Annotated in this window: 97 protein-coding genes and 3 tRNA genes (2 of these 100 running past the window's edge); 44 read left to right on the forward strand and 56 right to left on the reverse strand. The window is 73.1% G+C overall.

What is annotated here, in order from left to right; all coding sequences use genetic code 11:
* The 5 genes from ACZ6K0_RS15680 to ACZ6K0_RS15700 form a co-directional block, all read right to left on the reverse strand.
* A protein-coding gene (locus tag ACZ6K0_RS15680; protein WP_376406131.1) for a class F sortase crosses the window boundary here: on the reverse strand, positions 1-296 show its beginning. Its footprint begins 322 nt before the window's first position; the window shows 296 of its 618 coding nt (coding positions 1-296); its start codon is at positions 294-296; its stop codon lies off the left edge, out of view.
* A 97-nt stretch (positions 297-393) separates the two neighbouring features.
* Entirely contained in the window at positions 394-933 is a 540-nt protein-coding gene (locus ACZ6K0_RS15685) for a hypothetical protein (protein WP_376406133.1), read from the reverse strand.
* Positions 934-1,249: 316 nt separating this feature from the next.
* Positions 1,250-1,678, reverse strand: coding sequence for a hypothetical protein (locus ACZ6K0_RS15690; protein WP_376406135.1), 429 nt, complete (start codon positions 1,676-1,678; stop codon positions 1,250-1,252).
* A complete protein-coding gene (locus ACZ6K0_RS15695; protein WP_376406137.1) occupies positions 1,675-3,381 on the reverse strand; it encodes a right-handed parallel beta-helix repeat-containing protein in 1,707 nt (568 codons plus the stop codon). The genes ACZ6K0_RS15690 and ACZ6K0_RS15695 overlap by 4 nt, the downstream gene beginning before the upstream one ends.
* Positions 3,382-3,396: 15 nt before the next feature.
* Complete coding sequence (locus ACZ6K0_RS15700) at positions 3,397-4,176, reverse strand: aminotransferase class IV (RefSeq protein WP_469228751.1); 780 nt, start codon at positions 4,174-4,176, stop codon at positions 3,397-3,399.
* A gap of 92 nt (positions 4,177-4,268) precedes the next feature.
* Here ACZ6K0_RS15700 and ACZ6K0_RS15705 point away from each other — a divergent pair, with 92 nt between their 5' ends.
* The 5 genes from ACZ6K0_RS15705 to ACZ6K0_RS15725 are packed head-to-tail and all read left to right on the forward strand — an operon-like array spanning position 4,269 to position 9,290.
* Positions 4,269-4,913, forward strand: coding sequence for an NADPH-dependent FMN reductase (locus ACZ6K0_RS15705; RefSeq protein WP_469228749.1), 645 nt, complete (start codon positions 4,269-4,271; stop codon positions 4,911-4,913).
* 12 nt (positions 4,914-4,925) lie between these two features.
* Entirely contained in the window at positions 4,926-6,659 is a 1,734-nt protein-coding gene (locus ACZ6K0_RS15710; protein ID WP_469228747.1) for an ABC transporter ATP-binding protein, read from the forward strand.
* On the forward strand, positions 6,656-8,533 hold the full coding sequence (locus ACZ6K0_RS15715) for an ABC transporter ATP-binding protein (RefSeq protein ID WP_469576189.1): 1,878 nt from the start codon (positions 6,656-6,658) through the stop codon (positions 8,531-8,533). The genes ACZ6K0_RS15710 and ACZ6K0_RS15715 overlap by 4 nt, the downstream gene beginning before the upstream one ends.
* A 20-nt stretch (positions 8,534-8,553) precedes the next feature.
* Positions 8,554-8,880, forward strand: coding sequence for a divalent-cation tolerance protein CutA (gene cutA / locus ACZ6K0_RS15720; protein WP_376406147.1), 327 nt, complete (start codon positions 8,554-8,556; stop codon positions 8,878-8,880).
* The gene (locus ACZ6K0_RS15725; RefSeq protein WP_469228743.1) at positions 8,877-9,290 is read left to right on the forward strand and encodes a gamma-glutamylcyclotransferase family protein; all 414 of its coding nucleotides are present in this window, start codon (positions 8,877-8,879) and stop codon (positions 9,288-9,290) included. Before cutA ends, ACZ6K0_RS15725 begins: the two co-directional genes overlap by 4 nt.
* Here the strand turns inward: ACZ6K0_RS15725 and ACZ6K0_RS15730 are convergent.
* From ACZ6K0_RS15730 to ACZ6K0_RS15740, 3 genes are read right to left on the reverse strand one after another with little or no spacing between them, the layout of a single operon-like run.
* Complete coding sequence (locus ACZ6K0_RS15730) at positions 9,253-11,337, reverse strand: molybdopterin oxidoreductase family protein (protein WP_469228741.1); 2,085 nt, start codon at positions 11,335-11,337, stop codon at positions 9,253-9,255. The genes ACZ6K0_RS15725 and ACZ6K0_RS15730 overlap by 38 nt on opposite strands.
* A 45-nt stretch (positions 11,338-11,382) precedes the next feature.
* Positions 11,383-12,171: a SanA/YdcF family protein gene (locus ACZ6K0_RS15735; RefSeq protein ID WP_376406153.1), complete on the reverse strand. Its 789-nt coding sequence runs from the start codon at positions 12,169-12,171 to the stop codon at positions 11,383-11,385.
* Between the two features lie 40 nt (positions 12,172-12,211).
* Entirely contained in the window at positions 12,212-12,934 is a 723-nt protein-coding gene (locus ACZ6K0_RS15740) for an MIP/aquaporin family protein (RefSeq protein ID WP_469228739.1), read from the reverse strand.
* Positions 12,935-13,010: 76 nt separating this feature from the next.
* Here ACZ6K0_RS15740 and ACZ6K0_RS15745 point away from each other — a divergent pair, with 76 nt between their 5' ends.
* From ACZ6K0_RS15745 to ACZ6K0_RS15775, 7 genes are all read left to right on the forward strand, one after another.
* Entirely contained in the window at positions 13,011-13,484 is a 474-nt protein-coding gene (locus ACZ6K0_RS15745) for a GNAT family N-acetyltransferase (RefSeq protein WP_469228737.1), read from the forward strand.
* Positions 13,481-14,182, forward strand: coding sequence for a hypothetical protein (locus ACZ6K0_RS15750; RefSeq protein WP_376406160.1), 702 nt, complete (start codon positions 13,481-13,483; stop codon positions 14,180-14,182). The genes ACZ6K0_RS15745 and ACZ6K0_RS15750 overlap by 4 nt, the downstream gene beginning before the upstream one ends.
* A 227-nt stretch (positions 14,183-14,409) precedes the next feature.
* Positions 14,410-15,210 carry a sirohydrochlorin chelatase gene (locus tag ACZ6K0_RS15755; RefSeq protein WP_469228850.1) on the forward strand — a complete coding sequence of 267 codons (801 nt, stop codon included), beginning with the start codon at positions 14,410-14,412 and terminating at the stop codon, positions 15,208-15,210.
* Between the two features lie 35 nt (positions 15,211-15,245).
* A complete protein-coding gene (locus ACZ6K0_RS15760) occupies positions 15,246-16,601 on the forward strand; it encodes a deoxyguanosinetriphosphate triphosphohydrolase (RefSeq protein ID WP_469228735.1) in 1,356 nt (451 codons plus the stop codon).
* Between the two features lie 132 nt (positions 16,602-16,733).
* Positions 16,734-17,996, forward strand: coding sequence for an NAD(P)/FAD-dependent oxidoreductase (locus ACZ6K0_RS15765; RefSeq protein ID WP_469228734.1), 1,263 nt, complete (start codon positions 16,734-16,736; stop codon positions 17,994-17,996).
* Positions 17,997-18,061: 65 nt separating this feature from the next.
* The gene (gene dnaG / locus ACZ6K0_RS15770) at positions 18,062-19,951 is read left to right on the forward strand and encodes a DNA primase (RefSeq protein WP_376406166.1); all 1,890 of its coding nucleotides are present in this window, start codon (positions 18,062-18,064) and stop codon (positions 19,949-19,951) included.
* Between the two features lie 200 nt (positions 19,952-20,151).
* Positions 20,152-21,198, forward strand: coding sequence for an RNA polymerase sigma factor (locus tag ACZ6K0_RS15775; RefSeq protein WP_376406168.1), 1,047 nt, complete (start codon positions 20,152-20,154; stop codon positions 21,196-21,198).
* Here ACZ6K0_RS15775 and ACZ6K0_RS15780 read toward each other — a convergent pair.
* From ACZ6K0_RS15780 to ACZ6K0_RS15800, 5 genes are all read right to left on the reverse strand, one after another.
* A complete protein-coding gene (locus ACZ6K0_RS15780; protein WP_376406170.1) occupies positions 21,195-22,397 on the reverse strand; it encodes a TerD family protein in 1,203 nt (400 codons plus the stop codon). The two genes, ACZ6K0_RS15775 and ACZ6K0_RS15780, sit on opposite strands and share 4 nt — an antisense overlap.
* A gap of 34 nt (positions 22,398-22,431) precedes the next feature.
* Positions 22,432-24,375 (reverse strand): ABC transporter ATP-binding protein, encoded by a 1,944-nt coding sequence (locus tag ACZ6K0_RS15785; protein ID WP_376406172.1) that lies wholly within the window; start codon positions 24,373-24,375, stop codon positions 22,432-22,434.
* Positions 24,375-26,108 carry an ABC transporter ATP-binding protein gene (locus ACZ6K0_RS15790; protein ID WP_469228731.1) on the reverse strand — a complete coding sequence of 578 codons (1,734 nt, stop codon included), beginning with the start codon at positions 26,106-26,108 and terminating at the stop codon, positions 24,375-24,377. Before ACZ6K0_RS15790 ends, ACZ6K0_RS15785 begins: the two co-directional genes overlap by 1 nt.
* Positions 26,109-26,221: 113 nt before the next feature.
* Positions 26,222-27,661 carry an FGGY family carbohydrate kinase gene (locus ACZ6K0_RS15795; RefSeq protein ID WP_469228728.1) on the reverse strand — a complete coding sequence of 480 codons (1,440 nt, stop codon included), beginning with the start codon at positions 27,659-27,661 and terminating at the stop codon, positions 26,222-26,224.
* A 38-nt stretch (positions 27,662-27,699) separates the two neighbouring features.
* Entirely contained in the window at positions 27,700-28,011 is a 312-nt protein-coding gene (locus tag ACZ6K0_RS15800) for a YtxH domain-containing protein (RefSeq protein ID WP_376406178.1), read from the reverse strand.
* A 136-nt stretch (positions 28,012-28,147) separates the two neighbouring features.
* On the opposite strand from ACZ6K0_RS15800, the gene ACZ6K0_RS15805 reads away from it, so the two are divergent.
* From ACZ6K0_RS15805 to ACZ6K0_RS15815, 3 genes are all read left to right on the forward strand, one after another.
* Positions 28,148-28,220 (forward strand) — tRNA-Asn (locus ACZ6K0_RS15805).
* Positions 28,221-28,225: 5 nt separating this feature from the next.
* Positions 28,226-28,298, forward strand: a tRNA-Asn gene (locus tag ACZ6K0_RS15810).
* A gap of 166 nt (positions 28,299-28,464) precedes the next feature.
* Positions 28,465-28,541, forward strand: a tRNA-Ile gene (locus tag ACZ6K0_RS15815).
* Between the two features lie 214 nt (positions 28,542-28,755).
* Here ACZ6K0_RS15815 and ACZ6K0_RS15820 read toward each other — a convergent pair.
* Positions 28,756-30,069 (reverse strand): cation:proton antiporter, encoded by a 1,314-nt coding sequence (locus tag ACZ6K0_RS15820; RefSeq protein ID WP_469228727.1) that lies wholly within the window; start codon positions 30,067-30,069, stop codon positions 28,756-28,758.
* Between the two features lie 181 nt (positions 30,070-30,250).
* On the opposite strand from ACZ6K0_RS15820, the gene ACZ6K0_RS15825 reads away from it, so the two are divergent.
* A complete protein-coding gene (locus ACZ6K0_RS15825; RefSeq protein ID WP_469228725.1) occupies positions 30,251-31,216 on the forward strand; it encodes a hypothetical protein in 966 nt (321 codons plus the stop codon).
* Between the two features lie 7 nt (positions 31,217-31,223).
* Here ACZ6K0_RS15825 and ACZ6K0_RS15830 read toward each other — a convergent pair whose 3' ends face one another.
* A complete protein-coding gene (locus ACZ6K0_RS15830) occupies positions 31,224-31,916 on the reverse strand; it encodes a GAP family protein (protein WP_469228723.1) in 693 nt (230 codons plus the stop codon).
* Positions 31,917-32,052: 136 nt separating this feature from the next.
* Positions 32,053-32,487: an SHOCT domain-containing protein gene (locus tag ACZ6K0_RS15835; RefSeq protein WP_376406198.1), complete on the reverse strand. Its 435-nt coding sequence runs from the start codon at positions 32,485-32,487 to the stop codon at positions 32,053-32,055.
* Between the two features lie 285 nt (positions 32,488-32,772).
* Here ACZ6K0_RS15835 and ACZ6K0_RS15840 point away from each other — a divergent pair, with 285 nt between their 5' ends.
* Positions 32,773-33,330 carry a potassium channel family protein gene (locus ACZ6K0_RS15840; RefSeq protein ID WP_469228721.1) on the forward strand — a complete coding sequence of 186 codons (558 nt, stop codon included), beginning with the start codon at positions 32,773-32,775 and terminating at the stop codon, positions 33,328-33,330.
* A 19-nt stretch (positions 33,331-33,349) separates the two neighbouring features.
* On the opposite strand, the gene ACZ6K0_RS15845 is transcribed toward ACZ6K0_RS15840, so the two are convergent.
* From ACZ6K0_RS15845 to ACZ6K0_RS15855, 3 genes are all read right to left on the reverse strand, one after another.
* Positions 33,350-34,783 carry a DUF2252 domain-containing protein gene (locus ACZ6K0_RS15845; protein ID WP_376406202.1) on the reverse strand — a complete coding sequence of 478 codons (1,434 nt, stop codon included), beginning with the start codon at positions 34,781-34,783 and terminating at the stop codon, positions 33,350-33,352.
* A gap of 189 nt (positions 34,784-34,972) precedes the next feature.
* Positions 34,973-35,299, reverse strand: coding sequence for a carboxymuconolactone decarboxylase family protein (locus ACZ6K0_RS15850; protein WP_376406204.1), 327 nt, complete (start codon positions 35,297-35,299; stop codon positions 34,973-34,975).
* 34 nt (positions 35,300-35,333) lie between these two features.
* Positions 35,334-35,792: a DUF7144 family membrane protein gene (locus tag ACZ6K0_RS15855; protein WP_376406206.1), complete on the reverse strand. Its 459-nt coding sequence runs from the start codon at positions 35,790-35,792 to the stop codon at positions 35,334-35,336.
* A gap of 445 nt (positions 35,793-36,237) precedes the next feature.
* Between ACZ6K0_RS15855 and ACZ6K0_RS15860 the strand changes: the two genes are divergently transcribed.
* A complete protein-coding gene (locus tag ACZ6K0_RS15860; protein ID WP_469228718.1) occupies positions 36,238-37,449 on the forward strand; it encodes a hypothetical protein in 1,212 nt (403 codons plus the stop codon).
* Between the two features lie 121 nt (positions 37,450-37,570).
* On the opposite strand, the gene ACZ6K0_RS15865 is transcribed toward ACZ6K0_RS15860, so the two are convergent.
* Both ACZ6K0_RS15865 and ACZ6K0_RS15870 read right to left on the reverse strand, forming a co-directional pair.
* A complete protein-coding gene (locus ACZ6K0_RS15865) occupies positions 37,571-39,631 on the reverse strand; it encodes a phosphocholine-specific phospholipase C (protein ID WP_376406210.1) in 2,061 nt (686 codons plus the stop codon).
* Positions 39,632-39,872: 241 nt separating this feature from the next.
* On the reverse strand, positions 39,873-40,289 hold the full coding sequence (locus tag ACZ6K0_RS15870; RefSeq protein WP_125748294.1) for an organic hydroperoxide resistance protein: 417 nt from the start codon (positions 40,287-40,289) through the stop codon (positions 39,873-39,875).
* 118 nt (positions 40,290-40,407) lie between these two features.
* Between ACZ6K0_RS15870 and ACZ6K0_RS15875 the strand changes: the two genes are divergently transcribed.
* Complete coding sequence (locus tag ACZ6K0_RS15875) at positions 40,408-40,890, forward strand: MarR family winged helix-turn-helix transcriptional regulator (RefSeq protein ID WP_376406212.1); 483 nt, start codon at positions 40,408-40,410, stop codon at positions 40,888-40,890.
* A 41-nt stretch (positions 40,891-40,931) separates the two neighbouring features.
* On the opposite strand, the gene ACZ6K0_RS15880 is transcribed toward ACZ6K0_RS15875, so the two are convergent.
* The 5 genes from ACZ6K0_RS15880 to ACZ6K0_RS15900 are packed head-to-tail and all read right to left on the reverse strand — an operon-like array spanning position 40,932 to position 45,984.
* Positions 40,932-42,158, reverse strand: a complete 1,227-nt coding sequence (locus tag ACZ6K0_RS15880; RefSeq protein WP_469228715.1) for a beta-ketoacyl-[acyl-carrier-protein] synthase family protein — start codon at positions 42,156-42,158, stop codon at positions 40,932-40,934.
* Positions 42,158-42,388: an acyl carrier protein gene (locus tag ACZ6K0_RS15885; protein WP_376406217.1), complete on the reverse strand. Its 231-nt coding sequence runs from the start codon at positions 42,386-42,388 to the stop codon at positions 42,158-42,160. Before ACZ6K0_RS15885 ends, ACZ6K0_RS15880 begins: the two co-directional genes overlap by 1 nt.
* Before the next feature lie 23 nt (positions 42,389-42,411).
* A complete protein-coding gene (locus ACZ6K0_RS15890; protein ID WP_469228713.1) occupies positions 42,412-44,076 on the reverse strand; it encodes a prenyltransferase/squalene oxidase repeat-containing protein in 1,665 nt (554 codons plus the stop codon).
* A 40-nt stretch (positions 44,077-44,116) separates the two neighbouring features.
* The gene (locus ACZ6K0_RS15895) at positions 44,117-44,617 is read right to left on the reverse strand and encodes an NUDIX domain-containing protein (protein WP_376406221.1); all 501 of its coding nucleotides are present in this window, start codon (positions 44,615-44,617) and stop codon (positions 44,117-44,119) included.
* The gene (locus ACZ6K0_RS15900; protein WP_469228710.1) at positions 44,614-45,984 is read right to left on the reverse strand and encodes a cytochrome P450; all 1,371 of its coding nucleotides are present in this window, start codon (positions 45,982-45,984) and stop codon (positions 44,614-44,616) included. Before ACZ6K0_RS15900 ends, ACZ6K0_RS15895 begins: the two co-directional genes overlap by 4 nt.
* Positions 45,985-46,089: 105 nt before the next feature.
* Here ACZ6K0_RS15900 and ACZ6K0_RS15905 point away from each other — a divergent pair, with 105 nt between their 5' ends.
* A complete protein-coding gene (locus tag ACZ6K0_RS15905) occupies positions 46,090-47,346 on the forward strand; it encodes a wax ester/triacylglycerol synthase domain-containing protein (protein WP_469228709.1) in 1,257 nt (418 codons plus the stop codon).
* 58 nt (positions 47,347-47,404) lie between these two features.
* Here ACZ6K0_RS15905 and ACZ6K0_RS15910 read toward each other — a convergent pair whose 3' ends face one another.
* Genes ACZ6K0_RS15910 through ACZ6K0_RS15920 form a run of 3 tightly spaced genes read right to left on the reverse strand, consistent with a single transcriptional unit; the run spans position 47,405 to position 50,332 of the window.
* The gene (locus ACZ6K0_RS15910) at positions 47,405-48,889 is read right to left on the reverse strand and encodes an MFS transporter (protein ID WP_376406227.1); all 1,485 of its coding nucleotides are present in this window, start codon (positions 48,887-48,889) and stop codon (positions 47,405-47,407) included.
* Positions 48,886-49,491 (reverse strand): NAD(P)H oxidoreductase, encoded by a 606-nt coding sequence (locus tag ACZ6K0_RS15915; protein WP_469228707.1) that lies wholly within the window; start codon positions 49,489-49,491, stop codon positions 48,886-48,888. The genes ACZ6K0_RS15910 and ACZ6K0_RS15915 overlap by 4 nt, the downstream gene beginning before the upstream one ends.
* Positions 49,492-49,531: 40 nt before the next feature.
* Complete coding sequence (locus ACZ6K0_RS15920) at positions 49,532-50,332, reverse strand: SDR family oxidoreductase (RefSeq protein WP_469228705.1); 801 nt, start codon at positions 50,330-50,332, stop codon at positions 49,532-49,534.
* Positions 50,333-50,478: 146 nt separating this feature from the next.
* Here ACZ6K0_RS15920 and ACZ6K0_RS15925 point away from each other — a divergent pair, with 146 nt between their 5' ends.
* From ACZ6K0_RS15925 to ACZ6K0_RS15940, 4 genes are all read left to right on the forward strand, one after another.
* A complete protein-coding gene (locus ACZ6K0_RS15925; protein ID WP_469228704.1) occupies positions 50,479-53,970 on the forward strand; it encodes an AfsR/SARP family transcriptional regulator in 3,492 nt (1,163 codons plus the stop codon).
* A gap of 68 nt (positions 53,971-54,038) precedes the next feature.
* On the forward strand, positions 54,039-54,485 hold the full coding sequence (locus tag ACZ6K0_RS15930; protein WP_469228702.1) for a GNAT family N-acetyltransferase: 447 nt from the start codon (positions 54,039-54,041) through the stop codon (positions 54,483-54,485).
* Positions 54,482-55,762 carry an MFS transporter gene (locus ACZ6K0_RS15935; protein WP_469228701.1) on the forward strand — a complete coding sequence of 427 codons (1,281 nt, stop codon included), beginning with the start codon at positions 54,482-54,484 and terminating at the stop codon, positions 55,760-55,762. The genes ACZ6K0_RS15930 and ACZ6K0_RS15935 overlap by 4 nt, the downstream gene beginning before the upstream one ends.
* A 164-nt stretch (positions 55,763-55,926) precedes the next feature.
* Positions 55,927-59,616 (forward strand): S8 family serine peptidase, encoded by a 3,690-nt coding sequence (locus ACZ6K0_RS15940; protein ID WP_469228699.1) that lies wholly within the window; start codon positions 55,927-55,929, stop codon positions 59,614-59,616.
* A gap of 128 nt (positions 59,617-59,744) precedes the next feature.
* Here ACZ6K0_RS15940 and ACZ6K0_RS15945 read toward each other — a convergent pair whose 3' ends face one another.
* The 4 genes from ACZ6K0_RS15945 to mreB form a co-directional block, all read right to left on the reverse strand.
* Positions 59,745-61,265: an acyl-CoA synthetase gene (locus ACZ6K0_RS15945; protein WP_469228697.1), complete on the reverse strand. Its 1,521-nt coding sequence runs from the start codon at positions 61,263-61,265 to the stop codon at positions 59,745-59,747.
* 63 nt (positions 61,266-61,328) lie between these two features.
* The gene (locus ACZ6K0_RS15950) at positions 61,329-62,513 is read right to left on the reverse strand and encodes an MFS transporter (RefSeq protein WP_376406258.1); all 1,185 of its coding nucleotides are present in this window, start codon (positions 62,511-62,513) and stop codon (positions 61,329-61,331) included.
* Between the two features lie 123 nt (positions 62,514-62,636).
* Positions 62,637-64,271, reverse strand: a complete 1,635-nt coding sequence (locus tag ACZ6K0_RS15955) for a GAF domain-containing protein (RefSeq protein ID WP_469228696.1) — start codon at positions 64,269-64,271, stop codon at positions 62,637-62,639.
* 46 nt (positions 64,272-64,317) lie between these two features.
* Complete coding sequence (gene mreB / locus ACZ6K0_RS15960; RefSeq protein WP_376405209.1) at positions 64,318-65,379, reverse strand: rod shape-determining protein; 1,062 nt, start codon at positions 65,377-65,379, stop codon at positions 64,318-64,320.
* Positions 65,380-65,691: 312 nt separating this feature from the next.
* On the opposite strand from mreB, the gene ACZ6K0_RS15965 reads away from it, so the two are divergent.
* Entirely contained in the window at positions 65,692-66,561 is an 870-nt protein-coding gene (locus tag ACZ6K0_RS15965) for an SCO2400 family protein (protein WP_469228694.1), read from the forward strand.
* Positions 66,562-66,612: 51 nt separating this feature from the next.
* Here ACZ6K0_RS15965 and ACZ6K0_RS15970 read toward each other — a convergent pair whose 3' ends face one another.
* A complete protein-coding gene (locus tag ACZ6K0_RS15970) occupies positions 66,613-67,047 on the reverse strand; it encodes a MarR family winged helix-turn-helix transcriptional regulator (protein WP_376405205.1) in 435 nt (144 codons plus the stop codon).
* 106 nt (positions 67,048-67,153) lie between these two features.
* On the opposite strand from ACZ6K0_RS15970, the gene ACZ6K0_RS15975 reads away from it, so the two are divergent.
* The 3 genes from ACZ6K0_RS15975 (at position 67,154) to ACZ6K0_RS15985 (ending at position 69,567) form a co-directional block, all read left to right on the forward strand.
* A complete protein-coding gene (locus ACZ6K0_RS15975; RefSeq protein ID WP_469228692.1) occupies positions 67,154-68,173 on the forward strand; it encodes an NADP-dependent oxidoreductase in 1,020 nt (339 codons plus the stop codon).
* Between the two features lie 64 nt (positions 68,174-68,237).
* A complete protein-coding gene (locus ACZ6K0_RS15980; protein WP_266891541.1) occupies positions 68,238-68,660 on the forward strand; it encodes an organic hydroperoxide resistance protein in 423 nt (140 codons plus the stop codon).
* Positions 68,661-68,745: 85 nt separating this feature from the next.
* Positions 68,746-69,567, forward strand: coding sequence for an EI24 domain-containing protein (locus tag ACZ6K0_RS15985; RefSeq protein ID WP_469228691.1), 822 nt, complete (start codon positions 68,746-68,748; stop codon positions 69,565-69,567).
* Between the two features lie 91 nt (positions 69,568-69,658).
* Here ACZ6K0_RS15985 and ACZ6K0_RS15990 read toward each other — a convergent pair whose 3' ends face one another.
* Positions 69,659-70,621 (reverse strand): LysR family transcriptional regulator, encoded by a 963-nt coding sequence (locus ACZ6K0_RS15990; RefSeq protein WP_376405199.1) that lies wholly within the window; start codon positions 70,619-70,621, stop codon positions 69,659-69,661.
* Between the two features lie 147 nt (positions 70,622-70,768).
* Between ACZ6K0_RS15990 and ACZ6K0_RS15995 the strand changes: the two genes are divergently transcribed.
* Positions 70,769-72,973 carry a M4 family metallopeptidase gene (locus tag ACZ6K0_RS15995; protein ID WP_469228690.1) on the forward strand — a complete coding sequence of 735 codons (2,205 nt, stop codon included), beginning with the start codon at positions 70,769-70,771 and terminating at the stop codon, positions 72,971-72,973.
* Positions 72,974-73,082: 109 nt separating this feature from the next.
* On the opposite strand, the gene ACZ6K0_RS16000 is transcribed toward ACZ6K0_RS15995, so the two are convergent.
* Positions 73,083-73,796: a carbon-nitrogen hydrolase family protein gene (locus tag ACZ6K0_RS16000; protein WP_469228688.1), complete on the reverse strand. Its 714-nt coding sequence runs from the start codon at positions 73,794-73,796 to the stop codon at positions 73,083-73,085.
* A 21-nt stretch (positions 73,797-73,817) separates the two neighbouring features.
* The gene (locus ACZ6K0_RS16005; RefSeq protein WP_469228686.1) at positions 73,818-74,717 is read right to left on the reverse strand and encodes a LysR family transcriptional regulator; all 900 of its coding nucleotides are present in this window, start codon (positions 74,715-74,717) and stop codon (positions 73,818-73,820) included.
* 73 nt (positions 74,718-74,790) lie between these two features.
* On the opposite strand from ACZ6K0_RS16005, the gene ACZ6K0_RS16010 reads away from it, so the two are divergent.
* Positions 74,791-75,600 carry an NAD(P)-dependent oxidoreductase gene (locus ACZ6K0_RS16010; RefSeq protein ID WP_469228685.1) on the forward strand — a complete coding sequence of 270 codons (810 nt, stop codon included), beginning with the start codon at positions 74,791-74,793 and terminating at the stop codon, positions 75,598-75,600.
* A gap of 206 nt (positions 75,601-75,806) precedes the next feature.
* Here ACZ6K0_RS16010 and ACZ6K0_RS16015 read toward each other — a convergent pair whose 3' ends face one another.
* On the reverse strand, positions 75,807-76,385 hold the full coding sequence (locus ACZ6K0_RS16015) for a TetR/AcrR family transcriptional regulator (protein ID WP_376405189.1): 579 nt from the start codon (positions 76,383-76,385) through the stop codon (positions 75,807-75,809).
* Between the two features lie 141 nt (positions 76,386-76,526).
* Here ACZ6K0_RS16015 and ACZ6K0_RS16020 point away from each other — a divergent pair, with 141 nt between their 5' ends.
* Positions 76,527-78,989 (forward strand): beta-glucosidase, encoded by a 2,463-nt coding sequence (locus ACZ6K0_RS16020; protein ID WP_469228683.1) that lies wholly within the window; start codon positions 76,527-76,529, stop codon positions 78,987-78,989.
* A 60-nt stretch (positions 78,990-79,049) separates the two neighbouring features.
* On the opposite strand, the gene ACZ6K0_RS16025 is transcribed toward ACZ6K0_RS16020, so the two are convergent.
* A complete protein-coding gene (locus ACZ6K0_RS16025) occupies positions 79,050-79,979 on the reverse strand; it encodes an SGNH/GDSL hydrolase family protein (protein ID WP_469228682.1) in 930 nt (309 codons plus the stop codon).
* Positions 79,980-80,237: 258 nt separating this feature from the next.
* On the opposite strand from ACZ6K0_RS16025, the gene ACZ6K0_RS16030 reads away from it, so the two are divergent.
* Entirely contained in the window at positions 80,238-80,732 is a 495-nt protein-coding gene (locus tag ACZ6K0_RS16030) for a DUF3145 domain-containing protein (RefSeq protein ID WP_024761313.1), read from the forward strand.
* A gap of 70 nt (positions 80,733-80,802) precedes the next feature.
* Here ACZ6K0_RS16030 and ACZ6K0_RS16035 read toward each other — a convergent pair whose 3' ends face one another.
* From ACZ6K0_RS16035 to fasR, 6 genes are all read right to left on the reverse strand, one after another.
* Entirely contained in the window at positions 80,803-83,082 is a 2,280-nt protein-coding gene (locus ACZ6K0_RS16035) for a DUF7927 domain-containing protein (RefSeq protein ID WP_469576214.1), read from the reverse strand.
* Between the two features lie 308 nt (positions 83,083-83,390).
* Complete coding sequence (fabF, locus tag ACZ6K0_RS16040) at positions 83,391-84,653, reverse strand: beta-ketoacyl-ACP synthase II (RefSeq protein WP_376405181.1); 1,263 nt, start codon at positions 84,651-84,653, stop codon at positions 83,391-83,393.
* Positions 84,654-84,732: 79 nt separating this feature from the next.
* On the reverse strand, positions 84,733-84,981 hold the full coding sequence (locus ACZ6K0_RS16045) for an acyl carrier protein (RefSeq protein WP_469228678.1): 249 nt from the start codon (positions 84,979-84,981) through the stop codon (positions 84,733-84,735).
* Positions 84,982-85,038: 57 nt separating this feature from the next.
* Complete coding sequence (locus ACZ6K0_RS16050) at positions 85,039-86,070, reverse strand: ketoacyl-ACP synthase III (protein WP_376405177.1); 1,032 nt, start codon at positions 86,068-86,070, stop codon at positions 85,039-85,041.
* A gap of 18 nt (positions 86,071-86,088) precedes the next feature.
* Positions 86,089-87,006, reverse strand: a complete 918-nt coding sequence (locus ACZ6K0_RS16055) for an ACP S-malonyltransferase (protein ID WP_376405175.1) — start codon at positions 87,004-87,006, stop codon at positions 86,089-86,091.
* 89 nt (positions 87,007-87,095) lie between these two features.
* Positions 87,096-88,277, reverse strand: coding sequence for a fatty acid biosynthesis transcriptional regulator FasR (gene fasR / locus ACZ6K0_RS16060; RefSeq protein WP_469228676.1), 1,182 nt, complete (start codon positions 88,275-88,277; stop codon positions 87,096-87,098).
* 82 nt (positions 88,278-88,359) lie between these two features.
* Between fasR and ACZ6K0_RS16065 the strand changes: the two genes are divergently transcribed.
* A complete protein-coding gene (locus ACZ6K0_RS16065; RefSeq protein ID WP_469228671.1) occupies positions 88,360-89,046 on the forward strand; it encodes a pirin family protein in 687 nt (228 codons plus the stop codon).
* 4 nt (positions 89,047-89,050) lie between these two features.
* On the opposite strand, the gene ACZ6K0_RS16070 is transcribed toward ACZ6K0_RS16065, so the two are convergent.
* A complete protein-coding gene (locus tag ACZ6K0_RS16070; protein ID WP_469228669.1) occupies positions 89,051-90,235 on the reverse strand; it encodes a L,D-transpeptidase in 1,185 nt (394 codons plus the stop codon).
* A 215-nt stretch (positions 90,236-90,450) separates the two neighbouring features.
* Between ACZ6K0_RS16070 and ACZ6K0_RS16075 the strand changes: the two genes are divergently transcribed.
* The 5 genes from ACZ6K0_RS16075 (at position 90,451) to ACZ6K0_RS16095 (ending at position 96,305) form a co-directional block, all read left to right on the forward strand.
* The gene (locus ACZ6K0_RS16075; RefSeq protein WP_376405167.1) at positions 90,451-91,641 is read left to right on the forward strand and encodes a lipid II:glycine glycyltransferase FemX; all 1,191 of its coding nucleotides are present in this window, start codon (positions 90,451-90,453) and stop codon (positions 91,639-91,641) included.
* Positions 91,638-93,296, forward strand: coding sequence for a murein biosynthesis integral membrane protein MurJ (murJ, locus tag ACZ6K0_RS16080; protein ID WP_469228667.1), 1,659 nt, complete (start codon positions 91,638-91,640; stop codon positions 93,294-93,296). Before ACZ6K0_RS16075 ends, murJ begins: the two co-directional genes overlap by 4 nt.
* 56 nt (positions 93,297-93,352) lie before the next feature.
* Positions 93,353-94,036, forward strand: coding sequence for a response regulator (locus ACZ6K0_RS16085; RefSeq protein ID WP_376405163.1), 684 nt, complete (start codon positions 93,353-93,355; stop codon positions 94,034-94,036).
* Positions 94,037-94,119: 83 nt separating this feature from the next.
* A complete protein-coding gene (locus ACZ6K0_RS16090) occupies positions 94,120-95,655 on the forward strand; it encodes an ATP-binding protein (protein ID WP_376405240.1) in 1,536 nt (511 codons plus the stop codon).
* The gene (locus ACZ6K0_RS16095; RefSeq protein ID WP_469228665.1) at positions 95,652-96,305 is read left to right on the forward strand and encodes a hypothetical protein; all 654 of its coding nucleotides are present in this window, start codon (positions 95,652-95,654) and stop codon (positions 96,303-96,305) included. Before ACZ6K0_RS16090 ends, ACZ6K0_RS16095 begins: the two co-directional genes overlap by 4 nt.
* Before the next feature lie 116 nt (positions 96,306-96,421).
* Here the strand turns inward: ACZ6K0_RS16095 and ACZ6K0_RS16100 are convergent, their stop codons facing one another.
* Positions 96,422-97,240 (reverse strand): serine hydrolase domain-containing protein, encoded by an 819-nt coding sequence (locus ACZ6K0_RS16100; RefSeq protein WP_376405238.1) that lies wholly within the window; start codon positions 97,238-97,240, stop codon positions 96,422-96,424.
* Between the two features lie 111 nt (positions 97,241-97,351).
* On the opposite strand from ACZ6K0_RS16100, the gene ACZ6K0_RS16105 reads away from it, so the two are divergent.
* Both ACZ6K0_RS16105 and ACZ6K0_RS16110 read left to right on the forward strand, forming a co-directional pair.
* Positions 97,352-97,813 (forward strand): MerR family transcriptional regulator, encoded by a 462-nt coding sequence (locus ACZ6K0_RS16105; protein WP_469228847.1) that lies wholly within the window; start codon positions 97,352-97,354, stop codon positions 97,811-97,813.
* Entirely contained in the window at positions 97,810-98,826 is a 1,017-nt protein-coding gene (locus ACZ6K0_RS16110) for an aldo/keto reductase (RefSeq protein WP_469228664.1), read from the forward strand. The genes ACZ6K0_RS16105 and ACZ6K0_RS16110 overlap by 4 nt, the downstream gene beginning before the upstream one ends.
* Before the next feature lie 100 nt (positions 98,827-98,926).
* On the opposite strand, the gene ACZ6K0_RS16115 is transcribed toward ACZ6K0_RS16110, so the two are convergent.
* The 7 genes from ACZ6K0_RS16115 to ACZ6K0_RS16145 all read right to left on the reverse strand — a co-directional run bounded on the left by ACZ6K0_RS16115 (position 98,927) and on the right by ACZ6K0_RS16145 (position 106,612).
* Positions 98,927-100,144 (reverse strand): acyltransferase family protein, encoded by a 1,218-nt coding sequence (locus tag ACZ6K0_RS16115; protein ID WP_469228662.1) that lies wholly within the window; start codon positions 100,142-100,144, stop codon positions 98,927-98,929.
* Positions 100,141-101,130 (reverse strand): alpha/beta hydrolase, encoded by a 990-nt coding sequence (locus ACZ6K0_RS16120; RefSeq protein WP_469228661.1) that lies wholly within the window; start codon positions 101,128-101,130, stop codon positions 100,141-100,143. Before ACZ6K0_RS16120 ends, ACZ6K0_RS16115 begins: the two co-directional genes overlap by 4 nt.
* Positions 101,131-101,335: 205 nt before the next feature.
* A complete protein-coding gene (locus ACZ6K0_RS16125; protein WP_376405154.1) occupies positions 101,336-102,016 on the reverse strand; it encodes a response regulator in 681 nt (226 codons plus the stop codon).
* Positions 102,017-102,053: 37 nt separating this feature from the next.
* Positions 102,054-103,370 (reverse strand): sensor histidine kinase, encoded by a 1,317-nt coding sequence (locus ACZ6K0_RS16130; RefSeq protein WP_376405152.1) that lies wholly within the window; start codon positions 103,368-103,370, stop codon positions 102,054-102,056.
* A 232-nt stretch (positions 103,371-103,602) separates the two neighbouring features.
* Positions 103,603-104,553, reverse strand: a complete 951-nt coding sequence (locus tag ACZ6K0_RS16135) for a DUF4429 domain-containing protein (RefSeq protein WP_469228658.1) — start codon at positions 104,551-104,553, stop codon at positions 103,603-103,605.
* A 74-nt stretch (positions 104,554-104,627) separates the two neighbouring features.
* Entirely contained in the window at positions 104,628-105,842 is a 1,215-nt protein-coding gene (locus tag ACZ6K0_RS16140) for an alpha/beta hydrolase (protein ID WP_376405148.1), read from the reverse strand.
* Positions 105,843-105,961: 119 nt separating this feature from the next.
* On the reverse strand, positions 105,962-106,612 hold the full coding sequence (locus tag ACZ6K0_RS16145; RefSeq protein ID WP_469228845.1) for a TetR family transcriptional regulator: 651 nt from the start codon (positions 106,610-106,612) through the stop codon (positions 105,962-105,964).
* A 135-nt stretch (positions 106,613-106,747) separates the two neighbouring features.
* Here ACZ6K0_RS16145 and ACZ6K0_RS16150 point away from each other — a divergent pair, with 135 nt between their 5' ends.
* Both ACZ6K0_RS16150 and ACZ6K0_RS16155 read left to right on the forward strand, forming a co-directional pair.
* Positions 106,748-108,370: an MFS transporter gene (locus ACZ6K0_RS16150; RefSeq protein ID WP_376405146.1), complete on the forward strand. Its 1,623-nt coding sequence runs from the start codon at positions 106,748-106,750 to the stop codon at positions 108,368-108,370.
* Positions 108,371-108,524: 154 nt separating this feature from the next.
* Positions 108,525-108,929, forward strand: a complete 405-nt coding sequence (locus ACZ6K0_RS16155; protein WP_469228656.1) for a peptidase inhibitor family I36 protein — start codon at positions 108,525-108,527, stop codon at positions 108,927-108,929.
* On the opposite strand, the gene ACZ6K0_RS16160 is transcribed toward ACZ6K0_RS16155, so the two are convergent.
* Positions 108,910-109,689, reverse strand: a complete 780-nt coding sequence (locus tag ACZ6K0_RS16160) for a potassium channel family protein (protein WP_469228654.1) — start codon at positions 109,687-109,689, stop codon at positions 108,910-108,912. The genes ACZ6K0_RS16155 and ACZ6K0_RS16160 overlap by 20 nt on opposite strands.
* A gap of 71 nt (positions 109,690-109,760) precedes the next feature.
* Positions 109,761-112,493, reverse strand: a complete 2,733-nt coding sequence (gene aceE, locus ACZ6K0_RS16165) for a pyruvate dehydrogenase (acetyl-transferring), homodimeric type (RefSeq protein WP_469228652.1) — start codon at positions 112,491-112,493, stop codon at positions 109,761-109,763.
* A 438-nt stretch (positions 112,494-112,931) separates the two neighbouring features.
* On the opposite strand from aceE, the gene ACZ6K0_RS16170 reads away from it, so the two are divergent.
* Together ACZ6K0_RS16170 and ACZ6K0_RS16175 are read left to right on the forward strand one after the other, a co-directional pair.
* Positions 112,932-113,354, forward strand: coding sequence for a DUF3052 domain-containing protein (locus ACZ6K0_RS16170; protein ID WP_376405138.1), 423 nt, complete (start codon positions 112,932-112,934; stop codon positions 113,352-113,354).
* A gap of 127 nt (positions 113,355-113,481) precedes the next feature.
* Positions 113,482-113,875 carry the 5' portion of a peroxiredoxin gene (locus tag ACZ6K0_RS16175; protein WP_376405232.1) on the forward strand. It continues 65 nt past the right edge of the window, so the window shows 394 of its 459 coding nt (coding positions 1-394); its start codon is at positions 113,482-113,484; its stop codon lies beyond the right edge, outside the window.

Consider the following 113,875-nt stretch of genomic DNA (forward strand, 5'->3'; position numbering starts at 1 on the left):
CCGTACCAGCCGGCCAGGTTGCGGTCCCCGTCCGGCGGCACGCCGAGCGAGCCGTTCGCCGCCAGGCCGAGCCGCATCATCGGGGTGTCCACGTCGGTCTCGGGGATGCGGAGCCGTACGGGCTCCGAGGGCGGCAGCGGGTCGGCCGCGGCGTCGGTGTGCACGCTCGGCCCGGCCGCGAAGGCCTGGGCGGCCGACGGTACGGGCGGGGTGACGTCCTGCGAGCCGTTCTGGACGAGCCAGAGTCCGGCGCAGGCGGCCACGGCTATGCCCCAGCCCTTGGTCCTGTTGCTCACCTGGATTCCTCGCGTGCCTCGGTGCCGGTGGTGATGTAGCCCTGCCCCCGCCGGGCCGTATGCGGGCGCGCGGCAGGGGCAGGACGGGCGGTGGTCCTCAGTGCCCCTGCGCGCCGCTCGCCCGGCGGCGCAGGAGCAGGACACCGCCTACGGCAGCCGCGGCCAGCACCGCCGCGCCCGCCGTGACCTGGGCGGCGTCGGGGCCGACACTGCCCCCGACGCCGGTCTGGACATGGCCGCTCGGATTCCGGTGCTTGACGGTCAGGTCTCCCCGGGCCGTCTTCCCGTTGTCGCAGGCGACACTGATGCCGTACGTACCGGCCTTGACGTGTTCCGGTACCCGGAACTGGCCGACCACGACTTCCTTGTGCGTGCTCGGCTCCAGCTGGAACTCTCCGGCACCCAGCGAGTTCGCGTCGCCGACGCCGTGGCCGTGCTTGCCGCAGGCCAGGGTGTTGACGGTGACGGTCTCCCCCGGGGTGGCGGAGGACGGGTAGATCTCCAGCGAGTGGGAGCCGCGGTCGTTCTCGTTCTCGTTGTTGTTCTCGTTGTTGGCGTACGCCGCGGGGGCGGCGAACGCCCCGATCGCGGCGACCGTCAGCGCGGTACCGGTGAACAGGCGGGCAAGGGTGCGCATGGGGTCCTCCGGGGCGCGCGAGCGGTCATACCGGTCATGCCGGGGATCCTCCCGGGAGGGACTTCCCGGAACGGACCTTCTAAGACCGAGATAAGAGCCGCCCCGCGCCCCCCGCCTGCTGATGGGGCATCAGGATTGCGCCGTCCGGTGCGGTGTGTCGACTGGATTTCCGACGTTTACGCAGGTCAGGGCTGGTTACGTGGCGTCAGTTGACGGCTCGTGCCGAACGGGTGACGCGGCGTGTCGCCCCCGTGCCCTGCGGGGTCACCCGGCACCGGTAGGGCCCTTGGTCACCCGGCACCGCTCATGCCCTCGGTCACCCGGCACCGGTCAGGCTGGTGATCGCCGCCAGGGCCCACTCCTGCGCCCCGACCGTCGCCCCCGCCGCGATCCCCGTCGCCACCGGCGCCAGCGCTCCCCGCAGGCCGGCGAGGGCGCGACGTACCCGGCCCTGCTCGGGAGCGTCCGTACGGGTGATCTCCGCCAGGACCTCCTGCGCCGCCGCCTCCGTGTCCTCGCGGTCCCGGTCGGCGAGGCCCATCTCCGGGAGCTGCCCGAGCAGCCCGGTCACCAGCTCGGCGAGCGCCTCGTAGCCGGGGGCGACCGTGCCGCCGTCGTTCCGCTGGTTCTGGGTGACCGTCTCGTTGTTCCACGCGAACTGGGCATGGGAGACGCCCGCGTTGAAGACGGGGCCGTCGTAGGTGTTGCCGCTGCCGTTGTCGTTGTCGTTCTGCGGGTCGCTCATGAGGGCTTACCGTCCCCTTCGGTCTGCTGCTGGACGACGTGGTCGTTGTTCCAGGCCAATTGGACATCGTGCACGGGGCCGTTGAAGACCGGGCCGTTGAAGACCTGGAGGATCTGCGGCGGCGGGGCCGGCTCCTTGCTCCGGACGACCGGCAGCGAGGTCCGCAGTTCGACCAGGTCGACGAGACCGTTGTGCCGGACGGCCTCCGCGCCGGTGCCGTTCACCGCGCACTCCACCAGCCGGCCGGCGGCCTTCTCGTCGAAGCTCGCGCCCGCCAGCGCGCAGTCGGTGAACGTGCCGCGCGTGACGTCCACGTAGGCGGAGCCCGTCCCGTACATGCCCAGGGCCTCCGAGCCGGTCACGGTGACGTTCCGCGCGACGAGCCGCCCGCCGCCGAGGGCGCCGAGCCCGCTGCTGCTCACCGCCACGACATGGCTGTCGGTGAGCTGGAGGTGGGCCTCGTCGGCGACGGCGAAGCCCACCGTGGTGCGCTCCGCCGTCACGTCCTTGAGCGTGACGCGCGACCGGCCGCCGTTCGCCACCGCCGCCGTGGCGATGTCGCGGAACACCGTGTCGCCGACGTGGGCCGTCGTGCCGCCGTTGCCCTGGACCTCCAGGCCGGCGGCACAGCGCTCCACGTGGACGTGCGCGAACACGGCCTCGCCCTCGTCGAGGACGCGCAGCGCCGCGCTCGTCAGGTCCTCGATCCCGACGCGGGTGAAGCGGCCCCTGCCGCCCTCCGTGACGGCGATGCCGACGTTCCCTCCCGAGACGCGGCAGTCCCGCACCTCGGGCGCGCCGCCCGTGGTCGAGAACACCGAGACGTTGCGCGCGTCGACGACCCGGCAGTCCTCGAACGTCCCCAGGCCCGCGCTCTGCACGTTGACGCCGGTGTCGCGGCAGCCGGTGAGGACGCAGCCGCGCACCACCGGGTCGGCGCCGCTCGCCGTGCCGATCCCGTGCTGCGCGTCGGTGACGCGGGTGCGGTCCACGGAGCCCCGGGACTGCTCGATGAACATGATCCCCTCCGCGTGCGTGGCGGTGATCGCGCACTCCGTCACCGCGAGCTCCGCCCGGGTGTCCGCCATGAGGGCGGCCCGCCCGATGCGGGTCAGCTCGCAGCCGGCGATCTCGGCGTACGCGTCGCAGACGCGCAGGCCGTGGATCCGGCTGCCCTCGATCCGGCTGCCCCGGACCGTGACGCGGGCGCCTTCGATCGCGGCGATCGCGTTGTCGGCGGCGTCGGTGAAGCGGCACCGCTCGATCAGTCCGGCCGAGCCGGTGAAGACGGTGCGGCCGTACAGGACGACGCTGTCCCGCAGCGTGACGGAGGTGTGCGGCCGGGCGTGCACGGCGACGCCCTCGTGCGCCCGGATCTCCGTGCGGTCGAGCGTCAGCGTCCCCGCGTGGCAGCCGACGATGTCCATGCCGGCTCCGCGGCCGGCCAGGGTCAGGCCGTGGACGGAGACCGTGCCGAAGGCGTCGAGGACGGCGCCGCGCGGCCGGCTCACCAGGACGGAGCCCGGGCCCTCGGCCGCGGCGAGCCGGACCTCGCCCCGGACGGTGAGCGCCTCCTCGTAGTGGCCGGGCGCGATCTCGATCAGCGCCGCCCGGCCCCGTGCCTCCGCGGCGCGGAGCGCGGACGTGATGTCGCGGTGGGCGCGGCGGCCGCCCCGCGGCGAGACGAGGTATCGCGCGACCATCGTTCTTCCCGCCTCCTACAGCGCTTCCCGCTCCACCGACTCGTACGCCGAGTAGACCCTCTTCATCAGGTCCTCGTCCACCGCGAAGCCGACCGCGTCGATGCCCGAAACCGGTGCGATGCCACGGGAGTTCGTCACGAAGGCCGCGCGGTACGCGCCCAGGTCGGCGAGCGACACCGGCCGCCGCACCGAGCCGAGCAGCGGTTCGAGGAGGGCCATCGTGATCCCCGTCAGGCAGGGTGCCGACGGCCAGACCACCGAAGTGCCGTCCCAGAAGGCGATGTTGGTGACCGCTCCCTCGGCGATGTCGCCGGACGGGGAGGTCAGCAGGGCCTCGTCGTAGCCGTCGCGCCGGGCCGCCTCGCCGTGGTAGCTCTGGCCGAAGCCGCCCAGGTGCTTGATGTGCGCGGCGGGGCGCAGGTAGTCGACGCTCCGCAGGCGCTGCGGCGCCCCGGGCCCGTCCGGGGCGGGCTCGCGGACGACGACCACGAGGCGGACGCCGTCGTACACGTACACCCTGGCAGAGCAGTCCCGCAGTCCGGAGGCCTCCACGGCCCCGGCGAGCAGGGTGCGGACCCGGTCGCCGGGCAGTTCCTGCCCGAAGAGCTCGCGGGTGGAGCGGTCGAGCCGTTCGAGGTGGAGGCCGAGTCCCTTCACGCGCCCGTCCCGCACCTGCATCGCCGTGAAGTGGCCGAAGCCGCTCATGAGGGTCGTGAGGAGCCCGGGGTCGGTCGCCGGGGCGCCGTCGATCTCGATGTGCGGGGGAGCGGTGGGGGGTACGGGCGGAGTCGTCATGCCTTCACCGTACGGCCCGGAAATGGTCCTGGGAAAAGTCCCCGGGACCGGCGCTTGACCTCAACCAAACTTGAGGTACCACGATCATCGACATGGACATCACGAACTCCACCTCGCCCGTCACCGCGCCCAACTCTTCCGCCTCGCCGGAGGGTTCCGCCGCCCCGCTGGCCCTCGCCCTGATCGTCGCCAGTGACCGCGAAGGCCGCTTCGCCCCCGTCGTCGCCGACTGGTTCCGCTCCCGGCTCGCCGAGCGCGAGGACTTCGCCGTGACGGTCGTCGACCTCGCCGAGGTCGACCTCCCCACCGCCCTCTCCCACGACCCGTCCCCGGCCGTCCGCGCCGAACTCGCCAAGGTCTCCCCGGCGCTGGCCGCCGCCGACGCCTTCGTCGTCCTCACCCCCGAGTACAACCACTCCTTCCCCGCGTCCCTCAAGAACCTCATCGACCGGCACTACACCGAGTGGCAGGCCAAGCCCGTCGGCTTCGTCTCCTACGGAGGCATCTCCGGCGGCCTGCGGGCCGTCGAGCAACTCCGCCAGGTCTTCGCCGAGATGCACGCCGTCACCGTCCGCGACACCGTCTCCTTCCACTCCGCCTGGGGCCACTTCGACGAGGAGGGGCGCCACAAGGACCCGGCCGGCGCCGAGGGCGCGGCGAAGGTGCTCCTCGACCAGCTCGCCTGGTGGGCCCTCGCCCTCAAGGAAGCCAAGTCCCTCCGCCCGTACGCCGCGTGAGGACCCGTCACCATGCTGCTGCGACTCCTCGCTCCCCGCCTCAGGCCCTACCGGGCCCTCCTCGCCCTCCTCGTCCTCCTCCAGCTCGTCCAGTCCCTCGCCTCGCTCGCCCTGCCCACCCTCAACGCCGGAGTCATCGACGAGGGCGTCCTCCGCGGGGACACCGACCGTGTCCTCGGCGGGGGCGCCGCGATGCTCGGCGTCACCCTCCTCCAGGCCGCGGCGGCCGCCGCCGCCACCTACACCGGCGCCAGGATCGCCATGGGCGTCGCCCGCGACCTGCGCTCCGAGGTCTTCCGCCGCGTCCAGGACTTCTCCGCCCGGGAGCGGGGCCGCTTCGGCACCGCCTCCCTCATCACCCGTACCACCAACGACGTCCAGCAGGTCCAGACGTTCACCGTCCTCGTCCTCACGATGCTGGTCGCCGCGCCCCTGCTCTGCGTCGGCGGACTCGCCATGGCCCTGCGCCAGGACGTGCCGCTCGCCCTCGTCCTGCTCCTCTTCGTGCCCGTCATGACCGGGGCCGTCGGCACCGTCGTCCTGCGGATGCGGCCCCTCTTCCGCGGCATGCAGGAACGCGTCGACCGGGTCAACCGCGTGCTGCGCGAGCAGATCACCGGCGTCCGCGTGGTCCGGGCCTTCGTCCGGGACACCCACGAGCGGGAACGGTTCGGCGCCGCCAACGACGAACTCCTCACCGTCGGCCTCCAGGCCGGCCGGCTCCAGGCCCTCATGTTCCCGACCGTGCTCATCGTCTGGCAGCTGACGACCGTCGCCCTCGTGTACGTCGGCGCCCACCGCATCGACAGCGGCGCCCTCCAGCCCGGCGGGCTCGTCGCCTTCCTCGGCTACCTGCTCCAGACCTCCATGTCCGTGATGATGGTCCTCTTCCTCCTGATGCACATGCCGCGCGCCGAGGTCGGCGCCGAGCGCATCCGCGAGGTCCTCGACACCCCGCTCTCCGTCACCCCGCCCGCCCACCCCGTCCGCGCCCTCAAGGGCCCCGGGCACCTCGACCTCACGGGCGTCGGATTCCGCTACCCCGGCGCCGAGGAGTCCGTCCTCAAGGACGTCGACCTCGTCGCCCGCCCCGGCCGGACCACCGCGATCGTCGGCTCCACCGGCAGCGGCAAGTCGACGCTCCTCGGGCTCGTGCCCCGGCTCTTCGACGCCACCGGCGGCGAGGTCCTCGTCGACGGCGTCGACGTCCGCGAGCTCGACCCCGCCCTGATGGCGCGGACGGTGGGCCTGGTCTCCCAGAAGCCCTACCTCTTCTCGGGGACGGTGGCGACGAACCTGCGGTACGGGAAGCCCGACGCGACCGACGAGGAGCTCTGGCACGCCCTGGAGACCGCCCAGGCCGCCGACTTCGTCCGGGCCCTCGACGACGGCCTCGACGCCCCGGTCGCCCAGGGCGGCGGCAACCTCTCCGGCGGCCAGCGGCAGCGGCTCGCCATCGCCCGGGTCCTCGTCGCCCGCCCCCGCCTCTACCTCTTCGACGACTCCTTCTCCGCCCTCGACGCCCGCACCGACGCCCGGCTGCGCGAAGCGCTCCGGCGGGAGACGGCCGACGCCACCGTGGTGATCGTCGCCCAGCGGGTCTCCACCATCCGGCACGCCGACCGGATCGTCGTCCTCGACCGGGGCCGGACCGTCGGCACCGGCACCCACGAGTCCCTCATGCGGGACAGCGCCACCTACCGGGAGATCGTCCTCTCCCAGCTCACCGAGGAGGAAGCCGCATGAGTACGACCACGGCGACCCGCACCGCGACCGACGCCCGTACCGCCCCCGCCCGCAGCGGCCCCCCGCCCCAACAGCGCACCCCCGGCCCCGGCCTCCCCACCCCCGCCCTCGAACGCTCCCTGGCCTTCCGCGCCTCCGGCCTCCGCCTCCTGCGCACCCTCGCCCCCGACCGGGCCTTACTCCTCGCCGTCCTCGCCGTCGGCGCCACGGCCGTCGCCCTCGGCGTCCTCAGCCCCCTCCTCCTCGGCCGCGCCACCGACCTCGTCGTCACCGGCGCCACCGGCCCGGCCGGGGTCGACTTCGCCGCCGTCGGCCGGATCCTCGCCGTCTCCGTCGCGGTCGTCGCCGGCTCGTCCCTCTTCACCTGGTTCCAGCTGCGGATCGCCACCACCGTCGTCCAGCGGGCCGGCCGGCGGCTCCGCGAGCAGGCCCAGCACAAACTGGCGCGGCTGCCCCTGACGTACTTCGACCGGCAGCAGCGCGGCGAGGTCCTCTCCCGCACCACGAACGACATCGACAACATCACCCAGACCCTCCAGCAGGCCTTCAGCCAGATGGTCCGCGCCCTGCTCAGCCTCGTCGGCGTCCTCGCGATGATGTTCTGGATCTCCCCGGTCCTCGCCCTCGTCGCCCTGGCCACCGTGCCCGTCTCGGTCGTCGTCGCCGCGTTCGTCGGACGGCGCGCCCAGCCGCAGTTCGTCAAGCAGTGGGCGGTCACCGGCCGTCTCGGCAGCCACGTCGAGGAGATGATCACCGGCCACACCGAGGTCGTCGCCTTCGGCCGCCGCGCCGAGGCCGTGCACCGCTTCGACGAGCTCGGCGAGGAGCTGTACCGGGCGAGCTTCCGCGCCCAGTTCGTGTCCGGCTTCATCCAGCCCGCGCTGACCTTCGTCGGCAACCTCAACTACGTCGTCCTCGCCGTCGTCGGCGGCCTGCGGGTGGCGAGCGGCACCCTGACCGTCGGCGACGTCCAGGCCTTCATCCAGTACTCGTACGACTTCAACGGCCCGATCAACCAGGTCGCCGCCATGGCCAACCTCCTCCAGTCCGGAGTGGCCTCCGCCGAGCGGGTCTTCGACCTCCTCGACGCCGAGGAGGAGGCCGGGGACCCGGCGGAGCCGCAGCGTCCCGCGCAGGTCAGGGGCCGGGTCTCCTTCGAGAAGGTCGCCTTCCGCTACGAGCCCGACAAGCCGCTCGTCGAAGACCTGTCGCTCACCGTGGAGCCCGGCCGGACGGTCGCGATCGTCGGCCCGACGGGCGCCGGCAAGACGACCCTCGTGAACCTGCTCATGCGGTTCTACGAGGTGACGGGCGGCCGGATCACGCTGGACGGGACGGACATCGCGACGATGTCCCGCGAGGACCTGCGCAAGGACATCGGCATGGTCCTCCAGGACACCTGGCTCTTCGGCGGCACCATCGCCGACAACATCGCCTACGGGCTGCCCGGCGAGGTCTCCCGCGAGCGGATCGTCGAGGCCGCGCGGGCCGCGCACGCCGACCGCTTCATCCGGACCCTCCCCGACGGGTACGACACCGTCCTCGACGAGGACGGGGGAGGCCTCAGCGCCGGCGAGAAGCAGCTGGTCACCCTCGCGAGGGCGTTCCTGTCCGAGCCGGTGATCCTCGTCCTCGACGAGGCCACCAGCTCCGTCGACACCCGCACCGAACTCCTCGTCCAGCAGGCCATGTCGTCCCTCCGCGCGGGCCGCACCAGCTTCGTCGTCGCCCACCGGCTCTCCACGATCCGGGACGCCGACACGATCCTGGTGATGGAGAGCGGCTCGATCGCCGAGCAGGGCACCCACGAGGAGCTCCTCGCCACCGGCGGCGCGTACGCCCGCCTGTACGAAGCCCAGTTCGCGGCGGCGTGAAGCGTCAGTACGGTGAGGGCGTGACCACTCTCGCCCTCACCGTCCTCACGACCACCGACAGCCACGACAAGGCCGAGACGCTCGCGCGCGGCGCCGTCGAGGCCCGGCTCGCCGCCTGCGCCCAGGTCTCCGGGCCCGTCACCTCCGTCTACCACTGGCAGCGGGCGATCGAGACCGCCGAGGAGTGGCAGGTCGCCTTCAAGACCACCGAGGCCCGCTACGAGGCCCTGGAGGCCCACCTCCTCGCCGCCCACGACTACGAGACCCCGGAGATCGTCGCCACCCCCATCGTCCGGGCCTCCTCCGCCTACCTGGCCTGGATCGGCAGGGAGGTGGCGCACCCGTGACCGGGCCGTCGGTCCTCCCCTTCTTCGTCTACGGGACGCTGCGCCCCGGCGCGTACAACCACGACCGGCTCCTCCTCGGCCGGACGACCGCGGAGGACGAGGCCCGGCTCCCGGGCGCCCTCCTCCACGACGGCCCCGGCTACCCGTACGCGGTGCCGGGCGACGGCACCGTCACCGGCACGCTCGTGACGGCGGCGCCCGACGCGTACGGCGAACTGCTCGGCGCGCTCGACCGGATGGAGCGCGACGCCGGGTACGAGCGGACCGCCGTCCAGACGGTCAGGCTCCGCGACGGGGAAACGGTCCGGGCCTGGACGTACGTCGCGGCCCCGGCCACGGAGCTCGGCCCGCTCATCCCCACCGGCGACTGGTTCAGGCGTCCCGTTCCAGACGGACCGCGCACACCTTGAACTCGGGCATCCGGGAGACCGGGTCGAGCGCCGGGTTCACCAGCGTGTTCGCCCGGCCCTCGCCCGCCCAGTGGAACGGCATGAAGACGGTGTCCGGCCGGATCGCCGTCGTGATCCGCGCCGGCGCGACGGCCCGGCCGCGCCGCGAGACCACCGCGAGCCGCTCGCCCTCGGCCACCCCGAGCCGCTCGGCGAGCCGCGGGTGGAGCTCCACGAACGGCCCGGGCGCCGCCGCGTTCAGCTCCGCCACCCGCCGGGTCTGCGCCCCCGACTGGTACTGGGACACGACCCGGCCCGTGGTGAGGACGACCGGGTACTCGGCGTCCGTCTCCTCCGCCGCCGGCCGGTGCACCACCGGCACGAACCGGGCCCGCCCGTCGGGCGTCGCGAACCGGTCAAGGAAGAGCCGGGGCGTCCCCGCGTGCCCGTCGTCGGGGCAGGGCCAGAAGACGCCCTGCTCGTCCTCGATGCGGCGGTAGCTGATGCCCGCGTAGTCGGCGGGGCCGCCCGCGGAGGCGCGCCGCAGCTCGTCGAAGACCTCCTCGGGGTCGGCGGAGAAACCCTTCTCCCAGCCGAGCAGCCCGGCGAGCCCGTGCAGCACCTCCAGGTCGCTGCGGACCCCGGCGGGCGGGGTGAGGGCGCGCCGCCGCAGCAGCACCCGCCCCTCCAGGTTCGTCATCGTCCCGGTCTCCTCGGCCCACTGCGTCACGGGCAGGACGACATCGGCGAGCGCGGCGGTCTCGGAGAGCACGACATCGGCGACGGCGAGGAAGTCGAGCGAGCGCAGCCGCCCCTCGACGTGCGCGGCGCGCGGCGCGGACACCACCGGGTTGGAGCCCATGAGGAGCAGGGCCTTCACGTCGCCGCCGAGCGCGTCGAGGAGCTCGTACGCGCTCCGCCCGGGCCCCGGCAGCGAGTCCGGGTCCACGCCCCACACCCCGGCGACGTGCGCGCGGGCCGCCGGGTCGTCGAGCTTGCGGTAGCCGGGCAGCTGGTCGGCCTTCTGGCCGTGCTCGCGGCCGCCCTGGCCGTTGCCCTGGCCGGTGAGGCAGCCGTAGCCGCTCAGCGGGCGCCCCGCCTTTCCGGTGGCGAGGCAGAGGTTGATCCAGGCGCCGACCGTGTCGGTCCCCTTGGACTGCTGCTCGGGGCCGCGCGCGGTCAGCACCATGCCGCTGCCGGCGTCGCAGAACAGCGCGACCGCCTCGCGGAGCTCCGGCACGGAGACCCCGGTGATCCGCTCGACCTGCTCGGGCCAGTGGGACATGGCCCCGGCGCGGGCCGCCGCCCAGCCGTCGGTGCGCGCGGCGACGAACTCCTCGTCCACCCGGCCCTCGGCCACCACGAGATGGAGCATGCCGAGGGCGAGCGCGAGATCGGTGCCGGGGCGCGGCGCGAGATGGAGGTCGGCCTGCTCGGCGGTGCGGGTGCGGCGCGGATCGACGACGATCAGCTTGCCGCCGTTCTCCTTCAGCTCGGTGAGGTAGCGCAGGGCGGGCGGCATGGTCTCGGCGAGGTTGGAGCCGACGAGGATCACGCAGCCCGTCCTCGGGATGTCCTCCAGGGGGAAGGGGAGTCCCCGGTCGAGGCCGAAGGCCCTGCCGTGCGCGGCGGCGGCGGACGACATGCAGAAGCGTCCGTTGTAGTCGATCTGCGAGGTGCCGAGCACGAGCCGGGCGAACTTCCCCAGCGTGTACGCCTTCTCGTTGGTGAGCCCGCCGCCGCCGAAGACCCCCACGGCATCGGCACCGTGGTCGACGCGGGTCCGGCGCAGTCCGTCGGCGACGGCGGCGAGCGCCTCCTCCCAGGTCGCGGGCGTCAGATCCCCCGTGTCAGGGCATCGGACCAGGGGCTCGGTGAGCCGGACCCGGGAGGAGAGCACGGAGGGGGCGGTGCGGCCCTTGCCGCACAGGGCGCCCCGGTTGACGGGGAAATCGGTCCGGTCGACCACCTCGGCGGGCAGCTCGGGGGTGCCGGTGGGGCGGAGCGACATGCCGCACTGCAGGGCGCAGTAGGGGCAGTGGGTCGGCACGGCGGTGGCGTCGGACATGCCGCCAGCGTGGGTCAGGCGTGTTACGCGGGGCGGCGCCGCGTATTACGGGCGGGGTGCCATGGCCTCAGTGCCGTGCCCTGCGGAAGGTGAGGCGGGCGCCTTCGTGGGGGCGGGTGCCTTCTCCGGGGCGGGTGCCTTCTCCGGGGCGAGGGCCTCCGCGGGGGAGGCGAGGGCCTCCGCGACACCCGGCTCCTTCGGCCCGAGGAAGTGCGGATCGGGGCGCAGGCCCGCGTCCAGGGCGGCCTTGGCGGCCGCGAACAGCTCGCGGGTGGTGCCGTAGTACCAGGTGCGGTCGCGGGGTTCGGCGACCCCGACCCCGTACGCGTCGACGCCCGCCGCCCCGCACAGCGCGACGGCCCGCTTGATGTGGAAGTCCTGCGTGACGAGGACGGCCCGGTCGACGCCGAAGACCTTCTTGGCCCGGACGCAGGAGTCCCAGGTGTCGAAGCCCGCGTAGTCGCTGACGATCCGGCCCTCGGGGACCCCGCGCTCGGTGAGGTAGGCGCGCATGGCGCTGGGCTCGTCGTACGCGGTCCTGCTGTTGTCGCCGGTGACGAGCAGGACCCGGACCTTGCCCGCGCGGTAGAGCTCGGCGGCCGTGTCGAGCCGGTGCGCGAGGTACGGGGTGGGGCGCCCGTTCCACAGCCCGGCGCCGAAGACGACGGCGACGTCCCGGGCGGGCACGTCGGCGGTGGTACGGAGCCGGGGTTCGGCGACCGTGTGCATCCAGGTCGCCGGGGCGAGCGCGAGGACCGCGCCGAGCATGACGGCCTGGACGGTGCGGCGGCGGGCCCGCGGGGTGCGGGGCCACCGGATCGGCCGTGCCGGCATGCGGGTACCTCCGTGGATCGGGGTCGTGGTGATCGCTCTGTCACCCCGTCCGACGCGCCTCGGGCGCCTTCGGTTCGCCCGCCCCTCGAACTGTTCCGTACAGCACACCCGCGAGCCCGAGACCGATGACCATGCCGAGGATCTGGGCGGCGGCGTAGGACGGCACGGAGCCGGGGGCGATCCCGGTGAAGGAGTCGGAGAAGGCGCGGCCGAGGGTGGCCGCCGGATTGGCGAAGGAGCCGGAGGAGGTGAACCAGATCGCCGCGCCGATGTACCCCGCGACCGCGACCGGGGCGAGGCCGGGGCGGCCGATGCGGCGGAGCCCCTGCACGACGAGGACGAGCCCGGCGGTGGCGACGGCCTCGCCGAGGAGGAGATGGAGCGCGGAGCGGGGCTCGGTGGCCCAGCTGCCGGGCGCCCGCCCGAACATGGCCTCGGCGAGCAGGGCGCCGGTGACCGCGCCCGCGATCTGGGCGGCGATGTAGGCGAGGACCTCCCGTCCGCCGTGCTCGGGGCGCCGGGACCACCACTCCGACAGGGTCACGACGGGGTTGAAGTGGGCGCCGGAGAGCGGACCGATGAGCGCGATGAGCAGGCCGAGTCCGACGGCGGAGGCGGCGGCGTTGGCGAGCAGCCGGACGCCGATGTCCTGGCTGAGGGAGTCGGCGCGGATGCCGGAGCCGACGATGACGGCGACGAGGGCGGCGGTGCCGATGAACTCGGCGGCGGTGCGGCGGCGGAGAGAGGGCGGGGACATTCTCATGGCGGAAAAGATATTCCGTGATTCGGAATCAAAATAGAGGGGCGGGGTAGATGGTCGGGCCCGTACCATCCGGGCCGTGAAGATCGAAAACGTTGACATTCGCCGTGCGGCCGATTCCGATGCCGCCGCGGTGGCCGATGTGTGGCTCCGCTCCTACACGGCGGCGCTCCCGAGCGTGCGCCGCGCGCACACCGACGACGAGGTCCGGTACTGGCTCCGGGAGATCGTCGTACCGAACCAGGAGACCTGGGTGGCGACGGTCGACGGCTCGGTCGTCGCCATGATGGTGCTGGACGACGAGGAGCTGGATCAGCTGTACATCGATACGCCGTGGCGCGGCCAGGGCATCGGCGACCGACTCGTGGAGGTGGCCAAGCGGAGCCGCCCGACCGGCCTGGCGCTGTGGACGTTCCAGGTCAACGCCCCGGCGGGCCGCTTCTACGAGCGGCACGGCTTCGTCGAGGCCGAGCGCACCGACGGCACCCGCAACGAAGAGCGCGAGCCGGACGTCCGGTACGTGTGGAGCCCGGACCCCGCGGTCCGCCCGTGATCATCGATGCCGTCCTCGGGGACGCCGTCCGCAACAACGCCGAGTGGTGCCAGGCCATGTGCCGCGCCCACGGACACCCCGGCACCTTCGGGACCCGCGCCTGGACGAACGACCGCCGCACCCCGCTCTACTACCCGGACGCGGTCACCCTGTCCGAGGACGCGACCGCCGAGGACGTCCTGGCCGGCATCGACCGGACCACCCCCGGCGCCTCCGTCAAGGACAGCTTCGCCCGGCTCGACCTGGCCGCCGAGGGCTTCCGGCTCCTCTTCGAGGCCGGCTGGATCCACCGTCCGGCAGGCCTTCCCGTGCAGCCCGTCACCGGCGACTGGCGCCCGGTCCGCACCCCGGAGGAGCTCGCCGCCTGGGCCCTCGCCTGGAGCGGCGACGACGCCGACGACGCGGCGCTCTTCCGCCCCGAACTCCTCGCCGACCCGGCGACCACGATCGTCGCGGGATACGCCGCCGACGGCCGGATCCTCGGCGGCGCGGTCCTCAGCGCGAGCCCCGGCGTCACCGGCGTCTCCAACCTCTTCGCCACGGGGGACACCGACCCGTCCCACACCTGGGCGGGCGCCCTCGCCTCCGCCCCGGACGACCGCCCCGTCGTCGGCTACGAGTCCGGCGACGACCTGCCCCCCGCCCTCGCGGCCGGCTTCGAGGAGATCGGCCCCCTGCGAGTCTGGCTGGGCGCCTGACACCGGCCGGGCCGCCCCCGTGAGGTCACGGAAAACAGTCGTGACCCCCGCGCAACGGGCAGGCAACCTGGCGCCCTCAGGATCGGTGCATGACGGAGCCGGACAGCACGTTCGACAGCGCCGCCGGGCTGCTCGGGAGGATCACCGAGCAGCTCGGGACCCAGCTCGGCCGCGTGCATCCGTACGGCCGTCGGCCACGGAAGCACGACGAGGAGGCACGCACACCGATGAACGCACCCACCCCCGTCGCACCCACCCCCGCCCCGCAGGCGCCCGCCGCGCCCACCCTCGTCGCCGTCGGGCACGGCAGTCGCGACCCCCGCGCCCGGGCCGCCCTGAGCCGCCTCCTCGACCGGGTCCGCGAGCTGCGCCCCGGGCTCGACGTGCGCCTCGCCCACATCGAGCTGAACGCACCCCTCCTCGACGACACCCTCGCCGGACTCGCCGCCGAGGGCCGGGACGCCGTACTCGTACCCCTCCTCTTCGCCCCCGGCCACCACGTCACCCACGACCTCCCCGCCGCCCTCGCCGCCGCACCCGGCCTCCGGGCCCGGGTCGCCGAGCCGCTCGGCGCGCACCCCCTCCTCGTCGAGGCCCTCGCCGACCGGCTCGCCGAGGCCGGCTGGAGCCCCGGGGACGGCGCCTCCCGCGCCACCGGTGTCGTCCTCGCCTCCGCCGGCTCCCGCGACCCCCGGTCCGGCGCCGAGATCCGCCGGATCGCCGCCCTCCTCGGCGAGCGCCTCGGCGGCGTGCCCGTACTCCCCGCGTACGCCTCCGCCGCCGCGCCCACCGTCCCCGAGGCCGTCCGCGCCCTCGCCTCCCGGGGCCGCCACCGGGTCGCCGTCGCCTCCTGCTTCACCGCCCCCGGCCTCTTCGCGACCCGCGCCGCCACCCACGCCCCCTGGATCGCCGCCGCCCCGCTCGGCGCCCACCCCGCCCTCGCCCGCCTCGTCCTCCTGCGCTACGACCACGCCCGCGCCCGCGCGGGCGTCACCACCACCCGCGCGCGGGAACTCGCCGCCTTCTGAGCTCTTCTGTCGGTCCCTCCGGTTACCTTCGGGGCATGGACGGCATCGAAGGCATGGCAGGCAACGCAGGCATCGGCGACACCACCGGCACCACCGGCACCACCGGCACCACCGACACGCCCGGCTACGACTCCGCCGCGACCGAGCGCTGGGCCGCCGAACCCGACAAGCGCCCCGGCCGCACCGCCTTCCAGCGCGACCGCGCCCGCGTACTGCACTCCGCCGCCCTGCGCAGGCTCGCCGGCAAGACCCAGGTCGTCACCCCCGGCACCCGCAGCCACGCCTGGGACGCCAGCCCCCGCACCCGGCTCACCCACTCCCTGGAGTGCGCCCAGGTCGGCCGCGAGCTCGGCGCCGCCCTCGGCTGCGACCCCGACCTCGTCGAGGCCGCCTGCCTCTCCCACGACATGGGCCACCCGCCCTTCGGGCACAACGGCGAGCAGGCGCTCAACGACGTCGCCAAGGACTGCGGCGGGTTCGAGGGCAACGCCCAGTCGCTCCGCCTCCTCACCCGCATCGAACCCAAGCGCTTCGTGAAGGACGGGGACGGCGAGCTCGTCAGCGTCGGGCTCAACCTCACCCGGGCCGCCCTCGACGCCGCCACCAAGTACCCCTGGCCGCGCGGCGGCCACCCCGACGACCCCGGCTCGCCCAAGTTCGGCGTGTACGAGGACGACCTCCCCGTCTTCGCCTGGATCCGCGAGGGCGCCCCCGCCCACCGCAAGTGCTTCGAGGCCCAGGTCATGGACTGGTCCGACGACGTCGCCTACTCCGTCCACGACTTCGAGGACGGCCTGCACGCCGGCCACATCGACCCCAACATGCTCCTCGCCGAACCCGAGCGCGCCGACATCTGGACCGTCGCCATCGGCCGCTACGTCCCCGAGGACACCGACCCGCAGGAGCTCGCCGACGCCCTCGACCGGCTCGTCGACCAGGAGTGGTGGCCGCACGGCTACGACGGCTCGGCCGTCGCCCAGGCCCGCCTCAAGGACGCCACCAGCCAGCTCATCGGCCGCCTCTGCCTCGCCGCCGAAGGCGCCACCCGCCAGGCGTACGGCTCCGGCCGCCTCACCCGGTACGGCGCCGAGCTCGTCGTCCCCCGCGAGGCGCGCAACGAATGCGCCGTCCTCAAGGCCGTCGCCGACCGGTACGTGATGCAGCGCGCCGAACAGGAGGTGCTCCGCGCCGACCAGCGCGTCGTCGTCGCCGAACTCGCCGAGGCCCTCGTCGTCCGCGCCCCCGACGGCCTCGAACCCCAGTTCCGGGCCGCCTTCGACGCGGCGCGCGACGACCGGGCCCGCAAGCGCGTCATCGTCGACCAGATCGCCTCCCTCACCGACGCCTCCGCCCGCGCCCTCCACACCCGCCTCCGCCCCCACCACAGCTGAGACGAGCCGGGGTCGGCCCTCTTCCGTCACCCCGCCGGTTGCGGGACGCTCGCATGCACGCCCCGAGGCGGTACGGCCCGACGAACGCCCGGGGGCGTAGGTTGGAAGCGGTCGCAACGAGGAGGAATCGACGTGGTCGACGCAGATCAGACCTTTGTCATCGTCGGCGGAGGCCTGGCAGGGGCCAAAGCGGCGGAGACACTGCGCTCCGAGGGGTTCAACGGCCGGGTGATCCTCATCGGCGACGAACGCGACCACCCCTACGAGCGCCCACCCCTCTCCAAGGGCTACCTCACCGGCGCCAAGGAGCGCGACAGCGTCTTCGTCCACGAGGCCGCCTGGTACGCGGCGAACGACGTCGAGCTCCACCTCGGCCAGTCCGTCACCGCCGTCGACCGCGAGGCCCGCACGGTCCGCCTCGGCGACGGCACCGTCATCCGCTACGACAAACTGCTCCTCGCCACCGGCGCCGAGCCGCGCCGCCTCGACGTCCCCGGCACCGAGCTCGCCGGCGTCCACCACCTGCGCCGGCTCGCCCACGCCGACCGGCTCCGCCAGGTCCTCGCGGCCCTCGGCCGGGACAACGGCCACCTGGTGATCGCCGGCGCCGGCTGGATCGGCCTGGAGGTCGCCGCCGCGGCCCGCGGCTACGGCGCAGAGGTCACCGTCGTCGAGTACGAGCCCACCCCGCTCCACCGCGTCCTCGGCCCCGAGCTCGGCCAGCTCTTCGCCGACCTCCACAGCGACCACGGCGTCCGCTTCCACTTCGGCGTGAAGCTCACCGAGATCGTCGGCCAGGACGGCATGGTCCTCGCCGTCCGCACCGACGACGGCGAGGAACACCCCGCGCACGCCGTGCTCGCCGCGATCGGCGCCGCCCCCCGTACGGCCCTCGCCGAGAACTCCGGTCTCGCCCTCGTAGACCGGGCCGACGGCGGCGGCATCGCCGTCGACGAGTCGCTGCGCACCTCCGACCCCGACGTCTACGCCGCCGGGGACGTCGCCGCCGCCCACCACCCGCTGCTCCACACCCGGCTCCGCGTCGAGCACTGGGCCAACGCCCTCAACGGCGGCCCGGCCGCCGCCCGCGCCATGCTCGGGCAGCACGTCTCCTACGACCGGGTGCCCTACTTCTTCTCCGACCAGTACGACCTGGGCATGGAGTACTCCGGCTGGGCGCCCCCGGGCACGTACGACCAGGTCGTCGTGCGCGGCGACACCGGCAAGCGCGAGTTCATCGCCTTCTGGCTGAAGGAGGGCCGGGTCCTCGCGGGCATGAACGTGAATGTGTGGGACGTCACAGACCCCATCCAGCAGCTCATCCGTTCCCGTACGGCCGTGGACCCGGAGGCCCTCGCCGACCCCTCCGTGCCGCTGGAGAGCCTGGTCTCGTAACCCGTCCGTCCCCGGCCCCGACATTTCCCCGGGGGGCGACCCCCGGACCCCCGTACACTTCATGCGTGGCAGGCAGGATTAACGATGACGACGTGAAGGCGGTCCGGGACGCGGTCCCGATCGACTCCGTCGTGTCCGAGTACCTCCAGCTGCGCAACGCGGGCGGCGGCAACCTCAAGGGCCTCTGCCCCTTCCACGACGAGAAGTCGCCCTCCTTCCAGGTCAGCCCCAGCAAGGGTCTCTTCCACTGCTTCGGCTGCCAGGAAGGCGGCGACACCCTCGCCTTCGTGATGAAGATCGACCACCTCTCCTTCTCGGAGACGGTCGAGCGCCTCGCCGCGAAGGCGGGCATCACCCTGCGGTACGAGGAAGGCGGCTACAACCCCGGCCACCAGCGCGGGGAGCGCATCCGCCTCATCGAGGCCCACAAGGTCGCCACCCAGTTCTACATCGACCAACTCGACTCGCCCGAGGCCGAGATCGGCCGGAAGTTCCTCGCCGAGCGCGGCTTCGACCAGGCCGCCGCCGCCCACTTCGGCGTCGGCTACTCCCCGGCCGGCTGGGACCACCTCACCCGCTTCCTGCGCGGCAAGGGCTTCTCCGACAAGGAACTGATCGTCTCCGGCCTCTCCCAGGACGGCCGCCGCGGCCCCATCGACCGCTTCCGCGGCCGCCTCATGTGGCCGATCAGGGACGTCGGCGGCGAGGTCGTCGGCTTCGGCGCGCGCAAGCTCCGCGACGACGACAACGGCCCCAAGTACCTCAACACGCCCGAGACGCCGATCTACAAGAAGTCCCAGGTGCTCTACGGCGTCGACCTGGCCAAGAAGGACATCGCCAAGGCCAGCCGGGCCGTCGTCGTCGAGGGCTACACCGACGTCATGGCCTGCCACCTCGCCGGCGTCACCACCGCCATCGCCACCTGCGGCACCGCCTTCGGCGGCGACCACATCAAGATCCTCCGCCGCCTCCTGATGGACAACGGCTCGGCCCGCGTCATCTTCACCTTCGACGGCGACGCCGCCGGCCAGAAGGCCGCCCTGCGCGCCTTCGAGGACGACCAGAAGTTCGCCGCCGAGACGTACATCGCCATCGCCCCCGACGGCATGGACCCCTGCGAACTGCGGCTCGCGAAGGGCGACGCGGCCGTCGCCGAACTCGTCCAGCCCCGCACCCCGCTCTTCGAGTTCGCGCTCCGCCAGATCGTGAAGCGCTACGACCTGGAGACCCCGGCCGGCCGCGCCGCCGCCCTCGACGAGGCCGCCCCCGTCGTCGCCCGCATCAAGAACATCGGGGCCCAGCACGAGGTCGCCGTCCAGCTCGCCGGCATGCTCGGCATCCTCGACACCCAGTTCGTCGTCAAGCGGGTCGCCCAGCTCGCCCGCTGGGCCCGCGACCGCGGCGGCAAGGGCCCCGCGCAGCAGCAGGCCCCGCAGCGCGGCTACGACACCCCGGCCCCGGCCGCCGCCTCCGGCCCCGCGCTCAACCTGCGCAGCCCCGCCCACCGCACCGAGCGCGAACTCCTCAAGCTCGCCCTCCAGCGCCCCGAACTGGTCTCCCCGGCCTTCGACGCGTACGGCATCGACGAGTTCACCGCCCCGCCCTACGCGGCCGTCCGCCAGTGCGTCCAGGACGCGGGCGGCGCCACCGGCGCCCCCTCCGACTACCTCGACACCGTCCGCGAGGCCGCCCCCAACGACGGCGTCCGCGCCCTCGTCACCGAGCTCGCCGTCGAGACGATCTTCGCCAAGAACGTCGACGAGGCCTACGCCGGCGACCAGCTCGTCACCGTCCGGCTGCGCGCCGTCGACCGCCGCATCCGCGACGTCCAGGGCACCCTGGCCCGGCTCGGCGCGAACGGCGACCCGGAACAGCTCTCGGCCGTGCAGAACGAGCTGTGGGTGCTCACCCAGTACGGGCAGTCCCTGCGGAACAACGGCGCCGGAGCCCTCTGACCGCCGGCGCTCGCCCGGCGGTCGGCGTCCCTCTGGCCGTGGGCACCCTCTGACCGTCGGTGACCCGGCGGATTCAAAAAGTCACCGCACGCCCCTCGTGGCGGCGATGTGTCGTACCCCACACTGGTTGACGGTGCCGTCCCGCTGCCGTATGGCCCCTCCGAACCGGCAGCGATCACCCGCCCTGGAGGTCGCCCCCCGTGCAGACCCAGACCGAGTCCGTGTCCGTGTCCGCGTCCCAGGAACAGCCACCGCACCCCGCGGAGCCAGAACCCGCACTCGACGAGGAACCCGAGGTCCCGGTCCAGCGGCGCCGCACCGACCTCGGTGGCAACGGGCCCTCCTCCGACCTCTTCCGCCAGTACCTCCGCGAGATCGGCCGCATCCCGCTCCTCACCGCCGAGGAGGAGGTCGACCTCGCCCGGCGCGTCGAGGCCGGACTCTTCGCCGAGGAGAAACTCGCCAACACCCCCGACCTGGAAACCCGGTTGGCGGCCGACCTGGACCGGCTCGTCGTCCTCGGCCGGATCGCCAAACGCAAGCTCATCGAGGCCAACCTCCGCCTCGTCGTCTCCGTCGCCAAACGGTACGTCGGCCGCGGCCTCACCATGCTCGACCTCGTCCAGGAGGGAAACCTCGGCCTCATCAGGGCCGTCGAGAAGTTCGACTACGCGCGCGGCTACAAGTTCTCCACGTACGCGACCTGGTGGATCCGCCAGGCGATGTCCCGGGCCCTCGCCGACCAGGCCCGGACCATCCGCGTCCCCGTGCACGTCGTCGAACTCATCAACCGGGTCATCCGCGTCCAGCGCCGCATGCTCCAGGAGCGGGGCTACGAACCCACCGCCGAGGAGGTCGCCGCCCAGCTCGACCTGGCCCCCGAGCGGGTCGGCGAGGTCCTCCGCCTCGCCCAGGAACCGGTCTCCCTGCACGCCCCCGTCGGCGAGGAGGATGACGTCGCCCTCGGCGACCTCATCGAGGACGGTGACGCCGCCTCACCTGTCGAGTCCGCCGCCTTCCTGCTGCTCCGCCGCCACCTGGAGGACGTGCTCTCCACCCTCGGCGAACGCGAACGGAAGGTCGTCCAGCTCCGCTACGGCCTCGACGACGGCCGACCCCGCACCCTGGAGGAGATAGGCCGGATCTTCGGCGTGACGCGCGAACGCATCCGCCAGATCGAGTCCAAGACCCTCAACAAACTCAGGGACCACGCCTACGCGGACCAACTGCGCGGCTATCTGGACTAGTCCAGCTCCTTGACCGTGAACGTCCACGCGCCCTCGGCGCGGAGACTCAGCAGCTGCGGTCCTCGCGGGACCGGGACGGTCTGCCGGAGCGACCCGACCTCGTTGAGGAGCAGGTCCATGTCGGGCAGGCGTCCGTCGGCGCGTCCCTCGACCCCGTAACCCTGGATGCCGACATAGCCGTTGCCGTCGTTCATCCTGCCCTCGAACTCCACTCGGAGGTCCGCCCCGTTGCCGAGGTAGAGCAGCGCCTCGGGGCCGTAGCCGCTCAGCGTTCCCTCCAGGCGGCGGGCGGCCGCGAGGGGCTTCACCCGCAGGATCCAGCGGTTCTCGGCGGAGAGCCGCATGCGCAGCGGCCGGCCCTTGGGGACCGTGGCGACCGCGCTGCCCCGGAAGCCGGGCAGGAGGTCGTTGAAGAGGTAGCCGTCGTCCTTGTTGCGCCGGTCGAGCGGGAAGAGGCCCACGTACCCGTAGTCCTCGTGCGCGAGCTCGACGAGGACGGGGCCGGTCCCGACCCGGTCGTCGAGGGCGATCACGTCGTTGCCGTACCCCTCGGCGACGAAGGGTTCGAAGAGGGGGCCGAACTTCCAGCCCTCGGCCAGTTCGTACGGCCGGTCGGCCGGCGGGAACGGCCCGGTGGGGGCCGGTGCGGGCGTCGGTGCCGGCCCGTCCAGGAGGCCGCCGTCGGCGGGCCGGGCCTGCCCCGGCCTCTTCGCCACGCCGGTCAGCGGGACCGGACCGGACGCGACCGGCTCCTCCTCCGCCACCTCGATCCCGTACTCCGTGACGAGGCCCGCGAGCCCGGAGGCGTACCCCGTCCCCAGCGGGCCGAACTTCCAGCCACCCGACTCCCGGAAGAACTCCGCGAAGGTGACGGCGGTGACGTCCGGCGTGCCCGGCACGGTGTACGCGGCGACGGCCGTCCCGTCCGGGGCGACCGCCGTCAGGGCGCCGCCGCCCGCCGGACCGCCGATCACGATCCGCTCGACGCCCGCCTCCACATCGCCCAACGCGAGGACCAGCGCCGCCGATTCGTGCCGGACCGACCCGGACGGATGGACCGGCTGCCCGTCGAAGACCATGTCCGCGTCCCCGCGGACCCGGCCGTCCGCGCCGAGCAGCAGCGCCGCCAACTCCACGCCCTCGACGCTCACTCGCAGCGGAACCGACGGCACCCAGGAACTCTTGGTGATGTGACCCATGCCGCACATCATGCGGCATGGGTCACATGCCGGGTCAGTCGACCTCGGCGACCGCCTGCGCGAACTGCGCTGCGTACAAGCGGGAGTAGGCCCCGCCGGACGCCAACAGCTCCTCGTGCGTGCCCTGTTCGACGATCGAGCCGCTCTCCATCACCAGGATCACGTCCGCGTCCCGGATCGTGGAGAGCCGGTGCGCGATGACGAACGACGTACGCCCGTGGGCCAGTCGGGCCATCGCCTTCTGGATCAGCACCTCGGTGCGGGTGTCGACCGAGCTGGTGGCCTCGTCGAGGACGAGGATCACCGGGTCGGACAGGAACGCCCGGGCGATGGTGATCAGCTGCTTCTCGCCCGCGCTCACCCCCGCGCCGTCGTCGTCGATGACCGTGTCGTACCCGTCGGGGAGGGTACGGACGAAACGGTCGGCGTGCGCCGCCCGCGCCGCCTCCTCGATCTCCGCCCGGGTCACCTCGCGCGTCGCGCCGTACGCGATGTTGTCGGCGATGGTGCCGCCGAAGAGCCAGGTGTCCTGGAGGACCATGCCGATGTCCTTGCGCAGGTCCTCGCGGGACATCGTCGCGATGTCCGTCCCGTCCAGCGTGATCCGGCCGTCCGTCACCTCGTAGAACCGCATGAGCAGGTTCACGAGGGTCGTCTTGCCGGCGCCCGTCGGACCGACGATCGCGACCGTCTGACCGGGCTCCACGGTGAGCGACAGGTCCTCGATGAGGGGCTTGTCCGCCTCGTAACGGAAGGACACCCCCTCCAGGGCGACCTTGCCCTTGAAGTCCGCCGGCGCCAGGTCGTTCGAGCGCTCGCTCGCCGGGGCGTCCGGCTCCTGCTCCTCGGCGTCGAGGAGCTCGAAGACCCGCTCCGCCGAGGCCACGCCCGACTGCACCAGGTTCGCCATCGACGCGACCTGCGTCAGCGGCATCGAGAACTGGCGCGAGTACTGGATGAAGGCCTGCACGTCACCGATGGAGAGCGTGCCGCTCGCCACCCGCAGACCGCCGACGACGGCCACCAGGACGTAGTTGATGTTCGAGACGAAGAACATCACCGGCTGCATCACACCGCTGTTGAACTGCGCCTTGAACCCGGCCTCGTACAGCGCCTCGTTCTGCTCGCGGAAGTCCCGCGCGGACTCCTCCTGCCGGCCGAAGACCTTCACCAGGTTGTGCCCGGTGTACATCTCCTCGACGTGCGCGTTGAGCGTGCCCGTGGACTTCCACTGCTGCACGAAGTGCGGCTGCGAGCGCTTGCCGATCTTCGCCGCGACGAAGACCGAGACCGGCACCGTCACGATGGCCACCAGGGCGAGCAGCGGCGAGATCCAGAACATCATCGCCAGCACGCCGACGATCGTGAGCAACGAGTTGATCAGCTGACCCATTGACTGCTGGAGCGTCTGCGAGATGTTGTCGATGTCGTTGGTCGCCCGGGACAGCACCTCGCCGCGCTTCGCCTTGTCGAAGTACGACAGCGGCAGCCGCGCCAGCTTCGTCTGGACGTCCTCGCGCATGCGGAAGACCGTCCGGTTGATCACCTTGATCGACAGGCGGGTGGAGACCAGCATGAGCAGGCCCGCCGCCACGTAGACCGCGAGGACCCAGAGCAGGACCTCGCCGACCGCGGTGAAGTCGATGCCCTGCCCGGGGGTGAAGTCGACCCCGGACAGCATGTCCGCCATGCCGGAGTCGCCCGAGGCGCGGAGCCCCGCGATCGCGTCCGCCTTCGAGGGGGCGTCGGCCGTCTGCCGCCCGACCACGCCCGCGAAGACGAGGTCGGTCGCCTTGCCGAGGATCTTCGGCCCGACCACGGAGGCCGCCACCGACAGCACACCCGCGAGCAGCATCACCCAGAGCGTGGCGCGCTCGGGCGCCAGCTGCTTGAGGAGGCGCTTGCTCGACCCCTTGAAATCCATCGACCGCTGGTCGGGGCCGCCACCGGCCATCATGCGTCCGCCAGGACCGGCCATCAGGCTGCCTCCGCCTCGGTCAGCTGGGAGAGCACGATCTCCCGGTACGTCTCGTTCTCCGCCATCAGCTCCTGGTGCCGGCCGGTGCCGACGACCCGGCCCTCGTCGAGGACGACGATCCGGTCGGCGTCCCGGATGGTCGACACCCGCTGGGCGACGATCACCACCGTCGAGTCCGCCGTCTCCTGCCGGAGCGCCTCGCGCAGCAGGGCGTCGGTCTCGTAGTCCAGGGCGGAGAAGGAGTCGTCGAAGAGGTAGATCTCCGGCTTCTGCACCAGCGTCCGCGCGATCGCGAGCCGCTGCCGCTGACCGCCGGAGACGTTCGTGCCGCCCTGCGCGATCGGGGCGTTCAGCCCGTTCTCCAGCTTGCGGACGAAGTCGGCCGCCTGGGCGACCTCCAGGGCGTGCCAGAGCTCCTCGTCGGTCGCGTCGGGCTTCCCGTACCGCAGGTTCGTCGCCACCGTCCCGGAGAACAGGTACGGCTTCTGCGGCACCAGGCTCACGGTCCGCGCCATCAGCGCCGCGTCGAGCTTCCGCACGTCGACACCGTCGACGAGGACCTCGCCGCCGGTGGCGTCGAAGAGCCGCGGGACGAGCCCGAGGAGCGTCGACTTGCCGCTGCCCGTGGACCCGATGATCGCGGTCGTCTCGCCGGGCCGGGCGACGAGCCCGACGTCCTTGAGGACCGACTCCTCGGCGCCCGGATAGCGGAAGTCCGCGCTCCTGACCTCCAGATGCCCGCGCCGGTCGAGGGTCGTCACCGGCTCGGCCGGCGGCACGACGCTGGACTCGGTCGCGAGGACCTCCTCGATGCGCTCGGCGCACACCTCGGCACGCGGCACCATCATGAACATGAAGGTGGCCATCATCACGGACATCACGATCTGCATCAGATAGGCGAGGAAGGCGGTCAGCGCGCCGATCTCCATCCCGCCGCTGTCGATGCGGTGGGCGCCGAACCAGACGACGGCCACGCTGGAGACGTTCACGACGGTCATCACGACCGGGAACATCAGCGCCATCAGCCGGCCGGTCGCCATCGACACGTCGGTCAGATCGGCGTTGGCCCGGCGGAACCGCTCCTCCTCGTACCCGTCCTTCACGAAGGCCCGGATGACGCGGTTGCCGGTGATCTGCTCGCGCAGCACCCGGTTCACGGTGTCGAGGCGCTCCTGCATGGTCCGGAAGAGCGGCCGCATCCGCCGGACGATGAGGGTGACGGAGATGCCGAGGACCGGCACCACCGCGAGCAGCACGGCCGACAGCGGCACGTCCTGGCCGAGCGCCATCACGATGCCGCCGACGCACATGATCGGCGCGGAGACCATCAGGGTGAACGCCATCAGGACCAGCATCTGGACCTGCTGCACGTCATTGGTCGTACGGGTGATCAGCGAGGGCGCGCCGAAGTGCCCGAGCTCCCGGGCGGAGAAGGACTGCACCCGGTCGAAGATCGCACCGCGCACGTCCCGGCCGAGTGCGGAGGCCGTCCGGGCGCCGTAGTAGACCGCCCCGATGTTGCAGACGACCTGCACGACGGAGACGGCGACCATCAGCGCGCCGAAACGCAGGATGTAGCCGGTGTCCCCGTTGACGACACCGTTGTCGATGATGTCGGCGTTCAGGGTCGGCAGGTAGAGGCTCGCGCAGGTCTGCAGGAACTGCAGGAGGACGAGCAGCGCGATGGGTTTTCGATAGGGCTGGAGGTGGGTTCGGAGAAGTCTTATGAGCACGGGACCTACTATCGCCCGCGCTCCTGTGGGAGACGACTCGGTTTTCGGGGCGCGGGCGAGCCCTGGCAAAGACTTTACGAACCGGAGGTTTGGCCCCCGGCTCTCCCGACCGTCTACTGACCGAACGCACCCGGGTGGATCTGCTCCCGGGTCGCCACGTACTGCTGCCGCACGGCCTGCCCGGTCGCCAGCTCCTCGCCGGGCTCCAGGATCTGGGCGGCGGCCCCCTGCCAGGCCGGGGGAGCGGAGGGCGACAGGGTGCCCCGCGCGACCCCGAGGGCCCAGGCGGCCTGCCGGGCCGCGCCGAGCGCCGCGTAATCGGCCGGCTGGGGGACGACGACCTGCGCGCCGAAGAGCGCCGGCGCCAGGGCCTGTACGGCCGGGAGGCCGGCCGCGGCGCCGAGCAGGAAGATCCGCCGCACCTCGACCCCGCGCCCGCGCAGCACGTCCATGGCGTCGGCGAGCGCGCAGAGCATGCCCTCGAACGCGGCCCGCGCCAGGTGCTCGGGCTTCATCGACTCGCGCCGCAGCCCGCTGAGCGTGCCCGCGGCGTGCGGCAGGTTCGGGGTGCGCTCGCCCTCCAGATAGGGCAGCAGGACGAGCCCGGAGGACCCGGGCGTCGACTTCAGGGCGAGCGCGGAGAGCTCCTCGAGCGATTCCGCTCCCAGCATCTCGGCGGTGCCGCGCAGCGCCCGCACCGCGTTGGAGGTGGGGACGACGGGCAGGTGCATGCCGGTGGCGTCGGCGAAGGAGGTGATCATGCCGCCCGGGTCGGCGAGGGCCTCGTGGTGGACGGCCATCACGGAGCCGGAGGCGCCGAGCGAGACCACCGCGTCGCCGGGAGCGAGCCCGAGCCCGAGGGCGGCGGCCATCGTCTCGCCGGTGCCGGCGGAGATGAGGAGCCCCTCGGGGGTGGTGCCGGCGGCCTCGGCCGGGCCGAGGACCTCGGGCAGCACGGCCTGGTGTCCGAGCGCCAGTTCCACGAGATCGGGGCGGTACGCGCCGGTGCGGGGCGACCAGTAGCCGGTGCCGGAGGCGGCGCCGCGGTCGGTGGTGCGGCGCGCGGGCCTGCCGAGGAGCTGCCAGACCAGCCAGTCGTGCGGCTGGAGGACCGCGGCGGTCCGCTGCGCGTTCTCGGGTTCCGTACGGGCCAGCCAGCGCAGCTTGGCGACCGGCTGCCCGGAGCCCGGCACGCAGCCGACGGCCTCGGCCCACGCCTGGCGCCCGCCCAGCGACTCGACGAGGTCGGCGGCGGCGACCTGCGCCCGCTTGTCGTTGCCGACGAGCGCGGGCCGCACGAGACCGCCCTGCGCGTCGAGCGGCACGAGCCCGTGCTGCTGGGCGGAGACGCCGATGGCCTGCACGCCCTCAAGGAGCCCGCCGGTGGCGGCCTCCCCGAGCGAGAGCAGCCAGGTCTGCGGATCGACCTCGGCCGCCTTCGGTTCGCCCTGGTGAGGGGCGTATCCCTGGCGCAGTACGGCACCCGTGTCCGCGTCACAGACGACGATGCGGGTGAATCCTGCAGAGCTGTCGAGTCCGGCGACTATCCCCATGACATGTGATTCTGCCGCACGCGGGGCCCGGACGGGGATCAGGTGTTGGTGGTGCCCCAGTCGTCGTCCTCGACGCGCCCGTTCCCCCGGCTGCGCTCGCGCAGCGCGTGGACCCGGTCGGTCAGCGAGGAGGGCAGCTTGTCGCCCACCGTGTCGCTCACGGCGTGCATCGCCTTGCCCGCGACCTGGCGGCCGGTCTGGGCCGCCGACTCGGCGGCGTTGCGCACGGCCGGGTTCTGCGTGAAGTCCCTGGCGGACTTCTTCATCTGCTCGTAGCGCTCGCGTCCTGCCCGCGTGCCGACCACGTAACCGAGGGCGAGGCCCACGACGAACGTCAGCTTGTACCGCACGGCTGCGATCCTTCCCTGGAGGCCCTGGGGATACCGATTGGCGGAGCACCCCCCTGCTTGCGCTAATGTATGTCTCGCAGCGAGCGAGCGCCCTCCCGGTACGGCCGGACTGGGTACGTTCGGTGCAACGCAGCAATCCCCTGTAGCTCAATTGGCAGAGCAGCCGACTGTTAATCGGCAGGTTACTGGTTCGAGTCCAGTCGGGGGAGCGCGATCCCCTGTAGCTCAATTGGCAGAGCATTCGGCTGTTAACCGGAGGGTTGCTGGTTCGAGTCCAGCCGGGGGAGCAGAACGAAAGAGGACCCTTCGGGGTCCTTTTTCGCGTCCCGGGGAACCATGCGCGGCGGCCCGCGGTCTTCATGGTCAGCAGAGCCTGATCTTCCGGAGCAGGAGATCGTATGAGCGGCTATGCTGCGGCAGACGGCGCGCACACATGTACGCGCCTCACCGTTCGGGGCGGTAGCTCAGCCGGTTAGAGCAGCGGACTCATAATCCGTCGGCCGTGGGTTCGAGTCCCACCCGCCCCACCAGCGCTTGGTGCAGAAGAATCGATCTGACCAGGCACTTTCCCTGGTCGGACGAGTCCGGCCGCGCTTGTGCGGGGCCTTCGCCCTCGCGTCCCCCATTGTTCGGACAGCGCGCGTGGACGCGAGCGGTCCGACACGCCCAAGTCACCCGGATGCCGCGAGGCCGCCCCCGGCCGGCCCCTCTGTGAGCCACCCCACACCATCCGGCGCCGGGGTCTTACTTCTCCGGTGGGTGCGAGCGGCCGAGTCTGCGGCGGACGGGGGTTGCGGTGACGGGGGTGCCTTCGCGCAGGTCGGGAGTGGTGGCCGCGGCCTTCTCGTGCCAGCGGCCGTACCGCTCGGCGAGCGAGACCGCCGAGACGCCGTGCAGGAGGACGCTGAGGCCGACGGTGATCGCGACCACGTTTCCCAGCAGCTCCACCCCCGGGACGTGTTCCTCCACCACGAGCAGCGCCAGGACCACGGAGGCCAGACCGCGCGGCCCGAACCAGGCGATGTACGCCACGGTGGGCAGCCGCAGACCGCTCCCGGCGAGCGAGAGAGCCACGGGCAGCATCCTGACCACGGTGAGGCTGAGGACGGCGTACACGACGATCCGCCAGCTCAGGTGCTCCAGCGCGGGGCCGAGCAGGACCGCCCCGAAGACGAGGAGGCTGATCGAGGCCAGCAGCTCGCCGAGGTTCTCGGTGAACTCGGCCGTATGGTCGGGGCGCTCCTCGTCGCCGCCGGCCGGGTGCCTGCGCAGGGCGAACCCGCAGGCGAAGCCGGCGACCCACGCGGCGATGAAGCCGCTGCCCTCCGTCACCACGGCGAGTTCGTACGCCCCGGCCGCGACGGCCGGCAGATAGACGTGCCGCCACTCCCGCGTGACCCATCCCCTGGCCCGGGACCACTGCAGCAGCCGGCCACCGGCCCACCCGACCAGCAGACCCAGGACGGTGCTCAGCACCAGGGCCCGCCAGAAGACCCCGGCCACGCCCTCCGCCGCGTAGTGCGTGCCCGGGATGGCCGCCAGGAACAGGAGGAAGAAGGGCAGCACCATGCCGTCGTTCAGGCCGCTCTCGACATTCAGTCCGTGACGGACGAGCGCCGGAACCCGGGGGTGGGTGATGGCGGTCTTCCCGAGGGCGGCGTCGGTCGGGGCGAGGACGGCGCCGACGAGCGCGAGCTCCCACAGGGTGAGTCCCGGCAGCAGAGGCCAGGCGAGCAGCCAGCCGGCCCCGATGGTCAGCGGAAGCCCGATGCCGAGCAGCCGCCCGGGGAGGAAGCCACCGGTCCGGAGGTCCCGTCTGCGGATCGTCATGGCATCGGTGAAGAGCAGCAGCGCCAGGGTGACTTCGAGGAGCGCGATGATCGGCGCGGCGTCGTGCGTCAGGTCGACGATGTCCAGCACCGCCGGCCCGATGAGGACGCCCGCACCGACGAACACCATTGCCGACGAGACCGGCGTCGTGGAAAGCCGCCGCGAACCCAGCGCGTACGCGGCTGTGACAGCGGCCACCGCCGCACCGGTCCAAGCACCACTGCTCATGTGCTCCTTCTACAGCTCGGTGAACCGCTGCCTGCCGACCTCGTCGGGGGACACGCCGGACGGCGTCCTGGGCCCTCGTTCGTTAGGCTTGCGGGCAGGCGTTCTCTCCGTTCTCTCCGTCGGAAGTAGGCCACCGCCGGGGCGCCGAGAAGTTTCGGTCACCCCGGGACTGGAGCGGCGTATGCCCTTTCGTCCAGCGCCCGGTCTGACGCGTGCGGGTCTCGCGGCCGTGTTCGTGGTGGCGTTGGCCGCCGCTCCCGGCCCTCCCGCGCAGGCGTTCACCGGGGGCAACCACGAGAGCATCACGCGGGCCGCCCTGCCCTGGGAGCCGGTCACGCTCTCCGCGATGGCGGATGCCCGGGACGGGGCTGTCAACGCCAATGACCATGGTGGGTACTTCCTCGTCGGGCCCCTGCACTGCGACAACGCCGACTATCTCGCCCCCCGCTACGCCCGGGACTACCCCCGCAGCCGGGACGAGGCCACCACCGAGCTCCTCGCCTGTGTCCGTACCTCCGTCGCCCGTTTCCGGAACGCGGTCCGGGCCGCCGACGGGCTCGTCGATGCCCGCGGTGCTGTCCGGGCGGAGCAGAGTGATCTTTCCTCGGCCTGTGTGTGGGACGAGACCCCCGACCGTGCCAAGTGCGACGTGCTCGAACAGCTCGGCCGCGGCTGGCACCAGCTCCAGGACTTCTACGCGCACTCGAACTGGTCCGACCGGGCCGCCCCCGTTCCCGTCGGCCCGGACAACCCGCCCGGACTGGCCCGTGACGGTGTCGCCCCCTTCCTCGACATCCGGCGCTACAGCACCATGGACGATGCCGACTGGACCCGGGAGGCGCGGGCCCTCGTACCCGCCGACCTCGCCACCGGCTGCTACTCCGACATCGACTCCACCGGCGTCAAGGACGGCGACTGCGCCGGCCGTGTCACGCACAACCGCGACCTGAACAAGGACACCGCCGCATCCCGCCGCTCCAAGACCGGCGACAACTTCGACCACGCCGTATCCGGGGCCACCGCAGAGACCACCCGCCAGTGGAACGACTTCACCGCCGCACTGCGCACGACCTATCCGGACGACCGGCGCGGCGAGCAGATGATCTGCGCACTCGTCCACGACGAGCCGGCTTCGAGCTGTCCTTGAGTCCGAGTCATCCGGTCAGCTGGTACAGGCTCCTGCCGACCAGCCACAGTCCGAGCACCAGGCAGATCAGGACGATCGCCGGGTCCTTGTGACGTTCCAGCCACCCCCGCAGCCTCACCAGGCTGAGGTGGGCCTTCTCGGGCGCGAACACCATGTACAGCTCCATGGCCAGCAGTCCGGCCGTGGCCAGGACGCAGAAGCCGAGGAGCGCCACGAAGGACTGGACGTGGGAGAGGTCGGCCTTCACGACCGTGGCGGCCGCGGCGCTGACCATGCCCCAGGGCTGGAGGAGGACGGCGAGTCCGGCCGCGGACCATCCGGTGGCCTGGTCCATCCGGGACGTCAGCGACCGGCCGGATCCTTTGGGCCCCCCTTTGTCGGGGACCCCCTCGTCCGAAGCCGCCGCGGCGGGGCGGCGGCTCTTGCGGCGCCTGTGCTCGCTGTAGACGATCAGGCCCACACCGATCACCAGCGTCGCCGCGAGCGCCGCGATCGAGGGCGGAGAGCGGGGTGCCGGCGGTTGCCCGCCGGTGAAGAGCAGCACCATGGCGATCACGGCCACGAGGCAGGCGAGCCAGGCGAGGATGAAGGCCAGGCCCTTGTAGACCCCGCGGGGTGCCGACACGACCAGGACGAAGGCCATCACCGGCAGCGGGTAGAGCGCGATGGCCAGGCCGATGAGGAACAGGTCGAGGATCACGGGCACGCACCCCGGACTCGGTCAGGTCGCGAGGATTCCGGTCGCGCGGAGTCGGGTCGCGCGGAGTCGGCTCGCGAGGGGGCGCATGGCGTCAGCTCGCGAGGCGTCAGCTCGCGAGGAGTCGGCTCGCGCGGAGTCAGCTCGCGAGGACCTTCGCCTTGGCCTGTGCGAACTCGGCTTCCGTGATCGCGCCGCGGTCCTTGAGCTCCGCGAGCCTCGCCAGTTCCTCCGCGTGGCCGCCGCCGGTTCCGCCGGTTCCGCCGGTCCCGGCGGTCTCGCGTACGTACGAGGCGAACTGCTCCTCGTTCTGGCGGACCCGCTTCAACTCGCGTTCGCCCATGCCGCGCCCGCGGGCGATGAGGTAGATGAACACGCCCAGGAAGGGCAGCAGGATCACGAGGACGGTCCATCCCGCCTTGCCCCAGCCGCCCAGGTCGTCGTCGCGGAAGATGTCGCCGATGATGCGGAACAGCAGCATGAACCAGAGGACCCAGAGGAAGATCATCAGCATGGTCCAGAACATGTTCAGCAGCGGGTAGTCCACTGCCAGGGTCACCATCGAGTCCTTCATGGTCGAGCTCCTGCCCAGTCGTGACGGCCGCGGCTGCCCTTTCGGAAGCCGCGATCCGGCGTGACGATCTGCTTCCAGAGTGCGCCGAGGCCGAGTTCGCCGCACCCGGACGGGACCCGGCCGAGGCCGGGTCACCCGCTCGGCGGAGCACCGGCTCCGCCGGCCCGGTGACCTCCTGGTGCGCCTGCCGCCCGCCGCGGGGATCGCCTGGGACAGTGACCGCCCTCGGGCAGGGGAGCGGCACGGTCAGGGCGTTCCGTGCGAACGAGAGGGAAACGGGGAAACGTGGACGGGAATCCGACGATCCGCCGGTCGGCCGTACTCACCGCGGTGCGTGCGCTTCTGACGGTGGCGGCCGTTCTGGCCGCCTACTACCTGTTGCCGCTGGATTCGGCCTTCACCGCGGGCACCGTGGTGGTGCTCGTCGTCGGCGTCTTGCTGGTGGGGGTGCTCCTGGCCTGGCAGGTGCACACGATCCTGCGTTCCGCGCGCCCGGGGCTCCGGGCCGTCGCGGCGGTGGCGGCGGCGCTGCCCTTCTTCGTCGTGCTGTTCGCCGCCACCTACTTCCTGCTGGAGCGCAGCACACCCGAGAGCTTCAGCGAAGCGATGTCCCGGACCGACGCCCTCTACTTCACGATGACCGTGTTCAGCACGGTCGGGTTCGGCGACATCACGCCGCGCACCGAACTCGCCCGGCTGCTGACCACGGGACAGATGACGGCCAATTTCCTGCTGATCGGCGTGGCGGCCCGCTTCCTGCTGCGGGCGGTCGAGGAGGGCCGGCGCCTGCGGGGCCTCGGGGGGACGGGCGACGAGCGCGGCGGGCCGCCCGCCGCGCCGTGACCCCGTCCGCCCCTCCGGTTCAGGACTCCGGCAGCTCCTCCGCGGGCAGCCGGCCCGCGTGTACGGCGTCGACCAGGGCCTGGTGGTCGCGCTCGTTCTGGTCGGCGTAGGACTCCGCGAACGTGGCGATGGCCCGGTCGAACGAGGTGCCGCTGCCCAGGTACGAGGCGATCGCGATCCGGTCGCCGGACCGCGCGTGCGCACGCGCCAGCGTGACCCCGCACACGTCGCCGAACGCCTCCATGCCCCGGGGGACCATCTGCTCCGGCACCGCGATGCCCTTCCAGTCGCGCAACTGGCGGATGTAGAAGTCGCGCCGCTTGCCGTCGATCCCGTCGACGCGCTCCCAGCCGAGGAAGATGTCGCTGGTGGCCTGCATCAAGCGCTGGCCGGAGACGACGCGCTCGCCCTGGTTGCGGTACGCGCTCGCGCCGACGTGCGCGGCCAGCACGGAGTCGTCCGCCTCCTTGGCCTGGAGGAAGAGCGGGTCCTGGTCGTCCCGGCCGAGGAGCAGGAAGATCCAGCAGCGGGTGCCGACGCTGCCGACGCCGACCACCTTGCGGGCGACGTCCGCCAGCCGGTAGTCCGCCAGGAGGGTGCGCCGATCGGACTGGAGGGTGCCGGCGTACCGGTCGATCAGGCTGCGGAACTGGCGTTCGAGGGCCGTGCGTTCGACGTCGGGCAGCAGGTCGCCGACCGGAACGAGCAGCGGGGGATCCGCCGCGATCACGGGCCGGCCGTCGACCGTCTCGGTGAGCTTGTCGAAGGCCTGGAGGCTGTCGCGGGTGCGGGCCTTCGCCATGGCGCGGGCCAGTTGCTTCTGTCCCCGCTTGTGCAGCCGGTCCGTGGCCAGGGCCTCCAGGCGGTCCGCGTCGATCTTCGCGTACCAGACGTCGATGTCGCGCATGTCCGCGAGGCGGATCATCGCCTCGCGGTAGGAACGGACCGTGCGCCGGACGATGCGTTCGCGCTCGGCCTCGTCGAAGCCGTTGGCCCGGGCGGCGATCACGAAGCTCGCCGACAGCCGTTTGACGTCCCACTCCCAGGGGCCCGGAAGCGTCTCGTCGAAGTCGTTGATGTCGAACATCAACTGGCGCTCCGGTGAGGCGAGGAGGCGGAAGTTCAGCATGTGCGCGTCCCCGCACAGCTGGGCGTGGAGCCCGGAGCGGGGGGTGTCGGCCAGGTCGGAGGCCATGATCGCGGCGGCGCCGCGGTAGAAGCGGAACGGGGACTCCGTCATCCGGGCGTACCGGATCGGGACGAGCTCCTGGACCCGTGTCGCCGACTGTCCTTCCAGGATCGTCAGCGGGTCGGTCCTGTCGGCGGCCGGCCGGTACTCGGCGTGGCTCGACCGCGGCGCGCGGCGTCGGGCTTCCTTGCCGAGCGCCGCACGCTCCTCCGGCGTGGCGTGGCGAGCCGCGCGCATTGCCGCCGTGGTCGTGTTCCGGGGCATGGAGCCCTCCTGCCCGGCCCTTTACAGGCCGTTGGAATGCCCGGCACGGGGGTCAAGGCGGCCGGAGGTGGCTTCCTGGCCTTCCCTAGCCTTCTCCGGTGTGGGCCGCGCCGGGCATCGATGTCGGGTGGGGGGTGGGGGAGTGAGGGGTTGGGGGGAGGAGTTGGGTTGGGAGGGGAGGCGGGCTTCTCAGCCCTCGGCCTCGATCTCGGCGTCCGCGACGGCGATGGCGATGCCGAGTGCCGCGGAGATGTTGCCGGCTGCCGTCATGACGCGAGCGGTGCCCACGATCGGTGCGATGGCGACCAGGACGTCCTGCAGCTGCTCGGCGGTCATGCCGGTCTCGATGGCGAGTTCGATGTGGGCCGCGTAGGAGATCGGTGGGGCGTCCGAGGCGGCGAGAGCCGCGATCCGCGCGATCATGAGCATGTCCGGAGCCAGGCCGCACCGCTCGATCGAGTCGACCGTCATGGCGGCGAGCGTGTCCAGGACTGGGGTTTCCGATGCGGTGGACATCTCGTAGGTCCTTCTGTGGGTGGGGTCGGGACCGTCATTCGGTGCTGTGCGTCCAGCTGGTGCACAGTGCCCAGATGACGAACACGTCGATCGCCAGGATGGTGAGCGCCCACCACGGCTGGTACGGCAGCCAGAGGAAGTTGGCGATCGCGCTGAGGCTGGCCAGGACGATGCCCGTCGCCCTCGCCCAGTTCGCGCCCATGAAGAGGCCTACCGCGGTCAGGACGACGATGATCCCGAGTACGAGGTGGATCCATCCCCAGGCCGTCAGGTCGAACTCGAAGACGTAGTTTCCGACGCGGGCGTACACGTCGTCCTTGGCGATGGCCGTGATGCCCTGGAGGATGCCCAGGACGCCCGACAGGGACAGCAGTACCGCGGCGAACACGGTGCCCCCGCCGGCGACGCCGCCGCCGTCCCCGGACCGGTGCGCGTTCCCTGGCGCGGCGCCGGTGTTCTTCCACTGGCCTCCGGCCGGTGTTTGCTGGCTCATAGAAGTCACCTCGCAGCTTGCGGTGCGTTGCGGGGCATCCCTTCGGCCTTGATCTGCTGGTGCCTCCCCGGGATGTCGGGCCAAGGTGCCTCCCTTCGAGTATCACGGTCGCCGGGTCGGCGTGCTCGACGGCGGCGTGACCGCCCCTGCTCGAGGCGGGCGGGCGACGCGGTGGAGTAACCCGGAGTGCGGGTCTCGCTACGACGAGTACCTAATGGGGGGCAGGTGTTTTCTCCCCAGCCGCCACGGGAGTGTCATGAGTACGCCGCCCGAGCCGCCCCAACCGCCCGAGCCGCCCGAGCGGCCACGGCCGCCCCAGCCTCCGCCGCCGCCCGAGCCTCCGCCGCCGCCCCAGCCGCCACCGCCGCCCGGGCCGCCCGACTCCGCTCCTCCCGCTCCGCCACCGCCGCCGGGCCGGAAGGGCTCGCTCGCCGGACGGATCGCGATGAGCACGGTCTCGGCCGTACTGATCACGCTCACCTGCATCCTCGTTCCGGTGTCCCTGATCACCGTCTGGGTGCACGACATCGTGCTCGACAACGGCCGGTACGTGTCGACGGTCGCCCCGCTCGCGTCGGATCCGGCGATCGAGGCGGCGGCCGTCAAGCGGATCGCCGAGGCCGCCGACGCCAAGGTCGACGGCGCGCAGGTCACGTCCGACATCGCGGCCTGGCTGGAGTCCCAGGGGCTGCCGCCCCGGGTCGGTGACGCGATCAAGTCGCTGGGCCCGCAGCTGGATTCGGCGGTCGACCAGGCCGTCACCAAGCTGGCGACCCGCTTCGTCGAGAGCGACCGGTTCGAGACCGTCTGGACCGAGGCCAACCGCGTCGCCCACACGGCCGTGGTGCACGCGCTGACCGGCGAGGGCCGCGGCTCCGTGGAGGTCAGCGGCGGCACGGTCACCCTCGACGTGGGAGCCGCCGTCGAGCAGGTCAAGAAGGACCTCGTGGACGCCGGGCTCTCCCCGGCGGCGAAGATCCCCGAGGTCAACAAGCAGATGGTGCTCTTCCAGTCCGACAAGCTGGAGAAGATCAGGGACGGGGTCCATCTGCTCGACGTCGTCGGCAACTGGTTGCCCATTCTCACGGTGGTGCTCGGCGCGATCGGGGTGCTGCTCGCCCGTCGCCGTCGCCGCGCCCTGGTGACCACGACCCTCGGCGCCGCCGCGGCCTGTCTGGTGCTCGCCATCGGCCTGGTGATCGCCCGCCGCTACTACCTCGACCATCTGCCCGAGCAGGTGCAGTCACCGGCCGCGGCCGCGGCGATCTTCGACACGCTGGTGCGCTTCCTGCGGGTCAGCATCCGCACCGCGCTCGTCCTCGGGGTCCTGGTGGCGCTCGGCGCCTACCTGTCCGGTACGGGCCGCCTGCCGCGCGCCGTGCGCGGCTTCGCCGACCGCACGGCCGACTCCGCCGCGCGCTGGGGTGCGGCCCACGGCGTGCACACCGGGAAGGTGGGCACCTGGGTGGACACCTACCGCCGGTGGCTCACCATCGGGGTGCTGCTCGTCCTGGCGCTGATCTTCGCCTTCTGGAACCACCCGACGGTGCTCACCGTGCTGTTGATGGTGCTCATCCTGCTCGTCGTCCTCGCCGTGCTGGCGCTGCTCGCCGCGACTGGACGCGAGCGCCGCGACGAGGCGGTCCCCAAGGGGTGAGCCGGCTCCGGCCGGGACGACCGCCGCACCGCCACCCCGCCCGTTCGTCGTGCGGGGTGGCGAGCGCGTCAGCGCCTCAGCGCGTCAGTACGTCATGCGTCGTCGGTGCGTCGGCGCGTCGTCAGTACGTGAGGATGCCCGGGTCCGTGGAGCTCGGGGCGCCCGTCTCCACGTGGCCCGCGAGGCGGCGGAGGTAGTCCGCGTTCGACGGGGTCGTGACGGTCACGTCGTACCAGCGGGCCGAGGCCGTCAGGTCCAGGGAGCGGGTGACCGTCGTGCCCTTCGGGACCGGGACCGTCAGCGGGGGGCCCGCGTAGGCGTTGGTCACGGTCAGCTGGGCGTCGGAGGCCGTCGCGTTGGTGAACGTGAGGTCCAGCTTGCCCGTGGTGGCGTTGTGGCGGGCGGTGACCTCGGTGACCGCGGTCTTGCCGGGGGAGCGGAACTGGCGCACGAAGCCGTTGGGCCCGTGGACCGTGAGGTCGGTGAGGGTCTTGGAGTACTTGGTGTTCCAGGTGTCCGAGAGGGACTTGTTCGCCTCGGTCGTGTACGTCCAGGGGGCGTCCGTGCGGTTCGCCGAGGTCACGTAGAACTGGGCGCCCGCCGAGGGCCCGCCGCTGAAGGTCAGGCGGTAGGTGCCGGCGGCGGTGTCGGCGGCCCCGTCCACGTACGGCGCGTACCGCAGCGGGCGGGTGGGCTTGGTGCCCGGTTCCTGGCGGGGCATCGTGCCGACGGCCGGGGCGGTGGCCGGGAAGTCGGGGTGGCGGTCCTTGTCCGGCGGGTAGTAGCCGGCCGTCGGCGGGAGCGGGGCCGGCTGCGTGTCCGTGCGCGTGAAGTCGAACGCCGAGGTCAGGTCGCCGCAGATGGCCCGCCGCCAGGGCGAGATGTTGGGCTCGCGCACCCCGAAGCGGCTCTCCATGAAGCGGATCACCGAGGTGTGGTCGAAGGTCTCCGAGCAGGTGTAACCACCCTTCGACCAGGGGGAGACCACGATCATCGGGACGCGGGGGCCGAGGCCGTACGGACCGGCCGCGTAGCCGACCTTGCCGGGGAACCAGTCCTGGGCGGTGGGGGCCGTGGACTTGCCCCAGGAGGCGTCGGCGGGGACGTACGGCGGGACCACGTGGTCGAAGAAGCCGTCGTTCTCGTCGTACGTGATGAAGAGCGCCGTACGGGCCCACACGTCCGGGTTCGAGGTCAGCGCGTCCAGGACCTGCGCGATGTACCAGGCGCCGTAGTTCGCGGGCCAGTTGGCGTGCTCCGAGAAGGCCTCGGGCGCGGCGATCCAGGAGATCTGGGGGAGATCGCCTGCCTGTACGTCGGCGCGGAGCTTGTCGAAGTAGCCTTCGCCGGCCTTGGCGTTCGTGCCCGTGCGGGCCTTGTCGTGCAGCGGGTTGCCCGGCTGCGCGTTCCGGTAGTTGTTGAAGTAGAGCAGCGAGTTGTCGCCGTAGTTGCCGCGGAAGGCGTCGCCGATCCAACCCCAGGAGCCGGCGGCGTTCAGGCCGTCGCCGATGTCCTGGTAGATCTTCCAGGAGACGCCCGCCGTCTCCAGGCGCTCGGGGTAGGTGGTCCAGCCGTAGCCCGCCTCGGCGTTGTTCAGGACGGGCCCGCCGCCGGTGCCGTCGTTGCCGACGTAACCGGTCCACATGTAGTAGCGGTTGGGGTCGGTCGCGCCGATGAACGAACAGTGGTACGCGTCGCAGATGGTGAAGGCGTCGGCGAGCGCGTAGTGGAACGGGATGTCCTCACGGGTGAGGTGCGCCATCGTGGCCTTGGTCTTGGCCGGGATCCAGTTGTTGTACTTGCCCTTGTTCCACGCGCTCTGGCCGCCCTGCCAGTCGTGGTTCAGGCCCTGGAGGTACTCCATGCCCAGCTTGTCGCTGGTCGGCCGGAAGGGCAGCGTGGCCTTCCCGGAGTTGTCCTCCTGATTCCAGACCGACTTCCCGCTGGGCAGCGTCACGGGGCGCGGGTCGCCGAAGCCCCGTACGCCCTTCATCGCGCCGAAATAGTGGTCGAAGGAACGGTTCTCCTGCATCAGGACGACGATGTGCTCGATGTCCTGGATCGTGCCGGTGGAGCCCTGCGCCGGTATCGAGGCGGCGCGGGCGATGCTGTCCGAGAGCATCGTGAGCGCGGCGGCGCCGCCGGTCAGCTGAAGGAACCGGCGGCGGTTGAGGTCGGCCATGGGGGAGTTGCCCTCCGGGAGTGCGTACGGACAGTGGGGGTGCGGGTGCGTGACCGGCGGGCCGGCCCGCGGGCGCCCCAAGGAGAGCGCCCGCGGGCCACCGCCCGGCGGCCGTCCCATGACTGCCCGTCGTACGGCAGACGAATCCCCCGTGCCCGAACGTGAAAACTCACAAGTGAACGCCCCCGGTGGGTCGATGACCTCCGGGGGCGCGCGGAAAGCGGCGGAAAGCAACAGAAAGCTACTCGACGACCAGCTCGACCTGGATGTTGCCGCGGGTGGCCTTCGAGTACGGGCAGAAGGCGTGGGTCTTCTCCAGGAGGGTCAGGCCGGCCTCGCCCTGGAGGTGGTCCGGGAACTCGGCGCGCATGATCACCGCGAGGCCGAAGCCGCCGTCCGCCGGGTCCTTGCCGATGGAGACCTCGGCCGTGATCGAGGCGTCCGCGATGTCGATCTTCTCCTGGCGGGCGACCACGCCCATCGCGCTGGCGAAGCAGGCCGCGTACCCGGCGGCGAAGAGCTGCTCGGGGTTGGTGCCCAGGCCGTTGCCGCCCAGGGCCTGGGGGTGGGCGAGGGGGAGGTCGATGTGGCCGTCGGAGCTGACGGCGCGGCCCTCGCGGCCGTTGGCGGTGGCGACGGCGGTGTAGATCGCGTCCATGGTTCTTCCGTTCCTGTCCTCGGGGGCGGTGTCCCTCTGCGGTGTCTCTATTAGTAGCGCACGATTCAGTTGTGCACAACTGAATGGCGTGTGAGGTGTCCTCGCGTATCCTGGAGCCATGGAGACGCTCGACACGGTCCCGGACGAGGAGTTCCTCCGGCTCGACCACCAGATCTGCTTCTCGCTGCACGCGGCGACCCGCGCCTTCAACGGCGTCTACCGCGAGGCGCTCAAGGAGCTCGGGCTCACCTATCCCCAGTACCTCGTCATGCTCGTGCTCTGGGAGCACGGCGAGCTGCCCGTGAAGGGGATCGGCGAGCGGCTGCGGCTCGACTCCGGGACCCTGTCGCCGCTGCTCAAGCGGCTCGAAGCGGCCGGATACGTCGAGCGGCGGCGCAGCCCCGAGGACGAGCGGTCCGTCACCGTACGGCCGACCGGCGACGGGACCGCGCTCAAGGCGAAGGCGCTCGGCGTCCCGCGCCGCATCGCCGCCGCCACCGGGCTGCCGCTGGAGGACATCCGCGACCTGCGGGAACGGCTCGACGCCCTGGCCGTCCGGCTCGACGCCGTCGACCCGGACGCCCTCTCCTCCTGCACCTAGGGGTGTCTTGCCGATCAGGGCCGGACAGGCCCCGGGCGGCCTCAGGGTGCGGTGATCACCAGGGCCGCGTTGTGCCCGCCGAAGCCCACCGACGTGGAGACGGCGAGCCGGATCCGGGACGCCCGGGCGGTGGTCGGCACGTCCAGGTCGATGCCCTCGCCCGGCTCGGTGAAGTTCGCGGTCGGCGGCACCGTACTCTCCGCGACCGACAGCACCGTGAGCGCCGCCTCCACCGCGCCCGCCGCACCCAGCAGGTGCCCGGTCACCCCCTTCGTCGAGGTCACCGGCGGCCCGTGCGGCAGCAGGCGCGCGAGGACCGCCGCCTCCACGGCGTCCCCGCGCGGCGTACCGGTCCCGTGCGCGTTCACCAGGTCGACGTCGCCCGCCGCCGCGCCCGCCTCCGCGAGCGCCGCGCGGACCGCCCCGGCGAGGCCGGAGCCGTCAGGCCGCGGCGCCACCACGTGATGCGCGTCCGAGGTCGCCCCGTACCCCCCGATCAGCGCCCGCGTACGGGCCCCCCGCGCCGCCGCGTCGGCCGGCCGTTCCAGGACCAGGAACCCCGCCCCCTCCGCCATCACGAACCCGTCCCGGTCCACGTCGAACGGCCGCAGCCCGCCCGACGGGTCGTGGAAGCGGTGGGAGAGCGCCCGGAGCCGGTCGAAACCGGCGACGTAGAAGGAGCTCAGCGAGGCGTCGGAGCCGCCCGCGAGGACGATGTCGCAGCGGCCGAGGGCCAGCAGGTCGAGCGCGACGCCGATCGCCGTGGCGCCCGAGGCGCACGCCGTGGTCACCGCCATCGACGGACCCCGGACGCCGAACTCCACCGCCAGCTGCGCCGCGACCGCGTTCGGCAGGGCGCCGGGAACGGCGAACGGGGACATGTCCCCGGGCCCGTCCTCCCGGACCACCGCGAGCTGCCGCTCGTACGTGAGGGTGCCGCCGGCCCCCGTCCCGGCGACCACGCCGACCCGCGCCCCGTCCCAGCCGCCGGTGTCCAGACCGGCGTCCGCGAGCGCCTCCCGCGCCGCGACCAGCGCGAGGACCGCGCTGCGGTCCGGCCGCCGCGCCACCGCCGCCCTGCCGATCCCGCCGGGCGGCTCGGGAGCCCGGCACGCCAGGAAGCGCAGTCCGTCCAGCTCCTCCAGGCCCGCGGTGGGCTTCCCCACGCGCACCGTCTCCCAGGTCGCCGCCCGGTCCGCGCCCGCCGGGGTGAGGAGACCCACCCCGGTGACGGCCGCGCCCGGGACGGCCCGCCGGACCCCGGGCATCAGGCCACCGCCGCGTACCGCGCGACCAGGCCCTCGACGGCGGCGACGGTCGGCGCCGCGTACAGCTCCTCCTCCGGCACCGGGATGCCCAGCTCCTTGCGCAGGACGAGCGCGAGCTCGGTGAGCAGGAGCGAGTCGAGACCGGCCTCCTCGCGGGTCGACTCCGGAGTGATCTCCGCCGGGTCGAGGCCGAGCGAGACCAGCAGGTTCTTCAGTTCGTCGAAGGTCATGGCGTTCCTCAGGAGAGTCGGGATCAGAGGGAGTGCGGGGTGGTGGCGCGCGCGTGGTTGAGGCCGAGCAGGACGCAGACGTCCGTCAGGAGCGGCACGTGGTACGCGAGGGGCCGCGGGCCCGCCTGGTCGGGGCGGGAGACGAAACCGCCGTCCGGCCGCTGCCGCTCCAGGAGATGGCGCACCGCGCGGTCCGTCGCCCTCCGGGCGGTCGGCGCGCACGGCGCCGCCGGCCCGTCCCGCCCCCGGGAGACGGCGATCAGCGCGTACGCGGTGCTGATCGGATCGCTCGGCTCGGCCGGTTCGTGCCCCCAGCCGCCGTCGGCGTTCTGGGTCGCGACCAGCCGGTCCACGGCCCGCGCCCGCGCCCGCGCGACCCCGGCCTCCAGGGCGTGCCCGGGCGGGGCGACGGCGCGGAAGGAGTCGTAGGCGAGGACGGAGCGGAACAGGGCGTTGCTCTCGTTCAGGCTCCAGCTCCGCTCGAACGCCCCGGCTCCCTCCTGCCGCGCCACGACGAACCGGACCGCGGCCTCCACCGCCGGCCGGTGCCCGGGCTCCGGGGCCAGCGCGTTCACGGCGGCCGCCGTTATCGCCACTTCCGAGGCGGTGCCGTGTTCGAAGGTCGGGAAGCCGCCGTCCCCGCCCTGCCGGTCGAGGAGGTACCGCTCGCCGGCCGCCACCGCGAGGCCGTTCCGCTCCGGGGCCGTGGCCCGCAGGAACTCCACGCAGTACGCGGTGTCGTCGACGTCGCTCTGCCCCACGCCCCGGTCGAACCCCCAGCCCCCGTCCGGGTTCTGCCGCTCGGTCAGGGCGGCGGCCAGGGCCCGCAGCGTGTGCGCGGGAGCGCCCGCCCCGGCGAGCGCGAGACCGCCGGTCGCCGTCGCGAAGACGTCCATGCCCGTGATGAAGGGCAGCCCGCCGTCCCCGCGCAGCCAGGTCCGCAGCTCCTGAGCCCGCGCACGGACGGCCACCGCATGTCCGGGCCGGTGCCGGAGCGCCAGCAGGGCGAGGATCCGGGCGAGATGGTTGCCGTACGGGGGCGGGCCGGGGAGCGAGCAGGGCGCGAGCGTCCGCCAGTCGTCGTCGGTGACGAGGTGCGGGACGCCGGTGCCGAAGGCGTACAGGACCTTCAGCGCGGCCATCTCCGTGACCAGCCACCGCTGTTGGCCGCGCGCCTCGAAGACCGGCTCGCCCGAGGAGAGTTCGGGGAACGGATGGGCGCCGAGCTCCGCCAGGACCGTCCGGAACATCAGCCGCTTGCGCCCGGCGGTGAAGTGGTCGAAGCCGCCGAGCAGGCGGTTCAGCGCGGCCCGCCCGTCCACGTACTCGCCGAGCGCCGCACGTGCCGCGGCCTCCTGTACGGGGTCGGGGGCGCCCTCGTCGACCGCGACCTTCAGGAAGCGGGTCAGCCGCTCCTGGGCGTCCGGGTCGACGTTCGTCACCGTGAGCAGCCGCAGGGCCAGGGCGGATTCCAGGATCCGGCCGTCGCACGGGGCGCGGAGCAGCCCGTCCGGACCGGCCGCCGCCACCAGCCGGGTCGCCAGCCGGGCCCGGGCCCGGTCGAGGCCGGCCCGGTCGAGGCCGGGGCGGCCGGGGCGCACGGGGTCCGGGGGCGGCGCCGAACCGGGCAGCGCGCCCGGGACGGCGAGGGAGGCGCCGCGTAAGGGCAGCGCGCAGGACGTCGACATGGTGGGGTCCTTCGTCGGGATCGTACGAGAGAGGTACTGGTCAGAGGGGGAACAGGCGGCGGACGGCCTCGGCGCCGGCCGGGACCAGCGGGGTGTACCCGCCGGTGAGGATCGACAGCGGCGCGACGAAGCCGCACCAGGCGATCTCGGCCGGGTCGGGCCGGGGCGCGCGGTTCACGGTCCAGCGGTGGACCGTCAGGAAGCAGGCGCCGTGCGGATCGTCGACGCGGATCCGGTACGCCTCGGCGAGACCGGGCGCGGACACCCAGCCCAGCTCCTCCCGGAGCTCCCGCAGCGCCGCCGCGAGGTACGCCTCGCCCGCCCGCACCGCCCCGCCGACCAGCACGTCGTAGTGGTCCGGGTAGGCGGGCGCCGAGGTGGTCCGCCGGTACAGCAGGACGCGGCCGGCGTGGTCGGTGCAGACGGTCGCCGCGTACCGGCGCAGCAGGCCGGACGGGGTCCCGGTCGCCCGCCGGCCCTGGGCGACCACCCGGTCCCCGGGATCGACGTAGTCGACCCGCTCGTGGGGCCGCGCGGTCATGTCCGCTCGCGGACGCGCGCGTACAACGGGCCGGCCGGGCGCAGGTTGATGCCGAACACCGGCTCGCCCGCCGGTTCGGTCGTCTCGACGGTGAACCGGGAGAGGAGCGCGCCCAGGAGCGTCTCCATCTCGCGCATCGCGAAGCGGGTGCCGAGGCAGGCGCGCGGGCCGATGCCGAAGGGGAGGTACGCGCCCGGCGGCAGCGGCGTCCGGACGGGGAAGCGCTCCGGCACGAAGGCCTCGGGATCGGGCCACACCTCCGGGTCGCGGTGGGTGAGGTAGGGGCAGACGAGGAGGTCCGTACCGGCGGGGATCCGCCGGCCGTCGAGCATCTCGTCGGCCGCGGCGTGGCGCGGGAGCAGCCAGCCCGTGGGGTAGAGCCGCAGCGTCTCGGAGAGCACCGCCTCGACGGCCCGCGCGTCGCCCGCGGCCCGCTCCATGACCTCGGGGTGCCGGTCGAGCAGGACGAAGGCCCAGGTCAGGGTGCGGGCGCTGCTCTCGTACCCGGCGACGAGCAGCGTGACGAGCTCGTCGCGGATCAGCCGGTCCGTGTACGCAGGGTCGGTCTCGGCCGCGCGGAGGAGCCGGTCGAGGACGCTCGGTCCGTCGCCGTCGCCGTCGCCGTCGCTGTTGCCGTCGGCACTGGCACTGGCACCGGCACTGGCACTGGCACCGGCACCGGCGGCCGTGCGCCGGCTCCGGGCCTCCGCGATGGCCCGGTGCATCCGCTCGTCCAGGGCCGCGAGCGCGGTCTCCATCTCGGGCGGGAGCGCGGCGGCGCCGCCCACGTCGGCGGGGAGCGCCGCGACGATGTCCTGCACGGCCGCCAGGTCGACGTACGTCTCCTGGTCCAGGGGACGGTCGGTCAGCGAGCGCCAGATCGTGTCGACGGTGAAGAACTGCGTGTCCTCGGCGATGTCCGTCGGCTCGCCCCGGCGGGCCCGCTCCGCCCAGCGGTCGACGACCCGGTCGGCCGCCGCGGCGATGTGGTGCTCCCAGCGCCGGATGCCGCGACCGGTGAACATCGCCTGGAGGAGCCGGCGTTGGGACCGCCAGGCCTCGCCCGTGGCGGTCAGCATCCCGTCGCCGATGAGGGGTCTCGCCCGGTGCGACCGCTTCACGTACCGGTCGCCGCCCACGCCGAGGACCTGGTGCACATGCCGGGGCTCCGTGATCAGGACCGCCGCCCGGCCGCCACGGCGGAAGCCGGTGAGGCGGCCGGGCGTACGGGCCTGGCGCAGGAGGTCGACGAGCGGGGCGCCGGAGGCGGACCAGGCCGCCACGACGGAGTCGTCGAGGAAATCCGGCAATGAGGGCACGGCGGGGTCGTCGGGGAGCATGCCGTCCGTCACGCATTGCGATTGCATGATGACGTATCGTAGCGGTCCGTGCGATCTTCAGATCCTGTGCGATCTTCCGTCCGGCCGTCCGCCGGATCATCCCTCCGGCCTCCAGGGGCCGTTCCGCTCTCGGTGCTCGACCGGCTCTCCCTGGACGTGGCGGCGCTCCATGCCACGGACTCCGCGCTCCACCTCGGCGCGCTCATCACCCTGGAGGGTGAACCACCCTCCAGGGGTGAGGTGGTGGAGCACCTGAAGGGCCGGCTCGCCCGACTCCCCGAGCTCGCCCACCGGTTGGCCGGGCGCCCCGGGCACCCGCACTGGGAGCCCGACCCCCGCTTCGACCCCGACCGTCACCTGTACGAGCTACCCGGCTCCACCGACCGCGCGACGGTCCTCGCCGAGCTCCTGCGGCAACCCCTCCCGCGCGACCGGCCGTTGTGGGGGATCTGGCTCGTCCGCCGGGTCGGCGGCGGATACGGGCTCTGCTACCGCGCCCACCATGCCTTCCAGGACGGCGCCGCCGCCGTCGCGACCCTGGAACGGCTCCTCGGCCCCGAGGAGGCGCCGCGCCCCCGCGCCCCCTCCTTCCGGCCGCCCCGGCCCGTCCCCTGGGCCGCCGTCCTCCCCGAACTCCGGCCCCCGCGCCGCGTCACCTGGTGGCCGGCCCTCGACACCCCGCCCTCCCAGGCCTACGCCACGACCCTCACCGACGTCGACACGGCCCGGCTCCACGCGCTCGGGCGCCTCACCGGGGCCACCGTCCCGCAGCTCTGTCTGACCCTCGCCACCGAGGCCCTGCGCGCCTGGCACCCGCACGACTGGGAACCCGGCGGCCCCGGCCACGGCCTCGGGCTCCGCACCAACCTCGCGATCAGCGTCCGGGACCCCGACGACCCGCTGCCCCTGCTCGGCAACCGCGTCGCCGTCGCCGGCGTCGACCTGCCCTGCGGCGACCCCGACCCCCGCCGGCGGCTCGACGGCGTCGGCCGGGCGCTCGACTACGCACGGCTCGCCCGGCTGACCGACGCCCACCGCGTGATCCTGCGCCGACTCCCGTACCGCGTGGGCCGGTTGGCGCTCACCCGCAGCATCGACGCCCGGTACACGCCGCTCGGCGTCGCCGACCTGCGGGTCCGGCGGCCCCTCGGCTTCGCCGGGGTCCCCGCCTCCGGGGTGTACGCCCTGCCCGTCATGGTCCCGGGGCAGCCGCTCTTCGTCGCGTGGGTCACGCACCGCCGCCGCCTCCACGTCACGTTCACGACCGACACCGCCCTCGCCGGAACCGACCGGCTGCCCGGGGCCTGGCACGCGGCCCTCGCGGAGCTCGAACGGCGGGCGGCGGACGCCGAGTTCGCACGGGATCCGGCCGTGGCGGGGGCGCGGTGAACGCGGGCGGCCGGGCGGCTGATGCCGCCCGGCCGGGACCGTCGTGTGCTGCGGGGACTCACGTGCGGGGGACGCCCCGCAGGAGGGCGAGGACCACGACCGCCGTCACCAGGGCGAAGGCCGCGCTGAGCGCCGAGGCCGTGTGCAGGGCCGTGGTGAACGCCTCCCGGGCCTGGGCGATCAGGCCCGGGTCGGTCAGGGTGAGCGCCGCGCCCAGGCTCTCGTGGGCCGCAGCCGGGGCGTCCGCCGGGATGCCCGTACGGTAGACGGCCACGGCCACGCTGCCGGTCACCGCGATCCCCAGGGCCAGGCCCAGGTCGTACGCCGTCTGCCCGGTGGCGGCCGCCGCGCCCGCCTTCTCCGGCGGGGCGGCGCCCACTGCGAGCGCCGTCCCGAGGACGCTGATCGGCGCCGCGCCGAACATGATCACGGCGAGGCCCAGGGCCGCCACCACCACCCCGGAGGCCAGGGCGATCACCGCGTACCCGACGAGCGAGACGAGGAGCCCGCCGGCCAGGACGTACGCCGGGCGGACGCGGGCGGCCACGAACGGCGTCAGCTGCGAACCGGCGATCAGGGCGGCCGCCCCCGGCAGCAGCCACAGCCCCGCGTCGAGCGGGGAGAGCCCCGCGACCGACTGGAGGTACTGCGGGATCAGGTACTCGACGCCGTTGAGCGCGGTCATCCCCAGGAGCAGCGTGAGCAGCGCCCCCGTGAAGGCCCGGTTCCGGAAGAGCCGGAGGTCGAGGAGCGGAGTCGCGAGCCGGTTCTGCCGGCGGACGAAGAGGACGGTGAAGGCGCCGCCGAGAGCGAAGGCGACCGCCGCCTCCGCCGTCGGGCCGTGCGCCGCCAGCGACTTCACGCCGTACACCAGCGGCAGCACCGCGACCAGGAAGAGGGCCACGCTCGCCGGATCGAGCCGCCCCGGCTTCGGGTCGCGGTACTCGGGCAGCAGCAGCGGGGCCGTGACCAGCGCGATCAGCATGACGGGCAGGCCCATCAGGAAGACCGACCCCCACCACCAGGCCGCGAGCAGCACCCCGCCGACGACCGGCCCGATCGCGAGCCCGACCGAGAGGGCGGTCACCCACATCGCGATCGCCGTGGCCCGCTGCCGGGCGTCCGTGAACATCTGGCTGATCAGGGCGAGCGTGGACGGCAGGACCGCCGCGCCGGCCACCCCGAGGAGGGCGCGGGCCACGATCAGCGTCCCGGCGTTCGGGGCGTACGCGGCGAGCAGCGAGGCGAGCAGGAAGCCCGCCGAACCCGCCATCAGGAGCCTGCGGCGGCCGAGCCGGTCCCCGAGCGTGCCCATGATGACGAGCGTCGCCGCCGTGAGGAAGCCGTAGATGTCGGTGATCCACAGCAACTGGGCGCCGCTGGGCCGCAGATCGGCGGAGAGGTACGGGGTGGCCAGCCACAGCACCCCGAGGTCGGCCGTCATCAGGGTGACGGGGAGCAGGAGGACGGCGAGGCCGAGCCACTGGCGGGCCCCGGCCCGGGGCGGTGCGGCCGGGGTGGCGGCCGTCAGGGTCTTCGTCATCGCGGGAGCTCCTCGTCCACGGTCCGGTCCGATGCCACGAGCAGCTCGGCCACCCGGGCACCGCGCAAGTCCTTCGCCACACCGGAGAGTTCGGTGCCGTGCACGACGCCGACCCGGGCGTCCGGGAGGCCGCAGAACGTCGCGATGCCGACCCGGAGCATGAGATCGAGGGCCGCCTCCATGCCGAGCCGCTCGATCTCCTCGGCCGTACCGCCCATCAGGGCGAGCCACAGCAGGCGCTTGCCCGCGAGGCGGGGGCGGCTGCGCCCGTAGGCGAAGCCGTAGTTCCACACCCGGTCGATCCAGCCCTTGAGGATGGCCGGGGGCCCGAACCACCACACCGGGAAGACGACCAGGATGTCGTCGGCGGCCAGGATCCGGTCCATGTGGGCGTGGACCTCGGGGGAGTAGGTCTTCTCGCGGTCCTCCCAGTCCGGCTCGTCGGCCGGGCGGAGCGCCGGGTCGAACCCCTCGGCGTACAGGTCGAGCACGTCGACGGTGTGGCCCTCGTTCTTGAGGCGGGCGTGCTGGCGCTCGGCGACCTGCGCGGTGAGGGAGTCGGATCGGGGGTGGGCGAGGACGAGGAGGACATGGCGGGTCACGGCGGGGATCCTTCACATGGAGGGGGCGGGCGGGTGCGGGTCAGAGACCGAGGCCGGAGCCGCCGCTCGCGTCGATGTTCTGGCCGGTCACCCAGCGGGCGGCGTCGGAGGCGAGGAAGCCGACGACGTCGGCCACGTCGTCCGGCTGACCCACCCGGTCGAAGACGGAGAAGCCGGCGGCGTGCGCCTTGGCGGCGGGGTCGGCCATCCACGGGTGGATGTCGGTCTCGATCGTGCCCGGGGAGACCGCGTTGACCGTGATGCCCCGGGAGCCGAGGGTCTGGGCGAGGGTGAGGGTCAGCACCTCGACGGCGCCCTTGGACGCGGCGTACGAGGTCATGCCGGGGAAGGCGACCTTGGTGACCCCGGAGGAGATGTTGACGATCCGGCCGCCGTCGCGCAGCCGGCCGAGCCCCTGCTTGATGATGAAGAACGGCGCCTTGGCGTTGACCGCGAAGACCCGGTCGTAGTCGGCCTCCTCGACCTCGTGGATCAGGCCGGGGCCGGCGATCCCGGCGTTGTTGACGAGGATGTCGAGGCCGTCGGCCTGCTCGTCGAAGGCCTTCCACAGGGCCTCGGCGTCGCCGGGGACGCCCAGTTCGGCGCGGATCGCGAAGGCGCTGCCCCCGGCCTCCTCGATCGCGGCGACCGTCTCCTTCGCGGCCGTCTCGTTGCTCGCGTAGTGGACGGCGACGCGGGCGCCGTCGGCGGCGAGGCGGAGGGCGATCGCCCGGCCGATGCCCCGGCTCGCGCCGGTGACGAGGGCGGTCTTTCCGGCGAGGGAAGAGGTGGCGGCGGTGGTCGTGGCGGTGTCGGTGGCGGTGGTGGTGTCGCTGCTCATGTCCGGCTCCTGGTGGGTGTCTGTTCCGTCGTTTCCTGCTGACGGGGACGACTCTGCCGGGAGGGTGTTCGGGTCCGGCTCGGATCCTGTTCGGGCCTGGTCCGGGCCCTGTTCGGGGCCTGTTCGGGCCGGGTTACGGTGGCCGCATGCGATTCGCGGTGCTGGGGGAGACGTCCGTACGGACCGAGGACGGGCGGCCCGTACGGGTGCCGGAGCTCAAGGTCCGGGCCCTGCTCGCGGCCCTGCTCGTCGACGCGGGCCGGCCGGTCTCCGCGTACCGCCTCGTCGACGACCTGTGGGGCGACGAACCGCCCGGCAGCCCGCTGCGCGCCCTCCAGGCCAAGGTCTCCCAGCTGCGCCGCGCCCTGGACGAGGCCGAGCCCGGCGGGCGCGAGCTCGTCGTCACACGGGCCCCGGGCTACCTCCTCGACGTGCCCGAAGGGGCCCTGGACGCCCACCGGTTCGCGGCGCTCACCGCCCGCGCCCGGGACACGGCCGCGCCGCGCGCCCGGGCGGAGCTGCTCGGCGAGGCCCTCGGGCTGTGGCGCGGGCCGGCGTTCGCTGACTTCGCGGCGGAGCCCTTCGCCCGGGCGGCGGCCGACCGCCTGGAGGAGGAACGGCTCTCCGCGCGCGAGACGCTGGCGGAGGCTCGCCTCGAACTCGGCGAACACGACGTGCTGGTCGGCGAGTTGGCGGAGCTCGTGGCCCGTCACCCGCTGCGCGAGCGGTTGCGTGCGGCACAGCTCCGGGCCCTGTACCGCGCGGGGCGGCAGAGCGAGGCGCTCGCGGGGTACGAGGAGCTGCGCGCCCTCCTCGCCGACGAGCTCGGGCTGGACCCGAGCCCCGAACTGGCCGCGCTGCACACGGCGATGCTCCGGCAGGACGCCGGTCTTTCGGCTCCCGTGCCGGCGCCCGCGGCTGTGGCTGAGGCCGTACCCGCGTCGTTGTCGGGCCCGGCTGCCGTCGGCGGGTCCGCGCGGGGCAACCTTCCCGTGCCGCTCAGCGGGATCGTCGGCCGCGACGAGGCCGTGGCGGAGGTGACCGGGCTGCTGCGCGAGCGGCGGCTCGTCACCCTGACCGGACCCGGCGGCGTCGGGAAGACCCGGCTCGCCGTCGAGGCGGCGCGGCAGGTGGAGGAGGAGTTCCCGGACGGCGTGTGGCTCGTCGAGTTCGCCGGTGCGGGCGGCGAGCTCGCCGAGGTCGCCGCCGCCGCGCTCGAACTGCGCGACGACGGGGTGTGGGGGCTGCGGCCCGACGGGGAACGGCCGCCCACCACGGCGGAGCGGCTCGCCGAGGTCCTGCGCGGGCGGCGGACCCTGCTCGTCCTGGACAACTGCGAGCACGTCGTCGACGAGGCCGCCTCCCTCGCCGAACTGCTGCTGCGCGCCGCCCCCGGCCTCGTCGTCCTGACGACCAGCCAGGAGCCGCTGGCGCTCGCGGGCGAGACGCTGTGGGCGGTGGAACCGCTCGACACGGACGGCGCGTTCGCCCTCTTCACGGCCCGGGCGGCCGCCTCCGCGCCCGGCCTCGCCCTCGACGCGCCGGCCCGGGAGGCGGTACGGGGGATCTGCCGCCGCCTCGACGGCATCCCGCTCGCCCTGGAGCTGGCCGCGACCCGCGTCCGCGCCCTGGGGGTGCACGGCCTCCTGGAACGGCTCGACGACCGGTTCCGGCTCCTCGACGCGGGGCTGCGCGGCGCGCCCGCCCGGCAGCAGACGCTGCGGGCGGTCATCGACTGGAGCTGGGAGCTCCTGAGCGCACCGGAGCGGACGGTCCTGCGCCGCCTCGCCGTCCACGCGGAGGGCTGCACCCTGGCGGCGGCGGAATGGGTCTGCGCGGGGGAGGGCGTGACGGGTGGCGACGGCGGCAGGGACGGCGACGGCGGCAGTGACGGCGGCAGCGACGGTGGCGGCGTCGTCGCCGGGGACGTGCTCGGGCTGCTCGTGCGGCTCGTGGACCGTTCGCTCGTCGTGGCCGTCGACGGGCCGGACGGGCCGCGCTACCGGCTGCTCGAATCCGTCGCCGCGTACTGCCTCGAACGGCTGCGGGACGCGGGCGAGACCGAGTCCGTACGCGAACGCCACCTCGCGTACTACCTCCGCCTCGCCGAGGAGGCCCGGCCCGCCCTGCGCGGCCCCGAGCAGCGCCGCCGCCTCGCCAGCCTCGACGCCGAGACCCCGAACCTGCGGGCCGCCCTGGACCGGGCCCTCGGCGCGGCCGGCACCACCGGGCCGGGCGCGGGGGCCGCGCTGCGGCTCGTCGACGCGCTCGCCTGGTACTGGATCATGCGCGGCCGGCTCGGGGAGGCGCTCCGCTCGGCGACGGCGGCGCTGCGGCCGACGGCCCAGGACGCGCCCGGACTCGCCGCGCTGCGGGCCCGCGTGGGCGTCTGGCGCACGGGGCTCGCCGTCATGGGCGGCGACGGGACGGACCGGCACCGCCGGATCGCGGACGCCCTGGCGGCCTACGACGCGGCTGACCCGGCCGACGCGGCCGACCCGACCGAAACGGCCCCGACTGACGCGCCCGGCCCGACCGACGCGGCCACCGAAGACGCGGCCACCGACGCCGACGCCACCGACGCCGACGCCACCGGCGCGGACGCCGACGCCACCGACGCCGACGCCACCGCCGGCGAGGCCGGCCACCCCTGGGCCCGCTGGTTCCTCGCCCACGCGCTCTGCGGCACCGGCAGCCAGACCGAGGGCGGCGAGCTGACCGGCGCGGCCCTCGACGGCTTCCGGGCCCACGGCGACCGCTGGGGCGAGGCGGCGGCGCTCGCGGACCGCTCCGTACAGCTCCTGCTCAGGGGCGACGTGGCGGGCGCGGAGACCGACGCGGCCCGCGCGGACGCGCTGTTCGCCGAGCTCGGCGACGCGTGCTCCCGGCTGTGGACCGTGTACCCCCTCGCGACCGTCGCGGAGATCCACGGGGAGTACGAGCGCGCCGACCGGCTCAAGCGGGCCGGGCTCGCGGCGGCGGAGAGCTTCGGCCTGACGACCGAGGTGCCCGACCTGCTCGCCGGGCTCGGCCGGACGGCCCTCCTCCGGGGCGATCTCGACGCGTGCCGGAGCTACCACGCGGCCGCCAGGGACCGGGCCGCCGAGGTCGGTTTCCGCGCGGGCGAGATCAACGCGGTCCTCGGGCTCGGCCTCGGCGCCCGCCGCGAGGGCCTCTTCGAGGAGGCCGAGCGCCACATGCGGGAGGTCCTCGACTGGCACCGGTCCGTCGGTCTCGACTCCGCCAACGCCCTGATCCTGGCCGAACTGGGTTTCTCGGCGCTCGCGCGCGGCGACCTCGCGCGGGCCCTGAAACTCCAGGAGGAGGGGTACGGGACGGCTCTGACCTCGGGCGATCCGAGGGCGGTCGCGCTCGCCCTGGAGGGCCTGGCCTCCGCGCACGCCCCGGCCGGCCGCGCCCGGGGCGCCGCGCTCCTGCTCGGCGCGGCGGCCGCGCTGCGTTCCTCGACGGGCGCGCCGCTTCCCCCGGCGGAGCGCGCCGACGTCGACCGTACGGAGGCGGCGGCCCGTACCGCCCTCGGCGAAGCCGCCTTCGCCACGGCCTTCACCCACGGCGGGAGCCTCCCGCACGACACCGCCGTGAGCGAGGCCATGAGCGAGGCGGCCCACGGTGGCTGAGGGCCCCGCACCGGCACGTTCACCAAACTGTAAGGAGTAACAACCGTCTACGTACCTATACTCGGCCCATGCCCGACATTGCCATCCGGCGCGCCACCGCCGACGACTCCAAGCGGCTCACCCGGCTCGTCCGGTCCTCCGCCGCCTACCGGGGCGACTACGCCGCCATGGTCGACGGGTACCAGGTCGGCGGGGCGTACATCGAGCACCACCCCGTCTTCGTCGCCGTCGACGAGAACGACCGTGTGCTCGGGTTCTACGCCCTCCTCCTCGACGAGGCCGAGCTCGACCTCGCCTTCGTCGCCGACTCCGCCCAGGGCCTCGGCATCGGACGGCTGCTCATGGAGCACATGACCGGGCAGGCGGCGGCGGCCGGACTCGCCTCCGTACGGGTCGTCGCGCACCCGCCCGCCGAGGAGTTCTACCTGCGCACCGGCGCCGTCCGGACCGGAAGCCTCCCGCCCGCCGGACGGATCCACTGGGCCCGCCCCGAGCTCCGGTACGACGTCGCGTGACCACCGCCGAGAAGCAGGAGAAGGAACCGGAGCCGCAGGCCGAGACGGACCGCCGCAGGGTCTTCGCCGACCTCACCCCGCTGCGGGTCTCCGCCGACTACCGCCGCCTCTGGTTCGGGAGCACCGTCTCCTGGGTCGGCCAGGGCATGACCTCGCTCGCCGTCTCCCTCCAGGTGTACGAGATCACCCGCTCGCCCTTCTCCGTCGGGCTCGTCGGGCTGTTCTCCCTCGTCCCGCTCGTCGTCTTCGGCCTGTACGGCGGCGCCGTCGCCGACACCGTCGACCGTCGCAAGCTCGGCCTGGCCAGCGCCCTCGGCTCCGCCGTCCTCTCGATCGCCCTCGCGGGTGCCGCGCTCGCCGGCTTCCACCTCGTCTGGTTCCTCTACGGGATCGTCGCCCTCCAGGCCGTGTGCGCCGCGCTCAACTCGCCCGCCCGCACCTCGATGATCCCCCGGCTCCTGCCGCCCGAGCAGCTGCGCGCCGCCAACGCGCTCAACTCGATGGTCATGACCTTCGGCATGCTCGTCGGGCCCAGCCTCGGCGGCCTGATCGTCGGCGTCGCCGGCTACCAGACCGCGTACCTCGTCGACGCCCTCGCCTTCTCCGCGAGCCTCTACGCGATGTGGCGCCTGCCGTCCATGCTCCCGGAGCGGAAGGGGAGCAAGCGGGCCTCCGTCCTCGACGGGCTGCGCTTCCTCGCCACCCGCCCCAACCTGCGCATGACGTTCTTCTCCGACTTCTGCGCGATGATCCTCGCCCACCCCCGCGCCCTGTTCCCGGCCGTCGCCGTGCTCTGGTACGGCGGGGACGCGAAGACCACCGGGCTCCTCGTCGCCGCGCCCGCGTTCGGGGCGCTCCTCGGCGGTGTCCTCTCCGGCTGGCAGGGCCGCATCCGCCACCACGGGCAGGCGATCCTCGTCGCCGTCGCCTGCTGGGGTACCGCCATCGCCGTCTTCGGGCTGACCCGGAACCTCTGGCTGGGGCTGCTCCTGCTCGCCCTCGCCGGCTACTCCGACACCGTCTCGATGATCTTCCGGAACACGATGATGCAGGTCGCCGCGCCCGACGAGATGCGCGGCCGGCTCCAGGGCGTCTTCATCGTGGTCGTCGCGGGCGGGCCCCGGCTCGGCGACTTCCTCGCGGGCTCCGTCGCCGACCTGACCTCACCGGCCGTCGCCATCACGGGCGGCGGGATCGCCTGCGTCCTCGCGGTCGGCGTCCTGGCCCTCTACGGGCGCTCTTTCCGCCGGTACGACGCACTCGACCCCACTCCGTAAGGCTCCGGGCGGGTTTCACCCCGAACTCACCCTCCTGGCCTGGCGGTTGACCGCCACGGCACATAACCGCCAGGAGCAACAGGGGTCAACACCCGCCCCACAGGCCAAGACTCCTCGCGGCACCCGGAACACCCCCGACCCCGGGTCCGCGAGGAGTTTCGTCGATGACCACACCCATCGCCAGAGGAAGGGCCGGCCTGCTCGCCGCCGGCATATCCCTCGTGATGCTCTCGGCCGGGCAGACCGCCGCCGCCGGGAACACCGCCTCCGCCGTGCCGGACACCTTCAAGCCGTCCGCGACGAGCAGCACCGTCACCCTCGTCACCGGCGACCGCGTCACCCTCACCGACCTCGGCGGCGGCAAGCAGACCGTCACCGTCGACCGCGCCGAGGGCGCCACCGGTGCGGTGCGCAGCCGGATCGTCGACGGACGCGTCACGGTCGTCCCCGACGAAGCCGCCCCCTATCTCGCCTCCGGCACGCTCGACCCCCGCCTCTTCGACGTCACCGGCCTCGTCGAGCAGGGCATCACCGGCGAACTCCCGCTGATCGTCACGTACGGCAAGGGCGCCCGGGCCGCCGCCGCTGCCCCGCGCGGCACCGAGACCGTCCGCGCCCTTCCCAGCGTCGGGGGCGCGGCCGTCACCGCCACCGACCCCGCCGCCTTCTGGCGCGGGTTCACCGCTCAGCAGACCACGAAGAGCCCGAACGCCCGTGCCGCCGCTCCCGGCAAGGTCTGGCTCGACGGCAAGGTCGAGGCCGCCATGGCCGACTCCAACGCCCAGATCGGCACCCCGAAGGCCTGGGAGGCCGGGCTCACCGGCAAGGGCGTCAAGGTCGCCGTCCTCGACACCGGCGCCGACCTCGCCCACCCCGACCTCGGCGGCCGGGTCGCCGAGTCCAAGTCCTTCATCGAGGGCCAGGAGGTCGCCGACCGCAACGGCCACGGCACGCACGTCGCCTCCACCGTCGGCGGCAGCGGCGCGGGCTCCGACGGCAAGGAGAAGGGCGTCGCCCCCGGCGCCACCCTCGCCGTCGGCAAGGTCCTCAGCGACGAGGGCTCCGGCAGCGAGTCGCAGATCATCGCCGGCATGGAGTGGGCCGCCAAGGACATCGACGCGAAGATCGTCTCGATGAGCCTCGGCTCCCGCGAACCCAGCGACGGCACCGACCCGATGGCCGAGGCCGTCAACACCCTCACCGCCGAGACGGGCGCCCTCTTCGTCATCGCCGCCGGAAACTCCGGAGCCCCCGGCTCCATCGGCTCGCCCGGCGCCGCCGACTCCGCGCTCACCGTCGGCGCCGTCGACTCCGCCGACGAGGCCGCCTACTTCACGAGCCAGGGCCCCCGCTACGGCGACCAGGCCCTCAAGCCCGACCTGTCGGCCCCCGGCGTCGGCATCCTCGCCGCCCGCTCCCAACTGGTCACCGGCAGCGGCCTCTACACCTCCATGAGCGGTACGTCGATGGCGACCCCGCACATCGCCGGCGTCGCCGCGCTGCTCGCCGAGAAGCACCCCGACTGGACCGGCGCCCGGCTCAAGGACGCCCTGATGTCCTCGTCGAAGACGCTCGACGCCTCCGCCTACGCCCTCGGCGCGGGCCGCGTCGACGTGGCCGCCGCGATCTCCGCGAACGTCACCGCCACCGGCTCCGCCGACCTCGGCTTCGTCTCCTGGCCGTACGAGGGCAGCAAGCCGGTCACCAGGACCGTCACGTACACCAACGCCTCCGACGCCCCCGTCGAGCTGAACCTCGCCGTCGAGGGCATGCCGGCGGGGGTCGCCGCCCTCGCCGACACCACCCTCACCGTCCCCGCCCACGGCTCCGCGAGCACCACCGTCACCGGTGACGGCGGCAAGGCCCCCGTCGGGCAGTCCTCCGGCCGGATCACCGCCACCGCCGGCGGCGCGCCCGTCGCGCACACCGCGCTCGGCCTGGTCAAGGAGGAGGAGCGCTACACCCTCACGGTCCACGTGAAGGACCGCGACGGCGCCCCCACCCCCGCGTACCTCGGCATGAAGAAGCTGACCGAGGACGCGGACGCCTTCCCGGCGGCCGTCGGCGAGTCCGGCACCGTCGAACTGCGCCTCAAGCCCGGCACGTACACCGTCGACACCTTCCTCGACGTGCGCGGCTCGCACGGCAAGGACTCCCTCGGCCTCGGTTTCCTCGCCTCCCCGGAGGTCGTCCTCGACCGCGACCGGGAGATCACCCTCGACGGACGGCAGCTGCGCGAGATCCGCGCCGACGTCGAGAAGCGGACCGAGACCCGGCAGCTCCTCATGGAGTACGACCGCAAGGCGAACGGCACCTCCTACATGGACGCCGTCCAGGTCCCCCTGACCTACGACTCGCTCTTCGCCGCGCCCACCGCGCCCGTCAAGGACGGCACCTTCGAGTACCGGACGGTCTGGCGCCTCGGCAAGCCGATGGTGGAGGCGAGCGTCGACGGCGTCCGCCTCTCCGGCGCCACCGCGCAGGGCGGCGCGACGCTCCTCGAAGGCCGCCACCGCCTCGGCCTCGCCGACGCGGGCACCGGCACCCCCGCCGAGTACGCAGGCAAGGACGTCACCGGCAAGGCCGTCCTCGTCCGGCTCACCGCCGGCGCCGACCCGACCGAGCTCGCCCAGACCGCCCAGGACGCGGGCGCCAAGGCCCTGTTCGTCACCGACGACCAGCCCGGCCGACTGATGAAGTACTTCGGCACCGCCGACTACGAGGACCGGCCGCTCGCCGTCGCCACCGTCAACACCGCCGACGCCCAGCGGCTCGCGGCCGGCGCGGCCCGGGGCAAGCGCGTCGAGCTGACCGGCACCCGCTTCACCCCGTACACGTACGACCTCTCCGAGGGCCACCCCGGCGCCATCGGCAAGGACCTGGTCTTCCGGCCCGACGAGGACGAGCTCGCCACGATCAGCTCCACCTTCCACGCGCCGACCAAGCGCGCGGAGCTGGGCGGCGAGTTCCGCTACTCGATCACCGACACCTTCCCGATCGGCTTCGGCTTCAAGGAGTGGATCGCCTTCCCGGTCGAGCGCACCGAGTACGTCTCCACCGGCACGGGCCAGCGCTGGCACGAGTCCGTCGACCTCGGCGACTCCCTGGAGGAGCGCGGCGGCACCCCGTCCTACCGGGGCGGCAGCCGCGTCGACCTCGACTGGTTCGGCCCCGTCTGGCACCCGTGGCTCGGCACCGGCCTCGGCTGGGGCCAGCAGCGCGCCGGCAACGACCTGCGCTTCAACACCCCCGGCTGGGGCGACTCGGGCACCGACCACACCGGCTTCGGCAACGTGTGGGGCGACGACTCGATGACCCAGTTCACCGAGGTGTACGTCAACGGCACCCGGGTCGACCGCAAGATGAGCTCCGGCGCCTACGCCTGGGACGCGCCGGCCGAGGAGGCCACGTACAAGGTCGTCACCGACACCGCGCTCGACCCGGCCCGCTGGCGGCTCGCGACCAAGGGCCACTCCGAGTGGACGTTCCGCTCGGCCGAGACCCCGTCGGACCGGATCACCTACCTGCCGATGCTCAACCTCGGCTTCGACCTGGACACCGACCTCGACGGTGACGTCCGGGCCGGCGGCAAGCTGTCCGTGCGGACCTTCGCGGAGTACGTGAAGGGCGCGGCCGGCACCGGCACGATCACCGGCGGCACCCTGGACGTCTCCTACGACGAGGGCAAGACCTGGACGAAGGTCGCCCTCAAGCCCTCGTGGCGCGGCGCTTCCTGGAGCGGCGAGCTGCGGATCCCGACCGGGGCGGCCTCCGTCTCGCTGCGGGCGGGCGCGAGCGACGACCAGGGCGGCACGGTCACGCAGGAGCTGATCCGCGCGCTCGGCGTGAAGTAACCACACCTGGAAGACCGTACGACCGTACGACCGTACGACGCGTGAGGCCGGGCCCCTTCCGATTCCGGAGGGGTCCGGCCTCTCGCGTTCCCGGCCTCACGCGTGCCCGGCCTCTCGCGTGCCCGGCCTCAGCCGACCACCGGGAGCGCCTTCTTCAGGACCTTGCCCATGTCGTTGCGGGGGAGCGCGTCGAGGTAGCGCACCACCCGGGGCCGCTTGTGCGGGGCGAGCAGCCCCGCCACGTGGTCGGCGAGCTCCGCCTCCGCCGGGACCGCCGACGCGTCCGAGGCCACCACCCAGGCCACGATCCGCTCGCCCAGGTCCGGGTCCGGCTCGCCGGTGACGGCCGCCTCCCTGACGCCCGGGTGGTCGAGGAGCGCGTTCTCGATCTCGCCCGCCCCGATCTTGTAGCCGCCGCTCTTGATCAGGTCGGTCGCCTTGCGGCCCACCAGACGCACCGCGCCGTCGGCCTCGCGGACCGCCATGTCGCCGGTGCGGAACCAGTCGCCGTCGAAGGCCGCCGCCGTCGCGTCCGGCCGGTTCAGATAGCCGGAGAAGAGGTTCGGGCCGTGGACCTGCACCTCGCCGACGGTCTCCCCGTCGTTCTCGCCGAGTACGGAACCGTCCTCGTCCACCAGCCGCAGGCCGACGCCCGCGAGCGGGGTTCCGACGGTGCCCGGCCGGGGCGCGCCGCCCGGCCGCACGCTGGTGTTCATGAGCGTCTCGGTCATGCCGTACCGCTCGACGACCGTCCGGCCCGTCGCCGCCGTGATCCGCTCGTGGTCGTGGACCGGCAGCGCCGCCGAACCCGAGACGAGGAGCCGCGCCCCGGCCAGCGCCTTCGCGAGGCCGGTGTCCTCGCCGAGCGCGTCCGCGATCCGGTGGTACATGGTCGGTACGCCGAACAGCATCGTGCCGCCGGCGCCCAGCTCCCGCGTCACGCCCTCCACCGAGAACGCGCCCAGGTGCCGGACCTCGCCGCCGCGCCGCAGCGGGCCCAGGATCCCGAGGATCAGCCCGTGGACGTGGAACAGCGGCAGCGCGTGCACGAGGACGTCGTCCGCCGTCCACGACCAGGCGTCGGCCAGCGCGTCGAGGGAGGCGGCGATCGCCCGCCGGGAGAGCACGACGCCCTTCGGGGGGCCGGTGGTGCCGGAGGTGTAGACGACGAGGGCGGGCGCCTCGGCGTCGTCGGGCTCGGCCGCGGCGGTCGCGGGCCCGGCGGTTCCGGGCTCGGTGGCCCCGGGCCCGGCGGTCGTGGGCCCCTCTGTCCCCGGCTCGGTGAGCTCCACGTCGATGCGGGGGAGTCCCGCGAGCCCGGCCGGCAGGACGTCCCCCGGACCCGCGAGCACCGCGCCCGGCGCGCTGTCGCCGAGGATGTGCGCCAGCTCGCGCTCGCCCGTGCGCGGGTTGAGGGGGACGGCGGGCACGCCCGCGAGCAGGGCGGCCACGACGGCGACCGCCGTGTGCGCGCTCGGCGTGGCCCAGACGGCGACCCGGTCGGCGCCCCCGATCCGTACCGCCAGGGAACCGGCGGCGCGGGCCAGTCCGGCGTAGGTCAGCGTGTCCGCGCCGCAGCGCAGCGCGGGCCGGTCGGACGGGTCCGCCGCCAGGGATCGGGCGTCCAGAGCGGGGAAGAGCGCACTCACCGGTCGTACTCCTCGGGTCGTCGTCGAGGTCGAGGGTTGCCGGGAGGCCATTCTGCCCGTCCGTCAGGGCCGGCGGGCTGTGATCTTCGTCTGCTCGACCTCGGGGGCGTCCCCGCCCGGCCGGATCCCGCGCATCCGCCCGTACGCGTACACACAGCCCGCGAGCGCCAGGTCGGAGAGGAGCATGAAGCCGATCGAGTACGAGCCCTTGGCGCTGTAGATCGCGCCCATCACCAGCGGCGGCACGAAGCCGCCGAGGCCGCCCATCGCGCCGACGATTCCGGTGACGCTGCCGACCTGGGCCTGCGGGGTGACCTGGGAGACCAGGGCGAAGACGGAACCGCTCGCCGTGCCGAGACCGGCGGCCATGACGAGCAGGGCGATCGTGCCGCCCGGGTTCAGCTTCGGGTCGAAGGCCTGGACGATCGCGAAGAGGGCGACCACGCCGAGCGCGCAGGCCGTCACGACCGCCGGGTGCACCCGGTCCGAGAGCCAGCCGCCGATCGGCCGGAAAACGACGGTGACCAGGGCGAAACCGGCGGCCTTGGTGCCCGCGTCCGTCGGGTCGAGCTCGTACCAGGTCTTCAGGTACGTCGGCAGGTAGACGCCGAAGGCGACGATGCCGCCGAAGCCGATCGCGTACAGCGCCGACAGCTCCCACGTCACCCGCAGCCGCCCCGCCGAACCGAGGCGGCTCGCGAGGGAGGCGGTGGGCACGACCCGGTCGGGGCGGTCGGTGATGAGGACGGCGGCCAGCACCGCGTACACGGCGAGCGCGATCGCCACCACGACGAAGGGGAGGTTCTCGCCGTGCTTGGCGATCCGGGGCGTGAAGTAGCCGGAGAGCGCCACACCGCCCATGCCCATGCCGAACACGCCGAGCGCGAGACCGCGCTTGGCCGGCGGGAACCAGGAGTTGACCAGCGGGATGCCGATGGCGAACGTCGTGCCGCCGAGGCCGAGGAGGAAGCCCACGATCAGCATCAGGGCGTAGCTGTCCTTGGCGACGATCAGGAGGAGCACGGGGACGATCGTCAGCGCGGAGACCACCGGGAACATCAGCTTCGCGCCGTACCTGTCGGTCAGGGCGCCCGCCGGGATGCGGCCGAGCGAGCCGACCAGGACGGGCACCGCCACGAGCAGCGACTGCTGGAAGGAACTGAGGTCGAGCCGGTCGCCGTACCAACTGGCGATCGGCGCGATCAGGTCCCACGCCCAGAAGGTGAGCGTGAAGCCGATGGTGGCCATCACCAGGTTGCGGTAGGCCGCCGCGGTCGGGGGCTTGGTCTCGGTGTCCACGCCTCCAGTCAAGATCCGGACAGGGGGCGCGGCGCGCCGGGCTGCTCCGTACGGGGGCAGCCCTGACAGGGCTTAAGGCCAGACGACCGTGGTCGGCGGAGTCCCGTCGTCCTCGACCCGGAGCCGTACGCCGTCCCTCCCGGCCGTCACCTCGACCGTGATCGCGGCGATCCCGGACCGCCGGTGGGCCGCCGCGAGCGCCCCGCGCAGGGTGGCGAGGAGCTTCCCGGCCTCCTCGTCCTCCACGAGCGTGTCGACCGCGCCCGAGAAGTGCACGGACGGCTGGAAGCCGAGCAGCGCCGCCGCCCCGCCGGTCTCGCGCAGCACCCGGCCGCGGAAGGAGGTCGGCGCGTCCGCCGGGGGCTGCTGGAGCGCGAAGATGGTCGTCCGGACCTCCTGGATCGTCGAGTCCAGCTCGTCCACGGCGCGGCCGAGGAGCGCGTTCTCGTCGAGGTCGGAGTCGAGGTCGGTGTCGGTGTCGGATCCTTCGCCGGAGCCGGAGCCGGAGCCGGAGCCGGAGCCCTCGGCGGCGCTCGCGGCGCCGTCCGCCGCGCCGAGCGCCCGCCGCCTGGTCGACTCCAGCATCATCTCCGTGGCGAACAGCCGCTGGACGACCAGGTCGTGCAGGTCCCGCGCGATCCGGTCCCGGTCCTCGTACACCGCGAGCCGCTCCCGGTCGTGCCGGGCGTCCGCGAGGACCAGCGCGAGCGCCGCCTGCGAGGCGAACTGCGAGGCCAGCAGGCGGTCCACCGCCGAGTACGGCGGGCCGCCGCGCCGCCGGGGGAGGGCGAGCGTGCCGATGAGCTTCCCGCCGCTCTGGAGGGGCAGCATCATCGACGGGCCGAAACGGGACCGGACGTGCGTGGTCATCCGGGGGTCCGTCGCCGAGTCCTCCAGGAAGACGGGCTCCCCGCCGAGGAGCTGGACGAGGACGGGGGAGCCGGGCGCGATCGTCGTGCCGACCAGGTCGCCGGGGTCGTCGATGGTCGAGGCGGCGACGATCTCCATCCCGCCCTCCGGGGTGGGCTGGAGGACCACACCGGCCGAGGCGTCGGCGAGGATCCTGGCCTGTTCGGCGACGGTCATCAGGGCGTTCTCGGCGGACGCGCCGGTGAGCAGGGCGGTGGTCACGGCCGCCGCGCCCTCGATCCAGCGCTCGCGCTGCCGGGTCGTCTCGTACAGACGGGCGTTGCCGATGGCGATCCCGGCCTGCGAGGCGAGGACCCGGAGCAGGGAGAGGTCCTGCTCGGTGAAGCCGCCCGTGCGCTTCTCGGTGAGGTACAGATGGCCGAAGACCTGCGTGTGGACCCGGATCGGGACGCCCAGGAAGGAGCGCATCTCCGGGTGGCCCTCGGGTACTCCGGACGCGCGCGGATCGGCCGTCAGGTCGTCGATCAGCAGCGGCTGCGGGTCCTTGATCAGCACGCCGAGCACGCCGCTGTGACCGTCGGGGAGCCGGCCGACCCGCTGCCGCTCGGCGTCGGTCATGCCGGAGGTGAAGAGCTCGGTGAGCCGCCGGCGCTCGGGGTCGACGACCCCGAGCGCCCCGTAGCGGGCCCCCGCCAGCTCGGTCGCCGAGTCCACGAGGTGCTGGAGGGTGGCGTGGAGTTCGAGATCCGTGCCGACGCTGAGGACCGCTTCGAGCAGCAAGGGCAGGCGGGTGCCGTCCTCGTCGATGCCGTCCACGTCCTCGCCCATGATCGTCATGGTCTCATTGTCGTACGAACAGGGTGATTTCGAAGGGTCGGCGAGATCAGTCGTCGTCGGCGAGCGGGTCGCGCACCGCCAGCGGGTCGAGGACCATCGGCTGCACCTTGCCCTCCAGCATCGCTCCGAGGCCCAGGACCGCGCACACGTCGGGCCGTTCGGCGATGTGCACCGGCATGCCGGTCGCCTCGCGCAGCATCTGGTCGAGGCCCGGCAGCAGGGCGCTGCCGCCGACCATCATGATCCCGCGGTCCGCGAGGTCGGCCACCAGGTCCGGCGGGCAGTCGCGCAGCACCTTCCCGATGCCGTCGAGGACCGCCGTCAGCGGGGTGTGGATCGCCTCCCGTACGGCGGCGGTGTCGACGGTCACCGAGCGGGCCAGGCCCGTGGCGACGTCCCGGCCGTGGATCTCCGTGGAGGCCGGGCCGTGCGGCGTCAGGCCGTTGCCGCTGAGGGCGAGCTGGAGCGGGCGCACCGACTGGCTCGGCAGCATCAGCTCGTGGTGGTGGCGCAGGTGCTGGATGACGGCGTGGTCGATGGCGTCGCCGCCGATCGGCATCCGCTCGGCCGTGACGATCGAGCCGAGCGAGAGGACCGCGACCTGCGTGGTCGCCGCCCCGCACACCAGGATCATGGTCGCGGTCGGCTGCTCGACCGGGAGCCCGCAGCCCACGGCCGCGGCGATCAGGGTGTCGACCAGCTCGACCCGGCGCGCGCCGAGCCCGACGAGGGTCTCCACGGCGGCGCGCTGCGCGAGGGGGTCGCTGTCGTGGGGCGTGCAGGCCGCCGCGCGCAGCCGCGGCTTGCGGCGGAGCTGACGGCGCAGCTTCTCGCCGAGGAGGTGACGGAGCATCCGCTGCGCCATCTCGATGTCGACGACCGTGCCGCCGGAGACGGGGCGGACGACCCGGATGTAGTCGGGGGTGCGGCCCGTCATCTTCTCCGCCAGCGCGCCGACGGCGATCAGCGCTCCTGTACGGGTGTTGACGGCGGCGACGCTGGGCTCGTCGACGACGAGTCCGGCGCCCTTGACGTAGACCCGGGTGCGAGCGGCCCCCAGGTCGACGGCGACATGGCAACGGCGCAGTTGCTCAAGGCTGACGGTCACGGCGGATCCTCCGGAATGCGGTGCTGGCACGGGCGAGGTGTTTCGCGTTGCGCGGTCCCAGGACCTCCCCGACCCTGATCGACCGGACAGGTCCTAGTTCGCATCGTGCGACCGCCCCGGGCCCGGCGCGCGCTGGGCTGCGCCGCCCGGGGCCACCCGCGGGACGGCGGGGGTCGCGGCGCCGGGCCCGGAGACGTTCCTGACCGAAGCGGGAGAATCGCGACGCACCGCCGACGACCTGCGGTTTCCTCACAGGATCCTCACTTCCGCGCCTACCTGCCGCCGCGTCGCGCCGCATAGCCTGCGGGCCCCATGGACTACTGCCACGCGTGCCGGCGGCATCTCAACGGGGCCCTCGCCTGTGCAGGGTGCGGGACCCCCGTCGAGGAACTGCGGTACGAGACCCCCCACATACCCGTTCCGCCCGCCGAGCCCGAGTACGTCTACGAACTGGACGTCGTGGAGCCGCCGCGGCCCGCGACGGGCGGCCGTCGCGCCGCCCGCACCGCCGCGCGGGGCCGGTCCGCGTCGCGCGGGAGCAGAAGGGCGCGGCCGCGCCGGGGGCGTACGGCGCTCCTCGGGACGCTGGGCGTGGTGCTCGCGGCCGGGACCCTGGGTGTGGTCCAGCTGGCTCTGCAGGAGCCGGAGGCGAGCGGCGCGGCCACGGCCGTGCGGGAGCAGGAGGTCGTCGAGACCCCGCTGTCGCCGACCCCGACCGAGACCACGGAGAGCGCCGCGCCGCCGGACGGCTCCGGCCCGTCCCCGGTCACGGACGCCCCGAGCACGCACGCGCCCACCCGCGAGCACCAGGTGGGCACGGGCTCGGGTACGGGTTCGGGATCCGGTTCCGGTACGGGCTCGGGTACGGGTTCCGGTACGGGCTCGGGCTCGGGATCCGGCTCGGGTACGGGCTCCGGTTCCGGTACGGGGGAGGGTTCCGGCGACGGCCCGGCGGAATCGCCGACGCCCACCCGCTCGGCGTCCCCGTCCGCCACACCGGACGTCACACAGCCCGGCACGCCGACCGCCTCGGGCACGGCGAAGCCGAAGCCCACGGGCACCGGGGCCACCCCGAGCGGCTCGCCGTCCGGGACGCCCACGGCGACGACGACCCCGAGCTCCACGCCGACCCCGACCCCGACCGAGACGCCCTGCACCCGCTTCCTCTGGTGGTGCGTCTGAGCGCGTGGTCCAGCGCCTGACCGGCCCTAGGGTCGGTCCGGCGGGCAGGATCTAGATCGCGTCCGTGCCGAGCATCCGCTTCAGCAGGTCCCGCAGGAGGGTCCGCTCGACCTCGGTCAGCTCGCCGAGGGGCTCGCGGGCGAAGTCCAGGGACTCGCGCAGCCGCCGGGCGGTGTCCTGGCCCTCGTCCGTGGGGACAGCCAGCTTGACCCGGCGGTCGTCCGGGTCGGGACGGCGCTCGACGAGGCCGCGGGCCTCCAGACGGTCGACTATCCCCGTGATGTTGGACGGCTCGCACTTCAGCTTCTGGGCGATCCTGCGCATCGGCAGCGGGTCGAGCGAGAGCAGCCCGAGGACCCGGGCCTGCGCGCCGGTCAGCGAGTGCTGAGCGGCCGCCTGCTCGTACTCCTCGTAGTAGCGCGCCACGACCGTGCCGATCAGCTCGACGACTTCGAGGGTCAGGGGGTCCGTGCGTGAGGTGGCCATGGGCGTCATCCTACCCAGATACTTGACAACATGAAATATCAAGGCGCATGGTTGTTTCAGTCAGTGAATCTTTTTCGTTCTGAAGCTTTGCCTGGAGGCCGTGCTCATGTCCGTTCTTCCCGCGTCCAGCCGTGAGTGGCACCTCGTCGCCCGTCCGCACGGCTGGCCGACCGCCGCCGACTTCGCCCTGCGCGAGGTCGGCGTCACCGAGCCCGCCGAGGGCCGCATCCTCGTGCGCAACCTGCACTTCTCCGTCGACCCGTACATGCGGGGCCGGATGAACGACGTGAAGTCGTACATCCCGCCGTTCCAGCTGGACCGCCCCATGGACGGCGGCGCGGTCGGCGAGGTCGTCGCGTCCAACGCGGAGGGCTTCGCCGTCGGCGACCACGTCCTGCACGGCCTCGGCTGGCGCGAGTACGCCGACGTCCCGGCGCAGCAGGCGACCAAGGTCGACCCGGCGCTCGCCCCCCTCTCCGCCTACCTCGGCGTGCTCGGCATGACCGGCCTCACGGCCTACGCGGGCCTCTTCGAGGTCGCCTCCTTCAAGGAGGGCGACGCCGTCTTCGTCTCCGGCGCGGCCGGGGCCGTCGGCAGCCAGGTCGGCCAGATGGCGCGGCTCAAGGGCGCCTCCCGGGTCATCGGCTCCGCCGGCTCCGACGAGAAGGTGAAGTTCCTCGTCGAGGAGCTCGGCTTCGACGCGGCCTTCAACTACAAGAACGGCCCGGTCAAGGACCAGCTCCGCGAGGCCGCCCCGGACGGCATCGACGTCTACTTCGACAACGTCGGCGGGGACCACCTCGAAGCCGCGATCTCCTCGCTCAACGTGCACGGCCGCGCCACCATCTGCGGCATGATCGCCCAGTACAACGACACGGAGCCGGTCCCCGGCCCGCGCAACATGGCGATGATCATCGGCAAGCGGCTGCGCCTCCAGGGCGTCCTCGTCGGCGACCACTACGGCCTGCAGAACCAGTTCGTCCAGGAAGTCGGCGGCTGGCTCGCCTCCGGCGAGCTGAAGCACCGCGAGACCTTCGTGGACGGCATCGAGAACGGCGTGGACGCCTTCCTCGGACTGCTCCGCGGGGACAACACCGGAAAGATGATCGTTTCGGTGACCCGCTAGTCTTCCCTCAGCCGTCGCGATCGTGGGCGCGAGTCGCGGCGAACCCATGAAGGAAGTACCTCGCATGTCGATCCAGCACTCCGACGTTCTCTACACCGCCGTCGCCACCGCCGAGAACGGGCGTGACGGCCGTGTCGCCACCGACGACGGCCAGCTCGACGTCGTCGTCAACCCGCCGAAGGCCATGGGCGGCTCCGGCGCCGGCACCAACCCCGAGCAGCTCTTCGCGGCGGGCTACAGCGCCTGCTTCCAGGGTGCGCTCGGCGTCGTCGCCCGCAACGAGAACGCCGACATCTCCGGCTCGACGGTCACCGCCGAGGTGGGCATCGGCAAGAACGACGACGGCTTCGGCATCATCGTCAAGATCTCGGCGACCATCCCGAACGTGGACGTCGAGACCGCCAAGAGCCTGATCGAGAAGGCCCACCAGGTCTGCCCGTACTCCAAGGCGACCCGCGGCAACATCACGGTCGAGCTCGCCGTCTGAGCTCCGGACCGGCACACTGAGTGAGGGCCGCACCCCGACCGACCGGGGTGCGGCCCTCACCGCGTTCGTCAGTAGGCTGGCTCCCATGCGTGATCTCGGGGTGGGTTTCAGGTACCTGATACAGGGCCAGAAGTGGGTCGGCCGGCACGGACGGTGGTTCGGATTCGGGCTCTTGCCCGGGCTCGTGGCCCTCGTCCTCTACGCGGGCGCGCTCGTCGGCCTCGGCTACGGAGCCGACGACCTGGTGGCCTGGCTGACGCCGTTCGCCGACGACTGGACCTCGCCCTGGCTCGGGATGTTCCGGGGCACGCTCACGGGCCTCGTCTTCGTCTTCGGGCTCTTCCTCGCGGTCATCACCTTCACCGCCGTCACCCTCCTCGTCGGCCAGCCCTTCTACGAGTCCCTCTCCGAGGAGGTCGACCGCAGCGAGGGCGGCGACGTGCCCGAGTCCGGGCTCCCGCTCTGGCGCGAGCTGTGGATCTCGGCCCGGGACAGCCTGCGGGTCCTGCTGCGGGTCGCGTTCTACGGCATCCTGCTCTTCGCCTGCGGTTTCATCCCGGTGGTCGGCCAGACCGTCGTCCCCGTCCTCGGCTTCTGCGTCTCCGGCTTCTTCCTCGCCGAGGAGCTCACGGCCGTCGCGCTCCAGCGCCGGGGCGTCGAGCTCAAGGAGCGTCTCGCGCTGCTGCGCGGGCGCCGCATGGCCACCCTCGGCTTCGGCGTGCCGCTGACCCTCGCCTTCCTGGTGCCGTTCGTCGCCGTCTTCCTGATGCCCGGAGCAGTCGCCGGAGCCACCCTGATGGCCCGCGACCTGCGTGGCGAGACGGCCGGCGAGGACGAGGACGACGACCGGGACGACCACCGGGACGGGCACGCCGTGCCCCCGCTCCACCGGCCGCAGCACTTCTGACCCCCGGAGGAGCCCCCGGTCCTCGGGCGCCTCACGCGCCTCAGGCGCCTCAGCCCTCCAGGGCCGGGGCGCCTTACGCGTCTCAGGAGCCTCAGCCCTCCAGGACCGGGTGCAGCTCCGGCCGCGCGTCCCACCAGGTCCGGTAGAAGGCGTTGTTGTCCACGTTCGCCAGATAGGCCCGGACCGCCGCCCGGTACAGCAGCTCCGCGTGCGGGGCCGGGACCGCCGCCCGGTTCCAGGCGAGCCGGATCCGCCCCATGACCGGGTCGCCCTCCAGCGGGCGCAGCACCGTGCCCGGCGTGGGCGGGGCCGTCGGCTGGCTCATCGAGATCGCCCGGCCCGCCGCGATCAGGTCGTAGTGCATCTTCCGGTCGGCCACCCGGTGCCGCAGCGAGGGCGTGAACCCGGCCTTCGCGCAGGCCGCGACGAGCGCCTCCGGCCCGCCGTCGTCGTCCTCCACCAGCGTCATCCAGTCCTCGCCCGCCAGCTCGGCCAGCGCGATCCGGTCCTTGGCGGCCAGCGGGTGCGCGGCCGACAGCCGCACGCAGAACGGCTCCTTGGGCACCAGGGTCCGGGCCGTCGTCCCCTCCGGCAGCGGCACCTCGTGGTCGTTGACCTCCCCGTACAGCACGGCGTCGTACCGTCCCGCGCCGAGCTGCCGGGTCAGTGTCGTCGCCGAGTGCTCCACGGTCACCGCGATGTCCTGCCCCGCCATGACCTGCTCCAGCTGCCCCAGCAGCCCGTCGACGAGCACGAGCAGGATGCAGCCGAGGCGCAGCGGGGTGTGCGGGGCGACGGCCCGCGCCCCGGCGGCCAGAGCGTCCATCTCGCCGAGGACGAGCCGTGCCTTGGAGAGCACGAACTCGCCCAGCGGGGTGGGCTCCACACCGTGCCGGCCGCGCAGGAACAGCTCTCCGCCCGCGACCCGTTCGATCCGGCGCAGCTGCGCCGAGAGAGCCGGCTGCGAGACCCCGAGCCGCCCGGCCGCGCGCCCCAGACTGCCCGCTTCCGCTATCCGGCAGACGGCCTCAAGATGCCTCAACTCCAGCTGCATTTCAGCAGCGTACGCAGCACGGCACGGGCGCACCATAACCCGCGTCTTATGCCGGATGAGATGTCCCGAACTGGCCATGTCCACGCCCATACTCGGCGCGACGATCCGTCTCCCCCACCCTGATCCACACCCCGATCGGAGCGTACGTTGCACCCCACCAGACTCACGGCGACCGTGGCCGCCCTGGCGCTCTCGGCGAGCCTCGCGACCGCCCTCGCCGGACCGGCCACCGCCGCCGCCCCGGCCGCCGCGGCGCCGCAGGCCCAGCCCGTACCGCCCGGGCAGGGCAAGTCGCTCGCGCTGGCCGCCGCCGACCGGGCCGCGGACAGCGGCCTCGACGAGCTGCGGCACGGCGCCGACGAGGAACTCGTCCGGACGTCCGTCACCCCCTGGGCGAACGGCCTGTACTACGCGTCGTACGAGCGCACCTACCGCGGCCTCCCCGTCGTCGGCGGAGACGCGGTCGTCGTCTCCGACAGCTCCGGCAAGGTCCGTGAGGTGACCGGCGCCAAGGCTCCCGCCATCAAGGTCGCCACCCAGGCCAAGGTGACCGCCGGCGCGGCCCTCGCCACCGCCCGGAAGCAGCTGGCCTCGGTCGAGTCCGCGAGCGCCCCCGAGCTGACCGTGCTCCTCAAGGGCGGCAAGGCCGTCCTGACCTGGCACACCCTGGTCATCGGCCGCAGCGCGCAGGACGCGCCGAGCTCCCTCGACACGTTCGTCGACGCGCGCACCGGTGCCGTCGCCCAGGCCACCGACAAGATTCTGCACGCCGACGGCCGCGGCTACCACAACGGCAACGTCGCCATCGACACCGCCGCGAGCTCCATGACCGACACGAGCCGCGGCGCCTTCAAGTGCGGCGGCCAGAACGGCAGCGCGTACACGGGCTCCTCGCCGTGGGGCAACAACGGCGCCAACGACCTGGTCACCGCCTGCGTCGACATCATGTACGCGGCGCAGAAGGAACACTCCATGCTCAAGGAGTGGTTCGGCTACAACGGCCAGAACGGTCAGGGCGGCATGGTCCCGGCCCGCGCCGGACTGAGCGAGGTCAACGCCTACTACGACGGTACGAAGACCACGTACGGCCGCAACCAGAACGGCACCAACCAGCTCACCGGTATCGATGTCGTGGCGCACGAGTACGGCCACGAGATCTTCGACCGGACCCCGGGCAGCTCCGGCTCGTCCAACGAGAACGGCGGCCTGAACGAGTCGACGGGCGACATCTTCGGCGCGCTCACCGAGCACTACGCCAACAACCCGAACGACACCCCCGACTACACCGTCGGCGAGAAGCTGAACTTCACCGGCAACAACCAGCCGATCCGCAACATGTACAACCCGTCGCTCATCGGCAACGACCCCAACTGCTACCCGCAGTTGAGCTCGGGCACCGAGGTGCACGCCGCGGCCGGCCCGCAGAACCACTGGTTCTACCTCCTCGCCGAGGGCTCCAACCCGGGCGGCGGCAAGCCCAACAGCCCGATATGTTCCGGCGGTCCGTCCTCCGTGACCGGCGTCGGCATCCAGAAGGCCGGCAAGATCTTCATGGGCGCGCTGCTCATGAAGACCTCCTCCTGGAACCACCTCGCCGCCCGCAAGGCGACCCTGACCAGCGCCAAGAACACCTACGGCAGCGTCGAGTGCAACGCGGTGAAGTCCGCGTGGAACGCGATCGGCGTCCCCGCCCAGTCCGGTGAGACCGACTGCGGCGGCACCACCACGCCGGACTTCTCGCTCGCCCTGAACCCGTCCACGGGCTCGGTCCAGCCGGGTGCCTCCGTCACCTCGACGGTGAACACCAGCACCACGGGTGGCAGCGCGCAGACGGTCCAGCTCTCCGCGAGCGGCGCCCCGAGCGGCGTCACCGTCTCCTTCAGCCCCACCTCGGTGACCTCCGGCTCCTCCTCCACGATGACCGTGCAGGTCGCGGCCGGCACGGCCAACGGCACCTACCCGATCACCGTCACCGGTACGGGCTCCGCCACCCACACCGTCACCTACCAGCTGGCGGTCGGCACCACGACCCCGCCCACCGGCTGCGCCAACACCGAGTACAGCTACCAGGGCAGCCTGACGTCCGGCCAGGCCGCGGCCCAGCCCGACGGCTCGTACTACTACTCGGCGACCGCCGGCACCCACGTGGGCTGCCTGCGCGGCCCGGCCGGCACCGACTTCGACCTCTACCTGCAGAAGTGGAACGGGTCGGCCTGGGCGGACGTGGCGGTCGGCGGCACGGCGACCGCCGACGAGGACACCAGCTACTACGGCACCGCGGGCTACTACCGGTACGTGATCCACGCGTACAGCGGTTCCGGCGCGTACACGCTGGGCCTGAGCGCCCCGTAACGGGGGCGGGGCACCGTCACGGGCCGGGGGTCCCGTGACGGTCCACCGGAGCCGGGCGGTCGTATGTCCCACGACCGCCCGGCTCCGGCGCGTTCACCTGCGAACGTCCTCAGCCGACCTCGGCGAGCACGAACCCCGCCGTGTCCGTCCCCGCGTCGGCGAGCCGCTCCCCGTCCGGGCCCCAGGCCCCGGCCCGGCCGACGCCCACCCCGTCCTCGTTGGCGCCGAGGACGTTGCCGAGGACCACGTACAGGCCGAAGTCCCGGGCCCTTACCGGATACACCTTCTCGAACGAGTCGTTGTCGGCGGAGAGCACCGAACTCGCCAGATACACCGTGCAGTCGTCGGCCACGGCCCGCTCGGCCAGCTCCGGGAAACGGTTGTCGTAGCAGGTGGCCGTCGCGAACCGGACCCCGTCCAGCGCGAACCGCCCGTCGGCGGCGCCCGGAGCGAAGACCTCCTCCTCGACCCCGTACAGATGCTGCTTGTCGTAGCGGGCGAGGAGCGTGCCGTCGGGCCCGATGACCAGCGAGGTGACCCCGGTCCGCCCGTCGGCCGTCCGCACGGGACCGTTGACCACGGCCGCCGCCGCGACCTCCCGGCAGGCCTCCCGTACGGGTGCGAGACGCGGGTCGTCCTCGGTGAGGACGAGACCGGGGGTGTCCCGGATCAGGGACGGCTCGTACCCGGTCAGGCAGAGCTCGGCGAAGACGACCACCCGGGCCCCCTCGGCCCCGGCGGCCCGGACGAGCCCCGCGATCGTACGGACGTTGGCGTCGATGTCCCCGGCGACCGGGGCGAACTGCGTGGCTGCGACGATCATGACCGCCATCATCCCGCACCCCTAGGGGGTGTCCCGCAGCGCCTCCGCCGTCTCCCGCAGCTGCTCCAGGAAGGCGGCCGCCGCCACGGTCGGGGTGGGCGGGGTCGCGGCGCAGATCCGGCGGTACGGGACGTCGTCCGGGTGGATCGTGACGAGCGTGACGTCCCGCCGTACGGCCGCCGCCGCGAGCGCCGGTACGAGGGTGATGCCCAGACCGGCGGCGACCGCCCCGAGCTTGGCGATCCAGTCGTGGGCCAGCAGCCCGGTGCGCGGCCGGAACCCGGCGGCGACGGCCGGCCGGAAGAGGGTGTCCTCCAGGCGCTCGGCACCGACGATCCACTCCTCGTCGGCGAGCTCCGCGAGCCGCACCGCCCGCCGTCCCGCGTGCGGATGCCCCGGCTCCAGGGCCACCAGCATCGGCTCGTCGAGAAGGTGATGGAGCGTCACGCCCTCCGGCGGGGGAGCGGCGAGGGCCGGACTGACCACCGCCAGGTCCTGCTCGCCGGCGGCGAGCAGCGCCAGATGCTTCACCGAAGGGCCCTCGGTACGGGCGACGGCCACGCCCGGATGCCGGGCCCGGAACGCCGCCTGCGCGCGGGGGACGAGCGCCGCGTTGGCGCTGGAGAACGAACCGAGCCGGAGCAGCCCGCCCTCCAGGGTGCGCAGCGCCTCCAGTTCGGCCCGGGCCGCGACCAGCCGGTCCCGCACGGCCTCGGCGTGCGGCAGCAGCACCCGCCCCGCCTCGGTCAGCCGCACCCCGCGCGGCAGCCGCTCGAAGAGCGCCGCGCCCGTCTCGTCCTCCAGGGACTGGACCTGACGGGAGACGGCGGACTGGGTGTAGCCGAGGACGCGGGCGGCGGCGGTGAAGGAACCCTCGCGGGCGACGGCGAGGAAGACCTCGTACAGGACATGACCATTCACATGCTCATTCTGCATGGGGACCATGCGAGACATTCGCTTGTCGCATGACTTGGCCCGACCTAGCGTCGACGGCATGGACAACGACACGGACAACACGACGCAGAAGATCGCCTTCCTCGGCCTCGGCTCCATGGGCCTCCCGATGGCCCGCCGCCTCCTCGACGCCGGTCACCCGCTGACCGTCTGGAACCGCACGGCCGCCAAGGCGGACTCCCTCGTCGCCGACGGGGCCGTCCGCGCCGCGAGCCCCGCCGAGGCCGTCCGCGACGCCGACGTCGTCGTCACGATGCTCGCCGACCCGGCCGCCGCGCTTGCCGTCGCCGACGAGCTGATCCCGGCGCTGCGCCCCGGCACCCACTGGATCGACACCTCGACCGTCGGCCCGGACACCGTCCGCGCGCTCGCCGCCCGGCTCCCCGACGGGGTCACCCTGATCGACGCGCCCGTCATGGGCAGCGTGGACCGGGCGGCCGCCGGGGAGCTGATCATCCTCGCGGGCGGCGACACCACGCCCGTCGCCGCCGTCCTCGACCGGCTCGGCGAGACCACGCCGTGCGGCGGCCCCGGCACGGGCGCCGCGCTCAAACTGGTCCTCATCAACGCCGTGATCGGCGGCGTCGCCCTGATCGGCGAGGCCCTCGCGCTCGCCGGCACCCTCGGCCTGCCCCGCGAACTCGCGCTGCGCACCCTCGCCGAGGGCCCGCTCGCCGGAGCCGTCGGCCGGGCCACCGCCACCGGCGTGCACTTCCCGGTCGCGCTCGCCGCGAAGGACGTCGCCCTGGCCACGGCGACGGCGAAGCTCCCCGTCCTGGAGGCCGTCCACGCGACCCTGACCGGGGACCCGGCCCGGCTCGGCGAGGACCTGGCGGCGGTCGCCCGCTAGGTCGTGTCCGGAAAGTAGCGCCGTCTGCCCGGAGGGCAGGAGCCGCGGCGTCTGGTGCGTGCGATCGCAAGGCGCCGGGATGCCCTCGTAGCGGTGGGGGTACCTCCCGTGCCCGGAGGGCCACGGGGGACTACGTGGGCATTTCGGCAACGCGGCGAGCGTGCGTGCCAGGCGTCGCGGCTCAGGCGGGACTTTCCGGACACGGCCTAGCTCTTCGGGCCCTCGTCCCCGCGCAGCAGCCGCAGGAAGTCGTGGAAGGCGGCCGGCATGTCCACCGCCGCCGGGTCGAGGAGCCACTGGTACTGGAGCCCGTCCACGACGGCGGTCAGGAGCGGCGCCGCCTGCTCGGGGGTGAGCCCGCTCGGCAGCCGGTCGCCGAACTCCAGGCGCAGCACGTCCGCCATGCTCGCCCGCACCTGCCCGTACCGCTCGGTGAAGAACTCCCGCGCCGGGTGTCCGTCCGTGACGCTCTCGCCGAGCAGGGCGGAGAAGGTCTGCACGATCCCCGGCCGCATCGCGTTGTACTCGACGAGGGACTCCATGAGGTCGAGCCGCCAGTTCTCGCGGTCCCTGCCGCCGCTGGTGTCCCAGCGGTCGCGCTCCTCCAGGACCGCGATGAGCAGGGCCTCCTTCGTCGGGAAGTAGTGCAGCAGCCCCTGTTGGGTCAGCCCGACGCGCTCGGCGACGGAGCCGAGGGTGGCGCCCCGGTAGCCGCGCTCGGCGATCACTTCGAGGGTGGCCCGCAGGATCTCCGCACGCCGCTCCTCGCTCCTGGCCCGCACCATCGCCGCGGCCCCCTCTCCAGACGTCCTGCCGAGACCGTACCGCCTCGCCGAATATAACGGAATGATAACGTCACCTACCGATCTACAGGTAAGTGGGTGCACGATGGGGCCATCGGGGTACGTCAATGAGGAGGTACGGCCATGGCGGCGACGACCACGGGCACCAGCGCGGACACCACCGGCGCGGAGATCACCAGGGAGGCCGCCGTCGAGGCGGCGCTCGCCAAGCTCGACCTGGACACCAAGACCCGGCTGCTCGGCGGCCAGGACATGTGGTCCCTGCCCGCGCTGCCGGAGATCGGGCTGAGCTCCCTGGTCATGTCCGACGGCCCCATCGGCGTCCGCGGCGTCCGCTGGACCGCCGACGACCCGTCCGTCGCCCTGCCGTCCCCGACCGCGCTCGCCGCCGCCTGGGACCCCGCGCTCGCCCGCCGCGCCGGCCGGCTCCTCGCGCAGGAGGCCCGCCGCAAGGGCGTCCACGTCCTCCTCGCCCCCACCGTCAACCTGCACCGCACGCCGCTCGGCGGCCGCCACTTCGAGGCGTACAGCGAGGACCCGTACCTCACCGGCGAGATCGGCACCGGCTACGTCCAGGGCGTCCAGGACGGCGGCGTCGGCACCACCGTCAAGCACTTCGTCGCCAACGACGCCGAGACCGACCGCTTCACCGTCGACAACAAGATCGCCGCGCGCCCCCTCCGCGAGCTCTACCTCGCGCCCTTCGAGGCCATCGTCAAGAACGCCCACCCCTGGGGCATCATGACCGCCTACAACCAGGTCAACGGCGTGACGATGACCGAGCACCGCTACCTCGTCAACGAGGTCCTGCGGGGCGAGTGGGGCTTCGACGGCTACAACGTCTCCGACTGGATGGCCGCCCGCTCCACCACCGGCGACATCGAGGGCGGCCTCGACGTCGCCATGCCCGGCCCCGTCACCGTCTACGGCGAGGCCCTCGCCGCCGCCGTCCGCGCCGGCGAGGTCGAGGAGTCCACCGTCGACGCGGCCGTACGCAACGTCCTGCGGCTCGCCGCCCGCGTCGGCGCCCTCGAAGGCGCCCCGGCGGCCGTCACCGAACTCCCGGCCGCCATCGACGGCGACGCCCTCGCCCGCGAGATCGCCCGCCGCGGCTTCGTCCTCGTCCGCAACGAGAACGCCGCGCTGCCCCTGAAGAACGGCACGGTCGCCCTTGCCGGCGCCGCCGCCCGCGACGCCCGCGTCCTCGGCGGCGGTTCCGCCCAGGTCTTCCCCGAGCACATCGTCTCCCCGCTCGCCGGCCTCACCGCCGCCCTGCCCGACGGCGCGCTCACCTTCACCGTCGGCGCCGACCCGAGCGACGAACTCACCCCCGCCGACCTGGGCTTCACCCTCCGCGCCCGCTGCCGCGACGCCGAGGGCCGCGTCCTCGGCGAGGGCTCCCTGCCCAACGGCCAGGTCCAGTGGATCGGCGACGACCTGCCCGCCGGCGTCACCCACGAGACCCTCGCCTCCATCGAGGTACTCGGCACCTTCACCCCGCGCGAGTCCGGCGAGCACTCCTTCGGCACCCGCGGGCTCGGCGCCTTCGTCCTCTCCGTCGGCGGCGTCACCGTCTTCGACGGCGTCCAGGCGATGGGCGCCGAGAGCGACCCCTTCGAAGCCTTCTTCGGCTCCCCGGTCGAACGCGCCAAGGTCACCCTCACCGCCGGCGAGACCGTCGAGGTCTCCCTGCGCCACACCCTGAACAAGGAGTTCGAGGCGCCGCTGCCGGCCGTCATGTTCTCCTTCGTCCACCTCGGTCCGCGCCGTGACCCCGACGAACTGATCGCCGAAGCCGTCGAGGCCGCCCGCACCGCAGACACCGCCGTCGTGGTCGTCGCCACCACCGAGCGCGTCGAGTCCGAGGGCTTCGACCGCAAGGACCTCGCCCTCCCCGGCCGCCAGGACGAGCTCGTCCGCGCCGTCGCCGCCGCCAACCCGAACACCGTCGTCGTGGTCAACGCCGGCTCCCCGGTCGAGATGCCGTGGCGCGAGGACGTGGCCGCGATCCTCCTCAGCTGGTTCCCCGGCCAGGAAGGCGGCGACGCCCTCGCCGACGTCCTCACCGGCGCCGAGGAGCCCGGCGGCCGCCTCCCCACCACCTGGCCCGCCGCCCTCGCCGACGTCCCCGTCACCGAGGTCACCCCCACCGAGGGCGTACTCGACTACACCGAGGGCGTCTTCATCGGCTACCGCGCCTGGGACAAGGCCGGCGCCGTCCCCGCGTACCCCTTCGGCCACGGCCTCGGCTACACCACCTGGTCGTACGACTCCCTCACCGCGGGACCCGATGCGGTCACCGTCCGGCTCACCAACACCGGCGACCGCACCGGCCGCGAGATCGTCCAGATCTACCTGGCCCCCGGGGCGGACGTCGTCGACCGCCCGGCGCGCTGGCTGGCCGGCTTCGCGAACGTCGAGGCCGCGCCCGGCGAGACCGTCGAGACCGAGATCGCGCTGCCCCGCCGCGCCTTCGAGATCTGGGACGAGGAGAAGAACGACTGGGCCTTCGTCGCCGGCGCCTACGAGGTCCTGGCGGCCCACTCCCTCACGGACGCCCGCCTGACCACCACCCTGGAGATCTGACCACCGGATCCCCCCATGACCGGGCCCCGGGACGGCACCTGACAACCGTCCCGGGGTTCCTCACTCCTTCGTGATCCGCCGGTACGCGAGCTCCGCGAGCCGCGCCTGACCGTCCCGGCTCGGATGGAACCAGTCCCACGGGCTCAACTGCCCGTCGCCGAAGCGGAAGCCGAAGACCGCGCCGCCGTCGTACCGGCAGCGCTCGTCCTCGGCGCAGACCTCCTCCAGGACCTCGTTGTACGCCACCACCCGCTCCCGCACCGCCGTCCGCCGCCGCTCCGCCGTCGGACCCAGGTCCTCCGCGTCCGCGAGCATCGAGCCGCAGATCCCCAGCTTCCACACCTGCAGACCCGCCGGGTTGAGCCGCCCCGTCGCCCACAGGTGCTTCAGGTCCGGCACGCTCGACACGTACACCTGCGCCTTCGGCGCGCCCGCCCGCAGCCGGGCCAGCGCCGTCTCGAAGGAGAAGCGGAAGTCGGCGACCGGCGTCATGAGTTCCGGCGTGGGCCGGCAGGCGTCGTTGGCGCCCATCATCACCGTCACGAGCTCCGGCTTCTCGGCCGCCGCCCCCGCCATCTGCTCCGGCAGCTCCGCCATCCGCGCACCCGTCCGCGCCAGGTTCCAGCTGCGGGTGGCGGCCTTCTCCGGGCCGAGCAGCCGCAGCGCCAGGCTGTTGACGGCCGCGTCCGTCCCGGTCGCCCAGGACGCCTCGGGGCAGTCGGCCAGGACCGCGCAGGCGTCGAAGGCGCGGGTGACGGAATCGCCGACGGCCGCGAGCGAGCCGGGGGAGACGTCCCACAAGGACGTCGGAGTCGGTGTGGGCGAGGGAGTGGGTGCGGTCGTCGGCGTCCGTCTCGCCGCCTCGGTCTCCGACCCCCCGGCCGTACAGCCGGAGAGCACGCCCACGCACAGCAGCGCCGCCGCGCCGGAGGCGACAGCGGTACGGGCGGTAGTGCGGGCAGCGGTAGGGAATCTGCGTCGGCCGCGCATCCTCGGCCCCTCCTTCGGCGTCCTGGCGGGTGAAAGGTTCGTGTTCACCGGCCCCCGGACCGACCGTACGTCACACCGATGACGGTGCGGCACGGTAGCTTTTCCCCCGTCGAACCAGAGGCGCCTTCGCCGACGGGCTCCGGTAAATTACCTCACGTCACATGCTGTCCCCTTTTTGAGGGTTTGTGAGGATTTGCTCCGGATGCTGTTAACTGAGGCCGCTGGGAAGGCGAACCTCGTCCCACACTGGAGGTCCCGGTGACGACACGTGGAGTCCTGTACGTACACTCCGCACCGCGCGCGCTGTGCCCGCACGTCGAATGGGCGGTCGCGGGTGTCCTCGGCGCGAGGGTCCAGCTCGACTGGATCCGCCAGCCGGCGTCCCCCGGCACCTGGAGAGCCGAGTTCTCCTGGAAGGGGCAGACCGGCACCGCCTCCAAACTCGCCTCCGCGCTGCGCGGCTGGCAGATGCTCCGCTTCGAGGTGACCGCGGAACCCTGCCCCACCGCCGAGGGCGAGCGCTACAGCGCCACGCCCGAACTGGGCATCTTCCACGCCGTCACCGGCATGCACGGGGACATCCTCATCCCCGAGGACCGGTTGAGGGCCGCCCTGGCGCGCTCCCTCCAGGGCGAGACCCAGCTGGAGGCCGAGGTGGCCAAACTCCTCGGGAAGCCCTGGGACGACGAACTGGAGCCCTTCCGGTACGCGGGCGAGGGCGCCCCGGTCCGCTGGCTGCACCAGGTCGTCTGACGGTCCGTTCCCTCCCCGTACGGCCGGACGGCCTCACCCTGGTGGGTGAGGCCGTCGGCGCGTTCAGGGGTCAGGAGTGACGGCCCCGGCTTCGGCGTCGGGCGGTGAAGGCCAGGACGCCACCGAGGACGACGGCGATCGTGGCGGCGACGGCGGCCGGTCCGGCGAGCGAGCCGGTGTCGGGGAGCTGGTCGGGGCCGGGCCCCGGAGCGCCGCTCTCCGTCGGAACCGGGCCGGTGCTCGTGCTCGTGCTCGGCTCAGGCGTGGGAGTGGGAGTGGGAGTGGGAGTGGGGGTGGGGGTGGGTGTGGAAGTGGATGTAGGCGTCGGCGTCGGCGTCGGTGTCGGCGTGGGCGTGGGCGTCGGCGTGGGTGTCGGCGTCGGCGTAGGTGTCGGGGGTACGACGACGTCGGTCGTGGTGGTGCAGTCCGGGTCGCTGCCGTCGGCCGGGCAGTTGCCGCCGGGCAGGTCGCCCACCACGGTGTTGGTCAGCTTCTTGTCTCCGGCGGCCGGCTTCCTGACCGTGACGGTGTAGGTCAGCCGGGCGCTCTCGCCGACCCCCAGGTCACCGGTCCAGCTGAGCTTCGGGGCGGTGTAGTCCGTGGTGCCGCTGGTGGCGGTGGCGTCGTCGTCGTAGGTCGCGTCGTCCAGCACCTCGCCGAGGTCGTCGGTGACGGTCAGCGCGTCGAGCGGGGTGTTGCCGCTGTTGGTGATGTCGACGGTGTAGGCGACCTTGTCGCCGGGGGCGGCGCTGGTGCGGTCGACGGTCTTCTCGACGAGGTAGGCGGGCTTGGAGGACACCGTGTTGCGCACGGTGTTGCTGGTGCGCTCCTGGTCGCGGCCCGTCTGCTTGCCCTGGAAGGCGACCGTGGCGGTGTCGTCCAGCTTCGTGCCCGGGGCGGTGTCGGCCGCGACCTTCGCCTTGAACGCGACGGTACGGGACGCGCCGGGTGCCAGGTCGGCGGAGGTGCAGTTGACGGTGGTTCCCTCCACGGCGCAGTCCGGGTTGGAGCCGTCGACGTACGTGGTGCCGGCGGGGAGCTTGTCGGTGAGGATGACGTCCGTGGCCGTGTCCAGGTCGTCGGTGGTGCCGTCGGCGTGCTTGTTGGTGAGGGTGAACGTGTAGGTGATGGTGTCGCCGGGGCCGACCAGTCCGGGCGGGCTGTCGGTGGTGCTGCCGGGCGGGTCGTTGGCCTTGGTGAGCTGTAGGTCCGGCTCGTGGGCCGCCAGGGCCAGCCAGACGGCCTGGGGTTCCAGCGCGTCGCCCGCGCCGTTGATCCGGAGCAGGGCCTGAGTGCTGCCGGCGGGGATCTTGCCGGTCACGTCGAGGATGCGGGCGTCGTAGCCGTAGTTGTTGACGGGGGCCGGGGTGCGGGTGGTGATGTTGGCGCCGGTGCCGTCGGTGGCGACGTTGTCGATGCGGCTGGTGAAGGCGTTGTCGGTGGCGACACCGGTCGGGCCGGGCATCAGCAGCTCGGTGAGGTTGCCCGCCTCGGAGCCGACCAGGGCCTGGTCGCCGGCGATCGGCGCGTCGCCGTCCCCGACGGTGACGCCCATCGTGGCCGCCGCCGGGCCGCCGGCCGGTGTGCGGATGCCGGCCAGGGTGAGGGTGGCGAGGTTGTCGGGGTCGCGCAGCAGCTGGTAGCCGTCCCAGACCTGGAGGTAGCGCAGGGGCTGCGCGGGGTCCTCGTAGGCGACGACCAGTGACCAGCCGCCCCAGCAGCCCACGTTGTTGCCGCCGTGGTTCTGGGCGGAGGAGCGTCCGCTGCAGGCCTGGATGTCGGAGACGGTGTACGTCCCCGCTCCCGCCGCCTTGACCTCGGCGGTGACGTCCTTGACGGCGCCGGCGGCCATCAGCGGCTCCGGTGGCGTACCGCCGACCTTCTGGTCGAAGTAGTCGTAGGTGTCCGCGGTGACCTGCTGGTACTCGCTCGACCCGGGGACCTTCCAGGACACCCGGTCGCCCTTGGCGAGGTCGCCGGAGGTGCCGTTGGTGCTCGTACCGGTGGGGTTGAACTGCCAGTAGAGCCGCGCGGAAAGGACGGTGGCGCCCGCCGGCAGCTCCAGTACGGCGGAGGAGGCGTTGGGGCCCGGGGCGTCGGGGTCGGACTTCACGAACATGGTCCGGCCGTTGTTCGAGCCCTCGGTGTCGGAGCAGACGGTGCCGTCGCTGTCGTCGCAGGTCAGCACCGAGTTGGAGGCCATCGTCAGGTTGCCGTGCGTGAGCAGGGTGACCACCGGGTCCGGGCCGATCGGCCGCTGGGACCCGGCCCCGCGCGGGGCTGTCTGGAAGGCGTTCGCCGCTGGTGGCGACCCCAGGGCCAGAGCGGCCACCGTGAAGGTGCCCACCACGGGCAGCAGGATTCTTCCCGGCCGCCCACGCAGCTGGTGACGACGGATCATGTGTGACGCCTCTCGCGGGCGGAGTTCCCGGTCGGCGCCTGTCGCCGACCGCACAGGGCCGCCACCAGGAGCGGTCCCGGCGGCGGCACGGGCGTCAGCATCACACGGGGTGATCCCTCGTTCGGGTGGGACACGCGCACCCGTTCATACCTTTCGTACGAGAATATGAAGGATGCCCGCTGTGCCGGGAAAACGAAGGAGGCCCACCCCGTGATCGGGGTGGGCCTCCTCGGCGTCGGACGGGTGCCGGACGGGGATCAGACCGTGCGGAACGCCAGGACCACGTTGTGGCCGCCGAAGCCGAAGCTGTTGTTGATCGCGGCGATCGTGCCCTGGGGGAGCTCGCGGGGCTCGCCGCGGACGATGTCCGCGTCGACCTCGGGGTCCAGGTCGTCGATGTTGATCGTCGGCGGGGCCAGACGGTTGTGGAGCGCCAGGACCGTCGCGACGGTCTCGATGCCGCCCGCGCCGCCCAGGAGGTGACCGGTCATCGACTTGGTCGCGGAGATCGCGACGTGGTCGAGGTCGTCGCCCAGGACCTTCCGCAGCGCCTTGATCTCGGCGACGTCGCCCTGCGGCGTCGACGTGGCGTGCGCGTTGAGGTGGACGACCTCGGACGGCTTGAGGTCCGTCGAGTCGAGCAGGTTCTGCATGGCGGCGGCGATGCCCCGGCCGGTCGGCTCGGGCTGCGCGATGTGGTGGCTGTCGGCCGACAGGCCCTGGCCGAGGACCTCGCAGTAGATGCGCGCGCCGCGCGCCTTCGCGTGCTCCTCGGACTCCAGGATCACGACGCCCGCACCCTCGCCGAGGACGAAGCCGTCCCGGCCGGTGTCGTACGGACGCGAGGCCTTCGTCGGCTCCGCGTTGTTCTTGGACATCGCCATCATGTTGGCGAAGGCGGCGATCGGCAGCGGGTGGATCGCGGCCTCGGTACCGCCGGCCACGACCACGTCGGCCCGGCCGGTACGGATCATCTCGACGGCGTAGCCGATCGCCTCGGCGCCCGACGCGCACGCGGAGACCGGGGTGTGGACGCCCGCCCGGGCGTTCACCTCCAGACCCACGTTGGCGGAGGGGCTGTTCGGCATGAGCATGGGCACGGTGTGCGGGGAGACGCGGCGAACGCCCTTCTCCTTCAGCACGTCGTACTGGTCGAGCAGCGTGGTGACACCGCCGATGCCGGAGGCGATGACGGAACCGAGCCGCTCGGGCACGATCTTCTCGTCCTCGCCGGCGGGGGCGGTGTAGCCCGCGTCGGCCCAGGCCTCACGGGCCGCGATCAGCGCGAACTGCGCCGAGCGGTCCAGCTTGCGGGCGAGCGGGCGGGGCAGGACGTCACCGGGGTCGACGGCGGCGGTCGCGGCGATCTGCACGGGCAGCTCCGCGAAGCGCTCGCCCTCAAGGGGCTTGACGCCGGAGCGACCAGCGAGAAGACCTTCCCAGGTCGACGCGGAGTCGCCACCCAGCGGTGTGGTTGCGCCGATACCGGTAACGACCACGGTGCGATTGGTCGAGCTCACAGGAATTCGTTCTCCATGTGTGTGATGGTCGGAATACGGCGCCACCGCCGGGTGGCGGACCGAGTCAGCAGGGGCCGAATCAGGCCTGGTGCTTCAGGATGTAGTCGGCAGCGTCGCCGACCGTCTTGAGGTTCTTGACGTCCTCGTCCGGGATCTTGACCTCGAAGCGCTCTTCGGCGGCGACGACGACCTCGACCATGGACAGGGAGTCGACGTCCAGGTCGTCGGTGAAGGACTTGTCCAGCTGGACGTCCTCGACCGGGATGCCGGCGATCTCGTTGACGATCTCGGCGAGACCCTTGACGACCTGCTCCTGGGTGAAGGCCATGGTGGCGCTCCTTCTGTGATTGCTTCGGTAAAAGGGCTTCCGGAAGGATCCGGGTGCCTAGGGGAGGGTAACGACCGTCGCGGCGTAGACGAGACCCGCCCCGAAGCCGATGACGAGCGCGGTGTCGCCGCTCTTCGCCTTCCCGGTCGCCAGGAGCCGCTCCATCGCGAGCGGAATCGAGGCGGCCGAGGTGTTGCCGGTGGTTTCCACGTCACGGGCGATCGTGACGTGCTCCGGCAGCTTCAGAGTCTTCACCATCGAGTCGATGATCCGCATGTTCGCCTGATGCGGGATGAAGACGTCCAGGTCGTCCGCCGTGATGCCGGCGGCGTCCAGCGCCTGCTGGGCGACCTTCGCCATCTCGAAGACGGCCCAGCGGAAGACCGCCTGGCCCTCCTGCGTGATGGCGGGGAACTTGATCTCGCCGGCCTCGTTGAGCGGCAGCTTCGAGACGTCGCCGACGTGGAACTCGTTCCACGGCACGGTCTGCTTGATCGTCTCGGACTTGTCGCCCTCGGAACCCCAGACGGTCGGGCCGATGTGCGGCTCGTCCGAGGGGCCGACGATCACGGCACCGGCGCCGTCGCCGAACAGGAAGGCCGTCGCGCGGTCCTCCAGATCCGTCAGGTCGCTGAGCCGCTCGACGCCGATCACGAGGACGTACTCCGCAGAGCCCTCGACGATCATGCCCTTGGCGAGGGTCAGGCCGTAGCCGAAGCCCGCGCAGCCGGCGGAGATGTCGAACGCGGCGGGGTTACCGGAGCCGATCTTGTCGGCGATCTCGGTGGCCACGGCCGGGGTCTGCTTGAAGTGCGACACCGTGGAGACGATCACGGCACCGATCTGCTCCGGGGTGATCCCGGCGTCCGCGATGGCCTTGCCGGAGGCCTCCACCGACATGGCGGTGACGGTCTCCTCCGGGGAGGCCCAGTGACGGGTGGAGATGCCGGAGCGCGAGCGGATCCACTCGTCGGACGAGTCGATCTTCTCGAGGATCACCTCGTTCGGCACGACCCGGGTCGGGCGGTAGCCGCCGACACCCAGGATCCGCGCGTACGGGGCGCCCTTGCTGGGCTTGATCTTCGACATGCTTCTCGACACTCCTTCTCAGACGGCCGCGTGCTCGGCGATGAGCGTACGGGCCGCGTCGAGGTCGTCGGGGGTCTTGAGGGCGACGGTGGCCACACCCGGCAGCGCGCGCTTGGCGATGCCGGTGAGGGTGCCGCCCGGGCACACCTCGATCAGGGCGGTCGCGCCGAGCTCCTGGAAGGTCTCCATGCACAGGTCCCAGCGGACCGGGTTGGCGACCTGGCCGACCAGACGCGCGAGGACCTCGGCGCCGGTGGCGACGGTCCGCCCGTCCTTGTTGGAGACGTACGTCACGGTCGGGTCCGCCGGGGACAGCGCGGCGGCCGCCTCCTCCAGCTTCGCGACGGCGGGCGCCATGTGGTGCGTGTGGAACGCGCCGGCGACCTTCAGCGCGACGACACGGCGCACGCCCTCCGGCTTGTCCGCGTCCAGGGCGGCCAGCTGCTCCAGCGTGCCGGCGGCCACGATCTGGCCGGCGCCGTTCACGTTGGCCGCGGTCAGGCCGAGCTTCTCCAGGTGCGGGACGGTCACCTCGGGGTCGCCGCCGAGCAGCGCCGACATGCCGGTCGCGGTGACCGCGGCGGCCTCGGCCATCGCGAGACCGCGGGTACGGACGAGGCGCAGCGCGGCGGTGTCGTCGAGGACACCCGCGAACGCGGCGGCGGTGAACTCGCCGACGCTGTGACCGGCGACGGCGCCGGGCGACACGTCACCGAGGGCCGCGGCCGAGAGCAGGCCGGCGGCGACCAGCAGCGGCTGCGCCACGGCGGTGTCACGGATCTCGTCCGCGTCGGCCTTCGTGCCGTAGTGGACGAGGTCGAGCCCGATGGCCTCGGACCACGCCGCGATGCGGTCGGCGGCACCGGGGAGTTCGAGCCAGGGAGTCAGGAAGCCGGGCGTCTGAGCGCCTTGGCCGGGAGCGACGAGTACGAGCACCCTCACACTCTCTCTTGGGGACGGCTCCCAGCGCCCGTGAGGACAAGGACGAAGAACCGTCGGGGGAATTGTTGGTCTTCGACAAAAGTCTAGGACTGGGGATCTCCGTCGGCCAAGCGTCCGAGAATGAGCGCGATCCGCAGCGTGAACGCGGAGCGGACATCGGAGGGTGACCAACCGGTGACGTCGGTCACACGTCGAAGCCGGTAGCGCACGGTGTTGGGGTGCACGAACAGCATCCGCGCCGCGCCTTCGAGACTGCTCGCCTGCTCCAGGTAGACGCTCAGCGTCTCCAGGAGCGCCGAGCCCGCCTCCTCCAGCGGTCTGTAGATCTCCTCCACCAGCTGGTCGCGTGCCGAAGGGTCGGAGGCGATGGCGCGCTCCGGGAGGAGATCGTCCGCCAGGACCGGGCGGGGCGCGTCCTGCCAGGCGGTGCAGGCCTTGAGGCCGGCCGCCGCGGCCTGCGCGGAGCGGGTCGCGGCCAGCAGGTCGGGGACGACGGGACCGGCCACGACCGCACCCGGCGCGTACGGGCCGATCAGCGACTTCGCCACGGCGAGGGGGTTGTCGCTGCCGCCGGCGATGACGACGAGCCGGTCGCCGAGGACGCCGGTGAGGACCTGGAGCTTGGCGTGCCGGGCGGCCCGCCGGATCGCCTCCACGGTCAGCTCGCTGTCCCCGTCGGGGGCCGTGCCGAGGATCACGCAGACGTGGTCCGGCGAGTTCCAGCCGAGGGCGGCGGCCCGGGAGACGGCGCCCTCGTCGGCCTCGCCGGAGAGCACCGCGTTCACCACGAGCGACTCCAGGCGCGCGTCCCACGCGCCCCGGGCCTCGGCGGCCTGCGCGTACACCTGGGCGGTGGCGAAGGCGATCTCCCGGGCGTAGACGAGCAGCGCCTCGCGGAGCACGGACTCGTCGCCGGGGGCGGCGACCTCCTCGATCGCCGACTCCATGACCTCGATGGTCGTGCGGACCATCTCCACGGTCTGGCGCAGGGTGATCGCCCGGGTCAGCTCGCGGGGCGCGGTGCCGAAGACGTCCGTCGAGATCGCCTGCGGCGTCTCGGGGTGCCGGAACCACTCGGTGAACGCGGCGATACCGGCCTGGGCGACCAGACCGATCCACGAACGGTTCTCGGGCGGCATCGCCCGGTACCACGGCAGCGTCTCGTCCATGCGGGCGATGGCGCCGGCGGCGAGTCTCCCGGAGGACTGTTCGAGGCGCTTCAGGGTCGCGGCGTGCGGATGAGCGGCGTTCGTGGGTTCTGGCACGGGGACAAGACTGCCTTATCAGGGCGCCGACATGCGGGGGCGGGGCGGATTCACCCGGGCCGCCCGCACTACCGTACGTACCGTGACACGCATCCAGCGGGCGGCGGAGCGGTACCCCGGGGGCGAACCGGCGGCCGGGATCGAGACCCGCCACGCCCTCTCCTTCGGGCCGTACTACGACCCCGACAACCTCCGCTTCGGCGCGCTCCTCGCCTGCAACGAGGAGCGGCTCGCGCCGGGTGCGGGCTTCGACGAGCATCCGCACAGCCACACCGAGATCGTCACCTGGGTCGTCGAGGGCGAGCTCACCCACCACGACACGGCCGGTCACACCACCGTCGTCCGCCCCGGCGACCTCCAGCGGCTCGGCTCCGCCGGGGGCGTCCGGCACGTCGAACGCAACGACGCCGACGTGCCCCTGGTCTTCGTGCAGATGTGGCTCGCCCCGCTGACGCCGGGCGGGGACCCCTCGTACGAGGTGGTGCGCGCGCTCGACGGGGCGTACGACCTGCCGGCGGCGGACGCGCGGCTGCACGTCCTGCGACCGGCGGCGGGCGAGCGCACCGCCGTACCGGACGCCGACTTCGCGTACGTCCATGTCGTACGCGGCACGGTCGTGCTCGACGGCGACGCACTCGGCTCCGGCGACGAGCTCCGCCCCGGCGACGCCGCCCGGATCACCGACGCCGAGGGCCGCACACTCGCCGCCACGACCGATGCGGAGGTCCTGATCTGGGAGATGTCGGACTGGCGCAAGGCCCTGGGCTGACCCTTCAGGCGAGCGCGCTCTTCGCCTTCCACTGCGCCCAGCTCAGGTTCCACGCCCCGTAGCCGTTGCCCTCCGCGACCGTGCCCTTGGTGTCGCGGCCGATGATCTCGAAGGGGTCGCCGACGTTCACCTGGCCGTAGAACGACGCGGCGTTCTCGTCGCTCATGCCGATGCAGCCGGAGCTCTTGTTGGCCTTGCCGAAGTACGCCGCGTTCCACGGCGCAGCGTGCGCGTACATGCCCGACCAGGTCAGCCGCATCGAGTAGTCGACCATCTTGTCGTAGGCGTCGCCGAGGCCCACCGTCTCCGAGTTCATGTTGATGGTGCCCTCCTTCGCCATCAGGACCGCCGTGCCCCGCCAGGACCGCTTGTCGCCGCCCGGGGTGCCGCCGGACACCGGGATCGTGCGCACCGCGCGCCCGTCCCGCACCACGGTCAGCTTCTGCCGGTCCAGGTCGACCTTGACGACCTGCGCGGCGCCGACGGTGAAGCCCGTGCGGTAGTCCCGGACGAACCAGCCGCCGCCCGAGTCCGTGCCGTTCAGGTCCGCTTCGAGGGTGACCTTCGTGCCGGGCTTCCAGTACTCCCGCGGCCGCCAGTCCGCCCTGTCGCGGCCCGAGTAGTCCTTCACCCAGCCCCAGGAGCCCTCGGTGGCGTTCGACGTGGTGACCTTCAACTGCCGCTCCACGTCCGCCTTCCGCGTCACCGGCAGGTCGAAGACGATCGACAGGGGGTGCCCGATGCCCACCGTCGTGTTCTTGCCGGGCGCCAGGGTCAGCTTGTTGACCTTCTTCGCTTCCGGCGTCGAGAAGGAGGACCGGGTCGTCGCCTCCTTGCCGTCGGCGGTACGGGACGTCACCTCCACCGTGTACGAGGTGCCCGGCGCCGCCTTGCGGTCCGACGTCCAGGTCGTCCCGCCCGCCCCCGTACGGCCGGTGAGGACCCCGCCCTCCGCGTCGGCGACCTTCACCGCCGCGAGCGTGCCGCCCGCCGCGGTCACCGAGACCGGCCGGCCGGCCGCCGGATCCACGACCGTCACCTTCGCCGGGGACGCCGCCGACGCAGGGTCCCGCGTCCCCGACGGGCCGGGGCCGCTCGCCGCCTGGGCGGAACAGGCGGTGAGCGAGACGCCCAGCGCGACGGCGGCGAGGACGGAACGGGCGGAACGGGATGTGCGTATCGGCAGCACGGAAGACCTCCGCGAGAGGAGAAGGGAAGGAAGAAGGGGGGATGTTCCGGACTGTAGGCCGCGTACGCCGCCCGCGGGCCGCCCGGAGCCCGTGTGACAAGGGCTGCGGCGCAACCGTCATCGTCCGGTCACAATCACCGCGCGCACCCGTCGAATTCGGCTGTGAGCCTGCTGTGCGCCCCACCACCGAGGGGCGGAACCAGGAGGCTCCCGTTGTGTCAGCGCTGCTCGTGACGGCCGCACCCACCGACCGCCGCACCCCCGCGGGCCCGGTCAGGCTCGGCCCCGTGACCCCCGAGACGTACCGGGCCTTCCTCGCCTCCCGCTCCACCGGCGCGGACGGCCCCAGCTTCCTGCAACTCCCCTCCTGGGCGGAGGTCAAGGACGGCTGGCGCCATCAACTCGTCGGCTGGGGGCCCGAGTCCGGTGACCTCACCGGCGTCGCCCTCGTCCTGCTCCGCCAGTTCCCCGGCACCCGCAAGTACTTCGCCTATCTCCCCGAAGGGCCCGTCGCCGACTGGTCCGACCCCGACCTGGACGGCTGGCTGTCCCCGCTCCTCGGCCACCTGCGCGCCTCCGGCGTCTTCGCCGTCCGCATGGGCCCCGGCCCCGCCTACCGCCGCTGGAGCGCCGCCACCGCCAAGGCCGCCACCGGACCCGGCCGCCGCCTCGCCGACGTCCTCGCCGACGAGGTCGACCCGCTCGGCACCGTCGTCGCCGAACGCCTCAGGGCCCGCGGCTGGCGCAAGTGCGGCGGCGACTCCGAGGACGGCGCCGACGCCCAGCCCCGGCACGTCTTCCAGGTCCCGCTCGCCGGCCGCTCCACCGACGACCTCTGGTCCGGCCTCAACCAGGAGTGGCGGCGCAACGTCCGCAAGGCCGGCAAGTCCGGCGTCGAGATCACCATCGGCTCCGCCGCCGACCTGCCCGAGTTCTACCGGCTGCTCCGCATCACCGAGGAGCGCGACGGCTTCCGCCTCGGCCGCTCCCTCGCCTACTACGAGCGCCAGTACGCCGTCCTCAACGCCGAACAGCCCGGCCGCATGCGGCTCTACCTCGCCCGCCACGAGGGCGAGATACTCGCGGCCCACACCATGGTCACCGTCGGCGCCCGCGTCTGGTACCAGACCGGCGCCTCCGCCGACCACCGCCGCGAGGTCCGCCCCTCCAACGCCCTCCAGTGGCGCATGATGCTCGACGCCCACGCCCTCGGCGCCGCGGTGTACGACCTCCGCGGGGTACCCTCCACCCTCGATCCGGACGACCGCGCCCACGGGCTCCTGCGCTGGAAGCTCGGCACGGGCGGACAGGTCGTCGAGACGCTGGGGGAGTGGGAGATTCCGATGCAGGGCACGACCAACCAGGCGCTGTTCCGCGCCTTCCAGGCATATCTGGCCCGCCGGTGACGAGCCCGGCAGCCACGCTCACCGCCACGCGCCGGAGGGCGAAGGCCCCCTCCGCGCTCCGCTCCGGCGCCCTCATGGCCGCGGGGTCGCTGGTCTCCCGCGCCACCGGCTTCGTCCGGGCCTCCGTCGTCGCCGCCGCGCTCGGCGCGGCCGCCGTCGCCGACGGCTACGCGGTGGGCAACTCCGTCCCCACCATCGTCTACATGCTGCTCCTCGGCGGCGCCCTCAACGCCGTCTTCGTCCCCGAGCTGGTCAAGGCGGCGAAGGAACACGAGGACGGCGGCGTCGCCTACACCGACCGGCTCCTCACCCTCTGCGCGCTCGCCCTCACCGTCCTCACGGCCGCCGCCGTGTTCGCCGCGCCGCTGATCGTCGACACGTACACCGACTACACCGGCGCGCAGCGCGAGATGACGGTCGCCTTCGCCCGGGCCTGCCTGCCGCAGATCCTCTTCCTCGGCCTCTTCACCCTCCTCGGCCAGGTCCTCAACGCCCGGGGCCGGTTCGGCGCCATGATGTGGACCCCCGTCCTCAACAACGTGGTCGTCGTCGCCGTCTTCGGCCTCTTCCTCGTCGTGAGCGACGGCGGCGAGCTCACCTCCGGCGAGACCGCCCTCCTCGGCTGGGGCACCACCGCCGGCATCGCCGCCCAGGCCCTCGCCCTCCTGCCCTCGCTGCGCGCCGCCGGCTTCCGCTGGCGCCCCCGCTTCGACTTCCGCGGCAGCGGCCTCGCCGCGCCGCTCCGCGCGGCGGGCTGGCTCGTGCTGCTCGTCCTCACCAACCAGGGCGCGTACTGGGTGACCACCTGGCTCGCCACCTCCTCGGGCTCCGACACCTCGGGCGGCGGCGGCCTCGCCGCGTACAACAACGCCTATCTGCTGTGGAGCGTCCCGCACGGCATCATCACCGTCTCCCTCGTCACCGCGCTGCTGCCCCGGATGAGCGGCGCCGCCGCCGACGGCGACCTCGCGGGCGTCCGCCGGGACGTCGACTACGCGCAGCGGACCAGCGCGGCGGCGGTCGTCCCGGCGGCCTGCGCGCTCCTCGCCCTCGCCGTCCCGCTGATGACGGTGGTCTTCCAGTACGGGGCGACCGACGGCGACGACATCCGCGCGATGTCCTGGATCCTCATCGCCTTCGCGCCCGGCCTCGTCGCCCTCTCCGGCCAGTACGTGTGCACCCGCGCCTTCTACGCCCTGCGCGACACCCGTACGCCGTTCCTCCTCAACCTGGTGATCGCCGGCCTCAACGCAGGGCTCTCCCTGGCCGCGTACCACTACCTCCCGACCCGCTGGGCCGTCGCGGGCATGGCCGCCGGCTACTCGATCGCCCTGTGGGCGGGCTGGGCCCTCACCGCGTACGTCCTCGGGCGCCGGCTGCGGGGGGCCTCCGGCGCGGGCACCTCCGGGGAGAGCGGCGGCGCGGGCTCCGCGCTCGCACGGCTCCTCGTCGCCGCCGTCCCCGCCGCCGGGTACGCCCTGCTCGTCGCCGACCTGACGGGCGCGGCGGCCGGTGCCGTCGTCGCCGGGCTCGCCGGAGGCCTGACCGTCCTCGCCGTCTTCGCCCTGCTCGCCCGCCCCCTCCGCCTCGTCGAGGTGCAGGCCCTCCTCACCACCGGCACCACCCGCCTCCGCGGCCTCGCGCGGCGGGCCTGACCCACCCGGCACCCCCTCTCCGGGGAGGCCCCGAACGACCCTGGGATACTCCACAGATGCCCCGCGTGCTCCTCATAGAAGACGACCCCTCCGTCCGCGAGGGCGTCGAACTCGGGCTGCGCCGCCGCGGGCACGAGGTGCTGACCGCGGCCACCGGGGAGGCCGGGCTCGCCGCCCTCGGGGAGTTCCGGCCGGACCTGCTCCTCCTCGACCTGATGCTGCCCGGCCTGAACGGCGTCCAGGTCTGCCACCGGGTCCGGGAGAGCAGCCAGCTGCCGATCATCATGCTCACCGCCCGCGGCGACGACTTCGACGTCGTCATCGGCCTGGAGGCCGGCGCCGACGACTACATCGTCAAGCCCGCCCGTACCGAGGTCATCGAGGCGCGGATACGGGCCGTGCTGCGGCGGATCGAGGAGCCCGGCGCGGGCCGCCCGGCCGTCGAGTTCCACGGCGAGCTCGCCGTCGACCGGGCCGGACTCACCGTCGCCAAGGCGGGGGAGCGGCTCGCCCTCGCCCCCTCCGAGCTGAAGCTGCTGCTCCACCTCACGGCCGCCCCCGAGCAGGTCTTCAGCAGACAGCAGCTCCTCGAACACGTCTGGGAGCACAGCTACCACGGCGACGCCCGGCTGGTCGACGCCTGCGTCCGCCGGCTGCGCAACAAGATCGAGGACACCCCCGGCGAACCCCGCTACATCCAGACGCTGCGCGGCTTCGGCTACCGCTTCGGACCCCTGTGAAGACCCGCGTGAAGACCGGCGGCGTGAAGACCCGTGTGGAGACCGGCGTGGAGACCGGCGTGGAGACCGGCGTGAAGACCCGCGTGAAGACCCGCGTGGGTCCGGATCCGGAGGCCGGGCGCGAACCGGACGCCGGCTCCGGACCCGAACCGGCCCCCCGCCGCCGGAGGGCCCGCGGCCCCCGCACGCGCCCCTTCGGCCTGCGCACCCGGCTCGTCCTCGCGTTCCTGCTCGTCGCGGCCGTCGGCTGCGGCACCACCGCCGCCCTCACCTACCGGGCCGCCCGCAACGCCATCCTGGAGCAGGTCCAGGACACCGCCATGTCCGCCTTCCGCGAGCAGGTCCAGGGCCTCGGCACCTCCCTGCCCGTCGAGGCCGACACCGTGAAGAGCCAGGTCCTCCTGATCGCCCGCCAAGGGAAGCCCCGCCCCTGGCGCGTCTACGCCGAGTACGGCGCTCTCCGCGTCTCCTCCGCCGACCGCCCCACCTCCTCCGTCATCACCCCCGAGCTGCGGGCCCGGGCCAACGCGTCCGCCGCCCCGCACGGCAGCTTCCAGCGCGTCGTCAAGAACGGCATCCCGTACCTGACGATGGCCGTCCCCACCGTCTTCTACGCCCTCTCCCCGAACGACGACGCCACGCAGCCCACCGGCCTCGTCTTCTACGCCGTCATGGAGCTCGACGAGGAGGAGGCCAACATCGAGGCCATGGTCACCGCCGCCCGCGACGGAGCCCTCCCCGCCCTCGCCGTCGCCCTGATCCCCGCTCTCCTCGCCGCGCGCGGCGTCCTCCGCCCCGTACGCGAGCTGCGGCTCGCCGCCCACAACATGGGCCGCGGCCGGCTCGACACCCGGATCCAGGCCAAGGGCAGCGACGAACTCTCCGACCTCGCCCGCACGTTCAACGAGTCCGCCGCCGAGCTCGAACGGTCCGTCGCCGAACTCCGCCGCGCCGAGACCCGCGCCCGCCGCTTCGCCTCCGACGTCTCGCACGAGCTGCGCACCCCGCTCGCCGGCATGCTCGCCGTCACCGAGGTCCTCGACGAGGACGCCGACTCCGGGACCCTGGACAGCGACACCGCCCGCGCCGTCCGGCTGATCAGCGCCGAGACCGGCCGGCTCGCCGTCCTCGTGGAGGACCTGATGGAGATCTCCCGCTTCGACGCGCGCGCCGCCGAGCTCCACACCGACGAGGTCGACGCCGCCGACTGCGTCCGCATGACCCTCCGGAACCGGCACTGGACCGACCCCGCGTCCGTCGTCCCGGACCTCGCCCCGGGCATCAGGGCCCGCCTCGACCCGCGCCGCTTCGACGTCGTCGTCGCCAACCTCGTCGGCAACGCCCTGCGGCACGGCGGCGCGCCCGTGACCGTCCGGGTGTACGAGGAGGGGGACCACTTCGTGACGGAGGTCGCCGACCGGGGTCCTGGCATCCACCCGGACGTCCTGCCGCACGTCTTCGACCGCTTCTACAAGGCGGACCCGGCCCGGACGCGCTCGGCGGGCAGTGGCCTCGGCCTCGCGATCACCCTGGAGAACGTCCGACTGCACGGAGGCACCGTGGAGGCCGCCAACCATCCCGGCGGCGGCGCCGTCTTCACCGTGAGGATGCCCCGGTGACCCGCCGCCGGCCGGGCCTCGCGGCCCTCGCGGCCCTGGCCGGGCTCCTGCCGCTGGCCGGCTGCGGCATCCAGGGGACCGACGTCGTCGAGGCGGGCGCCGCCGCGACCGTCCTCGTCGCGCCGAATCCCGGGTCCCGGATGGTGCTGTACTTCGTCGGCCCGGACGGCCGCTCCATGCCGGTGGCCCGTGACGTCGGGTTCGGGAGCCCGGACTCCACCGGCGAGGTCGACCTCTCGGGGAACGCCCGGGGCCACGCCGACGGATCCGGCACGGGCGCCGACCAGAAGATCCCGGGCGCGCACATGCCCGGCACCAAGGTGCTCTCCGCGCTCCTCGCCGGGCCGAGCGGGGCCGAGGCCGCCGCGGGCCTGACCACCGCCCTGCCGCGCGGCGTCGGCGCTCCGCAGGTCCAGGTGGAGAGGCCCGCCGGCTCGCAGGCCGGCCGACTGCTGCGGCTGCGGGCCCCGTTCAAGGTCACGGACCTGCCGCCGGCGGCCGTCCGCCAGCTGGTGTGCACGGCCGGCTACGCGGACGATCCGGAAGGCCGGACGGAGGTGGCCGTCGCCGGCCTCGACGGCTTCCTGGCGCCGGCCACCTGCGCGGAGACGCTGGGGGCGGCCGGGGCGTCGGGGGCGTCCGGCGAATAGCGCCCGGTCAGGCCGCGCCTGGCCGCGCTCAGGACGCGCTCAGGACGCGCTCAGGACGCGCTCAGGACGCGCTCAGGACGCGCTCAGGACGCGCTCAGGACGTGCTCAGGACGTGCTCAGGCCGCGCGCAGCTCCGCGAGGACCGCGTCCGTGAACGGCGGCCAGGCCTCGACCGCCCACGGCCCGAAGGGCCGGTCGGTGAGGGCCACGCACGCGGCCCGCGCGTCCGGATCGATCCACAGGAACGTCCCGGACTGCCCGAAGTGCCCGAAGGTGCGCGGCGAGGAGGTGGCGCCCGTCCAGTGCGGGGACTTGCCGTCGCGGATCTCGAAGCCGAGCCCCCAGTCGTTCGGCCGCTGGTGCCCGTAACCGGGCAGGATGCCGGTCAGACCGGGGTACGTGACGGTCATCGCGTCGAGGACGGTCCGGGCGTCGAGCAGCCGGGGCGCCTGCACCTCGGCGGCGAACCGCACCAGGTCGTCGACGGTCGACACGCCGTCCTTGGCGGGCGAGCCCTCCAGCGTCGTCGAGACCATGCCGAGCGGCTCCAGGACCGCCTGGTGCAGATACTCGGCGAAGGGGATGTCGGTCGCCTTGGCGACGTGGTCGCCGAGCGCCTCGAAGCCGGTGTTGGAGTAGATCCGGCGGGTGCCGGGGGCCGCCATGACCCGGTTCTCGTCGAAGGCGAGCCCCGAGGTGTGGGCCAGCAGGTGGCGGACGGTCGCGCCCTCGGGCCCGGCGGGCTCGTCGAGGTCGATCGCCCCCTCCTCGTACGCGACGAGGACGGCGTACGCCGCGAGCGGCTTGGTGACCGAGGCGAGCGGGAAACGCCGCCCGGTGGGGCCGTGGGTCCCGGCCAGGGTGCCGTCCGCACGGACGACGGCGGCGGCCGCGGTGGGGACGGGCCAGTTCTCGATCGACGCCAGGCTCGGCACGCTGCTGCTCTGCATGGGGCCGAGCCTACTTGCTTCGAGTGCACTCCAACGTTTTAGCGTGGGGGCATGAGCGCGATCGCGAGCACGAGCACGGCGACGACGACGGCGGCGATGACGGCGATGAGTACAGCGACGAGTGCGGCGGCGAGTACGGCGACGAGTGCGGCGACGAGCACGGCCACCGGCACGAGCGGGACCCGGGCGCACTACACCATCAGCGAGGTCGCCGCCCTGACCGGCCTCTCGGCGCACACCCTGCGCTGGTACGAGCGGATCGGCCTGATGCCGCACGTCGACCGCTCGCACACCGGGCAGCGCCGCTTCGGCGAGCGCGACCTCGGCTGGCTGGCCTTCGTCGGCAAGCTGCGGCTGACCGGCATGCCCGTCGCCGACATGGTCCGGTACGCCGAACTCGTCCGCGAGGGCGATCACACCAGGGACGAACGACGGGAGCTCCTGGAGACCACCCGGCGGGACGTCCTCGCCCGGATCACCGAGCTCCAGGACACGCTCGCCGTGCTCGACGTCAAGATCGGCCACTACGGAACCGCAAGCGGAGGCACCCCCACATGACCAGGATCGACACCGTACGTCTCGGCGGCCAGGACGGCCCGGAGATCGGCGTCCAGGGCTTCGGAGCCATGGGCATCAGCGAGTTCTACGGAGACACCGACGAGACCGCGGCCCGCGACACCCTCGACGCGGCCCTGGAGGCCGGCGTCACCCTGATCGACACGGCCGACGTCTACGGGAGCGGCGCCAACGAGGAGTTCCTCGCGCCCTTCGTCGCCGCCCACCGCGACGAGATCACCCTCGCCACCAAGTTCGCCATCGAGCGGCGCGCCGACGACCCGGCGTACCGGGGCATCCGCAACGACCCCGCGTACGTCAAGCGGGCCGCGGAGGACAGCCTGCGCCGGCTCGGCGTCGACACGATCGACCTCTACTACATGCACCGCCGCGACCCCGACGTCCCGTTCGCCGAGTCCGTCGGCGCGATGGCCGAGCTCGTCCAGGAGGGCAAGGTCCGCTTCCTGGGGCTGAGCGAGGTGACCGGTCCCGAACTGCGCGAGGCCCACGCGGTGCACCCGATCGCCGCCCTCCAGTCGGAGTGGTCGCTCTTCTCCCGGGACGTGGAGCGCAGCGCCGTCGGCGTCGCCGCCGAGCTCGGGGTGACCCTCGTGCCGTACTCGCCGCTCGGCCGGGGCTTCCTGACCGGGGCGTTCGCGGACGCCGGCAAGGACCTGACGGACGACGACTTCCGCCGGCACCAGCCCCGGTTCACCGGCGAGAACGCGGAGCGGAACGCCGCCCTGCTCGACCCGGTCCGGAAGATCGCCGCCGCGCACGGCGCCACCCCGGCGCAGATCGCCCTCGCCTGGGTGCAGCAGCGGTCCGCCGTGCACGGCCTGACGGTCGTCCCCATCCCCGGCACCCGCAAGCGCTCCCGCCTGGAGGAGAACGCTGCCGCCACCCGGATCACCCTCACCACGGCCGAACTGGCCGAACTGGAGCCGATCGCCGGCCTGGTGGCGGGCGACCGGTACCCCGACATGCGGTTCACGTCCCTGTCCCGCGAGGTCTGACACCGCGGTCCCGCGAGGTCTGACACCGCGGTCCGGCGAGGGCTGAGGCCCCCGTCCCGCGAGATCCGACACCGCCGTCCCGCGAGGTCGGCGACCACGCTCACGCCAGCCCCAGGGCGAAGACCGCGAAGCCCGCCGCGAGGAGCCCCGCCACCGTGCGGCGGGCCGGACCGGTCTTCGTCCACGGGGACTCGAAGCCCCGCGCGAACCGCCCGATGAGGAGGAGCAGTCCGGCGAAGACCGGCATCCAGGCCAGCCGGGCCAGGATCCAGCCGACCGAGTCCGGCGCGCCGACCAGGCCGGGGATCTCTCCGAGGTACGAGCCGGGGATCGCCGCCGCGAGCATCGCCGTCTGGTGCCAGCACAGGATCGTCATCGCGGACAGGTTGACCACCACGACCGGCGCCCACAGCGCGGGCCGCTTCAGGAGCCTGCCGAGCCGGTCGCGGAGCAGGATCGCCGCACCGCTCTGCGCGGCGGCGAGGGCGAGGACGAGCAGCGACGGCGGGTGCGAGTTGGTGCGGGCCTCGCCGGGGACGCCGACCATGGACGCCGGGTAGCCGAACCAGACGAGCAGGGCGGCGAAGAGCGCGGCGCCGCCGGCGAGCAGCGCCCAGGCGTGGCGCCGGGTGACCCGGCCCTCGCCCCAGGAGACGCCGAGCTGATAGGCGAAGAGCCAGCCGGGCAGGATGTTCAGGAGGCTCAGCCAGGACGGTACGGCGTCGGCGTACGGCCCGTACCGCAGGAAGTCGACGACGGCGACCGAGGCGAGCAGCGGCGCCGCGGCCCAGACGCCGAGGCGGCGGGCGACCCGGACGCAGTACGGGGTGAGCGCGGTGACCACCGTGTAGACCCCGACGAACCAGAGCGGCTGGATCACCAGCGTGGACGCCGTCCGCAGGGTGTCCACGGGCACGCCGAGGCCGAAGTGGAGCAGCGGCAGCAGCGCCGCCCACACGGCGGTGACCCCGAGCACCGGGCGGCCGAGCCGGGCCAGCCGGCCCTTCAGCCACTCGCCCGTCGAGCCCTTGCGGCGCCGGTAGGAGAGGACGGAGGCGTAGCCGCCGACGAGGAAGAAGATCCCCAGCATCTGGAGGACCCAGCTGACCGGGGCGAGCCCGGCGAAGGTGCCCAGCGGGCTGGCGTTGTGGAGGGCCCCGTCGGAGGAGAGGGTGAAGCCGCCGAGCAGCCAGTGCCCGGTCGGCACGGCGAGCAGGGCGAGGGCGCGGAGCCCGTCGATCGCCCGGTCGCGGTGGGCGGGGGTGCCGGACTCGATCGTCGATGCCGTCTTCCGGGCCATCGTCGTCAGCGTGCTCATCGGACGTCTCCCTCGGCGATCGCGGCGAACGTGCGCAGGGAGCTGGTGCCGGGCGCGAAGTAGCCGCCGTGGCCGGTGGCGTCCTCGGCCGGGACCCGGCGGGCCCCGAAGTCCGGGTCGGTGGGGTCGGCGCCGTGGCCGAGCCCCGCGACCTCGACGTTCGGGATCCGGTCGATCCAGTCGGTGGGATCCTTCGCCGCCCAGACACGGGCGGAGGTGCCGAGCTCGGCGACGTTCGCGGCGCGCATCCCGGGGGAGCCGAAGACCACGAGGTCCTTCGCCTTCAGCTCGTGTGCGGCGAGGCCGCAGACGACGGAGCCGTAGCTGTGGCAGAACACGGACGGCTCGGCGGCCCCGGCGGGCCTGACGGCCGCGAGACCGTCCACGAAGCGGGTGAGACGGTCCGCCCCGGCCTCGGCGAGCCGGCCGGTGGCCGCGTCCAGGCCGACGCCGACGGGGGTGGTGTACCCGGCCCAGGCGACGACCGCCGTACGGCCGCCGGTCGCCCGGTGCAGGGCCCGCGCCATGTCGGCGAGCGGCGTGACGTGGTCGGTGTCGACGTCGGAGCCGGGCACGATCACGGCGACGTGCTCGGCCCGCGCCAGGTCCCCGTACACGAGGGCGAGCTGCCCCCGGCCGCGCGGATCGTGGGCCAGGACCCGCGCCCCGGCGAACCGGCCTTGCGCGGCACGGTCGTTGGCCTCGTACCGCAGGGCCAGGGGAGCGCCGTCGAGGTTCCCGACGACCGTCGGGTGCGTCCGGGCCAGCTCCTGCTGTCGTACGGGAGCGAGTCCCGCGAAGAACCGCGCGGTCCCGGCCGGGCTCATCCCCTCGGGGTCCGGCAGCCCCGCATCCCGCCACGCCCCCGTCCCGACCGGGGCGCCGGTGACGGGCTCCTGGGCGTTCCCGGACGCCCAGCCGGCCGTCCCGGCGATCACGGTGGCCACCAGGGCCACGGTGGTCAGGGTCCTCGCAAAGCGGCGCATGGGGTCGCCCTCCCTCTCCGGTTCTCGCCCTTTCGTCGGCGAGAGGAAGGTAGGAAGACGACGGGTGACGGCACGTCACACCGGGGGGCCAACCACGGGTTGATACCGGGGTAGGGGGTGGATGAGCAGCCAACCCCCCGGCGGGGGTGGGGTTTTCCCCCGGGTCGCGGACGCGGAACCCCGGGAGGAGCCTCTGCGGGGCGGCTCAGGTCGTGCCGGGGGTCACCAGGCCCGACTCGTACGCGAAGACCACGGCCTGCGCCCGGTCGCGCAGGTCCAGCTTGGCGAGGACCCGCCCGATGTGGGTCTTCACCGTCTGCTCCGCGAGGACCAGATGCTCCGCGATCTCCTGGTTGGACAGCCCCCGGGCGATCAGCTCCAGGACCTCCGTCTCGCGCGGGGTGAGACCGTTCAGGCGCAGCGCCGTGGAGTCCCGGCGCGGGGCGGGCCGGGAGGCGGCGAAGTCGGCGATGAGCCGGCGGGTCACGGACGGCGCGAGCAGCGCCTCGCCCGCCGCCACGATCCGTACCGCCGCGATGAGGTCGGCGGGCGGCGCGTCCTTCAGGAGGAAGCCGGACGCGCCCGCGCGCAGCGCCTCGTACACGTAGTCGTCCACGTCGAAGGTGGTCAGCATGAGCACCTTCGGCCGGTGCGTGACGCCGGTCGGCGGGTGGAGGATCTCCCGGGCCGCCGCGAGCCCGTCCAGCTCCGGCATCCGCACGTCCATCAATACGACGTCCGGATGCGTCGAACGGGCCACGTCCACGCCCTGCCGCCCGTCCGGCGCCTCGCCCACCACGTCGATGTCGGGCTGCGCGGCGAGCAGCGCGGCGAAACCGGCCCGCACCATGGCCTGGTCGTCGACGATGATCACGCGGATGGTCACTCGGGGTCCTTGGGGGTCGGGGCCGTCGCCTGGCCGGTCACGCGGGCGCCGGGTCCGCCGTCAGCGGGAGCCGTGCGGCCACCCGGAAGCCGCCGTCCGGCAGCGGCCCGGTGTCCAGCGAGCCGCCCGTCAACCGTACGCGCTCCCGCATGCCGACGAGGCCGTGCCCGGTGCCGGCGGCACCGCGCTCCACCCCGGAACCCGCCTCCGCGCCCGGCCCGTTGACGACGAGGACCGTCAGCCACCCGTCGTCCGACGGCCGGACCGACACCCGGGTCGCCGCGCCCGGCGCGTGCCGGACGACGTTGGCGAGGGCCTCCTGCACGATCCGGTACGCGGACAGGTCCACCGCCTGCGGTACGTCCCCGAGGTCGGCGGCGAGCGACAGCTCGGCCGGCACCCCGGCCCGTACCGTCGCCTCCACCAGCTGCTGGACCCGGTCGAGACCCGGCTGCGGGGCCCGCTCGCCCTCGCTGCCGTCGCTGCGCAGCACGGTGAGCAGCCGCCGCATCTCGGCCAGCGACTCGCGCGCGCTCGTCGCGATGGAGGTGAACTCCTCGCGGGCCGCGTCCGGGAGGTCGGGGATGCGGTACGGCGCCGAGTCCGCCTGCACGGTGATCACGGACATGTGGTGGGCGACGACGTCGTGCAGCTCGCGCGCGATCCGCGCCCGCTCCTCCAGGAGCGTGCGGCGGGACCGTTCGGCCTCGCTGATGGTCTCCTGCTCGACGAGCCGCCGCTGCGCGTCGCCCCGGGCGCGGACGGCCGAGGTGAGGAGCAGCAGCACGCCGCTCAGGACGAGCAGCAGCGTGTGGAGGCTGGTGTCGCCGTCGGGGCGGAAGACCTCCAGGACGTACCCGGCCGCACCGGTCGCCAGCCAGACGCCGAACAGGGCCCGGCGGGACTCGCGCAGGCCGAGCGCGACCATCAGCGCGCAGTAGCCGACGACGACCGGCGCGGTCCAGGGCCACAGGTCCGCGTGGGGGCCGTCGGAGGAGATGAGGGGGAGCGCGCCGAGTACGTCGGCGGTGAAGATCACCCACCAGGCCTGGAGGGGCCGCGAGACGGCGAGCAGCAGCGGCGCGGTCTGGGCGGTGGCGAGGGCCCCGGCCAGGGCGCCGTTGACGCCGTAGTCGTTGACGAGGACGGTGACCGTGGAGGGCAGCAGCGAGGACACGAAGGCCACGGCGACGACGTACGGCAGCAGCCGCACCCACCGCGAGGAGGCCTCGCCGAGCAGGGGAGCGCCGGGGGTGGTCGGGGTGGAGAGCGCGACCCCGAGGCCCTGGAACAACTCGCGTGACCGGGCGCTGAAGCGGCGGATGGGCGGCTCGTGCCGCTGTTCGGTAGCCATGACCCGCCCAGGGTAGGCAGCACGTGTGGCGGCAGGCGTCATACCAAGGAGGGGGCCGCGACCCGATACCGGGGTATGACGTCGGGGCCCGGACGACTCCCTCGGCTCGGACGACTGCCGTCGCTCGGAGGACTGCCGTCGCTCGGAGGACTGCCGTCGCTCGGAGGACTCCCGTCGCTCGGAGGGCTCGCGCGGCCCTGACGACTCCCTCGGCCGTGACGACTCCCTCGGCTCAGAGCTCCGCGAGGAGTTCCGCCTTCTTCGCCGAGAACTCCTCGTCCGTCACGAGCCCCGCCCGGTGCAGGTCGCCCAGGTGCCGGATCCTTTCCGCGACCACCCCGGGGTCGCGGCGCGCCGCGCCGGCCGGTACGGCGACGGGCGCGCGGTCCTTGCCCCGGATCGCCGCGAGGACCGCCGCCGCGAAGGGGAGGGACTCGTGCACCGGCCCGAGACCGAGACCGAAGACGACCGAGGCCGGGTCCCGGTCGGGCTGCGCGGGCCGGGGCGCGCCGTCCCGGGGCACCAGGCGCAGGTACCCGTCGAGGATCTCCGGCGAGCGCCACTCGACGCCGCTGAGCTCCCGTACAGAGAAGGTCTGGTCGCCCGCCTTCCACTTCTCCGAGGACGCGCCCGTCCAGGACCAGCGGAACGCGATCTCCGACGTCCCGTCGAAGCTCGCCCGCCCGTCGTACGTCTTGAAGGACTGCGGCCCCGTGGGCGCGGCCACCAGGAAGCCGTCGGTGGGCGTCACGACCACGGCGTCCCGCTCGGCGTCGCCGTCACCGCCGTCACCGCCGTCACCGGCGTCCCCAGGATCCCGGGGATCCCCGGGATGCACCGCGTCCCGCGGAAGCAGCGCCCGCAGCTCGTCCCGGTAGTACTCGGCGAGCGTCTCCCGGTCCGCCGGCAGCACCAGGCGGTACGGATCGCAGGCCTCCTTGAGCTGGCCCGCGGCCGCCTCCATCAGCGGATCCGCGCCGGGCCTGGGCACGGCGTGCAGCACGACGGTGCCCCGCTTGCCGGGCGTGAGCGTCACCGACGCCAACGCCTCGTGCGGTACTCGTCGTTCGCGCAGCGCGCTGAAGAGCTTCGGCGTGTTGCGGTTCCCCCGTTCGAAGCGGATGACGAGGGCATCGCTCTCGAACTCCCAGGTGGCATGAATTCCGGCCAGCACATCACCCATACGCCTCATCGTAAGCGGCGCGTGCCCGTGCGTCGCCCCTGCGAAAGGTCGGGAAATTCTGTGATCTACGCGCGTCAGGACCCTTCCGCCCCGGATATTCCGTGGTGGCAAGCGCTGTCGGCACGTGCGCAGATCAGCTCCCGGTACTCCCCGACCCCTATGGCCGCGAAGTTGCCGAGGCTCTCCGTACCCGGCTCGAAATAGCCGCCGTGGCCGATCGCTCCGCCCGCGGAGAGCAGCCGCGCGCCGAATTCCGGTTCCACCGGGTCGGCGCCGTGCCCCACCCCGCCCACCTCGACGTGCGGCACGTCCGCGATCCAGTCGTCCGCGTCCCGCATGGCCCACACCCGGGCCCGGGTGGAGAGGTCCGCCGCGCGCTCGACCCGCATGCCCGGGCTCCCGGCCACGGCGAGATCCGTCACCCGGGCGGGCAGCCGGGGCGCGGCGAGCCCGCACAGGACGGAGCCGTAGCTGTGGCAGAAGAGCGCCACCCGGGCGGTCCCGGGCAGCGCCGAGGTCAGCTCCACGAGGCGTACGGCTCCGTTCGCGGCGAGCCGGCCGGTCATCGCGTCGACGCCGACCCCGGCCGGCGCGGTGTAGTCGGCCCAGGCGATGACGGCGACCCGCGCGTCGGGGGAGGCCCGCCGCTCGGCGGCGAACAGTGCCTCGGCCATGCCGGCGGGAGCCGCGTACCGGCCGTGGGTCTTCTGGAAGGTGAGCAGGGTCGTGTCGACGCCGGGCACGATCACCGAGACCCGCCGGGCCCGCTCCAGGTCGCCGAGCACCTCGGCCGCGCGGCCCTTGCCCGTCGGGTCGAAGGCGAGGACCTGGCGGCCGGGCCGCATCAGGGAGGCGAAGCGGTCGTACCGGCGCCGCGCCTCGTGGCGGCCCTCGGCGGACAGCCGGGAGTCGTCGACCCGGCCCCGCTCGGCGGCGAGGGCGAGACCGAGCGTGTGCCGGTTGGCGCGGTAGCGGAGGGCGACGGGGGCGCCGTTGAGATTGCCGACGACGAGCGGGTGCCGCTCGGCGAGCCGGAGACCGCCGGCCGGCCCGAGCCGGGCGAAGAACGCGGCGACCGAACGGGCCGGGGTGGTGGCCGGGTCGGGCAGCGGGCGGTGGCCGACCCGGTCGCGCGCCCACGCGGCGAGCGCGGTCGCGCGGGACGGCCCGGGCTCGGGGCGGTGCCGGATCGTGGTCCACCCGGTGGTCGCGAGCAGCACGAACACGACGGCGAGCGCGAGGAGCGTGCGCGTCACGGCGAGGGCGGGCGAGGCGTCGGCGGAGGTCACGGGCCGCCACCCTACGGGGGCCGACACGAACGGCCCAAAGCCTGCCGCCGTGCACTTCGGAGCGGTACGGACCGCCTACGCGGCGTCGCCGAACCGTGTGACGCGCAGGACCGGGGCCGCTACGGGGCGTCGCCGGCCGGCCGCGGTCGCCAGTGCGGGGCGAGCGCCGGGCCGAGGTGGTCGAGGTACCGCTCGGTGAGGGCACGGATGGCCTCCAGGCTCTGGTCCGTGCCCCGGACCCACATCTGGCCGGTCACCCGCATGACGCCGCTGAACGCCGCCACCGCGATCCGGGGGCGCGGGTCCTCGTCCACGTCGAGGCCCTCCCGTTCGGCGATGATCCGGGCGATCGTCTCCTCCGTCTCCGCCGAGCGGCGCAGATGGACGGCGAGGAGCGCGGGCGTCGACTCGATCATCTGGAAGGTCCGCAGGTACTGCTCGATCGGGACGACCTCGGCGATCGCCTCGCCCGCGTGGTCCCAGGCGCTCAGGACGGCGTGGCGCAGGGCGTCGAAGGGGCCCTCGCCGGGCGGCCGCTGGGCGAGGGCGGTCACGAACAGCTCCTCCACCATGTGCTGGACGGCGAAGGCGACCTCCTCCTTGGAGGCGAAGTAGCGGAAGAAGGTCCGCTGGGAGACCTCGACGGCCTCGACGATCTCGTCGACGGTGGTCCGCTCGTACCCCTGGGCCGTGAAGAGCTCCAGGGCGACCCGGATCAGCGCGTCGTGCGTGCGCTGCTTCTTCCGCTCACGGAGGCCGGGGGCAGGCACGGTCAACGCGAATCCTCTTCTCTGGCGTGTTTTCGGATGGTTCGTCCGAGTGCAGGGTACCTGTGAGCTACGTGACAGTTACCGGCGTGTGAATCGCTTTGTCAATTGTCAGTGACTGTCATTAGCCTCGTTCCCATGACTAGTCAGACCACCGTGGAAAAGGCCCCGCAGGGTCATGGGGGCGTCCGGGAACCCGTACCGGCCCCGACGAAGGGACTGCGCGGTCACCCGTGGCTGACCCTGTTCGCCGTCGCCGTGGGCGTGATGATGGTGGCGCTCGACGGCACGATCGTCGCCATCGCCAACCCCGCCATCCAGGCCGACCTGGGCGCCACACTGGGCCAGCTCCAGTGGATCACCAACGGCTACCTGCTCGCGCTCGCCGTCGCCCTGATCACCGCAGGCAAGCTCGGTGACCGCTTCGGCCACCGCCAGACCTTCCTCATCGGCATCGCGGGCTTCGCCGCCGCCTCCGGTGCGATCGGCCTCTCCGACTCGATCGGGGCCGTGATCACCTTCCGTGTCCTCCAGGGCGTCTTCGGCGCCCTGCTCATGCCGGCGGCGCTCGGCCTGCTGCGCGCCACCTTCCCCGCCGAGAAGCTGAACATGGCCATCGGCATCTGGGGCATGGTCATCGGCGCCTCGACGGCCGGCGGCCCGATCCTCGGCGGCTTCCTCGTCGAGCACGTCAGCTGGCAGTCCGTCTTCTTCATCAACGTGCCGGTCGGTGTGATCGCGCTCGTGCTCGGTCTGGTGATCCTCACGGACCACCGCGCCGAGAACGCGCCGCGCTCCTTCGACGTCCTCGGCATCCTGCTGCTCTCCGGCGCCATGGGCTCGCTCATCTGGGGAATCATCCAGGCGGGCGCGGACTGGGGCTGGACCGACGGCAAGACGTGGGGCTGTCTGATCGGCGCGCTGCTGCTCTTCCTGGTCTTCGCCTTCTGGGAGACCAAGGTCAAGGAGCCGCTCGTCCCGCTCGGCATGTTCCGTTCCGTGCCGCTCTCGGCCGGCGTGGTGCTGATGGTCCTGATGGCCTTCGCCTTCATGGGCGGCCTGTTCTTCGTGACGTTCTACCTCCAGGGCGTGAAGGGGCTCGGCCCGATCGACGCCGGTCTGCGCCTGCTGCCGCTGACCGCGATGATGATCGTCTCCTCGCCGCTGGCGGGCGCCCTGATCACCAAGTTCGGCCCGCGGGTCCCGCTGGTCGGCGGCATGGTCTGCACGGCCGTCGCGATGTTCGGCATGATCACGCTCTCGGACGGTACGAGCACGCTCGTGATGTCCCTCTGGTTCGCGCTGCTCGGCCTGGGCCTCGCCCCGGTCATGGTCGGCGCCACCGAGGTCATCGTCGGCAACGCCCCGCTGGAGCTGTCCGGTGTCGCCGGCGGTCTGCAGCAGGCCGCCATGCAGGTCGGCGGCGCGCTCGGTACGGCGGTGCTCGGCGCCGTCATGTCCTCCAAGGTGGCCGGTTCCTTCGCGGACAACTGGAAGGAGGCCGGCATCCCGGCCCCGGTAAACCCGCAGCTGGAGGAGGCCGCCGAGTTCGGCATGGCCCCGCCGGAGCTCGCGCAGGCGCCGGGGATGACCCCCGACCTCTTCGACAAGATCTCCGGGGTCATCCACGACACCTTCCTGGACGGCATGGGCCTGGCCTTCACCGTCGCCGGCGGCGTCGCGGTCGTGGCGGCCCTCGTCGCCACGCTCACCAAGCGCGGCGAGAACGCGGAGGCGGGCGGCATGGGCGGTCACATCTGACGTCCGCCGGATGCCCGTAGCCGGGTCCCTGCTCAGGGTTCCCGTAGGGGGCCGTCACCCGTTCGCGTGAACGGGGGCGGCCCCTCTTCCGTCGGTGAGTGACCTCCGCCATGCTTTTGATTACGGAGAGTAATCAAACGGGGGTTGTATCGCCATGTACGCGTATACGAAGACGAAGACCGTGCTCGCCACGGCGGCCGCAGCCGCCCTGACCGCACTCCTCACCGGGCTCCTGACGGCCCCGGCCCCGGCGGCCGCCGCGCCGTCCGGGACCGCCCTCGGGGCCTGCGGTCCCGGCCGGCTCTGCCTCTGGCCCAAGCCCGACTTCAAGGGGCGGGCCCAGAGCCACGAGCTGGCCACGACCGACATCGAGAGCTGTGTCGCCCTGCCGCCCGGCACCTCGGCCCAGTCCCTCGCGAACCGCACGGGCCGGCCGGTCACCACGTACCAGTCGGCGGAGTGCGCGGAGGCGGGGGAGTTCGAGACCTACCCGGGGCGGGGGACCTGGGTGCCGCAGACGCCCTACGAGGTCAGAGCGTTCAAGATCTGGGAGCGGTAGGCACGGGGACGTCCGGCGCCCCGTCCGGCGCGGGCGCCTCCACCGGGGGCGACAGCCGGGCGACCTCCGCGCGCAGCTCCCGCACCTCACGGGTCAGTGCCTCCAGGAGCTCGGTGTGCCGGCGCTCCACCGCGTCGTCCCGGTCGAAGCGGGCGATGAACCAGGCCGCGATGTTGGCGGTGACCACACCCAGCAGGGCGATGCCCGAGAGCATCAGACCGACCGCGAGGACCCGGCCGAGACCCGTGGTCGGGGCGTGGTCGCCGTAGCCGACCGTCGTCATCGTGGTGAAGGACCACCAGACCGCGTCCCCGAGCGTCTTGATGTTGCCGTCCGGGGCGTCCCGCTCGACGTGCAGCACGGCCAGCGAGCCGAACATCATCAGCCCGACCACCGCGCCCGCCACATAGGTGGTGAGCGTTATCTGCGGGGCCATCCGGGCCCGCCGGCCCACGAGGAGGAGCGTGGACACGACCCGCAGCAGCCGCAGCGGCTGCACCATCGGCAGCAGGACCGCGAGCAGATCCAGGGGGTGGGAGCGGACGAAGGCCCAGCGGGCCGGGGCGAGCGCGAGACGGACCAGGTAGTCCAGGGCGAAGGCGGCCCACACGGTCCACTCGACGTGGGTGCACAGCCGGTGCACCCACGGGTCGGCGCCGGGGGCGACGATCGGCACGGCGTACGCGATGCCGAACCCCACGGCCAGCACCAGCAGCGGCACCTGTGTGCGCTCTTCCCAGCGATCCCTCATGCCGGGCATCGTAGAGAACGCCGAAGGGCGGCGAGACCGTCGGCCCCACCGCCCCTCACCAGGTGCTACGCGCTACGGACTCAGGCGTCGCCGCCCGCGGCGCCCGGGTCGGCGGCCGCCACGTCGAGCAGCTGGTAGCGGTCCACGGCCTGCTTCAGGGCCGACCGGTCGACCTTGCCCGCGCGGGCGAGCTCGGTCAGCACCGAGAGCACGACCGACTGGGCGTCGATGTGGAAGTAGCGGCGGGCCGCACCCCGCGTGTCCGCGAAGCCGAAGCCGTCCGCGCCCAGCGAGGTGTACGTGCCCGGCACCCAGCGGGAGATCTGGTCCGGGACCGCACGCATCCAGTCCGAGACCGCCACGAACGGGCCCTCGGCGCCCTGGAGCTTGCGCGTCACGTACGGGACGCGCTGCTCCTCGTCGGGGTGGAGCAGATTGTGCTCCTCGACGGCCACGGCCTCGCGGCGCAGCTCGGTCCACGAGGTCGCGGACCAGACGTCGGCCCGGACGTTCCACTCCTCGGCGAGGATCCGCTGCGCCTCGATCGCCCACGGCACGGCGACACCGGAGGCCATGATCTGCGCCGGGATCGTCCCCGCCTCGGCCGGCTTGAAGCGGTGGATACCGGCGAGGATGCCCTCGACGTCCACGTTCTCCGGCTCGGCCGGGTGCTGGATCGGCTCGTTGTAGACGGTCAGGTAGTAGAAGACGTCCTCGGCGGCCGGGCCGTACATCCGCCGCAGACCGTCCTTGACGATGTGCGCGATCTCGAAGCCGTACGCCGGGTCGTAGGCGATGCAGGCCGGGTTGGTCGAGGCCAGCAGGTGCGAGTGGCCGTCCGCGTGCTGGAGGCCCTCACCGGTCAGCGTCGTGCGGCCGGCGGTGGCGCCGAGCACGAAGCCGCGCGCCAGCTGGTCGGCCATCTGCCAGAACTGGTCGCCGGTCCGCTGGAAACCGAACATCGAGTAGAAGACGTACACCGGGATCAGCGGTTCGCCGTGCGTGGCGTACGCCGAGCCCGCGGCGATCAGCGAGGCCGTGCAGCCGGCCTCGGAGATGCCGTCGTGCAGCATCTGGCCGGTCGGCGACTCCTTGTAGGCGAGGAGGAGTTCGCGGTCCACCGCCTCGTACTGCTGGCCCAGCGGGTTGTAGATCTTGGCGCTCGGGAAGAAGGCGTCCATGCCGAAGGTGCGGTACTCGTCGGGGGCGATCAGCACGAAGCGCTTGCCGATCTCCTTGTCCCGCATGAGGTCCTTCAGGATGCGGACGAAGGCCATCGTGGTGGCGATCGACTGCTGCCCCGAGCCCTTCTTGGCCGCCGCGTAGGTCTTGTCGTCGGGGAGGACCAGCGGCTTCGCCCGCACGACACGGGTCGGCACGTACCCGCCGAGCGAGCTGCGCCGGTCGTGCATGTACTGGATCTCCTCGGAGTTCCGTCCCGGGTGGTAGTACGGCGGCAGGCCGTCCTCCAACTGCCGGTCCGTCACCGGGATGTGCAGCCGGTCGCGGAAGCGCTTGAGGTCGTCGACCGTCAGCTTCTTCATCTGGTGGGTCGCGTTGCGGCCCTCGAAGTTCGGGCCCAGCGTCCAGCCCTTGACGGTCTGGGCGAGGATCACGGTCGGCTGGCCCGCGTGCGCCTTCGCCGCCGCGTAGGCCGCGTAGATCTTCTTGTGGTCGTGACCGCCGCGGCCCAGGTGCAGGACCTGCTGGTCCGACATGGACTCGACCATCGCGCGCAGCCGGTGGTCGCCGCCGAAGAAGTGGTCGCGGATGTAGCCGCCGGTCTCCGTCGCGTACGTCTGGAACTGGCCGTCCGGGGTGGTGTTCAGCTTGTTCACCAGGATGCCGTCGCGGTCCTGGGCGAGCAGCGGGTCCCAGGAGCGGTCCCAGATCAGCTTGATGACGTTCCAGCCGTTGCCCCGGAAGATCGACTCCAGCTCCTGGATGATCTTGCCGTTGCCACGGACCGGGCCGTCGAGCCGCTGGAGGTTGCAGTTGACGACGAACGTGAGGTTGTCCAGGCCCTCGCGGGCGGCGATGGAGAGCTGGCCGAGCGACTCGACCTCGTCCATCTCGCCGTCGCCGAGGAACGCCCAGACGTGCGACTTGGAGGTGTCGGCGATGCCGCGCGCCTCCATGTACCGGTTCATCCGGGCCTGGTAGATCGCGCCGAGCGGGCCGAGGCCCATCGACACCGTCGGGAACTCCCAGAAGTCCGGCATCAGTCGCGGGTGCGGGTACGACGAAAGGCCGTTCGGGTACTTGGACTTCTCCTGGCGGAACCCGTCGAGCTGGGTGTCGTTCAGCCGGTCCAGGAGGTAGGCGCGGGCGTAGATGCCGGGGGAGGCGTGCCCCTGGAAGAAGATCTGGTCGCCGCCGTCGCCCTCGTCCTTGCCGCGGAAGAAGTGGTTGAAGCCGACGTCGTAGAGCGAGGCGGAGGAGGCGAACGTGGCGATGTGACCGCCGACGCCGATGCCCGGGCGCTGGGCGCGCGAGACCATCACGGCCGCGTTCCACCGCGTGGCGTTGAGGACCTTGCGCTCGATCTCCTCGTTGCCGGGGAAGAAGGGCTCGTCCTTGGTGGCGATGGTGTTGACGTAATCCGTGCTGCGCATCTCGGGCACGGCCACGCGCTTCTCGCGCGCCCGCTCGATCAGGCGGAGCATGAGGTAGCGGGCGCGCTCACGGCCCCGCTCGTCGACGGCCGCGTCGAGGGAGTCGAGCCATTCCTGGGTCTCTTCCGGGTCGAAATCCGGGACCTGGCTGGGAAGGCCGCCAATGATGATCGGGTTGCGATCGGATCCGGGAGCCACGCTCTTCCTTCGCTGTTCGGTGGTGCCCACGGGGCCACGAAGTGGTCGGGATGTCCATCGTGTACCCCGTCGACGCCAGACGTCACATTTACCGAGGGGTAACCCCTAGGAGGCGCCCAGCGGTGTCTGCGGTGTCCTCCACGTGTTCGGATGTGTTCAAATCGCAACCTTACGCCCAACTCGCGCATGCGTTTCGTCCGGGCGTTCGGCAGACTGAAACCTCAGAAGTCCGTAAACCGGGATGAATCATGTGGGACTGATCACGAAGGGCGGTCCGAGCGTGCCGGAAGTTGGGGCGAGACGGCCCCAAACGTCACCGTTTCGGCGGTCTCAGCGGCCCAGTACTTGCGCGATGAGCCCCGGCACGTGTGGACTACGGCCAGCGCCGCGCGCATACGCGTGGCCCACAGCATTTTCCGAATGAGCAGGAGGCAAGCCGTGAGCGCGACCGCGGACCACGCGGAGGAGCGGACCAACCCGGCAGCGAGGCTGGGGTTCGAGCCTGGCCAGGTGGTCCAGGAGATCGGTTACGACGACGACGTCGACCAGGATCTCCGTGAAGGCATCGAGTCCATCATCGGCGCCGAGCTCGTGGACGAGGAGTACGACGACGTCGCCGACGGCGTTGTGCTCTGGTTCCGCGACGAGGACGGCGATCTCACCGACGCACTGGTGGACGCCATCGGTCTTCTGGAGGACGGCGGCGTGATCTGGCTGCTGACGCCGAAGACGGGCCGTGACGGCTACATCGAGCCGAGCGATATCAACGATGCCGCGCAGACTGCTGGTCTCTCCCAGACCAAGAGCATCAGCGTCGCCAAGGACTGGGCGGGCGCCCGTCTGGTGGCCCCCAAGCGCTGATCACCGTGTGACGAACAGCCCCCGCCGGTCCTCCGGCGGGGGTTTTCGTGCGCAGGCCGTAGGCTGGCCTCACCGATTCGGCCCAAGATCTGGGCCGGGTTCCGGCGAAGGGATGCGTGGCGTGGCGATGGCGATCGAGGTCGGCACCGAGGCCCCGGACTTCGAGCTGAAGGACAACCACGGACGCACCGTGAAGCTCTCGGAGTTCCGCGGCGAGAAGAACGTGGTGCTGCTCTTCTACCCCTTCGCCTTCACCGGCGTCTGCACCGGAGAGCTGCGCGAGCTGCGCGACAACCTCCCGGCGTTCGTCAACGACGACACCCAGCTCCTCGCCGTCTCCAACGACTCGATCCACACCCTGCGCGTCTTCGGCGACCAGGAGGACCTGGACTTCCCGCTGCTCTCCGACTTCTGGAAGCACGGCGAGGCCTCCCGCGCCTACGGCGTCTTCGACGAGGAGAAGGGCTGCGCGGTGCGCGGCACCTTCGTCATCGACAAGGAGGGCGTCGTCCGCTGGACCG

The organism is Streptomyces sp. NPDC042346 (assembly GCF_055581845.1).

Excerpts from the sequence above, each read along its gene's own strand:
- ACZ6K0_RS15685 (WP_376406133.1), bottom strand. The coding sequence starts at position 933 with ATGCGCACCCTTGCCCGCCTGTTCACCGGTACCGCGCTGACGGTCGCC.
- ACZ6K0_RS15690 (WP_376406135.1), bottom strand. The coding sequence starts at position 1,678 with ATGAGCGACCCGCAGAACGACAACGACAACGGCAGCGGCAACACCTAC.
- ACZ6K0_RS15695 (WP_376406137.1), bottom strand. The coding sequence starts at position 3,381 with ATGGTCGCGCGATACCTCGTCTCGCCGCGGGGCGGCCGCCGCGCCCAC.
- ACZ6K0_RS15700 (WP_469228751.1), bottom strand. The coding sequence starts at position 4,176 with ATGACGACTCCGCCCGTACCCCCCACCGCTCCCCCGCACATCGAGATC.
- ACZ6K0_RS15705 (WP_469228749.1), top strand. The coding sequence starts at position 4,269 with ATGGACATCACGAACTCCACCTCGCCCGTCACCGCGCCCAACTCTTCC.
- ACZ6K0_RS15710 (WP_469228747.1), top strand. The coding sequence starts at position 4,926 with ATGCTGCTGCGACTCCTCGCTCCCCGCCTCAGGCCCTACCGGGCCCTC.
- ACZ6K0_RS15715 (WP_469576189.1), top strand. The coding sequence starts at position 6,656 with ATGAGTACGACCACGGCGACCCGCACCGCGACCGACGCCCGTACCGCC.
- ACZ6K0_RS15730 (WP_469228741.1), bottom strand. The coding sequence starts at position 11,337 with ATGTCCGACGCCACCGCCGTGCCGACCCACTGCCCCTACTGCGCCCTG.
- ACZ6K0_RS15735 (WP_376406153.1), bottom strand. The coding sequence starts at position 12,171 with ATGCCGGCACGGCCGATCCGGTGGCCCCGCACCCCGCGGGCCCGCCGC.
- ACZ6K0_RS15740 (WP_469228739.1), bottom strand. The coding sequence starts at position 12,934 with ATGAGAATGTCCCCGCCCTCTCTCCGCCGCCGCACCGCCGCCGAGTTC.
- ACZ6K0_RS15755 (WP_469228850.1), top strand. The coding sequence starts at position 14,410 with ATGAACGCACCCACCCCCGTCGCACCCACCCCCGCCCCGCAGGCGCCC.
- ACZ6K0_RS15760 (WP_469228735.1), top strand. The coding sequence starts at position 15,246 with ATGGACGGCATCGAAGGCATGGCAGGCAACGCAGGCATCGGCGACACC.
- ACZ6K0_RS15780 (WP_376406170.1), bottom strand. The coding sequence starts at position 22,397 with ATGGGTCACATCACCAAGAGTTCCTGGGTGCCGTCGGTTCCGCTGCGA.
- ACZ6K0_RS15785 (WP_376406172.1), bottom strand. The coding sequence starts at position 24,375 with ATGGCCGGTCCTGGCGGACGCATGATGGCCGGTGGCGGCCCCGACCAG.
- ACZ6K0_RS15795 (WP_469228728.1), bottom strand. The coding sequence starts at position 27,661 with ATGGGGATAGTCGCCGGACTCGACAGCTCTGCAGGATTCACCCGCATC.
- ACZ6K0_RS15820 (WP_469228727.1), bottom strand. The coding sequence starts at position 30,069 with ATGAGCAGTGGTGCTTGGACCGGTGCGGCGGTGGCCGCTGTCACAGCC.
- ACZ6K0_RS15825 (WP_469228725.1), top strand. The coding sequence starts at position 30,251 with ATGCCCTTTCGTCCAGCGCCCGGTCTGACGCGTGCGGGTCTCGCGGCC.
- ACZ6K0_RS15835 (WP_376406198.1), bottom strand. The coding sequence starts at position 32,487 with ATGAAGGACTCGATGGTGACCCTGGCAGTGGACTACCCGCTGCTGAAC.
- ACZ6K0_RS15845 (WP_376406202.1), bottom strand. The coding sequence starts at position 34,783 with ATGCCCCGGAACACGACCACGGCGGCAATGCGCGCGGCTCGCCACGCC.
- ACZ6K0_RS15850 (WP_376406204.1), bottom strand. The coding sequence starts at position 35,299 with ATGTCCACCGCATCGGAAACCCCAGTCCTGGACACGCTCGCCGCCATG.
- ACZ6K0_RS15855 (WP_376406206.1), bottom strand. The coding sequence starts at position 35,792 with ATGAGCCAGCAAACACCGGCCGGAGGCCAGTGGAAGAACACCGGCGCC.
- ACZ6K0_RS15860 (WP_469228718.1), top strand. The coding sequence starts at position 36,238 with ATGAGCACGGTCTCGGCCGTACTGATCACGCTCACCTGCATCCTCGTT.
- ACZ6K0_RS15865 (WP_376406210.1), bottom strand. The coding sequence starts at position 39,631 with ATGGCCGACCTCAACCGCCGCCGGTTCCTTCAGCTGACCGGCGGCGCC.
- ACZ6K0_RS15870 (WP_125748294.1), bottom strand. The coding sequence starts at position 40,289 with ATGGACGCGATCTACACCGCCGTCGCCACCGCCAACGGCCGCGAGGGC.
- ACZ6K0_RS15875 (WP_376406212.1), top strand. The coding sequence starts at position 40,408 with ATGGAGACGCTCGACACGGTCCCGGACGAGGAGTTCCTCCGGCTCGAC.
- ACZ6K0_RS15880 (WP_469228715.1), bottom strand. The coding sequence starts at position 42,158 with ATGCCCGGGGTCCGGCGGGCCGTCCCGGGCGCGGCCGTCACCGGGGTG.
- ACZ6K0_RS15885 (WP_376406217.1), bottom strand. The coding sequence starts at position 42,388 with ATGACCTTCGACGAACTGAAGAACCTGCTGGTCTCGCTCGGCCTCGAC.
- ACZ6K0_RS15890 (WP_469228713.1), bottom strand. The coding sequence starts at position 44,076 with ATGTCGACGTCCTGCGCGCTGCCCTTACGCGGCGCCTCCCTCGCCGTC.
- ACZ6K0_RS15895 (WP_376406221.1), bottom strand. The coding sequence starts at position 44,617 with ATGACCGCGCGGCCCCACGAGCGGGTCGACTACGTCGATCCCGGGGAC.
- ACZ6K0_RS15900 (WP_469228710.1), bottom strand. The coding sequence starts at position 45,984 with ATGCAATCGCAATGCGTGACGGACGGCATGCTCCCCGACGACCCCGCC.
- ACZ6K0_RS15910 (WP_376406227.1), bottom strand. The coding sequence starts at position 48,889 with ATGACGAAGACCCTGACGGCCGCCACCCCGGCCGCACCGCCCCGGGCC.
- ACZ6K0_RS15920 (WP_469228705.1), bottom strand. The coding sequence starts at position 50,332 with ATGAGCAGCGACACCACCACCGCCACCGACACCGCCACGACCACCGCC.
- ACZ6K0_RS15925 (WP_469228704.1), top strand. The coding sequence starts at position 50,479 with ATGCGATTCGCGGTGCTGGGGGAGACGTCCGTACGGACCGAGGACGGG.
- ACZ6K0_RS15930 (WP_469228702.1), top strand. The coding sequence starts at position 54,039 with ATGCCCGACATTGCCATCCGGCGCGCCACCGCCGACGACTCCAAGCGG.
- ACZ6K0_RS15940 (WP_469228699.1), top strand. The coding sequence starts at position 55,927 with ATGACCACACCCATCGCCAGAGGAAGGGCCGGCCTGCTCGCCGCCGGC.
- ACZ6K0_RS15950 (WP_376406258.1), bottom strand. The coding sequence starts at position 62,513 with ATGGCCACCATCGGCTTCACGCTCACCTTCTGGGCGTGGGACCTGATC.
- ACZ6K0_RS15955 (WP_469228696.1), bottom strand. The coding sequence starts at position 64,271 with ATGACGATCATGGGCGAGGACGTGGACGGCATCGACGAGGACGGCACC.
- ACZ6K0_RS15965 (WP_469228694.1), top strand. The coding sequence starts at position 65,692 with ATGGACTACTGCCACGCGTGCCGGCGGCATCTCAACGGGGCCCTCGCC.
- ACZ6K0_RS15970 (WP_376405205.1), bottom strand. The coding sequence starts at position 67,047 with ATGGCCACCTCACGCACGGACCCCCTGACCCTCGAAGTCGTCGAGCTG.
- ACZ6K0_RS15975 (WP_469228692.1), top strand. The coding sequence starts at position 67,154 with ATGTCCGTTCTTCCCGCGTCCAGCCGTGAGTGGCACCTCGTCGCCCGT.
- ACZ6K0_RS15980 (WP_266891541.1), top strand. The coding sequence starts at position 68,238 with ATGTCGATCCAGCACTCCGACGTTCTCTACACCGCCGTCGCCACCGCC.
- ACZ6K0_RS15985 (WP_469228691.1), top strand. The coding sequence starts at position 68,746 with ATGCGTGATCTCGGGGTGGGTTTCAGGTACCTGATACAGGGCCAGAAG.
- ACZ6K0_RS15990 (WP_376405199.1), bottom strand. The coding sequence starts at position 70,621 with ATGCAGCTGGAGTTGAGGCATCTTGAGGCCGTCTGCCGGATAGCGGAA.
- ACZ6K0_RS16000 (WP_469228688.1), bottom strand. The coding sequence starts at position 73,796 with ATGATCGTCGCAGCCACGCAGTTCGCCCCGGTCGCCGGGGACATCGAC.
- ACZ6K0_RS16010 (WP_469228685.1), top strand. The coding sequence starts at position 74,791 with ATGGACAACGACACGGACAACACGACGCAGAAGATCGCCTTCCTCGGC.
- ACZ6K0_RS16015 (WP_376405189.1), bottom strand. The coding sequence starts at position 76,385 with ATGGTGCGGGCCAGGAGCGAGGAGCGGCGTGCGGAGATCCTGCGGGCC.
- ACZ6K0_RS16020 (WP_469228683.1), top strand. The coding sequence starts at position 76,527 with ATGGCGGCGACGACCACGGGCACCAGCGCGGACACCACCGGCGCGGAG.
- ACZ6K0_RS16025 (WP_469228682.1), bottom strand. The coding sequence starts at position 79,979 with ATGCGCGGCCGACGCAGATTCCCTACCGCTGCCCGCACTACCGCCCGT.
- ACZ6K0_RS16045 (WP_469228678.1), bottom strand. The coding sequence starts at position 84,981 with ATGGCCTTCACCCAGGAGCAGGTCGTCAAGGGTCTCGCCGAGATCGTC.
- ACZ6K0_RS16050 (WP_376405177.1), bottom strand. The coding sequence starts at position 86,070 with ATGTCGAAGATCAAGCCCAGCAAGGGCGCCCCGTACGCGCGGATCCTG.
- ACZ6K0_RS16085 (WP_376405163.1), top strand. The coding sequence starts at position 93,353 with ATGCCCCGCGTGCTCCTCATAGAAGACGACCCCTCCGTCCGCGAGGGC.
- ACZ6K0_RS16105 (WP_469228847.1), top strand. The coding sequence starts at position 97,352 with ATGACGGCGATGAGTACAGCGACGAGTGCGGCGGCGAGTACGGCGACG.
- ACZ6K0_RS16110 (WP_469228664.1), top strand. The coding sequence starts at position 97,810 with ATGACCAGGATCGACACCGTACGTCTCGGCGGCCAGGACGGCCCGGAG.
- ACZ6K0_RS16115 (WP_469228662.1), bottom strand. The coding sequence starts at position 100,144 with ATGAGCACGCTGACGACGATGGCCCGGAAGACGGCATCGACGATCGAG.
- ACZ6K0_RS16120 (WP_469228661.1), bottom strand. The coding sequence starts at position 101,130 with ATGCGCCGCTTTGCGAGGACCCTGACCACCGTGGCCCTGGTGGCCACC.
- ACZ6K0_RS16130 (WP_376405152.1), bottom strand. The coding sequence starts at position 103,370 with ATGGCTACCGAACAGCGGCACGAGCCGCCCATCCGCCGCTTCAGCGCC.
- ACZ6K0_RS16135 (WP_469228658.1), bottom strand. The coding sequence starts at position 104,553 with ATGGGTGATGTGCTGGCCGGAATTCATGCCACCTGGGAGTTCGAGAGC.
- ACZ6K0_RS16150 (WP_376405146.1), top strand. The coding sequence starts at position 106,748 with ATGACTAGTCAGACCACCGTGGAAAAGGCCCCGCAGGGTCATGGGGGC.
- ACZ6K0_RS16155 (WP_469228656.1), top strand. The coding sequence starts at position 108,525 with ATGTACGCGTATACGAAGACGAAGACCGTGCTCGCCACGGCGGCCGCA.
- ACZ6K0_RS16160 (WP_469228654.1), bottom strand. The coding sequence starts at position 109,689 with ATGCCCGGCATGAGGGATCGCTGGGAAGAGCGCACACAGGTGCCGCTG.